This is a genomic window from Vibrio stylophorae, from assembly GCF_921293875.1.
In the GTDB taxonomy this organism is placed as follows: Bacteria; Pseudomonadota; Gammaproteobacteria; order Enterobacterales; family Vibrionaceae; genus Vibrio_A; species Vibrio_A stylophorae.
The window spans coordinates 1-115,343 of record NZ_CAKLDI010000002.1; the positions used below are offsets into that span (position 1 = coordinate 1).

A 115,343-nucleotide genomic window follows, 5' to 3' on the forward strand; every position below is an offset into this window, starting at 1 on the left:
TTTATCAATCCTAGTCAGCTTATTTCAGAGCTTGGCGCAACTGCGCTCAATTCAGAACAAAGCATGGCCAAAGATCGACAAAAGAAATCCCGCGCACTTGCGCAAAGTCATGTCAATCAACAATTACTCAGTGCCCATGGTTTAGGTACCCCCCCAACCATGCCTGATGAAGCTGATCAGATTGTGGTTTCACCCGCCAGCTGGGCAGGGATCATTGACCAAGCACTGGCGCCACCGCGAACCCGCAAAAATTACCAAAAGGCAATGGTCGCAATTAGCGGCACCAAAGCCATTATCGAAACGCGATCATCAAAGTCGATCATGACGGTCGATGATTTAATGACCTTGTTTGCGCTCTTTACCATGACGGTGCAATACCATGAGCATCATATGGATGATTATGAATTGCAAAGCCGTGGCATGAGTAACAAAACTCCCGTATACATTACGGATATTTTGACGTTGCGCGGTAAAAAAGACAGTGGGCCAGCACGCGACAGCATTCGAGATAGTATCGATCGTATTGAATTTACCGATTTTCAATTGCATGAACTCACAGGGCGCTGGCTCAGTGAAAATATGCCTGAGGGTTTCAAAAGTGATCGTTTCCGGTTTTTAGCGCGAACCATTACCGCATCTGAAGAAGCGCCGACACAAAATAGTGACGGTGAAATTCGCATCAAACCTAATTTGTACATTTTGGTCTGGGAGCCTTCATTTTTTGAAGAGCTACTGACCCGTGATTATTTCTTCTTGTTCCCGCCAGAAATTCTGCGCCAACATACCTTGGTCTTTCAGCTCTATACCTTTTTCCGTAGCCGTATGGCTCGTCGGCAGGAGGACAGTATGTTACTGAGCGAGCTGAACCAAAAGATGGCGCGGCAAATCGAATGGCGCCGTTTTTCAGCAGACTTGATCCGTGAGTTGCGTAAGCTGGCCAAAGGAGACGGACAAGGCGATCTCTTTGCCGTTAATTTATGGGGATATCATCTCACCATCAGTACCCTTGAAGTGCAGGGCAAAGTGGATTATCAAATGGATATTCGCTCGGATGTCGATGAGGTGATCCGTTATTCGCGCGCGAAAACAACCAACCAAGGAAAGCGCAATATGGCGCCAACCTTACCCAATCCACTTCGCAACGAGATCCTTTCATCTCGCGAACTGGATCAGCTTGCCGAAATTATCGATGGTGAGTTTGAACCCATTGTACGCACGGGGCCTCGCCCTGGCGGTCGTTTAGGTCGTCGCGTGAAATTACGTAAGCATGTGGTTGAGATTAATGCGGATGAAATTACCATAGTGCTTACCAAATATACCTCGGAAGAGGCGATGCAACGCAGTATTCGCGCGCTTTCTGCCATTAGTGGGCATAGCGTCAATGCGATTAGCGAAGAGTGCCACGCATTGATGGAAAAACTAGAATGGCTCAAAGTTGGTGATGAAGTAGTGAGCTACGACACCCTCAGTCGTACCGTTGAGCTATACAACCAACAGCCGCACGATCGCCATCTATCTATTGAATCGTTAATCTCTGGTTTAGCTGTGCGCCGTAAGATCTGCCAGTCGATCCACCAAGGGGATCTCAATGGTCAAGTGATGAAAGCACTTGATGATATGAGTGCAGGTCAATAATCACTAATTGCAAAGGAGTGCAGCGTGCGATTTCGTCCCTATTCATGGTTTATTCTAAGTGTTATTGCGCTGTTTTCCACGCAAGCGACAGCACGCGAACACGTAGGGCTAGTGCTGAGTGGCGGCGGTGCCAAAGGCGCAGCCCACATTGGGGTATATGAAGTTTTAGAAGCGAACCGAATACCTGTTGATGTTGTCACCGGGACCTCTATGGGCGCTTATGTCGGCGGCATGATCGCCTTGGGCTATAGTGCAGAAGAGATCAAAGCACGTACATTTGCCATTGATTGGAACCGCGGTTATTCCGATCGCCCTTCACGAGAAGAACTCACCCTGCGTGATAAGCGCAGCCATGATGAATATCAAATCCAAACCGATATCGGCTTGTCTCCCAATGGCACCATGCGCGATCGCCCTGGTGCTGTGCTCGGCCAAACCATGGCAGTGTTGCTGCGTCAGGCTGTGGGGCTACAGCCTGCGGTGGTGAACTTTGATCAATTGGCCATTCCATATCGCGCAGTTGCAACCAATATTGAAACCGTTGAGCCGGTGATTTTAGATGGCGGCGATCTGGCGATCGCGATGCAAGCGTCGATGTCTGTACCGGGGGCGCTTAAGCCTGTGGTATGGCATGGGCAACGTTTGGTTGATGGCGGCATCGTCAACAATATGCCCGTGGATATAGCCAAAGAGCTGGGCGCAGATATCATTATCGCAGTGGATCTTCGAGACAGCTTACTTGGCTATGGCGAACTAAACTCTGCGATTAATGTGGTCACTCAGCTCACCACACATATGACCAATTCTGGTACTGATGTGCAGCGTCGTCTGTTAAAGCATGGGCATGATGTGTATTTAACGCCTGACGTGGATAACATCACGGCGCCTGAATTTAATAAGATGCAAACGGCTTATGAATCAGGGAAAAAAGCCGCCCAAGCCATGTTGCCAGCACTGCTTGCTTATCAGCTAAGCGAGCAAGATTACGCTGTATATCGTCAGCAGCTTAAAGCCAAACATCTGGCTTTGCTCACCCAGCAATCTTTGCATATCACCACAGTTAAATTTGATAACCAAACCAAACAAAGTGATGAAGCTTTGGTCCAGCTCTTTGGTTTTGATCAACAGCTGCCGCAAACCCAAGCAGAGATCGAAAAGCGGATTCGCAGCGTCTATGCGCTCAATGATTACGAAACGATCCGCTATCAAATTCGAAACGATGATCAAGGGAATAATCATCTTGAGGTGCAAGTGGTTGAGAAAAGTTGGGGGCCGGGTTATCTCAACTTTCGTTTGGCTTTTGAAGATGATTTTGATCAGCGCTCCAATCATGCCATTGGTGCTGAGTATGTGCTGCATGATATTACTCGCTATGGCGGCCAATGGTCAGTCGAGGCTTCCTTAGGGAGCTGGAAAAGTGTGGCCACCGATTTTTATTTGCCCTTTGATTATCAGCGTGAGTTTTATGCCGGTGTCGGCGCGTCGTTTCGTAATGAAAACCGCCAGTTCTATTTACCGCCGGATGAGCTGCTCGAGTTTCTCAATATCGATTACTCGCAAGCGCGCGCGTACAGCGAGCTGGGTTGGAATTGGCATCGCTCTGGCAGCATCGCCGTGGGCATTGAAGCGCTTGGCGGGCGAATTGATGTCGATGCGCTGAATCAAAGCCAAGATTACGATACCCATGGCGCTTACGTCACTTTCCGTTTTGATGATTTGGATAATGTCTTTTTCCCGTCAAAGGGGAGCGCCATCGATTTGACCTATGGTCATAGCCGTACGCACGCTGAAGCGCTGTCACAAAGTCAGCGAGAAAGCGTGGATTATTATCAAGTGGATCTGACACAGCCGCTCACCTATGAGCGGCATACCTTGCTGCTGAAAGGATCCTTTGGCGGCTCAGATTCAGCTGAGTTATTTCCCATCTATGTGCAAGATCTCGGCGGATTTTTAAACCTATCTGGATTTAACCGCTATGAGTTGAGCGGTCGCTATAAAGCATTTGTCAGCGCGAGTTATCGCTATCGCTGGTTTGACAACGATTTCGGTATGTTCTCATCGCCGGTTTATGTTGGCGCATCCATTGAGAAGGGCAATGTTTGGGCTGATGATAGTGACATTTCGTGGAGCAGCGCCCTTGCTGCTGGCAGTGTTTATGTTGGGATTGATACCTTCCTCGGGCCTGCTTATCTCGCCTTTGGTTATAACGAGCAAGAACGCAGCAGCCTCTATCTTCTGTTTGGTAACACCTTTTAGCTGAGTCGTCTGCGCCATCGCTTTTGATTTTATGCCACTTGCGGCCATACTTTTGAAAAGCGATGGAAAAGGGATGTTCATGAAAGGCGTGATTTTTACGGAATTTCTTGCGCTTGTGGAAGCGCAATTTGGCCTTGCGATCTGCGATCGTATGTTGGCGCAAGCCGATAGCGATGGGATCTACACCGCGGTGGGTAGCTATGATCATCGTGAATTGGTCAAGATGGTGGTGATTTTAGGCCGGATCACCGATACCCCAATTGAAGCGCTACAGCAGTTCTACGGCAAAGTGCTGTTTCAACAGTTAATCAAAAATTATCCCGAAATGGCTGGGGTCGCCAGCGACTGTTTTCAGTTTATTCAGCAGGTGGAAGCCACCATTCACCTTGAGGTGATGAAGCTATACCCAGATGCGCAGCCGCCGCGATTTACCTTTGATCATATTTCTGAGCAATCGATGATTTTGCGTTATCACTCTTCGCGCTGTTTGGGCCATGTCTGTTATGGCTTGATTGAGGGCTGCGCGGAACATTTTGATGAGCGCGTCTCCATTGTCATGACGCCAGTGACCTCGGATCTGAGTGAAGTGCGCTTTGAACTGACCAAAGTTGAGCATGCGCTGTGAGCGATAGCGAGCAAATTGCGCTGCTTGAGCGGGCGCTTGCGCGGCAAAAAGCATCGAGAATTCAAGCTGAGACCTTGCTTGAGCAAAAAAGTCGCGATCTTTTTGAGGCCAATAAAAAACTGGAAGCCTTGGCTGAGCAGCTGCGCTATCGCGTGGAAGAAGATGCAGCCGTACTGGCATTAAAAGCCAATATGGAAAGTTTGTTGCTACGCCAAGGTCAGCTGTTTATTCAGCAAGAGCTCAGTTGCCAGCATTTGCATCAATCCATGGAGCGTTTGGCGAAAAGTTTGCAGTTATCGGCCTGTTTATTGGTGCTAGAGGAGCCCTTAGGCCCCTATGCTGGCTACTATCAAAGTGGTCATATTCCACTTCATTGGCCATCACCGCCGCCATCCTTAAGCCAAGATCTCTGGCAACCCGAGCGCTCACTTTTTTGGCTACCGCTCTATTTTGATGAACAGCAAGTAGGCTGTTTGTGCGCCCGTATTGATGGCCCGCCAGATTGGATCAAAACCATTCGTCTGCAATTGTCGCTTTTTCGCGATATGGTCAACGGCGCATTGAGTCGCCAGCTGACATTGCAAAATGCGCAGCAAGCTAAGTTACGTGCAGAAGCCTCTGAGCGCTCCACGCGCGAATTTTTGGCGATGATCAACCATGAGCTGAGAAGTCCATTAAACGGCCTTCTTGGCGCCGCTGAGTTGCTCTATGACACGACATTAACCTCACACCAAACCAAACTATTGTCGACATGCCGTCAAGCGGGTGAATTGCTGCGCTCTGTGATTAATGATCTGCTCGATTACAGCAAAATGAATGCCGGTATGATGGAGCTTGTAGCGCGCTCATTTTCGATTCATCAGATGCTCGATAGTGTGAAGGCTATGTTTCAGCTTCGCGCCGATGAAAAGCAGCTTGAACTGTCGCTTTGTAGCCATGATCCCATGCCCGAAATGCTGATTGGCGATAGCGATCGAATCTTGCAAATTATGGTCAACTTAGTGGGCAATGCTTTGAAATTTACGGAGCAAGGCCGCGTACAGGTTGATTGCTATTGGAAAGACGGCCTCACATTTCAGGTAAAAGATACGGGCGCGGGGATTGCACTGAGTGAGCAGCACAAGTTGTTTCAGCCGTTTCAGCAGGTGGATAGCTCAACCACGCGGCAGCATGAAGGCACGGGCTTGGGCTTGGCAATTTGCCACCAGCTGAGCCAATTGATGGGCGGACAAATCACCTTGCAAAGCGAGCTGGGGCTAGGCGCTTGTTTTACTGTGCATTTACCCCTGCAAGCAGCGTGCAGCACTGGCTCTTTAGATGTGCATCAAGGCCGTTTAGATGACACTGAAACATCATTTGCCGAGCGTCATATTTTAGTGGTGGAAGATCTCACCACCAACCAATTGATCATCGATATGATGCTCAAAAAGATCAATGTGCCCCATGCAATCGCCAGCAATGGTGTGCAAGCTTTAGAAAAGCTCGATGCTGAGTCATTTGATTTGGTGCTGATGGATTGTCGTATGCCCGTGATGGACGGCTATGAAGCGACGCGTCAACTGCGTCAAAAGGGGATGATGCTGCCAGTACTCGCTTTAACTGCAGGAACCACCAAAGAGGAGCGGCAAGCCTGTTTTGATGCTGGCATGGACGATATTCTCACCAAACCCTACCAATTAGAGGAGCTTAAACGCATGCTCTGCCACTACTTAGGCTCTCCTGCCAAGCGCTGACGATATTGCTCTGGTGTACAGCCCGCTAAGCGTTTAAACATTTGAATAAATGGCGTTGATTGGTGGTATCCCAGCGTGAGTGCGATCTCTTTTACGGATTGGCCGCGGCGCAGCAGTTGTAGCGCATACAAAAATTTTCGTCGCTGACGCCATTGGACAAAGCTCAAGCCCAAGGATTGTTGAAAATGACGGGCCAGCGTACGCTCTGTGGTGTGCACGCGTTTTGCCCAGGTCGCGAGGCTGTCTGGGTGGGTCGGATCGCGTTCAATGGCGCGCAGAATGGGCGTGAGCAACTTATCATCGGACATGGGTAAGTATTGCGAAATGGACTCCGCTTCCATGAGCTGATCAAGCAGCACTGCGATTAAGCGCTCGGTTTGTGGATCTTGCGCATGGGTGATTTGTGATTCACGAAGATGGGCGATGATCGCTTCAGCAATGGCACTTAAGCTGAGTAAACAGGTGTCACTTGGCATTTGTAATGCCAAGGGCAGCGCAATATTGACTGAACAATATTGAATGGTGCGGCGAATATAGCTCTCATGGGGTACATTGGGGGGGACCCAGATGGCATATTGCGGCGGCGAGAGAAAACGTTTCCCCTGAGATTTGAGCTCAAGCACGCCACCGCGGATCAGCTGTAGCTGTCCCCACGGATGATGATGCGCCTGTGTGTAGGTATTAGGCTTAATTATTTCATAGTTAAAGAAGATCTCAGCATCTTCTCTGGATTTTGGATAGTTCAACTTGTCCGATCCCTAACAGGGGTTGTCCGATTAGCGATATATGTTGCAAAACATAGCTGTCAGACTAGATCAGGTCAACCGCAATGAGTCTGTTATGAATTTTCTTCTTCCCTTAATCACAGTGAGCCTTTGGGCTGGCAATGGTATTGTCAATAAACTAGCTGCGCCCATTATTGCGCCTGGCGCGATTGCATTTTATCGCTGGTTTGTCGCACTTGTGATTTTGTTGCCATTTTGCGCCTATGGTGTTTATCGTCAATGGGCGGTGATCAAACAATGGCTACCGAAATTGTTTTGCCTATCACTACTGGGTATGGTGTTTAACCAATCCTTTGGCTATTGGGCGGGGCATTACACATCGGCGACCAATATGGCGCTAATCACATCCATGGTGCCGCTTTTTAGCTTGTTTTTTAGTGTGTTTTTACTCAATCAAGCGATCACCATGCCTGCGCTACTTGGCACCCTCTGTTCGCTTTTTGGCGTCGGGGTGATGGTCAGTCAAGGCAACTGGAGTAATTTAATGGCGCAAGGGATGAATGTTGGCGATGGGTTGATGATCCTCGCGTCCCTTAGTTATGGCCTTTACTGCGTTCTTTTACGCCGCTGGCAAATGCCTTTTGGCAATTGGATGATGGTGTTTTTACAAGGGACTGCGGCGGTGGTGATGCTCTCACCTTTGTGGTGGCTAAGCGACGATACCATTCCATCACAACAAGCGATGCCACTGATTGCTTATGCGGCCATTGCTGCATCTGTGATTGCGCCATGGTGCTGGATGAAAGCGATCAATCAAGTGGGGGTGACCCAAGCTGCCATGTATATGAACCTAATGCCGATTATTACTGCGGTATTGGCCGCATATACCCTCAATGAGGAGTTGCAGCGTTACCATTATGTCGGTGGATTGCTGGTGATTGGCGGCGTGCTGATGTTGCAGCAACAAGAGCGTTTAATGCGTCGTATGGCGCGTATTTGGCTGGCGGGTAAAACCAAGATGGGACAAGAGGCTGAACCGCCACATGAGCCGCAGCAAGCGCCTGTGATGGCGGATGCATCTGTGGATAAACAAGCGGCTATGCCGACAGCGAAAACGGTGTGATCACAGCATGTTCCTTCATGTATATGCATCAAATTGATGCAACGCATATCCTTTATCATTTAAATAGCCCTGCATCGCAGGGCTTTTTTCATTGTCATGAGACGGCCACAAGACGAGCTTGTTAGCCTATCCAGCCAGCGCTGAGCAAGATATTGCGGGTCGTTTGCCAAAAGGGACCAATGGCGACAGCCACAAGCGCAGCAATACAAAAGAGGCCATGGCTGACTTCACGTACGCGAAGGTGATTGGCAAATAGCGCTTGCAATGCGCGATACACGACAGCGATAGCGCAAAATACAATGGCATAACCAATGTATTTGCCAGTACTGGAGCTACCAAAAACACCGTAGGGATAGAGTGCATTGGTGATGAAATAGCTGCCAACAACGTAGTATGTCCAGCGAATCAATGGGTCTTGAATATTGATGCTGTAGCCTGCCACACACAGCAGGAAGAAGCCTGAAAACAAGATCCCAAGTGGGGCCACAATATAAATACCGATCCCCAGATCTTGCTTGAGTAGCAATAAGGTGAGCCAATCAACCACTCGATATAAGCCATAACAAAGAATGGCGCCGCCCAATACGGTTCGGGTTAAAAAATTTGATAAGTCTTCGGCAGCAATCTCTTCTCCGGTGACGACGCGAACGCGTTGAGTCATCTGATCCTCATTTCGTATTTCTTATTGATATTGTTATTAAATAGTACGATTGTATGTAAGAGAGGACAAATTCATTCATGAAAAAACAGACGGTGCGCACATTTGGTCAAGGGAGTCGCTTTCAATAGATGAATCTTTTGTTGATTTGTGTTGTGTCGGTTTTCATCACATCTCAGTACCACGCAACGAATATCGAAACTAGCCTATATTCAATGGAGATGGACTGGGGCTGATTCTGAATAAAATGTATGAAAATCAATTGTCTTTGGAGATACGCCGCAATCTGTTGGAAAAAAATAACCAGCGAGAAAGGGGCTATCTATACTGAGCTCATTCTCTATCAGGAGTGAATCGATGAAAAAACTAATGATTGCCATGGCGAGTGTATTGGCTGCGAGCCACGCCTATGCCGCGGAAAATATTAAATATGTCTGCCAGTTTGATAATGCTGAGCGGATCATTGAAGTACGTTATACCAACAGCCCTGACGCTTTGCCTTGTGAAGTTAATTACAGCAAAAATGGTCAAGATGAAGTGCTGTGGCGCGCGTCAAATACACCGGGTTATTGCGAAAGCAAAGCGGCTGATTTAGTTGAAAAGCAAAAAGCATGGGGTTGGGATTGCACCAAGCTCTCTGAAACTGCCAGCGTCAATCTATCTGAAGGTGCCACTGAAGCGGTTGAAGCGGCGGTCGATGCTGAGCTTGCGGATCAGCAGCAAGCCTCACAAGGCAATTTAGACGCGCAGGTAGAAGAGGCCAAAGCAGCCGTTGATGCTGAAGCGCAAGTTTTGAATGAGTTATCTGAGCAGGGCAAAGCCGAACTCGATGCACAGAGCCAAGCGGTTGAAGTGCAAGCTGAAGAAGTTCAGGTCGATGGTCAAGCCGTTGAAGCGCAAGTAGAAGAAGTTGTGGAATCCACAGCAGACAGCGCTGCACAGTAAATCGATGACATTCATGAAAAAATAGGACGCCTAGCGTCCTATTTTTTTACTTCGCATCTTGGTCTTTTGAGTGTCCATGTTAGAGTGTGAACATCATTTCAAGGTGCTGTAATTTATGAAAAATATCCCATCTAATCCCTGTGATTACCCCGTTTGGTATGATCGCCATAAAATTCAGCACGCTTTGCTTTGGCTGGCACTTTTGGTGCCGCTCTTTTTCGTCAGTTACAACTTTACCAACCATTGGGCCGAAAGTTTGCCCGAAGTAGGGCATGTGGTTTTTGATTGGGAAACGCAGATCCCTTTATGGGCTTGGACCATTGTGCCCTATTGGTCCATTGACTTACTTTATTGTTTGGTGTTTTTACTGGCCAGTAATCGTCATGAGCTCAATCGTATGGGGTTGCGCTTACTGACGGCACAACTCATTTGTATCAGCTGTTTTATGCTTTGGCCGCTGCAATTTTCATGGCCAAGGCCAGAACTCAGTGGTTTTTTTGCTTCTTGGTTTGAGCTGTTAATGAGTTTTGACCGCCCCTTTAATCAAGCGCCCTCACTGCACATCACATTGCTGATGATCCTTTGGGTGAGTTTTGCTTCGCATGCGCGCGGCATTTGGCGTTGGTTGGTACATGTATGGTTTGCGCTGATTGGGTTGTCTGTTCTCACGACTTGGCAGCACCATTTTATTGATGTCCCCACAGGGATGCTCGCAGGGTTTCTGGCTGTGTGGTTGTGGCCCGTGTCTGGCTCATCCCCACTTTGTGCTTGGCGAAAGCCAACCATTGATCGTCGCCGTCGCTATCAGCTGGCTTTTAGCTATTTGATGGGGGCAATTTTGTTTGCCGGGATCGCCTATTCATTGGCACCAACTGGTCTTTGGTTGCTGTGGGCAAGCGCGGCATTGGTGCTTGTTAGCCTTGCTTATGCGGGTCTTTCGGTGGCGGTCTTTCAGAAGCATGATCAAGGCGTTCAAAGTATTGCTGCGCGCTGGCTATTGGCGCCATATTTGTTTGCCGCACGTATCAATCAGTGGTGCTGGACGAGACGTCTAGCGCCGCGAGATGAAATTGCACCCGGGGTTTGGCTCGGTCGTTTGCCTGCGCGTAATGACATGGATGCGCAGCAGCTGGCATGGCTTGATTTAACGGCTGAAATTTCAGCGCCACATCGGCCGAAACACTATCACTGCTTGCCCCATTTAGATCTAGTGGTGATGGACGCGGCGACGATTGCTGCTGCGGTTGAGCAGCTTGAACTGATGCGTCAGCAAGGCCCTGTATTGGTATGTTGCGCCCTTGGATTTTCGCGCAGCGCCGTGGTGGCATGCGCTTGGTTGCTGCTTTATGGTGAGGAGAAAAATTGTGCCAAGGTGATTTTTGATGTGAGGAATATTCGCCCTTGGGTTCATTTGTCTTATCACCAGCAACGCGAACTTGAATATTGGTGGCAGGCGCAGCAGGGCGGCGATGTGATGGCGCAAGCCGGTGAATATGATCAAGGCCCATCACAGGAGCAAAGGGAAAATGAAAACCATGTCCAGTAGCTATCGACCGCTCAGCGCTTTGTTGGCGCAATATCGGCTATGGTCACGCGTCGGCGATCTATTGATATTGGCGGCTTTATTTTCTCCCCTATGGATGGGGCTACATGCACTGGGATGTCTACTGATTACGTTAATGATCGTGTTTTGGCTATGGGGAAAATATTGCGCGACTCGCGTGGCTATTGATGCGGCGATGTTTACGCAGTTGGATGGGCAGAGCGCAGAACAAGCGATCTTCCTTTTTGATCAGCAGTTAACGCAGAGCTTTGGCAAAGCGCCATCATTGAAGCGAGATATGCCGTCTCGCGTGCAAGGCGCCATGCGCTGGTTTCGCCGCTTGCTATGGACCCAGATATTGATCGCAGCGCTGCTGTTATTACACTACGGCGTGCGATTTATGTGATCTTTTCGCATCGCGCACATCATCGATTGCAAGTGCGGCGCTGGGATTGCCAGCTCTCTCACAAATTATAAAGTGCGTTGGGCATCCCGCCCATTCAATGATTTAATAAGCGGCGATTGCCACCTTGGATGTCCATTTTGACTTTGAGATGGCCATGGTCGTTTGAATTTTATTTAGCAGGGGAATTGAGGCGCAATGCGCATTCTTCATACATCTGATTGGCATTTAGGCCAGCATTTTGTCACCAAAAGCCGTCAGGCTGAGCACAAAGCATTTCTCGATTGGTTGCTTACGCAAGTAGACACTCATCGAGTGGATGCGGTGATTGTAGCCGGTGATATTTTTGATACTGGCGCGCCGCCAAGCTATGCGCGTGAGCTACTCAATGCCTTTATTGTGTCGCTGCAAAACTATCAATGCCAGTTGGTGCTATTGGCTGGTAATCACGACTCAGTGGCAACGCTCAACGAGTCAAAGCAATTGGTGGCTTGCCTCAATACCCATGTAATTGCTGCCGTGAGTGATGATTACGAGTCGCAGATGATTGCGCTGAAGAACAAGCAAGGTGAATTGGGGCTGCTATTGTGCGCCGTGCCCTATATTCGCTCACGCGATCTGCTGAAAAGTCGCAGTGATGAATCGGCGCAAGAGAAGAAACAGGCTCTACAACAGGCGATCAGCGATCACTATCATGCGCTCTATGATCTCGCCAAAATGCGCCAAGCTGAAGCAGCTTCGCCCGTGGCCATCATGGCGACAGGGCATTTAATGGCCGCAGGTAGCATTGCCAGTGAATCGGTGCGCGATCTGTATGTGGGAACCCTAGATGCATTGCCAGCCAGCGCTTTTCCAGCGGTGGATTATGTGGCTTTGGGACATATTCACCGTAGCCAGCGGGTGGCGCAAAGCGATCATATTCGCTACTGCGGCTCGCCCATTGCCCTTAGTTTTGATGAAGTGCGCCAGCAAAAAGAGGTGTTGATGGTGGACTTTGCCCAAGGTGCATTAGAAAAGGTCACACCTTTGGCGGTGCCTTGTTTTCAGCCGATGGCTCTGATTAAAGGCAATGTCACCGATATTGAGGTGGCATTAAAGCCCTATCAAAGCGATACGGATACCGCAACTGAAGGGCAACGGGTATGGCTGGATGTGGAAATTAACTCCAATGCACACCTGAGTGATATTCAGCGACATATTCAGCAGTTAACGGCAGATCTGCCGGTGGAAGTATTGCTACTACGCCGCGCAAAAAGTGAGCGCTTACAAGCGATTGAGCGTCAGGCAAAAGAAACCTTATCGGAGCTGACGCCGCAGGATGTCTTTGAACGTCGTATGGGACAACAGCCGGATCTTGATGAAGCGCGTCAGCAGCGTTTGCGCCACTGTTTTCAAGAAGTGCTGACTCAGCTCAATGATATGCCGGAGGAGCAAGCATGAAAATTTTAAGCTTGCGATTGCAAAACATTAACTCGCTCAAGGGCGAATGGAAAATCGATTTTCGACTTGAGCCTTTTAATAGCAATGGATTATTTGCCATTACCGGTGCCACGGGCGCGGGTAAAACCACGCTGCTCGATGCCATCTGTTTAGCGCTTTATCACCAAACACCACGCTTGCAAGTGAGCCCTTCGCAAAACGAGTTGATGACTCGGCAAACCGCAGAATGTTTGGCCGAAGTTGAATTTGAAGTGAAAGGCAAGGGTTATCGCGCCTTTTGGAGTCAGCGCCGCGCCAAAGATCATCCTGATGGGAAATTGCAGCCGCCCAAGGTGGAGCTGGCTGAGATTGAAACGGGCACCATTTTAGCCGATAAGGTTCGTGAAAAATTAGACCTTACCGCGCAACTTACGGGGCTTGATTTTGGTCGCTTTACTAAATCGATGCTGCTGTCTCAGGGGCAATTTGCCGCTTTTTTAAATGCGCAGCCTAATGAGCGCGCAGAGCTGCTAGAAGAGCTCACGGGCACTGAGATTTACGGTCAAATCTCACAGCAGGTCTATGATAATTACCGCGATGCCAAAGGCGCACTGGATTTGCTGGTGGCGCGTGTCGATAGCGTTGAAGTGCTCAATGATGATGCCCGCCAATCGCTTCGCCAAGAGCATCAAAGTCTTGCTGCAAGCTATCAAAGCCTTAGTCAGCAGCAACAAGTGCTGCGAGATATCAAAGTTTGGCTAGAGAAAAACCATGCGTTGAGCGCCCAACATGTACAAGCCGAATTGGCGCTGCATCAAGCCAATGATAAATACAAACTGCATCAAAATGACTTAGAAGCCTTGGCGAAAAGTGAGCCAGCTGAAAAGCTGCGCCCTTATCTCAATGAGCGCGATGAATCGGATCAGGCGTGCCAAAAAATGGCCGGTCGCATTAGTCAATTGGTGCAAGAAAAGCAGCAGGCGCAGGGCGTTTATGAAACGCACTTGCAGCATTTTGAAAAAGAGCTGCTGAATTATCGCAACGTCCGCTATCAGCGCGATAGCCAAGAGTCGCTGATTAATGACAAAGTGGTACCGCTGGATAATCGCATCGAGCGACTTCGCCAAGATGCAGAAGAGCGCGAAAAACTGCGCCAAGAAACGCAAATTCAGTGGCAACAAACCAAGCAGCATGAAGAGCATGTCGAGCATAACTTGCGCGACACCATCACCAGCTTAGATGCGATCAGTCGTTATCAGCGCTTGCATACACACCATCAATCTATCGGTGAGCATCTGCAAGCTTGGCGCGGCTTATTGCAAAATATGGCGCAAGGTGAGCAAGACCAAGAACAGTTGGTCAAAAAACAGCAAAGCCTCGCCGCTCAGGTACAAGAGCGAAAAGATCGCCATCAGCAGCTACAAAACGAGCTTTTTGCGCAGCAGCAAAATTTGAATCAAGAGGTCGCCCAACTCACCGATGCGGAAAAAGAGTTGGCTTCTTTGCGACAAAACCATGGCTTGGAGCATGCGCTCAAAACACAGCTGGCTGAAGATCAACTGAAACGGCCGCAGCTCAATCAGCTTTTATTGATGAGCCAGCGTTATCAAGATCAGTGGCAAGCAGCGCAAAAGCAGCAGCAACTTTGTGGTCAGCTCAATGATGAAAAGCAAAAGCAGCAGCAACGTTTTGATCAGGTGCATCGTCAGCTTGAAGGGCTTAAAAATCACTTTGAGGATCTGCAATCGCTGCTTATGCGCGAGCAGCAAATTGTCTCGCTGCAGCAGCATCGTCAAAAATTGCAACCGGATGAAGCTTGTCCTTTATGTGGCTCAACGGAGCATCCTGCCATTGAAGCTTATGGACTGGTGGTGCTGAGTGAAACCGAGCAGCGAGTGAATCATCTCAAAGCGCAACTGCAGCAGGAACAACATGAGCATGAGATGTTGTTAAGCCAAGTGCAGGCGCTCACCATGCAAGAGCAGCAAGCCAGTAGTAGCTGTAGTGAACTTGAGCTGAGCCTAGAAACCATGGCGCTGAATTGGCAAGCACAATGCGATGCCATGAATATTGTTTTGGCCATTGATGCGCCAGATGAGGTGAAGCGCTACGTCAATGAATATGACCAAGCGGTTGCTGCGATCAATGCTCAGCTTGAGGCGATGGCAAAAGCGCAAAGCCAGATTAGCGCGCAGAAAGATTTAGTGGCGCAGGCGGCGCAATCAGCGCAGGCCACCCAGCAACAAATTGAGCTTAATCAGGCTGAATATGGCAGTACTAAGACACAGTTAGAGCTACTGACTAGTCAGTTGGTCAAGCTAGAAGATAAGCTGCATGAGATGCAGCAAGCCTTAAAATCTCAGCTTGAGCCACTTGGTTTTGCCATGCCCATGGTCTCTGAGCACAGCACTTGGCTTAAACAGCGCTTGCAAGATTGGCAAAAGTGGCAGGAAAGCTCAGAACAGCGGCAAAAAGCAAACGAGCGACAAGCCATGCTGCAACAAGAGCTTCGCCATGCTCACCAGCAATTAAGTGAACTCAGTGTGCGTCGTGAAGGACATCGCGCCGCGCTAGAAGCTTTATATAGTGAGCTCGAAAGCCATCAAAATCAGCGCTACGCGACCTTTGGCGATCAATTGGTTCAAGATGTGCGCCAGCAGTTGCGTGAAACCTTTGCTGTGGCAGAGGCTGGCTTTACCAAAGCGCAGCAACGCAAACAGGAATTGGAAGGTGAAAATATTCGCCGCGATGGTGAAATTACCGCATTGCGCCAGCAGCAAAGCGATCTGTTAGGGCGCGCAGAGCAAAGCCGTCGCCAGCTGCAGCAGATGCTTGCTGAAGTTGGATTTGAAAGTGAGCAGCAGCTGTTGGACGCCTTGTTGCCGCAATCGCAACAAGCACTTTTGCAAGCATTAAAGCGCGATCTCGAATCCGAAATGGTGGCCTCAAAGGCTGCGGTGGCGCAGCTTTCTTCTCAGGTGCAGCAGCACTTGTCGCAAAAACCAGAGCAGATGAGCGGCGCGCCATCGGTGGCCATGCTTGCGCAGCAATTGGCGGAAGTCGCGGAAAAGGTGAATCAAAATATGCAGCGCACCGGTGAGTGTCGCCATATTTTAGAAGCGGATAATCGTCGCCGCGCGCAGCAGCAAGATTTGATGACGCAGGTTGCTAAAGAGCAGCAGCGCTATGAAGATTGGTCCTATATGGCGGAGCTCATTGGCTCTGCCGATGGCGCGAAATTCCGCCGCTTTGCGCAGGGCTTAACGCTGGATCATCTGGTCTATCTCGCCAATAAACAGCTCGCAAGTTTACATGGTCGTTATCTTCTGCAGCGTAAACCATCACAAGCGCTGGAGCTGGAAGTCGTGGATACGTGGCAAGCAGATGCGGTGCGCGATACCAAAACTTTATCAGGGGGTGAAAGCTTCTTGGTGAGTTTGGCTCTGGCCTTGGCACTGTCTGATTTGGTGAGCCATAAAACCAGTATTGACTCGCTCTTTTTGGATGAGGGCTTTGGTACGCTGGATGCTGAAACCTTAGATACGGCGATCAATGCATTGGATAATCTTAATGCCAGCGGCAAGATGATTGGTGTGATCAGCCATATTGAAGCGATGAAGGAGCGTATTCCGGTGCAAATTGAGGTCAACAAACGCAATGGGATGGGTTATAGCGAGCTTGATGCCGACTATCGGATTTGAGTGCTGTTGTGCTCTAGCGTTATTGAAACACTCATTTAAACATAAAAAAAGCAGCCAATTGGCTGCTTTTTTGTCACGACATATTCGTCATATGCGCGAAAGGAATTACTGTTTTTTCAAGTAACAAGTCAATAGCACGATACGCGTACCGTTTACACGGCCTTCGATTTGCTCTGGGTTATCTGTCAAAGAGATACCACGAACCGCAGTACCACGTTTTGCAGTAAAGCCAGCGCCTTTTACGACAAGGTCTTTGATCAAAGTAACAGTGTCGCCAGTTTGTAGCTCGGTACCGTTGCTGTCAAAAGTTGGTACGGTTTTGGTTGCTTCAGCAAGAGCTAGACCTTCTTCTGCCCATGCTTTGGTATCTTCTTCAAGATAAAGCATATCAAGCAAGTCTTGCGCCCATGCTTCTGCATTGTTGCTTAGACGAGAAAGCATACGGAAAGCCATAACTTGCACTGCAGGGGTTTGGCTCCACATGCTGTCGTTTAGGCAACGCCAGTGGCTTGCGTTCAAATCGCTGTCACTGCCTTGAATTTGTTGTTCACAGGTAGCACAAGTCATGATCGCGCGATCGGTATCAGGCTGAGTGACTGGTGGTACTTCATAAACGCATAGGTCGTCAGTGCTACCACAAAGTTCACAGGTTGAGCCGCTACGGGCGCGTAAGCTAGTTTCAAGTGTCATGCCAAATGTCCTACATAAAATGAAGGCGTTATTATCCCCATTTCACAGCGAATGAAAAGGGGGATCTATTCGGTAAAGGTGTAAGCGCTCGCTTACACCTGCGGAAGATTGCCGCCTGAATTGCGATGATGACGGTGTTTACGCAGTGCGTAAATCGCCTCAAGACTACAAAACAGTAAGCCACCCCAGATCAAAGCAAAGCTAACAGCTTTCACATTGTCAAAGATTTCGCCAAAGAACAGTACCGCCAAAATAAACTGCAGGCTGGGCTCAATATATTGCATTAAGCCGACCATGGTCAGGCTGGTGCGATGTAGCGCTAGCGCAAAAAAGATCAGCGGCACAAGGGTGACGGGAGCTGCACCAATATAAAGCAGCAAGGTCGTGGAATCACCGCCCAGAGCCACAGGCGTCCCCCAAATCGCATCGCCAATTAAAAAGAGCAGCGCAAAGGGCGCGAGCAGAATGTTCTCCAGCGTCACTGAGGTCATGGCATCAAATTCGACGTATTTTTTGCAAAGACCATAAAGCGCAAAAAAGCTACCCATAATCAGTGCCAGCCATGGCAGTTCACCGTAGTGCCAGACCTGATAGGCAATGCCTAAAATACCTAAACAAACGGCGATACCTTGGGCGTAGGAAAGGCGCTCTTTTAGGATAAAGACCGCCAGCGCAATGGCAAACAGGGGATTGATAAAAAAGCCTAAACTCGCTGCCAACACCTGACCGTTGGCAATGGCCCAAGTAAATGCACACCAAGACACACTCATAATCAGCGCCGCAATGCCGCTAATCGCCACAGAACGTTTGTTTTTGAACACTTGGCGCCAATTGGGCATGGGTCTGCGTAGCAGCCAAAACACCAATAACATCGTGGGTACTGAGCAAAGAATACGCAGCGCCAATAGCTCTGGCATATCAGGCGCAGGCAAAAACTGATAATAAACGGGGAGTAGTCCCCAGAGCACAAAAGAAAAAGCGGCAAGCAGGTTGCCGGCACGGGTGGTTGCCATGGATTGATCTTGTCATTGGTTAAGGTGTGGATAGGCAGCGCTATTGTCGTTCTTTGTGCTTAAAGGTCAATCATCTTGAGGCAAAAGATGAGCGAAATATTTGGTGATGGCTTGATGGTACAGACGAAGATAGTGAAAGGGGAGATGGTCAGCGTCGATGATAGTCGATGGTCGTTGATCATAGATGACGCAGCTAACGCCTTCGATTGCCTGAAGCGATCACTGAAATGCCCAATCAACATAAAGCGAGCTGGGATCTGTAGCGAAAGCTCAATCGCATCCAGCGCCCGCGATTTCCCCCTGTTACGTTCAATACTTTGTGCTTGCTCTGACTTTTACAGTTCGCTTGGCGGCGAATAAAAAGATTGAAATTCAGTTCACTACAGTTAAATCAAGTTTATTGTATGAGGGTGGAACCATGCTGCGTTGGTGCTGTTTATGTTTGATATTTTTTTCATGGCCGAGCCTTGCCGCGGCTGATGGGGTGCTGCCAGATTTCACCCAAACCAATACAGGCTATCTCTGCCTTTTTCTCTTTATTACGGCTTATATCTTTGTCATGGGCGAAGAGTACTTTGATATGCGCAAATCAAAGCCTGTACTGCTCGCTGCGGGGTTGATTTGGTTATTGGTGGGCGCGCTTTATGCCAATGCTGGCTATTCAGATATTGCGCAAGATGCGATTCGCCATAATTTGCTGGAATATGCAGAGCTGATGCTCTTTTTGCTGGTGGCGATGACCTATATCAACGCCATGGAGGAGCGGCGCTTGTTTGATCTGCTGCGTGCTTGGCTGGTCAGTCGTGGTTTTAATCTGCGCTCGTTGTTTTGGATCACTGGGATCCTCTCATTTGTTATATCACCTATTGCAGATAACCTCACCACCGCATTATTAATGTGTACCGTGGTGCTTAAAGTGGCAGGAGATGACACGCGTTTTATCAATTTAGCGTGCATTAACATTGTGGTGGCAGCCAATGCTGGCGGTGCATTTAGCCCCTTTGGCGACATTACCACCTTGATGGTGTGGCAAGCGGGCATCGTCCATTTTCAAGAGTTCTTTGCGCTGATCATTCCAGCGCTTGCTAATTATTTAATTCCGGCTTTGGTGATGTCCTATTTTGTTCCGAAAAAGCAGCCCAAAGCTGTCGATGAATTTATTGAGCTCAAACGCGGTGGACGCCGTATTGTGGTGTTATTTTTGCTGACCATCGCAACCGCTGTGGGCTTTCATGCATGGCTGCACTTTCCACCTGTCATTGGCATGATGATGGGACTGGCCTATTTGCAGCTCTTTGGTTATTTCCTTCGCTTTACCTTGCCGCGTTCGCTCGCTAAAAAACGTGCCATTGCTGAGGCAAATCATGATGATGCAGCGCTACGCCGGTTGGGAAATGTGGTGCCCTTTGATGTCTTTAGCCGGGTGTCGCGCGCCGAGTGGGATACCTTGTTGTTCTTTTACGGCGTGGTGATGAGTGTCGGTGGCTTGAGCCTCTTGGGCTATTTGTCGGCGGCCTCTGATTTAATGTATCACCAATGGAATGCCTCTGCGGCTAATATTTCCATGGGCATCCTCTCTGCCATTGTCGATAACATTCCGGTGATGTTTGCAGTGCTGACCATGAATCCAGAGATGAGCCATGGACAATGGTTACTCATAACCTTAACTGCAGGTGTGGGGGGCAGTTTGTTATCCATCGGCTCTGCTGCGGGTGTTGCCCTTATGGGGCATGCGCGAGGTCAATATACCTTTTTTGGTCATTTACGTTGGACACCTGTAATTGCTTTGGGTTATGCCGTCAGTATTTGGTTACACTTTTGGGTCAATCCGCACCTTTTTTAGCGCATTTGATCACAGCTTGTGTCTAAATTTCGCACAACATACGTATAAGTCGCCATCATGAGCGCTGTAAATTTAAGAAATGTTGCTTTTTTGAGTCGATCTTGATCGTAAGGTTACATATTCAGGGTGATTTGTTTGCAATTACTGATAATGTTCTGAACTGGTCAATCCATTAGCAATGGTGTATACCTTTGAACCTTGCTGTTGTGATTTTACCGTCACTTAAAGTGACTGATTAAGCAACGTTTAGCCTGAGGTTAGAAAGTTACTCGGCTCGGTTTGATAAACAATAAAACAAAGCGTCTTTATGTTGCGCGATAGAGCGTTTAAAACCGATTTGAGTGATATCAATATATCGTCAGAAAAGAGAACTCACGATGCCAAAACGTAGTAAAGAAGATACAGAGATTACCATCCAGACCATTATGGATGCGGTGAGTGATCAGTTATTACGACTTGGGTATGACAAAATGTCATACACCACATTGAGCCAACAAACTGGAATTTCTAGAACGGGGATCAGTCATCATTTTCCGAAAAAGCAGGATTTTGTTCGCGCATTAGATGGCCGTATTTTTGAAATCTTTGCTTCTCATCTTGAATTAGAACAAGACAAACAAGCTTTTATCGATAGCTGGTTGAAAGCTTTAGATAATCACGACTTTCTTGCTGTTCTGCGTATGTTGTTTTTCCATATTTCAAGTGCACGTGAAGCGCATGAACTGGCCTCTGGCGGTATCGAACGCTTATTTGAGATGTTCTGTGGTAAATATGGTGAAGAAAATCGCCACGACCTTGAATGGCTACTTGGTGTGTCATTGTTGCGCATGTCAAAATAATCGATAGCGATTTAGAACGAAGAAAAAAAGCCACATGATGTGGCTTTTTCTTTATCTGTTCAATGGATCATGGATTGCATTGCTTTTTAAGATATCCATGAATTCTTGTGTCTGATAAATATTTAATCTCGAGCTTGCTGACATTGCCAGCAAATATCAAAAGAGGGATCGTTGGTTTCATTACAGTGCTTGCAAAGCCAATCGATAGTGTTTTTGACTTGGGTGGCTGATGCAATGATCGCTTTTGTTTTTTCTTCATCATTGTCATGAAGAATCCATATTTCAGGCCAGGCATCAAACGCCGAAATTTCACCAATGACACCGGGTGCAAACTCATTTTTCATAAATATCTCGATGCCCTGCGCTTCGATGATATTTTTTATATTGTGCACAATGAATATATTTTCATGGGTATATATTTTTTTCATAGCAAACCTGCGTCATCAGGGGGTAAACATCAGTCATTGCATCCTGTGACATCTGGCCATTAGAGATTGAATGAATGGCTGGATTGGTGCCTCAATGAACGCTTTACACTGTAAACATGCTCGCTGATATCTGTTTTTTCACATTACGCCAATTGGCTTGATGCTCAAGTGTTATCCATGTGCGCGATTGCATTATTAAGATGACGTCTCAGATTCGAGTCTGTGTTTTTACTTCGGCTCAGCAATTTCGCGGCATTGTTATCGTTCCTATTGGCTCAGGATAGCCGCGCTAGATTCAGGCTGTTAGTTTGGCATTTTCAGTGGCGACCTTGAATGAGCTTTGATGAGATATTAAGACGGTTTTAGCTATTGAATCAGTTCATTAAGGAATCACGCAATCAAGCGGTTGAATGCGATCACAATGTTGAATAGGACGTTCGCTATGCCATTTACACCACTTTGTTTAGAACCGGCATTGGTTGCTAAAGGGGCAAGGCGTTTATCAGCGAGGATATGGCTTGAATTTGAGACCATACAAATAGTTTATTTTGAGTCATTTATAAGTACTGATAGTTGAATGCTTCTCACAATAAATTTATAAATTTGGTGCGCTTGTGTTTAATTGTGAGCAGAACGTTAAATTATCGTGCTGTGATAGTGGCGTTTTGACCGTTAGTATCTAATGATGTCAACTTAAATTGAACAGCTATGCAAGGATGGCATATGGAAAAGTTGAGTTCGATTCACCGTATTTTAATAGTTGGCCTGCTTGGTGTTGCGCTGGGTGTGATCGCATACATGATTATTGCGCTAAGTGGCAGTATCTATCATAGCAGTCATGTTTTTTATATTATTGCACCGATTAGTTACCTCTTGGCTTGTTTATTTAGTGCTGATGACACGATGATCCGTGATGGTGAACAGCCTAGAGGCATTTGGCCTGCTTTGGCGGCCATGAGCAATATTATTGCAACTTTTTCTATGTGCTATATCGTTTGGGCGAACTGGACGGTGCCTTTTATCAATATCGGGGTCTATGCACTTGCTGCCACAGCAAGTGGACTTATGATGATATCTTTCATTTTATTAGAAATAAATGCAGAGAGTGCACTGTCAAATAATTCAAATACAGCTGATTCAGAAGTTGAATATGAAACAATTCTTGATGTGATTTTGCCTGAAAAAACACATTCGGAAAAAGAGAGTGTCGAAATTTAACAGTTGCTTTTTATAAAAAGTGAGGTGATATCATGCTTGCCAAATTGAAAATTATTTCATTAATTATCTTTTTTATCGGTTCTGTATGTGGGGCTGGGTATTATTCATATCAGTATGGTTTACGCGAAGTTGTAGCGAAAGAAAAACAAGTTGCACAATTAGATGATGAGGTTTTGGCGCTTATACAAAGAAGCAGTAAATGTGAAAAGCAAATTGAACAACTATCCAACCAAAGTACTTCTGTAGCAAAAATCATTGAGCAAGTGACCAGTGAAAACACTGAGTTGAAGAAGCAACTCGATGTAGCATCGAATCGGGTGTTGGTACTAGAACAACAGGCGGGTATTCGTGATGAGCAAAAAGCGTTAACAAAAAAATATGCTAAGTTAGTGCCTCAAGAATACAAGGGTGTTGAATTCAGTGTCAGAGAGTGCGTAAAGGAATCATCTCGGGTCGACTGTAGTGTGATTTTAAAAGCGATTGATGGCGATACTAAAATAAGTATTCGTACTGAGTCTTTGATATATGATAATTTGGGTAATTCTAAAAATATGTTGTCATATACGTCGAGTGCTGGTGTTGTTCATGATGCTGATAGATGTTATCAGACATTTGATTTAATTGAAGGTGTGAATACTCCATATATATTTTCATTTAAATCACCCAGTAATGATATGATAGGTGTTTCTGCTCTAAAATTAGAATTTGCAACAAGTTGTTATGGTGGCTCAGATAAGGTATTAACTTTCAAAAATATCGCATTTAGATGAGATTTATTCCGTTCAAAATATTTATTGAAGGTGAGATATTTTTTATATCTAAATTGTTATTATTTAATACAGTAGACTTCTGGCGTGTGGCGATTTACACATCACTTACTGGCATTTTCTCTAGCCTGCTTGGCTGTCATCGTGAAAAAGATAGGGTATCATCCTGCGCATCAAGGCGTGATACGCCATGCGTAATAAGGAAAATGAGAAATGGCCAAAGTAATTGATAAGCTCGCTTGGCTCGCGATTGAAGATCATAAAGTGCTTTGTGTGCGCTCCTATGGCAAAGATCTTTTTTATATGCCAGGTGGAAAGCGCGAAGCGGGTGAGTCTGACACGCAAGCGCTCGTACGTGAAATCAACGAAGAGCTATCGGTGGATTTGGCACCAAATAGCCTATCTCTCTATGGTGTCTTTGAAGCGCCAGCAGATGGCAAAGCGGCGGATATTACGGTCAAAGCGACCTGTTATTTCGCCTCATTTGAGGGTGAGCTGGCAGCGGCTTCTGAAATTGAAGAGCTCGCATGGCTTGGATATGCCGATCTACCGCACTGCTCTGCTGTGGTTAAACTGCTTTTTGAGCAGCTATATGTGCAGGGTCTGATTAAATAAGACGTGATTGGTTGGTGAAGCTTGTTGCTGTGACACCTGATAGCGCATTGAAACCAATAAAAAAGCTGGCATTAAGCCAGCTTTTTTTGTCTTTGCGCAATTGCGTTGCTATGTCACCTAGGTTCTAGGTTCTTAGCATCCAATCAAGGTAGCAAATGCCTTATGCCAATTTGCTTTGGATAAGGGTTTCTAGTTTACCTTGGTCGATAGCAAAGTTACGGATCCCTTCCGCTAGTTTCTCAACCGCCATAGCATCTTGGTTGTGCTCCCACAAAAACTCAGCTTCGGTCATTGCCGCTGGTTTGTCTTGCAGCTCAGTGCTTGGTGCGAGTTTTAGTTCAACTGGCGCTTCAGAAGCTTCAAGCTCAGCAAGTAGCGCTGGGCTAATGGTGAGGCGGTCACAACCGGCAAGCTCAAGAATTTCACCTGTGTTACGGAAACTGGCACCCATCACTACAGTGTTATAGCCGTGGGATTTGTAGTAATCGTAGATTTTACTGACTGAAAGTACGCCTGGATCTTCAGTTGGTTCAAAGCTGCGGCCTTCTTTGGCTTTGTACCAGTCCATAATACGACCGACAAAAGGTGAGATTAAGTAAGCACCTGCTTCGGCGCAAGCACGCGCCTGTGCAAAGGAGAAGAGCAGGGTGAGGTTACATTGAATGTTCTCTTTTTCTAGCACTTCAGCGGCGCGAATGCCCTGCCAAGTCGAAGCAATCTTAATTAAGATGCGATCGCGAGAGATGCCTGCTTCTTCATAAAGCGCAATCAATTGGCGCGCTTTAGCAATGGTTGCTTCGGTATTAAAGGAAAGACGTGCATCTACTTCAGTTGAGATACGACCCGGAACTGTGGTCAAAATTTCCTGACCAATGCTCACTGCCAATTTGTCACAGGCAAGGCCACATTGCGCATCGCTGTTATCTGCATGTGCTTTTGCATAAGCCACAGCTTCATCAATCAGATGAGCATATTGTGGTAGCGCAGAAGCAGCCAAGATCAACGATGGGTTGGTGGTTGCATCTTGTGGTTGATAGCGACGAATCGCTTCAATGTCGCCAGTATCAGCAACAACGGTGGTGTATTGGCGCAAAGCTTGTAATTGGTTCATATCCATCACCTATATCATTCGGCAATTTGTGGGCGGTCAGGTCAGGCGTCTGATTTGATTTTAGTTTGAACAATTGTAAGACGCGTGAGAATTTGTGTGGCTATATTTACGTGAAATGCGGTGATGAACAATCTCTAAGATGCTGTATTTGTACGGTAAAAATCATAACCATATGTTTATTATGTGTTTTATTTGTGTCTTTGTGGTTGGAGGCGTTACTTTTGCCTGAGCGAATGTTGCATGGAGTGAGAAAATGTGCGGAAAACAAAGGTTTTTGCGGCACAATAGGCGATGAAATTGTGATCCATGACGCAGGGAAATTTCCAATTGCGTTAAAGTGACGGAAAAAACACTAAGAAATTGTTCGGTCCTGTGACCATTTGCTCGGAGCTGCCATGACCCCTGAAGAGATTCAAGCTGATACCAACCTGCTGACCCAAATTGCTGTGGCCTATTACCAAGAAGGCGAAACCCAAGAGGCAATTTCTCAGAAATTTCAATTATCTCGCGCCAAGGTGGGCCGCTTGCTTAAACAAGCGCGCGAGCAAGGCATTGTCGAGATCACCGTCAAATATCACCCCGTTTTCAGCGCCAAGCTTGAGCAGCAACTGATTGAGCGATTCAAACTCAAGCGCGCATTAATCGCGCTAGACCAAAAAGATCCACAGCAGCAGCGCGAGCAAGTGGCGGCGCTGGCTGCGCATTATCTGTCAACGCAATTGGGCGAGCAGCAAGTGGTTACCGTGGGGCAGGGGCGCAATGTGGCAGCCGTAGCGCACCATGTAGGGGTTGTAGCCAAGCGTCCTTGCCAATTTGTATGTGGTATCGGTGGTATTCACCCCGGTGGTAGTCAATACAATGCCGATCATATTTGTCGTCAATTTGCCAAAGTGTACGGCGGTGTCAGTGAAACGCTTTATGCGCCGGCCTATGCGGAAACCAAAGAGCAAAAGAGCTTATTTATGGCCAATAGCACCATTAAAGATACCCTCGATCGCGCACGTAAAGCGGACTATGCCCTGATCGGCGTGGGCGATATGAGCGATCAAAGCTATATGGTGGATTTGGGCTGGTTTAGTGCCAAAGAGGTAGTGGATGCGCGCATCTCTCACGGCATTGTTGGCGATATCGCCGGTTATGATTTTATCGATGTGCAGGGGCGGGTTGCGCATACCGTGATGAATGGTCGCGTCATTGGCTTATCGGTGGAGGAGTTTCGCCGAATTCCAGAGGTGATCGCCATTGCCGCCGAGCCAAGTAAGCCCTTAGCACTTCTTGGCGCGCTGCGTACTGGCGCCATTGATGTGCTGGCCACCAGCGTCACCAATGCGCTGACATTATTAAACCTGACCGACAATATAAGTAGATGCTAAATTAGATATTGCTAATTTAAATGCCTTTGTTAGACTGAAAAAAACAACAAAGGAGTGGCTCGATGCTCAATTCAATGATTCAAGGCCTTGCAGGCGGTGTGCTGCTGGGTTTATCTGCCGCACTATTGATGCTGGCGCTTGGTAAAACCGCAGGGATCAGCGGTATTGTACGTGGCGCGCTGGGTGCCATCTCATGGCGCTGGTTCTTTCTTGCGGGCTTATTGATTGCCGGTGGGATCGCCCATTACGCACTGGGTGTTGAAGTGCAATATCCATCCGTACCACTTTGGTATGCACTACTGGCGGGCGGTTTGGTCGGTGTTGGTACACGCCTTGCCAACGGTTGTACCAGTGGCCATGGCATTATCGGTTTAAGCCGATTGTCCCTGCGCTCCATGGTCGCAACGGTCACCTTTATGGGCGTCGCCATTGTTGTGGTTACCATTCGTTTTCATGGAGGCTGGTAAGATGAAACAGTTGATTGCATTGCTGAGCGGTTTGTTATTTGGCGCGGGTATGGTGGTTTCACAAATGGTGGATCCACAAAAAGTGACCGGATTTTTAGACCTATTTGGCGCTTGGGATCCGCAGCTTGCCTTTGTGATGGCAGGCGCTATTGCCACCTTTATGCCCATTTACCACTGGCTAATTAAGCCAAGATCGCATGCCCTGCTCGGTGATGAGATGCCGCAATTTAGCCAAGGTAAAGTCACACCAAGTTTGCTGGTGGGCTCAGCGCTCTTTGGCCTTGGCTGGGGGATGCTTGGCATTTGTCCGGGGCCTGCAGTAACGGCATTTTCGTTTCACTCACCCGTGCTCTATTTGTTTGTTGTCGGGATGATTGCCGCAATGTGGCTCCCAAGTGCTTGGTTTCAAAAGCGTCGCTGCCCAATGAAATCATAAGCCTTGCTCTTACCCTTCTCTTAGTATGGGGGAGGAGAGAAGTTTTGATTTGGCCCTTACATATTGGGTTTGGCTGGGGAATGTCAATATTGGGTCAACTGCGGTGAAAAATGGTGCGGACGTGATTGCGGACGCACCATTTTGCGTTTTACCAGCCCTGTTGCGCTGCTGCTTTCGACAGGTGGAACAAGTTTGATGCGAAGGCCATCGATTGCATATGAATTTTGCTAAGGTGCATGTGAGCAGCGCTGATCAAAAAGCAAAGCAGATGTTAAGCGGAGCAACATTTATCTCACTGATATCCACCCAGCCAAAGCAAGGAGCGGCACATGAGCCACACGTTACTGGCGTTATTACTGATTATTTTCACGCTACGAATTGCCACTGTGGTGGGCTCGATTCGTAATGTGAAACGCATGAAAGCCATGGGCGGCGTGGAGTATGGCAAAACCAATTCGCGCTATCTCACCTTGCTGCATACCGCTTTTTATTTTGGTGCGATTTTTGAAGCCATGATTCGACAAACCCAGTGGCAAGCACTGACCTATGTAGGGCTGGGTTTTTATCTTTTTTCAATGCTGGCGCTTGCACTGGTGATTTATTGCTTGTGGCCGGTGTGGAGTATCAAACTGGTGATTGTGCCCAATCATCAAGTAGTAGCGAACTGGCTCTTTCGCGCGGTGCGCCACCCCAACTATTTCCTCAATATTTTGCCCGAGCTCATTGGCGTGGTCTTGATGACCCAAGCCTATTTTTGCGCGCTGATCTTAACGCCTTTGTACTTGTGGTCGCTGCGCGTTCGCATTGCCCAAGAGGAAAAGGTGATGCGCCAAGCCTGCCCTGAGTATCAAATGCTGCTGGAAGGCGAGAGAAAGGCGCAGCCACAATAGCGCTGAGCTTTACACTCAGGCGAATGATTGATGATGTGCTGCAAGCCCCGATGGCTTGCGCGAGCCAATAAAGGGTTTTAACCTATTGATTCTTGTGATGCGTGAACGTGAGTTGACGCATTTTTTGTTTCAAGGATAAGGTCATGCGCCCATTTCAAGTGCTCCTTATGGCACTGCTTTCTATACCGCTATTTGCTTGTTCGCCAACGTCAAAACCAGAAAATACGCTACAAGTTCGTCAAGATTTTAATCAACGTTATTACGCCCAGCTCGGCCTTTTAGCCATTCCTCACAGCCTTGGCTTAACAGGTTGGGTGGATGCCGATGATGAGCAGCTGGCTTTTATTTCAGAAATCGATGCAAGTTTTTCACGCCATGCGAAAGCCAATGATGACAAACCAACCTTGCGCTTAAAATCCAATTGGCTCGCCATTTATGAAGATCGCACCGGCATCGATAACAGCCTCGATAGCGATTTTTCCTCTGGCGCGCCAAAGCGTCTTTTTGATGCACTGACCTATCCCATTCATGTCACTCAAGAATCTCAAGGTTTAGATTTCAGCACTGATGCCAAGGCCAAGTGGCAAAACATCAAGCTGATGCCAAAGGGGTTACTTAATCAACTGCCGATTTTGCCGCCAGCCATTGAACTTAAAGTAGGGGCAACCCTGACCCAAACTGACGCCAATGAATTGCTTGTTGAGTATCAAGTGGTGTGGATGCAAGGGGATACCATTCGCCTTGCTGTCAAAGCGGGCGAGGTAGGTTACCGCCATTTTCAAGGTTGGGTCGAGTACAGCGTGAAAAGTGGTGAGCTCAAACGCATGTCGCTGTTGATTAGCTGGCTGCAACCTGTGGGCCAAGGCAAATATCCAGTGCGCGGCATACTGCTGGTGGGCCCCAAACCCATGGCTGAACCCTATGATTTGGCAAGTCACCCCATTGATGAGCACCCTTTTTCGCTTCCTGAGCAATTCTGGCCCATTGAAAGCATGTCTGAGCACAACAAAAACGGCACAGCAGCGGACCAATTTAAGGCTGAGCTGAAACTGGTGGATGCCAATCAGCGCATCTATGGCTTGCAGCTTCGTGCGCCCAAAGGGATGCCTTTCGTCTGGATTCTAGCGAAGCATCTCAAAGCCTATGATGCCAAGGGACAGCAGATTGACCAGCCTATCTCATATATCTCTCGCGGCGAATTAAACGATGAGGTTTGGCATCAAGCCATTATGATGCCGCGCACCAGCAAGCTTGCCGCGAGCGTTCGTGCGGACATGATCATTAAGGATCAATACAGCCAGCAACAAGTGACAGTGCCCATTGAAAATGGACAGTTTCATTACCAAAACCCATGGGTAAGTTTTGACGGTCAAAAGCTCGCGGATGGCCGCTGGAAAGTGACCATGTATGGCATAACGTCAGAGAATCGTTTTGAACAGGGATTGGTGCTGGATAAAAAACAGATCAAAGAAGTGAGTTATCGCTGGAATGGCTGGCCTGAAGATCGCCTGCCCTATTATGGCAACGGATTAGGCCAATTGATGATGTCGCACTTTAGCTATAGCTACTGGTTGACCCTCAATCAGCCCCTTGGCGATCACATTACCCTCTATTGGGGCGAAAACAAACCGCGAACGATCCCCATGACTTTTCGCGTATCTGCCTCAGAGCAAGCTTTAGAAGAAGGACACCAAGCGCAAAACTAAATGCGAGTGAATTGATGTCGGTTCGCGATGAAGTTGCCGAAAATAGATAGAAAATGACACTTTGAAAGCCCACGGTCGTGGGCTTTTTTGTGTCTTTCACTAAGATTCATTATTCCTCATCCCCGTAAAAATGAGGCGTTCAGCGTTCTAAAATGTCAGTCACATCCCCTGATGTGCATGCCGTATGGACATTTAGTGGATCTATTTTGGAGGGGCAGTAGATGTTTAGTTGTTTTTATCGTATTTCTATGAGGTCATTATGTTAATGCGGATTTAAAAATACGGATTTAAAAATACGGATTTTCCCTTAGAAAATTAATTTTTCAATACTATTTTTATTTGCTGCATCATTATCTAGCGCTCTAAATCAAGCTTTTCGCTAACCACTTTGTTATGCAGTTTTACAGGAAATTCATAGTCTATAACGTGTTACATATTTATAAATATTGGTAACTAAGCTAAGGAAGTAATATGATTAATTAACTGTTATTCTTGAGTTTAATCATAGCTCTCTTGATTGAGATAGAACAGTGATTGCGTATGCCAGAGCTAAGTTTTGAGTAGAAACGTGGGAGTAATAATTTGTTTCTCATTGACGTAGTGAAATTGACTTTCTTCATTAGGTAAAATTCATGGCTAACTATTCAGATGAACTTCTGATTGCAGAAGAGACATATAGTTATTTCTTAGTTGATTTGCCCAGACTCGGGATACCCAGTGGCGCATTTGGCTTACAGCTCGGCCGAAAAGGGGACACAGAGAGAGAGAAAGGACATGATGAGCTAGCAAAGCTCTACTATGTGCTCGCAAAAATCATGTTGTTTAGGTTTTCGCCAAGTAGCGTCAATGATCCTTACCGAACTTATGAGCTAGATTCAATTCCGGTGAATCTTACTGATAATGACTTAGATATATTGGAAAAGCTTTCACCGCATTGTGAGTGCCTTGCTATCAAAGCACGAATTGCTGACATTAGATGGCTTCTCGTAAAGCCCAAAAACTTTAAAGATGCGATAACTACTATCGAGTATTATTCGGAGTACCCTGCAGAACCTGTGACTTGGTGCGAGGGTGTGAAAGACTTTTACGAGCGTGCATTATGTCTTGGTTTGCAGCTGCGAAAAGGGGCAGAAAACCAAGTCACTGCGTTGGAAAGAAGACTGTTATCCTCTCTAGAAGGTGACTTCATTGATTCCAGCCCATACTTTCACCTTCACGTGGCTAACCTCCTATTCGAGTATGGCTTAGCTAAAGAGAAGTCGACTTGGTTAGGAATTCGTTTTTTAGAAAGAGGTCAGTACTTTATTAGAGAAAAGAACTTCAACGCAGCCCGTAGTTATTTAATGTTTGCTGCTGACCGATTTGGTGCTGAGGACGATGACGAACAATGGTTGCTTTGCAAATACTTTGCCGCTAATTCATGGGAGTTGGAGGCTGAAGATAGAGAGCATTCTTTTGTTAGAAAGTATTTCTATGAAAAAGCTTTTCATGCATATACAGCCATTCCAACGAGATTTAGGGACAAATTAGAGATAGAAAGCAAAATACTCAAACTTAGAAATACATTGAGGGTTGTTGGTCAAGAAGCCGTTGCCGAATTGCCTGTTATAAATATGCCTTCAGTAGATGTATCTGCATCTGTAAAAGCTTCGAGAGAGTGTATGTCAGGTTTGGCTGATACAGCTACTGCTTTACAATCTCTAGCACTAATCTGTAAACCTGTAACTTTGCTATATGCTGAAGATTCACTGAAAAGCCAACTTGAGAATACATTCTTCAATAGGCTATTTGGTACAGTAAAATTCACAAGCGATGGCCGTTCTGCAGGGCGGTCAAATCCCTTTGGTATCGAAAGTAATGCCGAGGAAAGTGATAAATTAACTGTGCTTGTTGAGACAGCTTGTCACTATGCAGATTTTGTTGCTCAGGCCTCAATTGTTCATGGGCTAAACCAATTATTGGAAGAGCATCGAATATCCTTTAATCAATTACTCGAAATGTGCAGGTTGAGTCCATTAGTTCCCACTGATAGAGCACGGTTATTTGCCCGAGGGCTCTATTTTGGTTTTGAGTATGACTTTGCTACTGCCATCCATATGTTGGTGCCTCAATGGGAACATATCGTTAGAAACGTCTTAAACGAAAGTAGTGTCTCAACTACCGTGATTAAAGACAACCAAGAAACGGAGGTTGGACTATCTACGCTTCTCGAAAAAAAAGAAACAGCCGAGATATTCGACCAAGATTTATTGTTTGAGATGAAAGCCCTCCTCGTACATTGGCATGGTCCAAACTTAAGAAATAATATCGCTCATGGGCTCATTTCTACCAATGAAGCGGGTAGTTATTTTGCTGTGTATTGGTGGTGGAGGTCGCTAAGGCTCATTGTGACGTCACTTGGTCCTGTGTTTGAGGAGAATTACAATTCAACCAATGTTTAGCAGTGAAAGGAATAAGAAGTTGCGTTAGCGGCTTATGCTTTCAAAAATAAATTGAGAGCTTCATTTGAGTAAGTTTAGTTAACTCTAATCAAATAGTTTGAACATCAAATCTAATTTGAAATATCCAACCGAAAGGCTGTAAAAACCCATCCATGCTCTTCTTATGCTTTAAGTCGATTAAACCTAGCGCTTATATTTGCAGGAATTTTGCGTGCCTGATGATTTTTGGGGGAGCCAAAGCACACAGCTGAACTAATGGCACGGTTCGATTTTGTCACTCAAGGTTTGCCTTATGACTCATCTCCCGTTGCGTTTCAAACCGTTCAAATTTCATACCCACGCTATCGGCCGCTGCTATGCTTCAGATGCTGTATACAACAGCGCGCATACCATGGTGGTATGCGTTTCAATCTGAATAAAGGTGAAATGATGACAACTGCAACGACTGATATGGCAATGGATACTATTTGTGGTGGATGGACGCGTTATCGCGCGCTGAATGATAAGGACATGCGCGTGTTTAATGCAGCGATGGATGGCTATGTGGGTGTAGCGTATCAACCAAGGGAAGTGGCAACACAAGTGGTGTCTGGGATCAATTATCGTTATAAGTGTGATGCTACGCTACCCGGGCCAACTGTGATGCAATGGGAAGCCATTGTTGAGATTTATGAACCACTCGATGGCCAACCTTGTGTGATGTCCATTCATAAGATTTAAGTGTTTGTATAGCTCGTAATATAGTAATGCCGCGATTTTTGAGCGTACGGCATTATTCCCATCGATATCCTGCCCTCTATTTTTCTTAAATTGCTTTCGTCATTTTACTTGCCTCAGCCCTCAGCCCTCAGCCCTCAGCCCTCAGCCCTCAGCCCTCAGTCACCTAAGTTGCTAGCGTTGTATCACTGCTTGAATTTTCAATTGCGCCCATAGTATCAATGCAATAATCTATTGAAATTAAAGTTGTTTTTATTTTTCATTCTCTTTTATTTTAATGACGGATTTACAAGAACAAATTCACGACATGGTGCTCAGCGCACCTTGGAAAATTTGATGGCAGTTTGCCGCAGACGCTGGAAGCAGGGGTGCTGGCATTGCTTGCGACGCATTCGCGCGCGCAGATCCTTGCGGTAATGGCGCAGCTGCTGCCTGACTATCAAGCCGATGAGGAGAAAACACAGGCTTATCGCGGATCGGGTACCGGTGGCGAAATGCATATGGCAGCCTGCATGCGCTTGAGTTATCTAGAAAAATGCATCGCGCTGCTGAGTTAAAATCGCTATGTTGAGGTCTGAGCGACCACAGGTTGATAACAAGCGATTCAAAAATAAGTCGAAATAATCCTGTCTATTACGGGCATAACCTGTATAGTGCAGCTAGCTCAGCACGCGAGCTATTAATGAACATTTAGCGCAAGTATCCTCTCCGTTTCTTTCGAATCCTACTGTCATCTGACACTAGCGAGCACTTCTTCTTTATATTCCGCTTAGTAGCCGGGTTTTTTCAAGTTCTGATCTTAGGTACAAACCTGATTGATGGCATCGTCATTTGATGTCTGTTTCGCTTGAACATAACCGAGAATCTGCCTTTGTTGGTATACAAAGGTGGACTATTATTATTTGATAAATCAGGTGTTTTTGAGCGAGAACATCTGAATGGAAAAATCTTATTTGTTTGAAATCAACTTTCATCTCTATCGTCACGCGCTTTCTTGGTCTGCAACCATTCACCAACTTAACAGCGATATCTTAAAACGACATATTCTGCCTCGCTTAGATCACGCATCCGTTGATCTTGATTTCTCGTTTTGTGAACGCACCCATACGGGGCAAATTTTATGTTCACAGGGTGCGCCTTTAGGTACCTTTGCGATCCCAACATGGCAGCAGGCTTGATGATGCAGCGGGTCAGTCAGCCGGAATCGTCAGCTAAATGTGGTGATGCACCCGATGAAAAAGTGAAGAACATTCATCAAACGCGGCGAAGAATTGAAAATATTTTGCTCGATCGTGCACGGAAAAAGCTGTTTGAGCTTTGAATCGCATGATTTGACATGTCGCGCATGGCCTGTGGCCGCGCGATGATCTTGATGACCGTTGATGTTGTCATCATTTGCCAGTCCGTAACTGAATTGAGTAAGGGGGAAGTATGGCTAAGGCTAAGAGACAAGATAAACTTCGCGATAAAGCATGGAAAAATGTTCACGAAGCACGATTTGAAGAGATGGTGGGTAAATACCATCAAGCGCAAAAAGAGTTGGCAGCGATGGAAGCTGGCTCTGAAGCGTACGCGAAGCAGAAAAAACTGTGCGACTCGCTGTTTGCAAGTGCAGAGCGATTCTTTTCGCAGCATCAGTAAAATGAACTTTATCGATTGATATAAAGTTGAACTATCGACAAAAACGCCACCTTTGCAGGTGGCGTTTTTATTGAAAGCGTGTCGCCGAGGTGAGAAAGGCCTGATATCTTGCGATGATTTTGTTTCACCTACTTTTGTCAGAGCAGCCTTGTTTGATCTAAATATCGCACTGGTTTTCACGAGGGCACTGCTTGCTACGCTGCGATTGAAGCAGTTGTTTACAAAGGCTGCCTACGCCAATAATCAGTGAAAGCAGTAGCCCGAAAGGCAGCAAGTAGGTTTCCACTAGCAGGCCAAAATCATCCGCGATGCTGGGCTCTTCGATGCGCGTTGTGACTGTTTTATATTGCTCGGTGATTTCTACACGCTTGAGTGCGTTCCACTGCTGCCATTGGCGTGGAATGATGGAAAATTTCCACACGGCATCGCCGTTTTCATTGGTGTAATAGCCCACAATGAAAGCGATCCCGTCGATTTGTGCCAGTGCTTGCTGTACGGGCTTTGGCGCAAGTTTGTGCGCCATGGTGAGGGCGGCAATAAATATCAGGGTATAGATAAGTTGTTTCATGCATCATCCTAAGGGCGATCATCCATGCGATTTGTACATGGCGATTGAGTCGAGGCTGCGCGTTAGCGGCTCAAAACTGAAAGCGATGTTTAGCGGCTTGGTTCGTCGTGCTGCGTTGTATTTTTAGCGGCTGCTTTTCGAAAAAAGAAAGTATGAATTCCTGCTGCCAGTAATAGGCAACCGAAAATGACCCCAGCCATTTTCCCTGTGCTGTAAGCGCCGCTGGTCATCTCATGCAAATGGGTGAAAAAATTCATTAAGATCAATGCACCCCAAATCATCGCAATCGCGCCTAATACTTTGTTTTTCATCTTATCCATCCTTGAAAATCATTGATTCAAAGTGCTGTTAGAAAGTCACTTCGATGAAATTTAAACCCTGATTCATTTGAATCGCTCGCAGATATTTTGCATGGCCTAAGCGATGAAAAGTGCATGGCGTGGCTAAAAATTTGAGTTGCGCGCGCGCGATCACGGCGTGGTGTATTGGCCGCGCAGCGCTTCAAAAATCTTGCGCGCAGAGTGCTCAATTGCAGCGCAACCGGTTGCTGAAATTTAGTGGAGATGGAAATGGCAGCGATAGATTGACCGTACGCAGTTCAATATTCAGCGCTTGATCACAAAAAAGCGTTGGTATTGAGTGCTCGTGTATTATAAGTCATTATTTTTTAATGCGTTATGTTAGCATGCGTCCAATTTTGATGATCCGTAATTACGGTGATTTCGTTGCAGAGAAATCATAAGGACTGTTTGCAATGCAGAAAATCAGGCTGTTTTTGTTCGCTTGCGTCATGGCGCTGCCCAGTTTGGGCTATGCCAGCGAACTGATCTATTTAGATACAGATTTAAATCCCACGGACAAAGCCAAAGCGACCTATCAGCGTCAGGCCTATGTGCCAAATGCTGACGGGCTTTTTGACATGAAGATCTATTTCATTGGCAAAGAGCAGCTTTATTTTCAAGGCCAAGGACGCTTTGCTGACGATAAGAAAACCGTGCTCAAGCAAAACAGCGGTACGTTCTTTTATCCTAATGGCAAAGTCCAAATTAAGACCAGTTATAACGAGAAAGGCGAGACCCATGGTCAAGCGCTTTATTATCTCGATGATGGCTCGCTTCGATTGGATCATCAGTTTGCAAATGGTCAGCGTATCTCAACACAGGTCTATGATGATGGCGAGAAGGCGGGTTTGACCACCTATGAATATGATGCCAAACGCCCAGACTATCTAAAGTATAAAACTTACCAGCAGGGCGATTTGCGCTGCGTACACCAGCAAGTGAACGGTGAATTTGATGGTTTGCAGCAGCACTATCGACAAGGCGTATTGGAAGATGAAACCCACTACCTCAACGGTAAAAAGCAGGGTGAGTATCGCCGCTATGTCGATGGCAATCTCTACATCATCACGCCTTATGTCATGGATAAGCGCCATGGCAAGCAAACCACCTTTTTTGCCGATGGCAAAATTCAACGCATTCGCTATTACAACCACGGCAAAGATGCCAAAGAGTCCATTGAATATAACGAAGCGGGCAATGTAGTTGCGCGTTATAAATTTGATGAAAAAGGCGAGAAATATGAAGCCTATGAATACAACGACAAGGGGCTGTTGACCTATAGCAAGGTGCGTAATGCGCAAGGTGTGTCTGTGAGCACGCGCTATCGCCGCTCTGGCCGTCTGTCATCCATGACCACTCAGCCAGCGGACAAGAGCCAGTGGACTGAGAAACGTGAATTTGGCACTGGTGGCTATTTAAGCTATTACTCGCGCAAACAAGAATCCACAGGTCATTACTATCAGTGGCGTTATGCGAATAATGGTTTGCTTGAGGCGTTCTCTGAAAAGCGTCCTGACGGCTATGTGAAAGTGCAGAACTGGCACGATAACGGCCAACTCTCCTTAGAAAGTATTACGCCATCGGAAAAAGCCGCTTGGGCTGTACAGAAGCGATATAACGAAAAGGGTGAGTTAACCAGTGAAGAGCGCGAGCAGCCACTGCTGAAACACACGATTGAGGTTCGTTATCGTGATGGCGTGATCCAAGCGCGTCGTGAACGACTCAATGGTAAAGCGCATGGTCTGCAAGTTGAGCGAAGCTATGGCGGCGTGATTGTGTCAGAGAACTTTCTTCACGGTGTGAAAAACGGCAAGTATGAAATGCGCGACTCAAAGACGGGTCAGCTGCTGACGAAAGGCCAATATCATCAAGGTGCTCGCACTGGTCGTTGGGAACAATGGGGTTATAGCGGTATGCCGATTCCAGAATATTTTCTTGGTGAGCGCCGCCGTTTCGGTCATATCCCTTCACAAGAGCAAGATGAATACCATCTGGTTTCCCATTACCGCAACGATAAATTGCACGGGACCTATCAGTTCTTTAAGGGCAAAGATCAGCGCTTGATCTCAGGTAAATTCAAAAACGGTTTGCCAGTAGGCCATTGGGAGATGCGTGACAATGACAGTGGAACGCTGCTCTATTCTGCAACGGTTGGTCAAACCCCGCATGGTCAATGGACAGAAACCGATTTTGACCACGAATACACGCTTTCCGGGCGTTATCACAAAGGCAAGGCAGAAGGTGCATGGAAATTTAGCCGTGTAAATGGCTTGGTTTGGCTTGAAGGGACCTTCCGTCATGGTCAGCCACATGGCACTTGGTATGTCTTTGATAAGGAAGGCCGTGTGAACTGTAAGCTGAACTATCAAAAGGGGATGCCGAAAGGTGATTGGATCGCCTTTGATTACAAGGGCAAAGAAACTTGGCGTCATCACTTTAAAGCCGGAGAGATGCGTGTCGAGATGAGTCATGCCGACAGCGCGCGCGATAACTATTGGCGCGACAATAACTCCCATGGCGTGCCATCGGAATGCTACATGAACATTTCAGCGCTTTTGCAAACAGCGCATTAAGTCATTCCCGCGCTTGATTTGAGCGCGGTTGAAATACGCATTTGGTTAAAGGATTGAACATGACACCAATGATCATGACACCGATGATGTCGAAAGTATTCAAATTCAGCGCAGCAGCTTTAACGTTTCTGTTGGCTGGCTGTGCGCAAAATCAGTTGGTTTACCAACCAAACGCTACGGTAAAACCGAGCAACAATTATTACCTGCAAATTGCGCTTGAATATGATGTGCAGGTGAAAGATGAACGAGCTTCGCTTGAAGGTGAGTTGATTTTAGAGAGTCAGATGCGCCTGACCGCGCATCCTGAAGATGACGCATTTACGCTACAACTCATCAATCCTGATACGGATACCCATCAATTTGGTCGCGATCGTGAACCGCTTCGTACGCTGCTCTCTGAGCCTTTACGACTCAGTATGGATGGCAAGTTGAGCCTTGAAGGTGAGCAAGTGGCTTTGTATCAAGCGCTGGAGCAATATCCATCTGAGCAAGCGATTCTTGAAGGCGCTGACTACAGTCGTTTGACCAATCTGTTGCCGCTGCTACCCCCTGCACTTGAAAAAGTGAAAGGCGCAGCCGTCGAGGTGGTGCTTAACCAGAACATGCGCGTGAAATATGAGGTGCTGTGGGTCACTGAAACGCGCGTGCGAGTTGCCTTTGCAAGCCAAACCAAAGGGGATGAGTTGCTCCAAGGTTGGGCCGATTACGATCCGAAAACGGGTTTGTTACAGCAGATGCGTGGCGTGAGCCGTATTGATGTGAGCACAGAAAAATACCAAGGCGCAGTACAAGCGATTGTGGCTATTTATGGCACACCTTGGCTGCCGCAAGGCTCTGGAAATTTTGGTGATCAATATAGTTATGAGCGTTACGGGGAGGAACGCGCGCAATATCTTGCTGAGCTGTTAGGTGAGTTATTACCAGAGCGTTCTGAAACGCAATTTGAAACTGAATTTACAGCAGAACAGCAGGTTATTTTGCGTCCGCAACGTCGCATGAATAGCGCTGCATATATGCCCGTCATTGATTATCAACTGCTGGATAAAAAGCAGCAGCCGCAGGACGCTTGGTTGCGTTTGGATGCTTTTCGCCGCGCGGAATTTGAGCTTGCACTTGGCAACCAAGGTGAGCAGCCAGAGCCGGTATTTGTCAAAGTCTATAGCCCAAGTTACCAGACCCAGCACGTGGAAATACCAGTGGTGGGTGACACTGTGACTTATGAGCATCCACTCTTTTATATTAAAGGGGAAAAGGCACGTCGCTGGGGCGAAGATTATTGGGATTTTTACATTGAGCAAGCGGTCAATGCTGGCATCGGTGGTTTCTCGTTTCAAACGCAAAACAACCGCGTGGTAGACACTGGCGGAGAATATATTGCCAATGAGGTTGGATATGCCCAGCGCGGCAATCAAGTCGCTCAGTGGCTGAATTTAAGCGCGCCAGTGGAAAGTTATCGCTTGATGGTGCGCTTTGATGAAAATGACGTTAAAACCATGCCATTGAGCTGGCTGCAAGAGACTGGTGTTAAAGCGCAGCAGTTTGATTTGCTGCGCGCCGCAAAGGTATTTGCAGCGCGAGCGCCGGGTCAAGAGATGTTTGACCCCTATGGGATCACCGCTCAGCAGCCTGAGCCTAAAGTAACACTATCAGCGCATCAGTTGTCGGTTGCGATTGCGCCGCAAATGAAAAAGCTCTGTCAGCTCAATGTGCTGGAAGGTACGTATCTTGGCGATGCCATCACTTGGCAACCGATACCGCCAACACGCAGCTATTATCGTTCAAAGAAGAATGATGGCTCATTGCAATTTCGTTTGACCGCGCACCAAGGTGAAACTTGGTATTTTTACGATGCTAGCGCTGATGTGTCGGTACTTTGTGCAAAAGCGCAATTGACGCCGTTAAACGCGGCGCAAGATTATCAGTTATTGCACCCATGGATGATTCAATTGCAAGGTGAATACGCCAATTGGACCTTTGAGCAAGTGCAGCAAAATCTGCAAGCATTTGATAGCAAAGGCCGCGTACTGCAGTGGATGCAACCTGATCCTGAAGCTGATTTTCAGCTGCCAAGCATCAAAGCCTGGGGTAATATTCACCAAGTGGTGCGTTTGGCACGCAGTGAAAGCGAGCCAGTGCTAGAGCAAAAGGTGAGCTTTGGCCCGATGCCGCAGCCGCAAAAGTAATCGCTATCAGTTATTGATAAAGAGCAATCAGATACAATCATCGGTGAAATGAAGTCACCATGCATCTGCTTTGAAGCCCGCAACTGCGGGCTTTTTTGATGGCACCAGAAGCGATAGCTTCAGCGTGTACGCCTGTCATTCAATAGGATGAATAAAAGACACTGGCGTTATCCTCATGCATTGTGTGGACTTACCTCTGCATAAAGCTGCGCTAAATAGTTCTGCATAAACGCCGTTCTTTTTTCTGCTTCTAGTTTGGCTGATGGGGTGTGCATCGTCTGAGCTAATTTGAAAAGCTTGAGGTAGAAGTGATCGACGCTATAGGCGCTATCATCTAGGGGGCGATGGTTCGCTGACGGATCAAAAGCGTCATAGAAAGCGATATTTAGCACACTGCCTACTTGAATGCAGCGGGCAATGCCGATGGCACCTAGCGCATCTAAACGATCAGCATCTTGAAGGATTTTTGCCTCTATGGTTTTGGGTGTGATGTTGGCACTAAAACTGTGCGCGACAATCGCGTGATGAATGGCGTCATGGTATTGCTTTGGGTAATCAATTGAGGCCAAAAATTCTATGGCTTTATCAGCCGCGATGGTTGAGCTTGTTGCTCGTTTTGGATGGTTTTTTGCAAAGGAAAAACAATCGTGTAGGTAGGCGGCTGGAATCACAATTCGCGGCTCTGCGCTTTCAAATTGGCAGAGCTGTTTGGCTGTTTTCACCACGCGCAGCACATGATTTAAATCATGTGCGCTGTCTTGCGTCATTTGCGTATCAACCCAAGTAAGTAATATTGATTCTGTCTGTGTATCCATGCCGATCCTGATGATGATGTTTATTGAGCTTATCGTTGGCGTAAAGCGCCAATCAAAGTAATGAGAAACGTTATATTGATCGGCAAATAATAATATCCGTATTTCTCTTGTACTAGCCATCCATTGACTGAATGTGACTCGCGCGCCATTAAATCATGTTGATTGATTTCACTCTCAAGGTTAATTGATTTTATCAATCTAAAACAATGAGTTATGATTCACCCAATTGAATGCTCGCACGTTTGGTGCGCAGCGCATGATCAAAAGGGATTCGACATGAGATTAACCCAATTACTATGGCCCGCTGCACTGTTAGTGTTGTTATCGGGGTGTGCGGGGCCGACGCTGCGCTATCAACCCATGGATGGTGATACGCAAACCTATCATGCGCGCGTTGTGCTAGATATTGCCATGGATGCCTATGGTTTAGATCGCAGTGAGTCCATCTCATTTACGACCCAATTGCAGGCAACAAAAAATAGTGAGAGTCGCGATCCAAGCGTGAAGGTTCAATTTGACCATCTTGTGGTCAACTCTGACTTTGAGAGTATGGACTTTTCAAGCTTTGAAACACTCAATTCAGATCAGCAAGCTTTAGTGGATTTTATGCAGCAGGGATTTGTGCTGACACAAAAGGGCAGCCATGGTTATGAGGTGACCAGCGAGGGCAATTTACCGCGTCCCATCGAGGAAAGTGGGATCGTACTAGACCCATTGAACCGCATGCAATTTGAGGATGTGATCGCCTTATTACCACCGCAATTGCCCTTTGAGCTGGGCGCGAAGTTACAGGTCAAACAAGCCGGTTTTATTTTGGATTATGAAGTCGCCGCAGTGAATGAAAAGAGCGTGCAGCTGGTTTTTCAAGGGCAAGCAAATCAAGCGATGCTGGATCAGCAAACTCCGCTAAAAGAGAAGGATGCAGCTGAACTACAAACCAAGGATGCTGGTATCGTCGGTTGGGTTATCTATGAGCGACAAACCGGTAAGCTTGAGGATGGTCGTGCGCTATTCAAATTGGAATTTGCAGACGAAGCGCTCAAGGGACATGTGGAAGTGTTGATAGCCATTCATCAGGACATTGATGATCTACCTGAGGTAGAGACCTATTTCCCGGATGATAATGACAACCGACGCCATCGAATTTCGTCTGATCAATGGCCGCTTACTGAGCTGATGAAAGCGCGTTATGGCAACGACGAGACACAAGCACCTGAGCTTCGTGCGTCGCTGGAAACATCAACCGATTCACGTGATCACAATCCGTCTTTGCTATTGAAAGTTTATGATGCAAATGCCTATGCATGGTCCCGCTTCTTATCAAGCGATATACAGGATGAACAAGGGCAATCACTACCGCGCCAGAGTATTGTGAGCATGATGGAAGATGGCCCTTATGAGCGTGATGAGCAAGGTCGTTATCGTCAATATGCGCTCTATCCCCATCAAGCCTTCAAGAAAGGGGCGGTGAACCTTGAAATTGCGTCTTATCAGCAGCATACCTTTGAGCCCATCCTTTTAAACATTGATGCAGGAAAAGGACACTATCAAGGCGCAGGTTTTCGTATCGATGCGCAGCAAATCGATGCGCAGACTTGGCGTCTAACCTTGACTCAGCCTCGGTGGCCTCGCCAATCCACAACGCCAGATTACACCTTTGGCTTAAATATGGATGCCGCGGATATTGATTCAGTGCGCTTTATTTTTCCCGCAGGTGGCGCGCAATTTGCGCTGCCGAGCACTTCAGAGCGTCGTTTGTTCCAACTGAATATGGATGTAAAACAGCAATTTGAGGTGCGTTTTGTCAAAGCGCCGAGCCATCAAATCCCGATGCTTTTGCTCAAGAGCACCCCGCAAATTTTACAGCGCACGCTACTCACTGACGCCACGATTGCAAGCCAGGCCGCGTTAGAGCCAAGTACACGCTATCAACCTAAGACAAAATCTTATGCGCCGCGCTTTGAATTTAAGGAAAACGAAGCCTTTATTCTGGTGCCAGAGCCGATTGCAGAGCAGTGCCAGATTGCAGATTTTGCCATGGCGGGTCACAACGAGCTTGCGCTCAATTGGAAAAGATCCGGCGTGGATTACAGCAAAGACTATCGAAATATTCGATATACGCTGACCTCGCGTCAAGGACAGAAATTTTTCTATGATATTTCGGGACAAGCGGCGATTAGCTGTCCTGCTTATCAAAAGATAGCGCTGAAAAAAGGGCAAGATTACACCCAGTCTCAGCCTTGGCTGATTACATTAACGGGCGAGCTGGCATCTTTGTCACCAGAGCAGATGCGCAAAGAGCTGCAAGCATTGAATGAAAAGGGCGAGCCGTTGATGTGGATGGACCCGGTGGACGATGCTGATTTTGCCTATCCAACCCTCAAGGCGTGGGGAAAAATTGCAAAAATTGAGCGAATTCGATTGCTTTCAGAGCCGGAAAAAGTCACTGGAACGGTTCAATTTGGTCCGAAACCTTAGGCGTTTTGCGTTGCTATCCTTTTCGTGTCTTGATTGACGTTGTTGATTGACTTCGTGTATTGGCGAGAATCTGTTTTAAATCAGGTTCAAGCAAAAAGAAAAGCCAGCAGTTGCTGGCTTTTTGTTGCGCCGTCGAAACTGAGTAGCTTGCTTTTTATCATTTTGCCTTTCTTTTTTGTGAAATTGCGTTGTGAATGGTTCTTTTCAAATTTCACCCGCCAATTGTCATACCGCGCTGTGCGTGAGATTCCATACTCACAATGAATTGAACAGTATGGATGGGAAACCCAATGAAAATGAAAGGACTAATGGCTGTGGTCGCCCTTGGTGCATGCGCGCCAAGCTTAGCTGTTGAGATATATAACAAAGGCAACACCACCTTAGCGATTGGCGGCTATGTGGATGTGGGCGTTGGGCAATATTTTGAAAATACCACCGAAGTGCATGAGGTATCACCTCGTCTGAATATTTCGGGTACCCATGATCTGGGCAACGGGGTGACGGTGGATGCCATGGGTGAGTGGGGCATTAATTTTCTTGATGGTGGCGATACCACCTTCACCACGCGCCTTGGTTACATTGGCGTGACGCATGAGCACTATGGTCGATTGGTCGCCGGTACGCAGTGGTCGCCCTATTATGATGTCGCTGGCGTTGCCGATCTGCCCATCGCCTTTGCCAATGATTTTCTTTATTCGCAGCAAGGTGATGTGGGCTCAGCGCGTGCTGACAAGATGCTCAGTTATCGCAAGCAGTTGAAAGTGAATGAGGATCTCTCCTTTCAAGTGGGGTTAGGTTGGCAAGGCAAACAAGCCGTAGAAGATCCACCAAAGGATGCCGAATTTGATGCGCGCGGACAAATTGCGCTTAGCACTACCATTGCAGGCTTTGGCTTGGGTTATACCTATAGCGGTGGTGATGTAGATTTCTTAGGACTAGAACATGACGCCCATTCGCATCTGTTTTCTGCGTTCTACGGCACCTATGGTCAAGGGCTCTATACCGCTCTGGTTTATGGTATGAATGAATATTTTTATACTCGACTCGGCTCCACCGCCCTATATGCTGACACCTCGCAATATGAAGCTTTGCTTGCCTATGGTTTTGAAAACAGTCTGACACTCAGTATTAATTATGAGTCAGTGGAAGACGATAAAAACAACCTTAAGGTTTATAGCCAAAGCGCACTGCAAGCGGAATACTATTTCCATGAGGATTTTGCAGGTTTTGCAGCCTATCAATTTGATTTAGGCAATGATATTGGTGAGTCTGAAAATGATTATTGGACTATTGGTGTGCGCTACTTTCTTTAAGTAATTGCTTTATTGGCCGTGCCAATAAAATACCAATGTCAAAAAGCCCGCATGTGCGGGCTTTTTGATTGAATCAGGATGTATAGCGATACATTTATTTTTTATCAGCAATGACCAATGATTTATCGCCTGAAAAAACAACAAAACTGTAATTTTTATACCAGCAGTTGACCTGTTGGAATTGGGCGTCTTTCATCCATTGCAGTTGTTGAGAGAGCGTCGACATCTTATCTTCCTTCATGCGCTCTAGCGCCGCAGATAGGGCATTTGCGGTCACACCCTTTTCTTTGACCTGTTTGAGCCAAGCATTTCGATATGATGTTTCAAGTTGTGCGGTTTCACCCAATACCTGATCAGCATTGATAAATTGACCGCCTTCATTTAATGCGTGATAGATGTTTTGAAATAGCGCGGCTTTTGCTTGCGCGTCGAGATGGTGAATGGAAAGTGCTGAAATAATCAGGTCATACTTGCCAACCAAGGGCTCAGCTGAATAATCCTTGGTTTGATAATCAATAGTGAATGCACTGTGTTTAAACCGATTTTTTGCTTCACTTAGCATCGCGCTTGAAATATCACAAAGAGTGAAGGATGCGTTTGGGTAATGCTGCGCGACCAGTGACGTAAAAAGACCAGTACCAGCCCCTAAATCAAGGACTTGAAAGCTGTCAGATTGAGGGCGATTAATGAGCGCTAAGGCTGTTCCATAAAAATCATCAAAGCATGGAATAAGCTGCTTTCTTGCAGAATCATAATCCCTTGCACCTTTATCAAAAGCCTGTTGAACACTCACGATACGACTCCTTGTCTGCTTCGTATATTTGTTAAAACCCTATATTGGTTCATCACAAGCAATATGCTTGAAAAGCATTTTGTACATCTTGCCTATGAATCACACTACCAGCCCACCACGATTGGACGGTTATTGGTATTTTTGCGCCGTGACACTGGTTTAAATAGTGCAGATACAATGTTTTTGATATGGGGATATCGTATGCATCATGATGCTTTCGATCTGTGATCCGAAGTTCATAGATATATCCTTTAGAACCGCGCGTATCGACACCGACAATACTAAATTCATGTTTAACTTTTTGACTTGCAAACCAGTATGTTGGCCATGCCATCACATATAAAGAAAATGTAATCATGAATATTGCACCAATTAGGCTGAATGTAGCTTTTAATTTAAGCGCTGAGAATAAAAATTTAGAACGGCGAACCTTAGGATTGAGAAAACCGCGAGAAACAACAAAAAGCGGAATGATTGAAATTGGAAGAATGACGCCATAGGAAACAAAGGTGATTAAATTGCTTCGCAGGTATGGCACATGAATCGAACTTACCAGTCCTAAGATGACAGTGACAATAAATACGACGAGGATAATTAATTTAAAGTTATTGTTCATTGCGTGATGAATCTAAGCTGAAGCCCTAGGTAGTAATATGTTTCAGACAGCAACATATTGCCCTTAGCGCGAAGGCTTTGATAGCGGCTGGTGGTTGTGGGTGAGGGTTCTGCGTGAATACCAACCTGGTGCGCGATAAGCATTGCACGTTTCATATGCAGTGGATCACTGACAAGGAGGACGGATTGAATCTGGTTCTTTGTCATCAAGGCGGCGGCATAGCGTAAATTTTCAAATGTTACTTTGGATTGTTCTTCAATCAGTATGGCTTCGGCTGGCACGCCATGACGGATCGCATATGCTCTGCCGACAGCGGCTTCTGACTGGCGATCGCCTTCGCCTATCCCGCCGGTAAAAATTAATGTGCTGACTTGCTTGGCATGATACAGCTTGATGGCATGTTTAATTCTTTGTTCAAAAACGGGTGATGGTTGACCATGCCAAACCGCGGCACCTAAAACGATGGCGGCATCAGCTGTTTCATGGGATGACTTGAATGAATAGAAGTAGATGGAAAACATCACATAGATTGGGTATGCAAGCAGCACAAATATGATACAGAGCGTTTTTTTCACGCAAATCTCCAATCTGGATGATAGGTGTTATTTCAAGTGAAGTTCTTGTATTTATTTGATTGAAATTTAACGTAAAAATCTAATGAAATCGCTATGCATTCAATGGGGTGTTTCTCATTTTTCATTGAAATGTCTTTGTATCCTTTCCATATCTTTTTTAGCTTGCACGCTTGGCACTTCAGGTGTGAGTGGGTATATGAGCTGGCCAAGAGTGGTGGGTAAACCCATCTATGTCGAATAAGCCGGTCATATGCATCTAAATTTAAGCGACGTATGGCTCACAAAAGCAGGGATGAGCCGTCAGAAAAATAGCTGAGGGTGCGGCTCTAAGAAAGCGCATCTTGCTAGACGATTACTCGAAAAATTCAAGAAGTGAAAAAGCAATATCGGGGAAATGAGGAGATTTTACTGATTCTTTACTGAGTGCCTTCACATTCTGCTGTGGTCAATTGCATCGAAATACAGGATCGCTGCCAAATTAAGCGTTGCACGATATCGTGCTTGCCGTTAATTTAACCGAATGGAAGAACAAAGCTGAGTGGTTTTACTGCGGCGCGAGCAGTAGCTCAGCACTCAAAGGAAAGAGAAAATGCAATACCCAATTGATGATGTTCGTATTAGTGCTGTTAAACAGCTTTTACCGCCAGTGGCCATTCTTGAGCGTTTCCCTGCAACGCAAAAAGCGTCACAAACCGTATTTCAATCTCGCCAGGCTATTCACCAAATGCTGAATGATCAAGATGATCGTCTGCTTGTTGTAATTGGTCCTTGCTCTATTCATGATCCAGTTGCTGCGCTTGAATATGCTGAGCGTTTGATGGCTTTGCGTGAAGCGCTGAAAGATGATCTTGAAATCGTGATGCGTGTTTATTTTGAAAAGCCACGTACCACTGTGGGTTGGAAAGGTCTAATTAACGACCCGTATCTCAACAATAGTTACCAGCTCAATGAAGGCTTGCGTATTGGCCGTAAATTACTCTCAGATGTGAATAATTTAGGTTTGCCAGCGGCGAGTGAATTTTTGGATATGATCACCCCGCAATATATGGGTGATTTGATCTCATGGGGCGCGATTGGTGCACGTACCACGGAATCTCAAGTACACCGCGAGTTGTCATCCGGTTTGTCATGCCCTGTTGGTTTTAAAAACGGCACAGACGGCAATATCCAAATTGCGACCGATGCAATTCGCTCAGCAAGCTCGCCACATTGCTTTTTGTCAGTGACCAAATATGGCCATTCTGCCATTGTGAACACTGCGGGTAATGATGATTGTCACGTCATTTTGCGTGGTGGTAACAGCGCGCCAAACTATAGCGCCGCAGATGTGAACGCGGTGACCAGCAAATTGGCAGCTGCCGGCTTGCGTGAAAAAGTGATGATCGACTTTAGCCATGCCAATAGTGAGAAGCAGTTTAAACGCCAAAATGCGGTTGCTGAAGATGTGGCTGGTCAAATCGCTGCGGGTAACAAAGCAATCTTTGGTGTGATGGTTGAAAGCCACTTGGTTGAAGGCCGCCAAGACTTGGTGGAAGGCCAAGAGCTGACCTATGGTCAGAGCATTACCGATGCATGTATTGGTTGGGATGATACTGAAGCCATGCTACGTCTATTGGCGAAAGCGGTGCAAACGCGTCGCGGCTAATGGCAAACATACCGATATTGAAAAGCCGGCATTCAGCCGGCTTTTTGTTTTTTGGCGTGCTTGTTTTTCTGACGCTATTGGTATTCTCTGGGCTGGCTAAACGGCTTCTGGTTTGTGAATGAGATAGCCCTGCAAATAATCAATACCAAGATCTTGTAGCCACGCCTGCTCAGCTTGGGTCTCCACACATTCAGCCACAATCTTGATATTGGCAAGTTTGGTGACTTCACGTAGGTTTTCGATAATCGCGCGTTTAATCGCATCTTGGTAACAATCGCGAACCAAAGAGCCGTCGATTTTTACTGTATCAATGGGCATATTGAGCAGCTGGTTATAGGTGGAATGGCCGGCGCCAAAATCATCCAATGCAATGATAAATCCGGCATTGCGCAGACGCTGCAAGTTATGGCTCAGCACTTCCACATTTCGAATGGTGCCGGACTCAACCACTTCCACACAGACCTTATGTGGCAATAAATTGAGCTTATCAACACTGTAAAGGAGATGCTCAATCCCTGTGCTGGTGCTGAGAAAATCTGGCGATAGATTGATCGAGCCATACTCATAGTTATTTTCAGGCAAATCCTGCAGGTAACGTAGGGCTTTGTTTAAAATTGCCAGCTCTAAGCTTTCCATATGCCCCAGACGATGTGCGCAATAAAATAGCTGCTCTGTATTTAAGGGTTCGCCGCCGTGGTAAAAGCGCGACAACAGCTCAAAGCTGACGGCTTTGTCCGTTTGTTTGCTTTGGTAGTTTTGCCGTACGAGATGAATATCATCGGTACTGATTTGTTCCAATAAGTTGATATAAGGGGTGTAGTGGCTATTGGCACAATCGACGAGTGGCTGCGGATGGCGGTGATCATTGAGCCGAATATTCATATGCAGCAGGTTGATCGTTTGGCGAATGCGATTGCCTTTGTGGCAGCGACAAAAAAAGATATGGTGAATATGAAAATTAATGCCATCAGCCTTGAGCGCATGGTTAATAGTTGGCGCAAGCTTTTCCAAGCGGCCAATGGCCCTGAGATTGTTTTCAATCATGATCACTAAGGATGCGACATCATAGAGCATATAACTATCTGAGTAATAGTCGGTATGATCGCGAATACACTTGGAGATTTTTCGCAGGGTCTGATCGCGCTTATTCAGTGGCTGTTTAAATATCTCGCTGAGATCAATGGCGGCAACAATAAAGTCATTACGCTGAATGGTGTCGTGATCCAATTTTTGAAAGGTGCCGAAATTACTTTGATGATCAAAATAAAGGGCACGATTGGAGCGCTGCGTTTCTTTACGTAATGAATATTTGAAATCTAACATAATGTAGACGACCAAAGAGAACATAAAGAAAATAGTTAGCCGCGTATTGAAGGTCAATAAATCTAATTGCTGATTATCAATAATAAACAGGCTGTAGCCGATGATGATGAGTAAAATCTGCGTTAATTCAGAAAAGTTAAAAGCAGTGATAATCAGTAGTGGCAATAAAAATAGATATAAAATATAGCCATTTTCACCATGTATTTCATAATTTAACAAAAAGAAAATAGCGGTGATCACTGCAAATTTAAATAGATGACGGCTGGTGGATGTGCGCTTAAATTGTTGAATGAGTGCTTGCCATTGGTGTTTTTGATGCATGTGGGTGGCAATCAAACCGGCTACCGGGGCTGCAAGTAAAATACCGATGGAGTCAGTTAAAAATAGATTAAAAGCCTGCGCTGGGGTATAGGTATTTGGCGAAAACAAACCCACGGTAAATGCACATAGCCCGGGTACTAAAAAGACAAAGTAGGCAAAAATCCACCGCGACGCATAGTGCTGGTGATAGATGCGGGTAAACAGAGATTGTGACAACAGCATGAGCACTGTGATGGTGATGCTGTAGAGATATCCCATGCCATCAGGGGTTGGATCAAACAGCATATAGTGGGTCATTAACCCAGCAAACACACCGACGATGCCACTGTGACCATAGATAAATGACAGCGCAACGATGACCCCTGTGGAGATGGAGATAAGTTGCACCTGCGCCACTAAACCTTGCGACTGACTACAGAGATAAAAGCTTAATAGGGTGCTGATATAACTAAGAAAGCCATAGAACAGACGGTCTTTTAGGCTCTTTTGCTTGACCGCTAAAAAATACTCGATCATGCCATGGTTACCATATTCCGACCACGACGTTTGGACTCATAGAGCGCAGAGTCAGCCAATTTATAGGCGCTGCTAAAGGCGCTGTTGTTGGTTGAAATCCCACCAATGGAAATGGTCATATGTAGCCCTGCAATGGGGGTTTCTTCAACCGCTTTGCGAATACGCTCTGCTTTGTCTTGCAGGTGATGTGCACTCATACTCTGAAATAGCACAATAAACTCTTCACCGCCCCAGCGAATGGCGATGTCATCGTTTCGAATCTGCTGTTCAATAATACGCGCTAAGCCTTGAATAACTTCATCACCTTTTTTATGACCAAAGTTGTCGTTGACCATTTTAAAGTGGTCAATATCAATCAATAGCATGGCAAATTGATGCATTTTATTCAGTCGTGATTCGTAGTAATCACGGCGATAAAAATTAGTCATGCGATCGCGTTTAATGGATGCTTCTTGCTGCTTAATCAAAATAGTGACGGCAGAGACCAATAAGGTGATTAAAATGGAAACGACAATGCTTTTTTCCAACACATCGATATAGTTCACGCCAATGGTAATGGGATCTTGATCTGAACAAGGCAACAGGTATTGGGTGCTATAACTATTTGCTGATTGCTGATTGTTGAGTACGGTAAAGTGCTCTTTATTGTATTTATTCAGTGAGTCTGCAATGTATTGCTGCTGAATATCAACAGCTAATACCGCATTGAGCGCGCGGTTATTGTAAATCGGTAAATAGATCGTACGCAGACGTGCTTCACTACCGTTTTCAATATATTCCGGCGATATTTTTAAATTACAGCCATAAAAATGCTGATAGGTATGGCTTAAATTCTCGCGCTCAATGATGTTGACCATCAATGTGTTTTGATTGTAATTGGTGAAATCTTGTTTATAGCGTTCGCGTAGCGGCAAGAAGTGACTATACCCCGCAGGGTAGGCCAGTACGGCCACTGTCCAAAGATTATTGCCAAGGATCTGCTTTAACTCTTGATGCAGCTCTTTAATGCCAGGGGTTAAATCTTTGACTTCGGTAGTTTCGTTGACCAGCACACTCACGGGATCGCTGTCGTATTGACCGGCAACGGTTAAAGTGGAGCTGGTGTTGTTGTAGTAAGCGTTGAACCGGCGAATGATGGCGTAGATTTGTGAGTAATCACTGACCACCTGACGATTTAAGTCTTTGACATGAAAAATGTTATAGGAATGATAAACCAGCGATGTAACCAACAATGAAATGAGAAACACTTTAAAGAAGAAGAAGCCACTCAAAATAGCCTGATGTTTTTCATGTTGACTTTGCATAGAAATATGGCTGTATCATTTTCATTATGGGGCGGAGGATTCTATTTATCATCCGGTTAAGGTCAAATTGCCATTGTTATCATTACAACAAAATATTTTGATGTGCGTCACTATTCTTTTGAAATGAATGGATATTCGATCGGCGCGTATAGTGACATGCATCAATAAAAAACGCAAAAATATAAATGGGCGGCCATTCTATAATGCTTGAATGCATTAAATATTAGACATGTTGCATAGTGAAGTGTTGATGACTCGGGCCATGAAATGTCGGCAAAAAGATGACCAATACGCACAATACATGTGCAAAATTTACAGTGATTGGGGTGGATTTGCATAAGGTGCGCTTGAGCTGGATACGCATAGATCTAGCAATCATGCTTGCTTTTGCTAGACTGCTGCACATCGCTTTAGGAAAGGAAAGAACGATGTTAGACGCAAACCAAGAGATGATTGACAGCTTAGCCAAACTCGAAGAATTTTTAATTGCGATTGAAAATGGTGGTTTTGGTCTCAATAACGCGGCTGGTGTTGCCATGGCAACCAGCAATAGCGATGGTCGTCGTTTTGTTGCTGTGTTGGATGATAAGCATCAACTGCTGCTTGCTCGCTATGTCACAGAAGAGGTGTTTCAAACGGGTCAAGATCTCGTGCGCCAAGGTCCTCGTAAGCACTAATTCAACCTAGGGAGCGATCTCCTATTGCCCTTAGTTTGATTGTATCCCAGTCGCAATAAATCGAAGCATTCCGCCCAAGTCGAACTTGGGCTTTTTTATGCCTCAACGTTAGACTTCAGCTTTATATCTCAGCTGTATGCTTCAGTATTGATTGCCTGTGTTTTGCCTCAAATCATTGGCTGACTTAGACAATGTTTTCTTTTTTATCACGGCGACAGCTGTTCGCTTTAAGTGAAGAACGCCCTTGTTCAAATCAGCGCCGCGGCTCACAAAAGTCAATCGCAGCGTGAATAAAGCTGGCGACAGCTATCGGTGAATCTCATAAAATGAGGAAATCACACCTTCAATTGGCCAGTATTTTTCCTCTTTTATGAGCCGCGATCGCCTTTCCCAGCAGTTCAGCCTGCTGACACAGCACTTTCAAGCCCAACAAGTGGAAACGACGTTGGAGCATCTTTCAGAGCTATTAAGCTGTACGCGCCGAAATTGCCGCATGGTGCTACAAAAAATGGAGCAGCGTGGCTGGCTGTCATGGCATCCAGAGCCTGGTCGTGGCAAGCAATCGCAATTAAATTTTTATACCCAGGATCCCCGCTTTGATTTAGAAAAAGTGGAAGCGGCAATTGCTCAGCAGCGCTGGGATCAAGCTTTTGAGTTGGTTGAACATGATTGGCATCAAATCTCTCAGCTGCTCTATCGTCATTTTGGCCCCAACGCATTGCCGATGCCGGTGGGGGAGCTTTTGCATGAAAAAGAGTTTGATGAGGCACTTTGGCACTATTCTCCGAGCTTAAAATGGCTTAGCAGGTTGCTATTTCGTCCATTGCTGGCAGAGCATGGTTGGGCATGGTTTGCCGATTGCCAAGCCATCGCGCCGCAGCAATGGTTGCTGACCTATCAGGCGGATGTATGGACCTTGCTTGATGGCGTTTCTGTTCAAGCGGTTCTTGATGCATTTATACTGCTTTGCCAGCATCCGCTATTGACCGGGGTCATTGATGTGAAAGCGCATCCACAGGGCATTGTACTGATGATGCATGTGCAGACCACAGATGTGAGCGAGCGTCTTCGTCAATGCGATTGGCCACTGGTGATTCAAGGCCAATCCGATGCATCCGCAGATCGCCCTATTGCATCACTCACTGATTTTGTTTTGCGCACCAGTCGTTATGGACTGGGGATTTATCAGCTTGTACAAGATGAGAAAGGCCTTTGTCTTCGACGCCGCGTATCCATGGCCTGTTACACGCCTTATATACCGGATGCGCCAAACACGCCGCAGGTGGCGACAAGCCGTAATGATAAGGGAGCCGCGCTGATGACGCCTGTTTCTAGCGGGTATTGTGCTGGGTCTAGTGTTGGTCCTAGTTATGGGCGTGGTGCTCAAAATGCGCGCAATCAAATCGCTGTCTCTTGTTCTAAAACTATCCCCCAAAATAAAGAAACACTGCATTGTCAATGGCTTGAAACGCTGCCGCTGACTTTAAGCCCATCAACTGTACCAGTCGCTGGTGGTTTGTCATTTGCAACCAGCCAGTGGCGCAGTTATCTTATGCCGCTTTCGCGTCTTGGCCAGCACCATCGCCTGCCCAGCTATTTTCAAATGGCACCATTGATGATCAATGAATGGTCGCAGTCGCAACCTTGGTTGCTGGCACAGGGCAGCTGGCAGTGGCCGTCGCAAATGCATCCATTGGCCAATGTCAATCAAGCACTGTCGCGTCCCATTCGAGTGGGATTATTTCGCCACTGTGCCATGGCGAAAACTTTGCAAGCTTTGCTCGCAGAGCATTGCGACCAAGCGATCACTTGGGTGTGGTTAACTTGGGCAGATTGGCCCATTTTAATTAAAGGCTCCAGCCGTTATCGCTTGGATTATTTGTGGTTCAACTTTCAAGGTGAGCCCACACTGAGCGACTATGCTGATCTGAGTAAGCTGCTGGCGATGCAGGCTGGCGTGACGGAGCAAGTTGAAGCGTTACCTGATTATCTCGATGCCGCGCATTGGCATGCATGGTATCAAGCGCAGTGGCTGCATTGGCAGCAGCAACATCATTTGATTGAACTGGTGCGCTACACCAGTTCACAAACGCCTTGGCAACAGATAAGCCAAGGGCAGTGGCAAGAATAAATATAAAAATTGAATTTCGCATGGCGATTGCCGTGCATGCTGTAAACCAACATTAGAGGCTTGCTATGTTTTTTGTTGAGTTATTCGTGGTCTTGGGATCTATCCTCATTGGCGCGCGAATCGGGGGGATTGGTCTTGGCGTCATGGGTGGCGTCGGGATGGTGGTACTAAGCTTTGGCTTTGGCATTGAGCCAAGTAGCCCACCGATTGATGTGATGCTGATGATCATGGCTGTTGTATCGGCAGCAGCTGCGATGCAAGCGGCGGGTGGTTTGGATTATCTGATTCAAATCGCGTCATCTATTCTGCGCAAAAATCCACGTTATATTACCTTTATTGCGCCCTTGGTGACTTACTGCTTTACCATTATGGCGGGTACTGGGCATGTGGCTTACTCTGTATTGCCTGTGATTGCCGAAGTGAGCCGTCGTAACGGTATCCGTCCTGAGCGCCCTATGTCCATGGCGGTGATCGCCTCTCAATTTGGTATTGTGGCGAGCCCAATTGCTGCCGCTGTGGTTGCTATGGTTGGCTTTTTGTCACCTTATGATATCTCATTGGTGGATATTCTTTCCGTAACTTTGCCTGCGACCTTCCTTGGTCTTGCCACCGCGTGCTTGTTTGTTAATCGCATGGGTAAAGATTTGGCCGATGATCCAGAGTATCAGCGCCGTCTTCAAGATCCTGAATATCGCGATGCGCTGACGCAAGAGAGCCAATCTGAGGATCAGAACGTGAGCGCTTTGGCGAAATTCTCAGTTTGGATTTTTATGCTCGGTGCCATTGCTGTGGTGGTGATGGGCGGCTTGCCTGAGCTGCGCCCTCAATTTGAAATCGGGGACAAAATTGTCGCGATGAATATGGCGCACACCATTGAGATGGTGATGCTGACTGTGGCCGCCCTGATTATGATGATCTGTAAGCCTGATGGCAATGCGGTGACTCAAGGCTCAGTGTTTCATGCGGGTATGCGCGCTGTGATTGCGATCTTCGGTATCGCATGGCTGGGCAATAGCTTTATTGCTGGTCATGAGGTGATGTTGAAAGAAGCGGTATCAGAGCTTGTAACTGTCGCGCCTTGGACCTTTGCTTTTGCGCTCTTTGGCTTGTCTGTGATGCTCAATAGCCAAGGTGCAACGACTGTGGTATTGGTGCCGCTTGGCTTGGCCCTTGGTTTGCCACCTGCGGTGATCGTGGCTTGTTTTGTCGCTGTGAATGGTTACTTCTTTATTCCAAACTACGGTCCAATCATTGCGTCTATCGACTTTGACCAGACGGGTACCACCAAAATTGGCCGCTATGTGTTTAACCACAGCTTTATGCTACCAGGCTTAATGAGCATGGGCTTTAGCTTGGTGTATGGCTTTGCCATTGCGCACTTTTTGGGCCTAGGCGCTGGGGTGTAGTGAAGACTTCACTGCCTGCTTGATGCGGCTGATGCAGAAAATAAAAAAGGCTCCCAAAGGAGCCTTTTTTATTTTTTAGAACAATCAATTAGCGAGCAAGCGAGCGGCTTTTTAGTTCAAAAATGATTTTTTCCGCGCTACATTCAAACTGGATGCGACCGGTCAGCTCAGTTGAATTTTCATCAACCGGTGAGGTTTCAAACTGAATGTTAGCATTGATGTTCTTTGCTAAATCAACATAACGCTCAAATTCAGCGTTTAGGGTATCAGCACCTTGACCAAAGACTTGCACTGTTGCGACTTCATCACCTGATTTGATGATAAAGCCCATCTCTGCTGCGCAGCCACAGGCTTCACAAACTTCTTGGTTCTCTTTAATTGCTTCAGACATAACGTCACTCCATTCGTTGAGTGGGGTCATTGTAATGCCCTTTATGGGCCTTGGCTAGGCCAGCAGGTGGACATTTTTTTGCACTGAATTTGCGACTTGAGGTTTAAAACTTCCGGACGGCATCAAGGTGCATATATCAAAAAGATTACATCGAATGAAGGTTCAACTTCTGTTCAGCTCCATTCGATAGATTGGTAGCTGTCCATTTCTCTTTCGAGAAAAACCCTTTGATGTTTATCAAACCGCCATGCCCAGTGGCGGTCTTTTTTTGCCTGTTTTTCGTCAATACCACTCAATTGTCGATCCTTTTTTGCCAGTTCAGCAGGCGCTGCGGTGAGTCAGTAAAAAATCCTTGGACACCCATTTCCCACAGTTGTGCTGCTTGCGCAGTGTCATTGACCGTATAGCAAAACACCGGAATTTGTCGCGCTTTGAGCCAATCCACGTTTTTTTGATCAATCAATTTCGCCCATAAGTGGCAAGAATCTGGTGAGATTTCATCAATCAATGCGCGTTTGCTGAGCGATAGCGCATTTGCCAAAACTCCCAAACCATAGCCCAGTGGTTGCTGCGCAAGGTAGCTTTTCAGCGCGCGCATTGTGCGATTATCAAAACTAGAAATCAGTACTTGATTGGCACTGAGCTGGCTGGCTTGAAGTGCAGTCATAAGGGTGTCGACGATATGGGTGGGATTGCGCTGGCGCACTTTAAGCTCAATATTGACACTGAGGTTGAGCTGTTCGACCAGTTGTAGCAGTTCAGACAGGGTAAGCATGGGCTCACCTTGAAAGCGCGGTGCGAACCAGTGGCCCATATCCAATTGTTTAAGTGCTTGAACAGATTGTTGGCGTAGCCATAAACGCTGGCCAATATAACGGGCGAGCTGATAGTCATGACAAACCATTAAGGTACCATCTGCTGCTGGTTGTAAATCCACCTCAATCCATGTTGCGCCTTGCAACGCTGCTGTTTTGATACTGATTGCGGTATTTTCTGGCGCATTAGCCGCTGCGCCGCGGTGGCCAAAAATAAGGGGCGATGAAAGATCCCAGCGCATTGCGCATCCTTGGTGTTCACAGTAATGGATGCGCACACTATAGGAGCGGAGCGCCGCGCTGCCAAGAAAAAGGCGCAAAATTGATGGCAGATTGCACTGATAGGGAGAAGCGTCTTGAAAGCAGATGCGAGGACACCTAAGGTTGAACATAAATCCAATCAGCCTTGTAAATAGATGATGCAAACACAAGAGATTCAAGATTATTTTCTGCAACTTCAACAAAGTATTGTGGATGCACTAGCGCAGCACGAGCCCAACCATGCGTTTATCCAGGACCGATGGCAAAGTGATTTGGGCCAAGGTATCAGCTGTGTGCTCCAAGGTGGCGAACATTTTGCCTCTGCTGGGGTTAATTTTTCTTTCGTTGAGGCGGCGGCCTTGCCTGCGGCAGCCAGTCAAAAAAGGCCGCAACTTGCGGGGTTGCCTTATCAAGCCATGGGTGTTTCCATGGTGATCCATCCGGTCAATCCGTTTGTGCCGACCTTTCATGCCAATGTGCGCTTTTTTATCGCGACAGACCCACAAACGGGTGAGCAGCATTGGTGGTTTGGCGGCGGCTTAGATTTAACCCCATATCAGCTTATTGAGGCTGATGTCACGGCGTTTCATCGTGCTTGCGAAGCTGCGTGCCGTCCATTTTCACCGACGCTTTATCAAGAGCTTAAAGCCAACTGCGACCGCTATTTTTATCTGCCGCATCGACAAGAGCATCGCGGGGTGGGGGGGCTGTTTTTTGATGATTTTAATCGCTGGCCCATGGCGCAATGCTTTGCATTTGTCCAAGCCGTGGGTGAGGCTATTCATCAGGCCTATTTACCGCTGATCGAAAAGCGAAAAATGATGCCCTATGATCAGTCGCATCTTGATTTTCAGGCATTTCGTCGCAGTCGTTATGTTGAATTTAATCTGCTTTTCGATCGCGGCACGATTTTTGGCATTCAATCTGGGGGGCGTACAGCATCGATTTTGATGTCCATGCCGCCAGTTGCCCATTGGCACTACCAAGATCTGCCTCCCAAAGATGAGGCGCAGCGTGCGCTGATTGCCGCAATTCGTCAGCCTGTGGATTGGTGAGTGCACTTTATTCAGTGTTTTTCGCTGCAAAATTTGTGATGCATAAGCAAACCATTGCTGAGTTCGTGTTCACAGTTTCGCACTGTAACAGTAGGATTTGACTTAGAATTTACAGAAGGGATGGGTTGAGTTGATATAAAGCGACCAAATTATTGGGCGAACAATGATTCATCTTATGAATTGCTGTGCGCCATTGCCAATCTTTGGGTGGCTCTATGGAACTCACGCTAACATCTCAAACTGCTCATCCGCGTCTGCAAAAAGCAGGGGATCACCTGCCTTTCGATTATGAGGTGGTCCCAGGGCGTGGTGCGATCACCCGTTACTTTGAATTGCGCAAAAAAAGAAATCGTGTGCCACTAATTTTGGGCAATACCCGAGATATGCAGTTGCTACTTGAAAATAGCTACAGTCGCGCACATGATTTTGTGCAAACCAAAGCCTTAGCGCAGGCGCTGAATTTAACCATGTGGTTTGATCAGCAAGCCGCCACAGACCGTGATTATTATCGTGCGCCACGTGGCTCATGGCCCAACCATAATTTCGATAAACTCGATTTCTCCATTCATCAAGATATTTTGGCGGGCAACCCCAAGTACCAAGTGGTGATTGGACAATTGCCACTGAAACAAGCATGGCAGGCTTGCGGATTTTTGAATTACGGTGGTTGGGCGCGATGTCCTGCGCCGGAAGTGCATATGGCGCTATTTTGTCATTGGCAAGCGCAGTATGGCGCGCAGGTAGCGGCGATGACGGGGGATATCATCGAGGTGTCTGTCGCGAACCCGCCGAAAACGCCGCAGCAAGCGATGATCTTGGCCCATGAGCAATTTATCTACTGTCCCGATATTGTGCATCAAGGCGTAGGCACCTTAGAAAATCTAGCAGCCAGCCTTCTCAATAGCCCTGTATGGTATTTTTGGTGGGATATGTCGCGTGCAGATGACTTGCTTTAGGGTGATGCTTTGAATTTTCATGAAGTATTCATTCATGGTGAAGCGCAAATTCGCGGGACAGGATGACAACTCAATCGATTGCAAAAAAGAAAAGGCGCATGAGCGCCTTTTTCTTTTTAAAGATAACTAATTAGTGTTAAAGATAACCCGTTGAATGGTGTTTTGATGCCTCGCTAAATTAATTTAGCCATGGCTCAGTGGTAAAGCGGCCAAAACGCAGGCCAGCTAGGGTATTGCTCTTGTACCTTTGCAATAAATCGCCACAGGGGCAGGCTGACATCGGCGGGCAGCTCGCCGCGAAAATAGATACGTAGCTTTTCTTCAATCTCTTTTCTGGTCAAGGTACAAATATCGAAAAAGCAGTCCTCATCACTTACCCATGTGGGCTGCAGCGCTGGATCTGGCTCAAGTAGATTGATCAGCAATTGAATTTCACGCCCGACGGCTTGGCTGTGGTGGTTATCTTCAAACTGGGAAAGGTGTTCACTCATAGTGGGCTAAAATCCATCTTTTTTGCCAGTAACAGCAGTTGTTGCCGCGTACCTGCACTGCCTTCAAGCACAACAGTCATCTGTGGGGCGGCCATAATTTGCAGTTCGCAGGCATCGCACTGGCTATCTAATAAAATCCCTTCTGCTTTGCCAAAACTCAAGCGTTGAGCGCCCATGGCTTGTACCAGTTGTGGCGTTTCAAGCATATCCTTGAGTAAGGGTTGTAGTGGATTATTGAGTAAAACACGCACCATGATTTGATGCCCTTGTGGGTCATAATAGCGCTGCTCAAGTCGCGCTAAACCCAACATCTTTTGCGGGTGGTCGATGGTGTGGGGATCGCGCTGCCATGGTGTGTCGAGTGCGGGTAAACGCGCTGCGATCTCATTGAGTGCTTGCTCAAAAATTAAAAAATGCGCTTGTTCTAAAGCCGTGCTTGCCGCAAGTAATTGACCCTGTTGATAGTGCGCTTGTGATTGTTTAAGCGCAGTGCCAACATCATCTTGGGCAAAAACTGTCCCTGTGATGAGCGTGAATGCTAAGCAGAAGGTGCGGGGGCGTAATTGAAAAAAGCGCATATGCTCTCCAAGCGAAGTGGTGATAAAGCCGTCAGGCAGTCTACTGGATATGGCAAAAACATCCATCCCCGATATCAGATTTTATGGACTAATCTGTTGTTTCTTCATTGAGAAACAAGCAAAAAAGTGGCGTAAAGCGCACCCAATCCATCGCCCTCAATTACACTCATCGCATGCTTTTCCTTTGAAAGTGAGCTGTGTTGACCATCAAGCTGAAATTAATGATTTGTCATCTGGTGCTGCTGTTAACAGTGGTGCTGGCGCTGTCTTTTTTGCAGTATAAGCAAAGTATGGCACGCCATATTGAGACTACGACGCGCCATAAAGTTGAATTGGTGCTGGGTCTTCGCTCCTTTTATTCCTTTGCTATTGCAAGAAATGAGTATCAAAACACCCAATCACCACTGCTATTACAATATTTAAAAACCCAGAGCAGCTTAAAGTGGTTGGTCGTTCGCGGCACCAGCGATGACGGTGTGCCTTTTGAAAGCCAATATATTGATGAACACAATCGGATCATTCGCACTTTTTATCCCAGTAATTTCTTACAACGCCTCAAAAAACTGAAAATTTCCGCACGGACAAGGCAACGAGAAGAATATGAACTTGCGAAAACATCGCGGATTCAAATGACGCCGATTTTGCAAAAAATTCGTTTTCAGCAGGGCGTTTTTTATGACCAGTCTAATGCTTTGCTCTACGTGAAAATCAATACGGATAATTTACGTGGTGGGGCTATCTATGCGTGTTTTGATGTGAGTCATTTAGAAACTGAAGATCAAGAGATTGCCCATTTGATTGTTGAGCAAATGGTGATGTTGGCAATCACCCTGATTATTTTAAGTTTGCTGCTTTCCTATTTACTCACCCGTCCTTTAACACGTTTAGCTGCCTTGATGTCGCATGATATTTCTAAAATTGATGCACCGCACCTGCCTGGCTTAAATCGAAATGATGAGATAGGACAGATCACACGGCAGTTTTCCAATTTGATTTTGCGTGTTCAACGGCAAGTTTCAGAACTCTCATTCTTAGGCTCCATTGATTCGTTGACCTCGCTTTATAATCATGGCCAATTTGATCAAGCGCTTAATGATATCGCCCAGCACCATCAGCGACGCGCAGGATTAATCTTATTTGATCTCGATAAATTCAAGCATTTCAATGACAGTTATGGTCATCCTGCAGGCGATAGAGCCTTGGTGCAAATCGCACAAACCACTCGCTATGCTGTGCGAGGCCAAGATCGTTGTTTTCGCATTGGCGGTGAAGAGTTTGCGGTGATCTTGCAAAGTTGTGATGAGTACGTGGTGCGTGATGTCGCGCATCGACTACTCGATTTAGTGGAAGGATTGGCCATTGCGCATGCTGATAACGGTACGTCAAAAAATGTGGTGACCATTTCTATTGGTTATCTGTTTTACGATCCGGCTAAGGGGATGCAAACGGCTACGGAGTTATACCAACGCTGCGATCAGGCGTTGTATCGCGCGAAAAAACAGGGCCGGCATCAGGCAATTCAAGCGGATTAAGGATGATGCACTCATATATGGTTTTATACATCACTTTCATGAACCATTTTCATGAGCCAGTTGTGGCTGTGTTGTTTCAATAGGGCGGCGACACATCATGGCCGTTTGAATGCATTTTGCCAGCTCATCTTTGGTGATGGGCTTGGTTAAAATCGCATTGGCGCCCGCATCACGAAATGCTTGGTGCGCTTCTTGAAAGACATCGGCAGTACAAGCAATGATTGCTGGCGTGTGTTCACCAAGTAATTGCCCAATGGCCTGACAAGCTTCAATCCCATTCATCACTGGCATATGGTTATCCATAATAATGAGATCAAAGGCTTGCTGCTCAGCAGCTTGCAGTGCGAGTTTGCCATTTTCCACCCAAGTTACCTGATGCCCCATTTTTTGACAAAACTGTTGGGCTACCATGGCGTTGACCTGATTATCTTCCACCAGCAGGATTTTGAGCGATTGCGGTGTGCTATTGGGCAGATTAGCGTTGCTATTTTTTTCTATTTGACCATTTTCTACAGGTAAATAGGGTAGGGTGACTATAAATCGGCTTCCGCGGCGAAGCTGACTTTCCACTTCGATACTACCGCCCATCAGTTGGACTAGCTGCTGAACAATGGCGAGGCCAAGGCCTGTACCTTGATATTCACGCTTACTATGGTTTTGCCCTTGAGTAAATGGTTCAAAAAGATGCTCAATCAAATGGGGTTCGATGCCGATCCCTGAGTCTTGCACTATCAATTGAAGTTGTTCGCGCTGAGTACGTACCGCCAATTCAATGGTGCCTTGATGCGTGAACTTCACCGCATTGCTCAGTAAGTTATGCAGAATTTGGCGAAGGCGCAGCGCATCCCCTTGAATGGGTTGTGTCAGCGCTTCAATTTGGGTTAAGAATTGAAGCCCTTTTTGAGCACACAGGCTTTGATAAACAGAACAGATATTGTCGAGCTGCTCGGGTAAGGAGAAAGGCGCAATCTGAATGCGTAACTCGCCTTGCTCAATTTTTGAAAAATCGAGAATATCATTAACCAAACTGAGCAGATGGCGGCTGCTGGCATAGAGCGTATTAAGCTGCGCTTGCTGGGACGAAGGTGGCTGCTGGCTAGCCTCCTCTTGTAGCAGCTCGGCAATCCCTAAAATGCCGTTGAGTGGTGTGCGAATTTCGTGGCTCATGGTCGCTAAAAAATGTGATTTAGCATGATTTGCCTGCTCAGCCGCTTGTGTGGCTCGCTCACTTTGTTTTTGCGCATCTTTTAGCGCCGTAATATCTAAACCTTGGGCAATGACAGCAACCACGGCGTCATTGACGATCACCGGTGAGATATTCCAAAGAAAGGCGCGGTCATGCATGCCATGTAGCACCACACCACAAACGGCTTGACCACTGAGCGCTTTTTTCAAGTGAGGTTGGGCGGCAAGGACAAAACGCTCAAAGATAGGATTGGCTTGCTGTTGGTCGACAAAACCAAGGGCTTGTTGACCCGCTTTATTGATATGTTCGAGCTCAAGATGATTGCGCCAAACGACGATGGGCGACATGGCTGATTCAAACAGACTGTTTTGATACTGCTCCTTGGCAAAAAGCTCCGAGAATGCAGCTTCAATGGCATACCCTAGGCGGTTAAATTCGCTGATTCGGCTAGGCGTGTAAGCTGCCGCGCGATGGTAATGGCGAGTGTTATTGGCATAGTCCACAAGTTTGCTCAGCGGTGTCACTGCTGCGCGTTTGAAGATATAGGCGCATAACATAGATAAGCCAATTAACACCACCAGAGCGATAAATAAGTTGCGTTGCAGTTGCGCGGTTAAAGCGGCTGTGACTGTGTCATCGAGCAAGGTCACAATGGCTAAGTCGTGGTAATCCCCGGCTAATTCAATGGGGGTGACTTGGCGCAAACGGCCATGGGGGATCGCTTTTCCCATTAAGCCATTGAGATCAGCCGAATGGGGTTTTGCGGTTGCGGTAACGATATGACCATTGACCATTAAAGCCAAGGCTTCAGCATTGACTTTTTGTTGCAGCTCGGATGCCAAGCTGAGGTTATCCTCAAGGGCTAAAACGATATAGCCCTTGGCCACCATTTCACCCGTTTGAACATCAATAATCGGTCGCGAGCGAACAAGAAGGTGCTGATGACCTAACATGCTAGTGCTTTGGTGGGCTTGCCATTGATTGTTAGATTGCTGTTTTGCAATGGCCATTAACTCGGCAGGCTCTAAGCCAAAGAACAGGCTATTGCTATCTTGCCAGAGCATTTTTTGGCTATTGGCAATAAAACGAAAATCCGGCGTATACAGTGACGCTTGCTCATCACTTTGTGTGAAGTAATTTTCAATTTGACTGAGCTCACCCTGTTCAAGCCATTGGATGAGTGAACTGTCTTGCAGCTGGTATTGCTGCGCCAGTGACATCGTATCGAGTCGATGGGTGAGTTCGCTGTCGAGTTGTACATCGACTTGGGTGAGTTTGCGCGCGGTTTCGCGCGCAATGTTGTCTTTATTCGCAAAGTAGTTGCTAAAGATTAGGGTGACCAGCACGGTGCCGACGCATAATACAAAGAGGACCGATAGATATTTGGCCAATGAGTATTCGCGTGGTTGGTTCATGGATTGGTCACCTGCGCAGCAGATTGGGTGGCAAGCAGCTGGGGATGATCGGAATAGCGAAAGGCGCGTTGTTTTAGCCGTTCTATTTGCGACTCGGGCGTCTGGCTGGTCACAATCGCAAACTGGCCAGAATAAACCAAGGGCGTCGGCTGAGCACTGAGATCGGCTTTGATCGCTTCTGCCATGGCCACGCCTGTATCGTCATTCATACGCATAACAGTGACATCCATCTCGCCTGCTTTGATTGCATCGAGTTCAGCAGAGCCGCCGCCCCAACCATTCACTTTGACCTGATGGGTTAGCCCCAGCTCTTTAAGCGCATCAATGGCGCCCAGCGCAATATCCGTTGAGCAAGCATAGAGTAGATCCAATTTAGGATAGGCTTTGAGTGCAGATAAGGCCGCGGTATAAGCGGATTGTCGGTTGGCCTTGGTATAATAGGCAGTCTGCATTTGATAGAGCTCATCATTGCCCATGGCATCAATAAAAGTATCACCTCGGGCGCTACTGATATAACCAGGGGTAAAATATAAAACGCCATATTTTAGCGGTGTGGGCTCTGTGCTTTGGAAAAAATTAGCGAGCATGCGACTGCCTGTCGCATGGTCAAATCCAACATACATAAATGGTTGGCGCGCCTGCCACGCTTTTACGGGCGTCGTGATATTTTGCAACATGAGCTTGGGCTTGCCTTTGCCAATCACCCGCTCAATAAACTTTCGGTGCTTTAAGCTATCTAAGGTGAAAATAAGATAGTCGGGCGATGACTGTAGCGCATCCAGTAGGTATTGGGTTTGCTCGCGACTTTCAGTGGCTGGCTTGGTGTAATAGGGCGTTAAGGTATATGGAATATTTAACGCCTGCAGCCGCGCTTCAAAGGCGGTGATGTTACGACGCCAATAATCTGAAATTTGCTCAGCAGGATAGATCACCGCAATAGAAATGGGCTTTTTGGGGAGTTGAGTGAGCGGCACTGGGTCATTTTGCACTGTCACGGCAAAAGTTTCAGTCAGCGGCACTTGTTCGGGATGTAAGGCAAGATATTCAGAGAGTTCCCAATAATCCTTGAGAGACTCTTTCGCTGATATCTGAAACGATAGGCAGCAAACGAGCAGCGCAAGCCCAATAGCTTTCATAATCCTTATTCCCTTTGCAGCAGACAAAAAAAGCACGCATTCAAAAGATTAGTCGAGCAAATTGATGCGTGCATCCCTTGCCGTTCAAATCATTACGAAATCATCATCGTTGTATATTTTTTCAGGCGATCATTTCTTGGTGCGCCGATAAATTAATCGGCAGCGGTATAAAATGCAATATTTTTGTGAGCAATGTCTTGTTTTTCATTCTTTTGTGCAGCAAAAACGCAAATGACATAGAGTCATTGCACATGTTTTATTGCGTGTTTGTGATGACGGGTCGGTAAGACAGCTGCGGTTAAAGTAAATTGGCTTCAATAGCGCTCTATGACTGTGGTTAAATTGAACAGATGATTGAAAAATTCATGTCAATTTTGCAATGAAGGCTTGTGTCGTCTTGATTGTGCTGGCATTTTTCTGTTTATTGCGAGAAGTATCTTTAAGGGATCAATATGTTGAATAAAAAACGTGCAGCCGTCATGGTGTTGGCATCACTCTTTGCAATTTCTGGTTGTCAAACAACCCGCCTGAATGCGGCAACTGGCGAAGAGGAAACCAATGCAACAACCCAAGGCGCTTTGGTTGGTTGCGTCGGTGGTGCGATTGCTGGTGCACTGATCAAGGATGACAAGCGCGGTAAAGGTGCTTTGGTTGGTTGTGCTGGTGGTGCGGCTGTGGGTGGCGCGATTGGTTACAATCTGGATCAGCAAGAAGCTGAGCTGCGCAAAGTGTTGGTTAACTCAGGCGTGCAAGTACAGCGTAATGGCGACACCATTCGCCTGATTATGGCTGATAGTATCACTTTCCAAACCGCATCTGCGAGTTTGAACCCATCGATTAAAAACCCACTTCGTAGTGTTGCAAAAGTGATGGATCGCTATGAAAAGAGCCGTCTTGTAGTTTCTGGTCACACCGATAGCCAAGGTGATGCAAACTACAATATGCAGTTATCACAATCGCGCGCACAAGCTGTGGCTAACCAACTATTGGTTAATGGCGTTGAGCCAAGCCGCCTGATTGTTCAAGGGTTTGGTGAAAATATGCCGGTCTGCAGCAACAAAACCTCAAATGGTCGTGCATGTAACCGTCGTGTAGAATTGGATATTACCTCTAACTAATTGAATTAAAATATGTTAAGGCGAGCGATGGCTCGCCTTTTTTGTTTTAATTTCACGATTACGACTGAAGCGAAGATGAAAGGGAAAGCATGGCGAAAATATGGATGATTGCCTGTTGTAGCTGGCTGAGCGTTTCATGCAGTTTGGCCAATGAATCAAATAATCATGTGCCCGAGAGTGTTTGCTTTGGCAGCACAGGCAACGGCGCCTTGCAACATGGTGTGGCTTTGCCTGCTCAGGGAGAAAACTTCACCAGCTATAGCTTGATGGCACAAGCGCTTGATCGCAATTACGTTCATAGCAAAGTGGCAAGCATAGTCGTCAATGCATTTACTGCATTGGCCCAGTCACATCCGCAATATCGCTATAAATACGCCGAAACGGGCGCCCGTGAAGGTGGCAAATTTTACCCACATAAAACGCATCAAAATGGTTTATCGGTGGATTTTATGACACCGATGATCGATGAAAATGGGCAAAGCCAATGGCTACCGACGCATCCATTCAATCGTTATGGCTATGATATTGAGCTCAACAAACAGGGTAAATGGGATTCGTGGCAAATTGATTATGAAGCAATGGCGCTTCATCTTTATGCCCTACACATTGCCGCAATTGAAGCTGGGGTCGATATTGACCGAGTGATTTTTGACCCTAAATTACAGCCGCCGCTTTGGCAGACATCGGTGGGTTCCTATCTGAAAAAACATGTGAAATTCTCTAAACGCCGCTCATGGGTTCGGCATGATGAGCACTATCATGTTGATTTTAAAATTCGCTGCCAGCCGTTGAATTGACACTGTAAATTGAGTGCTGACAGCGCAGGGATTGAAATAACGCATACTAGTTGCTTCCCATCTTGATGACCGCTGTTGCAAGATTGCAGCAATTGCTGCCATCTTGACTGAAAGATGGTGTTTTTTCACAGGGAATTTAAATTGAAAAGCGCTAGCGCAAGGTAAACTAGGTCACATTTATGGCGATCATTATTTAATGGCACCCAAGCAAGGATAGTTCGATGCCAATCATTCATTGCATTAGTTGTATTAACCCAACGCAGCAACAGGCCATTGCTCAGCAGATTCAAGGTGAATCCGCGGCGATGCAATTTGATGAAAATACCCTGTTAACCACACTCTATGGCTACGATGTTTACGATCTGCCGAGCTACCTCAAAGCGAGTGTTCGTTTAAGAAAAGCCTTGATGTCAACTTGGCAACAGCTCAATGAGCAAGGGATTGATTTACTGCTGTTATTTAGTGCGCATACCCGTGAACAGCAAGGCTGGTTGACGCAGCTGGCAAAGGACACGGGACTGCAAGTTCAGCTGCATGTGCCGACCCAGTTGGATGCATCACCTGAGCGATGCGCTATTGCCAAAATTAAGGCGCAAATCTACGCCCTTGGTGAAAGCTTTGAAATGCCGGTGGAAGGTGCGCGTATTGAGGTTATTCGCCATGAATAGATGGCTGCGGGTGATCTGTGCTGTATTTGCCGCGCTTTTTTTACTGCTTGGCGCCATCAGTTACATGCTCTATCGAGATGCCGGGCAAGGATTGAAAGGCAATGCAGAATATGCCGTGGTTTTTGGCAATCAAGTTTATGCCGATGGTTCGCTTTCAAATCGGCTCAAAGCTAGGCTTGATGCTGCGCTTGGGCTTTATCAAAGTGGTCGCGTAAAACAGATTATTGTCAGCGGTGGGGTTGGTGCTGAATTGCAAGATGAAGCCATGGTGATGGCGCGATATTTAGAGCGTCAGGGCGTTCCTGCGGCGATGATTTTAGTGGATCGCAGCGGCGTGAATACTGCGGCGACGGCACGCAATGTTCGTCAGTTGCTTGCGAAAGATACTGCAATCGTGGTGGTTACTCAGCGCTATCATATTTCACGTGCCAAGCTGGCGATGCGCCAAGTTGGCTTTACTGATATCTCAGGTCATTATCCTGATTATTATGAGTGGCGTGATATCTATTCATCCCTTCGTGAATGCCTTGCTTGGCCAGATTACTGGCTGCGCGCGCCCAGTCAATCGACGTCGATGACCTCAGCTTTCGTGCCTCAAGCGAATTAATAGCCATCCCCCAATTATTTTTCTGCGCTTTAACGATTGAAATCCCGATAGGTTGATCTAGCCTCTCGGGATTTTAATCATTTGATTTATCTCAATGAGACATGAAGCGATTTGGCTATGACAATGACAAAGCATGACGAAGCATGGCTGTGATCTTCATAAGATCGCTATACCTTCGGTTTGCTATATGCGAGTTCGCTATTGGGCTATCCAGCTCTCTTTATCATGCGCGTGCGAGAGGTAGTGATTGAGCTGTGCGATAAACGATGCTTTGGCTTTTGTATCAACGCAAAAAATATCGCTTAGCAGACGCTGCGTCGCATTCTCTGTCACCATTGCTGTGCCATATCCCTGTCCTGATTTGGTTACAAAATAGAGCTGAACATCGTTTGCTGGTTGGCTGAGATCCATCTGTGTTAAAAACTCGATGATGTTGGCGCGAAGGGCTTCCGGCCAACTGAGCTGGTAGAGTTTCACAAATTGAATCATGGTCCGGTTATCAGAAACGCAGTAAAAATTGAGCTGATCATCTGCGCTGCAGTTCTCGGATGAGAGCTGCTGGACTGAAAGTGAGGATTGCGTGGCTTGATAGCTGTGCATGCCGGCGAGACTTTGCTCAGTTGGGTAGGGTGACTGGCTGATAAAGTCACATAGCCATTGATTTTTTAAGGACAGCAGTGAATGATTTTGCATTATGATACGTTCTTTTATATCCAGATTTCACCATACCGCAATGCGTTGCTGAATGTAAGCTCAATCCTTTGCAAAAGCTGCCGATATAGAGAAAAGCTGAGCGAAAGAACAATGGAAGGTGCATGAATATATTTATTTTGCTGCTGAGTGTGATGGCCATTGGTCTGATTGCGGTGCTTTGGCACTATTGGTCGACCAGTCAACGGGTGAAGGCCAACGCCAGTGCTGAGCTGAAAAAAGCGGAGCAATACCATCGCGTGCTGCAAGAGTCTCGTCAGGCGGAGTACGCCGAAAAGGAGTTTAAAGCGCGCACCGGTCATATCGCGAGCCAGCTTTATTTGGCCAAAGAGAATGAGACGACGCAGCCGCATATCGCCATTCAATGGTATGAAATGGCAGCAAAACAAGACAATGATCTCGCCCAGCATGCGTTGGTGCGTCTTTATATGCAGCAATCCCATGTCATGGGGGAGGCTAAAGCGCGCGGTGCATTTTGGCAGTTGGTGATTGAAAGCCGAGAAGGGAGTTTTCAAGCCAAATACCAACTGGCGCAACTATATATGGAAGGTATCGGGACGGAGCCCAATCGTGAGTTGGGCTTGAACTTATTACATGAGTGCGCAGAACACGGGCTACTACAGGCCCAGCTGTATCTGGGCGAGTATTATTTCCATCAATCGGGAGATAGTGCTTACCAAGAAGCGCTTCATTGGAACTATCTCACTGCAAGGCTCAACCAGGTCGAAGCGCAAATTCGGCTGGGTGAGATGATTCAGTCACGGTTTCAAGATGATCAGGGGATTGATCATGCGCGCTATTGGTTTGAACGTGCTGCAGAGCAAGGCTCCCTTGAGGCGATGTATCGTGCTGGTTTGTCCTATCGTACGAAAGATGCAACCAGCAAAGCGATCGGTTATTTATGGCTGTTTGTGGCGGCCAAATTAGATTACGAGCCAGCCAAATCTGAGCGTGATGTAATTGCCAATCAAGTGAATGTGGATGATTTGATTGCGATTCAAAAAGTGGCGCGTCAGTTGATCAAGCGGTTAGAAACCGGTCCTTATCGCAAGCAGGTGGTGATCGCAGCGCTTGATAAAACCTATGCGCGCAGTACCCTTCATTTTGAGCATTTTTTAGATCAAATTTGGGCAGATGGGCAAACTATTCCGCTGCCAGACAGCGTGCAATCTTCGGGGCAGTCTGCGGTTGGCCATTCAGGTGTTGATCCCGTCAGTGCGAATCCTGCGGTGAATGTCGATTCGACGGTAAATTATGCGCAGAGCAGTTGGCAAAGCTATACGACGCCTGTTGACTTTCCTGAAGCGGTTGAGATGCAACCGTCGGCTGAAACAATCATACCGGGTAATGAAAATAGCAATTAATTTATGAAGTCCTGCATTGAATGATTGATTTCATTGATTATTTTTGTAAGATAGCAAGGTGCATTTCAGCACCTTCTTTTTTCTCTCATTTTTTCCCCATTTTTTGATATGCATTTTGTTCTGCGCCTTTGTTACGCCGTTTAATCAGAGGACAAAATGATGCGAAGTCTACTTTGGGCATTTCTAGCGGTTGTACTATCAGGCTGCGCTATGTATCAAGCTGAGTCAGAATCCGGTGAGGCGCATTATGCGGCGATCCCCAATGCTTGTAATGGCCTTGCGCCAGAGATGATGGTGCATTTACTTGCCAGCGGCGAAGCGCAGTCAGATCAAGCGCTGCACTATGACTACTTTTATGTAAATTGCGCTGTCACACCCACGCCTGATGATAACAGCACATCGCATGCACAGCTGCTGGTGCGCAATGCATCGCATTGGGGCTAATCATGCGCGTAAGTTATGCGCGCCAGTGACATGGATGAGGCAAATACTGGGCGTAAATATTTAGCTTGGTAGTCGAGTGATTTGTCTTTTTGTAATAATTTTGTAAAACGGTGATAAATCTCTGTCAAAACAGAAAATCGACCAATGATTTGAAATCCAAGATATGAAGTATTTAGCGATTCGAAGGGGTCAATTTTATTACCAAGAGAAAAAAGCGTAGAACTGATAGAACTCAGGTGATTCATGATCATAAAAATAAATACCGGAGGCGATATGAGTTCAGATGGAATATTTGTCAGCTTGCTCTTAGTCAGTTTTATTGGTGGATTGATGCTCACTTTGGTGCCTTTATTTCGACGTGGGCGGCATGCACCAATAGACGACCCTGCGTTTTTAAAATCACTGCGCCACGCACTCAGCCAAGGGGGCGAGGAAGCTCAGCAATGGTTGGACTGGTATCAGCACCAGCCGCCGCAGGAAGCACTGGTCGTTCTGCTGCGCCAAGAAATATCGCAGGCGCGATATCGTGGTGTGGATGTCAAAGTGTGGGATCAGCGTTTATCACTGTATTCGTCATAATGTCGGTTTGTGGCTTAGGGCGTGTAGTGTTCTGAGGATTGGATATCAATCGATTGGATAGAATGTTGATATTAAAAAGAGCGCAGAGGCGCTCTTTTTAATGGCTCATAGATGACTTTCGTTGAAGGCTTTATTGGTAGAAGAACACCAACAAAATCAGTAACGGGCAGACAAATTTGACGTAACTTGGCCAAATGCGCCAAAACCAAGTGTGCTCAATATTCTCTGAGCCAGACTGGAGTGCTTTTAGCAGTCGATTTTGTCTGAGAACCCATGTCAGCATCACCCCAAACAAAAGTGCCAAAAGTGGCTGAGCATAGACTGTGGTGGCTTTAACCACTAAGCCAAACAAGGTATCGAAATGGTATATAACCAGCGCAGAAACCATGGATACCAGCGAGCCAATGAGCCAGACCGCTTTGTGGCGTGAGCAGCCCGTCTCCTCATTTAAGGTGTTGACTGGCGCTTCTAGCATTGAGATGGATGAGGTCAGCGCAGCAATGAGCATTAAAGCAAAAAAGCCTACCGCAAGTAACACACCGCTTTGACCCATGCTGTTGAACATTGCGGGTAGCACAGTAAAGACTAAGGTATCAGATGACTGCAAACTGCCATCGGCTTGGTAGATGGTTACGCCATTGGCTTGGGCCACAAACATCGCAGGCAAAATGAGCAAGCCTGCTAAAAAGGCTACGGAAGTATCGAGGCCCGCAACCATGGCTGCGGTGCGTGGCAAATTCTCTTGTGGGCTCAAATAGCTGCCGTACAGCATCAAGGCGCATACGCCAATGGAGAGCGAGAAAAAGGCCTGCCCCATGGCGCTGACTAACAGTGAGGGTTGTAGCACTTGGGAAAAATCTGGGATCAGATAAAGTTTGAGTCCTTGCATTGCGCCTGGCTGCGTCAAGATATAACCCGCCATGGCAATGAGGAGGACAAACAGAAGTGGCATTAAACGTTTTGACCAGCGCTCAATGCCTGCACTCACGCCGCGATAGACTACGTGCATGGTGAGCAGCATAAAGACAGCCATCATGATCAAATTGCGACTCAGCGAAAAATTCTCTAACCAGTGAGTTAACTGTGACCATCCTAGCGCTTGCGTGATTGGCGCGAGCATAAATGACAATAACCAGCCAGATAAAATCGCATAAAAAGAGAGAATGAGCGACAGCACGGTGATCCCGGCAACGCCGATGACGACACCAGTGCGCTGCATGAGCCGTGTCTCTCCCAGTGCACGTAATGACGCGACTGGATTTTTTTGGCTTAAACGACCAATGGTCAGCTCCGCGATTAACATGGGATAAGCCAATACCACCACCATCACCAGATAAACCAGCAAAAATGCACCGCCGCCATTTTGCGCCGCTTGGGTGGGGAAACCCCAGATATTACCAACACCGACCGCCGATCCGGCCGCAGCAAGAATAAATCCTAATCGAGATGAAAATCCTGGACGAATATGACTCATTGGCAACACTCCAGCGTGTCTTGCCCATTGATGTTGTTGTGTTTGTACATCGAATTCCTCATACAGCAGTGAAATATGTTGGCCGCTTGAGGATGGTGAAAGGAATAAGAGATGTTCGCCAGCCTCCTTGCGGGCCAGCATGCGCCAACCCTAGTTGATAAACACTAGGGTAAAGCTAAATCGACGAGCGCAATGCGCCGCTGTTTCTAAACTGAACAGCTTTCGGCACATGGATGTGGCTTGAATTGAATGCAACATACGTCACTCGTCCTATGGGTGAGATTTCAGACTACTATGCTAATTTTTTCTTGTAAATGGATATTTTATATCAAGGTGCACAAAGCTTGAGTTGTGAGTCGATAGGAACTGAGGGAGAAGAATGTTGCTATCGAGAATGATTCTCAATATGATGTCAAAATTGTTTGATTCGCAATGATTCAGGTGAAGGAAAATGAATATCGCACAGTGGGAAAATTATACCTTGTGGGCGCAGGAGGCGCAGCATCGCGGTGACCATGTGATGTCCATGGCGTTTTATCAGCAAGCATTGGCACAAGCGATGATGGCTGACTTGGCGCAAGCTGAAAATAGCGAGTGGTTATCGATTAAGGTAATTAGTTGTCACAACCTTGCGGAATTTTGGCGACAACAAAATGAACCCGATTTGGAGCTGCATTACCTACAATTAGCACAAGAAGCGGTCAGTGTGTCGATTCCGCATTGTCAGCATCAAGATTGTGATACCTATGTGGAAAATTTAGGCTGTTGCAAAGCGGCATTGGTCAATTATTTAAAACGTCATCCTAACCCGTTGGTGGCACAATCGGTGCAGCATCTGCATAGCGCTGATCATTGCCAACTGATCGCACGTTTTCAATTGCAGTAGGAGCAACGATGTCTTTATCCGCGCAAATTCAATCAGTTCAAATGCGCCGGCCACCTGAATTTGAACGTCCTGTATTTGATGCATGCGTCGTCAATAAACAGCAATGGACGACAAATATGTTGCGCCTGACCCTGCAAAGTGACGATTTTTCTGACTTTCCTCATGATTGTGTTGGCGGTTATATCAAATTGATATTTCACCCAGAAGGGCACACGGATATTCACGATTGCCACTCTTTGCGTGATGTTGTGCTGCGCACCTACAGTATTCGTCATTTTGATCCCAATGCCTGCCAACTGGTGCTTGATATGGTCACCCATGATGTCCATCTACCACTGACAAAAGAGCAGGGTGGATATGCCAGTCAATGGGGGCAGCAAGTCAGTGTTGGCGAGCATATTTTTGTCGCAGGACCTGGCTTGATTGCGCCGATTCATGCTGATTGCGATAGCGTTATTTTGGCAAGTGATATGACGGGGTTACCGGCATTGGCTGCACAGCTTGAGACATTGCCTGCCACGGCGCAAGGCGCTGCGTTTATTGCTGTGCGCGATATGGGCGATCAGCAAGTACTTCGCGCGCCATCTGGCATTGCAATGCACTGGTTAGTGCAAGGTGAGCGCGATCTTGTGGCGGAGGTGCAAGCTTATCCCTGGCCCGCAGGTCTTGTGGGTGTTTGGTGCGCCTGTGAATTTGATCAAATGCGTACACTTCGCCGCTATTTTCGTAATGAGCGTGAGGTTGCGCGTGAGCATCTCTATATCAGTAGTTACTGGAAATTGGGTGTGACTGAAGATGGTCATAAGACGATCAAGCGCCAAGACAGTGAAAATAATGCGTAGCTTTTTCTCTTAGGGCGTCGTTAAGCGCGTTATTCAAATAGATTTGACCAATCTCAGTTGTCTCAATGCTGAGATCGCTTCCCTATCCGCAAGGTGCCAAAGGCACCTTTTTTTTCGCCTAGGCTCTAATGCAGACAAAGCTACACTCATATGAAACGCAAAGGAGAAGTGCATGCTGATACGTCGCCAAGAGAAATACCAGCTTAAAGAGCACCAACTCACCAGTGAAGTGAACTATCAGCGTCGCCGTCTGCTTCAAGGATTGGCTCTTAGCACAGCCGCCGCAAGTACAGGCGCCAGTGCTTTTTTGGGCTTGGGCGATAAAACGCCGCCTTTGGCAAAGCGCCAAGCCTTGCAAGCAAAAGCCACAGGCGAGGGGGATTATCTAGCCCTGACGCCGGAAGTGAAGATCCTTAACTACAACAATTTTTATGAATTTGGCACCGATAAGGGGGATCCGCGCCGTTACGCACAGGATTTAGTGACTAATCCATGGCAGGTGAAGATTCAAGGGGAAGTCCATCAAAGCAAAACGCTTAATTATGAAGATCTATTTCGTCAATTTCCGCTAGAAGAGCGTTTCTATCGCTTGCGCTGTGTTGAAGCCTGGGCGATGAATATTCCATGGATTGGTTTTCCATTGGCGGCTTTGCTCAAATCGGTGCGACCGACGATGAATGCGAAATATGTGGGTTTTCAAACACTGTATGATCCCAAACAGATGCGAGGACAAGCCTCGTGGCGTATTGGTGGCGGGATCAATTACCCTTATCAAGAGGGCTTGACCATTGCTGAAGCGATGCACCCACTCACTTTAATTGCCGTGGGTTTATACGGTAAGACGTTAGCGCCGCAAAATGGTGCGCCGCTGCGGCTGGTGGTGCCATGGAAATATGGCTTTAAAAGCATTAAGTCCATTGTATCGATCGACCTGCTGGAAAAGCAGCCTGAGACAACTTGGAACCAGCTGGCAAAGGATGAGTATGGCTTTTATGCCAATGTAAATCCCCATGTCGATCATCCGCGTTGGAGCCAAAGTACGGAGCGCTTTATTGGTGAAGGTAATCTGTTTTCTGCAAAACGGCAGGCCACCTTGATGTTCAATGGTTATGCGCAGCAAGTGGCGGATCTGTATCAGGGGCTGGATTTACGGAAAAATTACTAGCTGGGAGGCGTTATGGACAATCGCGTATTTTGGCTCAAAGTTGCCATTCATCTAGGACAGTGGTTTGCACTGTTATGGCTTTATCTAGCGATGACGCAAGGCGCACTGGGCGCAGATCCGCTTCAGGGTTTAAGTCATTTCACCGGTAAAGCTGCATTTCACTCGCTGCTGCTAACGCTGCTGGTTTCACCGCTGGCAAAGTGGTGTAAACAAGGCTGGCTGATTCGAACGCGTCGCTTGCTGGGTTTATATTGTTTTGCTTGGGCTGTGTTGCATTTACTGATTTATCTACTGCTTGATTTAGGGTTGAATTGGACGCTCTTTGGCCAAGAAATTACCGCTCGTCCCTATTTAGTTCTGGGCGCTTTTGCATGGTTGCTCCTTTTGGCGTTGGCATTGACATCGACGCAGGCAATGCAACGCAGATTGGGTCGCCGCTGGCAGCAGCTGCATCATTGGGTGTATGCCATTGTGCTGCTGGTGTTAGTTCATTTTATTTGGTCGCAAAAATCAGGTTGGTTTGAGCCGCTGCTATATGGTGGGATTGTCACGCTGCTATTAATGGCGCGATGGCATAAATTGAAACGATGGTGGCACAAGCGTGGCGCCGTGCCGTCTGTGTCCAAATCGTCGAAATAACAGGGATAAAAGCCTTCGTTGTCTTCGTCTTCGTCATAGCAAAGCGATGTGTATGGTGTGGGCAACTATTTGAATAAAAAAAGAGGTCCAGTGGACCTCTTTTTCACAGATATTGTTGAGATTAATGCTTGCGTGCATTCTGAATACGATCGGCGAGAAAATCGATCATATTCTCGCCATGATGCTCTAGCAGTTTCGGGAACATAGAGATTGGCGTCATACCAGGGAAGGTATTGATCTCATTTAGATAAATCTCACCATCTTGATCTAAGAAGAAATCGATTCGAGACAAATCTTTGAGTTTCAATTGTTCAAATGCAAGTTTGGAGTACTTGGCAATATCAGCTGTCTGCGTATCTGTAATGTCTGCTGTTAATGTGGTGCTGGAATGGCTGCCTGCGCTATATTTTTCTTCGTAGGTGTAGAACTGATCATCTGGGCAGAAGACTTCACCGGGCGCCGTAAGCACAAGTTCACCTCGATATTGGTAGGCGGCAACTTCAAGCTCGCGCGGTTTGAGCGCTTTTTCAATCAGCACTTGATCAGAATAGGTAAAGGCTTCATCAATGACGCGATCAAGATCGGCTGGATTATCTGCTGAGAAGCAGCCCACAGAGGAGCCTTGGCTTGCCGCTTTGACAAAAACTTTACCCCATTGCGTTAGCGCTTGCTGACCACGGGTATGGGCTTCTGGGGTGTTTTGACTCAAGAAGCAGTATGGCGTATTTGGAATACCCACAGCATCAAACCAAAGTTTGGTGGTGATCTTATTAAAGCAGTTTAAGCTGGCTTCAGCGCCGCAGCCAAGGTATGGCACGCCGACCAATTCAAGAAACGACTGTAGATCGCCAGTTTCGCCCGGAAAACCGTGTACACAAGGAACCACATAATCGATTTTGGTTTCACCTTGTTGGCCGCGAAGTTGGCCATCCATATCGAGTCGACATGCTTGGCCATCCTGATCAACCCAACCCTCTTTTTTCATTTCGACAAAGTGTACGGTGACGCCGTCAATACTTTGAAGTTGTTGCTTAAGAAATTGTGCCGAAACGAGGGAGACCTCATGCTCAGAGGAGCCGCCACCGCAAAGTAGCAAGACTTGGGTTAAATCCATATTGATTCCTTTTCAATCGCTGTGCCAATGGGCAGACAGAAAGCAAAATTCTAATCGAAAGCCGCACGGCATGCATCAAGATTGAGGAAAAATAATGGGATGGCATAGGGGTGGCGGACAAATAAAGAAAAGATTTGATTGAATTAAATGATAGGGGACATGACTGCGTTCTAAATTCGCGTCATAAAAAAGCCCCAATCGGGGCTTTTAATCAAAATTATCAAAGATAATTGTCGCTTAATTTAAACGCTCAAGCTTTGGATATGCTGATTTTTCAATGCTTTCAAAGGAGCGAATAAATGGACCCAATTTACGAACACTGGCTGGCAATGCATTGAGCGCAGCTTTGGCTTCATCACGGGTTGCGAACTCACCGTAGAGGATCGCGTACCATGGAATGCCATCCACTGATTTTTCATTGATCCAAATGGCTTCGTGTTTCGGTAGCGATTGAACAAAGCTTTGGTAATTCTTCTTGTGGCTCACTGCCATTACTTGCAAGGTGTAGTTTGCTTGTGGTTTGTGCGCGACTGCAGGAATTGGTTTTGGCTCAGGTTTTGGTGCTGGCTTCACCTCAGGAACGGGCTTTTGTTCTGGTTGAACGATAGGCACAGTTTCTGGCATCGGTTGGGCTGGTGGCAAGTCACCAGAAACCGCAAGATCTGGAGAAACTTCTTCGGTACCCATCATGTCGTTACTATTTTCGGTTAACGCAGGTTGGGTCGTGGCTGGTGCTGTTTTGATTTCTTCAACCACAGTCGAGCTTGTTGAAATTTGAGGATTGCTCGTAGAACAACCGCTAAGGAACGCAAGCAGCACGGTTGCAGGGATTATTTTTTTCATCATCATGATTTGCCAGTTATCCTATTGACACTCATCACATTGTGCCGCTCGCTCAAGTCCCAATCAAGGGTTTATCAAGAAAAGCGTGGCATTCGCTATATTTTACAGCAGTTGTTTGGCTTTTACTTAGCCGCCAAGTCCGGGTAGGACAAATGCAAGTACTGCCCAAGCGCTAATCCAGCTGATCACCAGCATAGCGTCATACCATGGTTTTTTGTTCATTTTTCGATGCTCCATCGCCAATCAATGATGACAAATTGGCTCAATCCAAGATAACAAGGGAAGTATCGTGGATGAGCGGCAATTTTTGTCATTGCACCGTGAAAACTAGCAAAAATAATACCAAATTAATTAACACGCTCTTGTTGACGACGATCACTTTGCACGCGCGCTTCTAATTCAAACAAAGTTTCGGTTACTCGGCGACTGAGTTCTATTTGTTCTGATTCTGACATGGCATAAAGTAAATCGACATTATGGCGGATATATCGCGGTGGTATTTGATTTAAAACCAAGCAACATAAATCGGCGAGTTGGTCTGCGCTGTATTTATCATGAAGACCAAATTCGTAAATTTTCTGGCCCAGAATACGCTCAACATAGTTATGAACTTCTGCACTGATCATTATGGACTCCTTATCGTCAAATCGTTCTTAGCATAGACCGCCATATTTGCCGTCTGTTTGATTCTCATTGAGATTGTGAGATGTCGATCAGAATAGATGTTGAAGAATAAAGTTGAAAATAAAGAAACGAAAAATAATCAATGCAAATGATAACGCATCAAAAGGAAGGCGCACACGATGACGCATAGGGTACAGAATCTATTTACGAACATTCCCGATAGGTTTTCGCAAGAGCTTTGCGACATATTGGTAAGTCATCCAACCTGTCGTATTGAGCGTATTGTGTCAAAAGGACACGCCACGCCTGATTCCACATGGTATGACCAAGCAGAAGATGAATGGGTCTGCGTGCTTAAAGGTGAGGGCACTTTGTTATTTGAGCAAGGCGAGTCCGTGGTCCTTGGCGTCGGGGATTCACTCTTGATTCCGGCGCATCAAAAACATCGCGTGCAATTAACGACGCCTCATGACCCCACTATTTGGCTGGCCGTGTTTTATGGTGCCCAGTGAAGGTGCGTATTTGTGCTCAGCATCCATTTCATAATTCCCTTGTCCCTTTACTGGAATCTGGTTAATTTCAATCTATTGCGGTAACAAGGAAGAATGAGATGAAAACAATCGGTTTGCTCGGTGGAATGAGCTGGGAGTCCACACAAAGTTATTATCAAGCGATTAACCAAGGCGTCAAAGCGCATAAGGGCGGCCTGCACTCTGCAAAAATTGCTTTATATAGCGTGGATTTTGCCGACATTGAGCGCTTGCAGCATCAAGGTGATTGGTCACAAACTGCGGTGATTCTCGGTCAAGCTGCGCAGGCAGTTGAAGCGGCGGGTGCTGATTTTCTATTGATTTGCACCAACACCATGCACAAAGTGGCCGCGCAAATTCAAAGTCAGATCCATATTCCGTTGCTGCATATTGCTGATGCAACCGCGATGGCGCTGCAAGCGGATGGTATTACGAAAGTGGGGCTTTTGGGGACGCGCTTTACCATGGCGCAGGATTTTTATAAAAATCGTTTGATTGAGCAATTTGGCATTGATGTGTTGGTTCCAAGTGACGCGGAGCAAACCATTGTGCACGATGTGATTTATCAAGAATTATGCTTGGGCAATATATTGCCACAATCGAAAGCCCAGTATTTAGCCATTATTGAAAAGCTTTATGCGCAAGGGGCGCAGGCGGTGATTTTAGGTTGCACGGAAATTGCGCTGTTGGTTCAACAAGCGGATACCCATGTGCCACTTTATGACACCACGGCTATTCACGCGGCACAAGCGGTGTCATGGGCCTTGGAACAAGCCTAATCTAGTTTTCTTTGCGCCAACTGAACCTGAATACAGCCAGATGATTGAAATAGAGAACATGCCTCATATCGAATATCGTATGGGTACATTTAATGATGTACTGATCATTAATCAGCAAATGCCTGAATTTGATGATCGCACCACGCGCGCAGTGCTTGAAGTGCGTCTTGCCAATCGAGACTATCGCTTGCTCGTCGCTTATGTGGATGACATGCCTGTGGGCTATCAGCTTGTGTATGCGCTTTCAGCGACTGAGAGTTACCTTTGGCTGGCGGGTGTGTGTCCCGATTATCGTCAGTATGGCATCGCCACGGCGCTGCGAACGCAGCAAGAATTCTGGGCAAAAGGACAGGGTTATCAACAGATGCGGGTGAAGTCGATGAATCGTTATCCAGCAATGTTGCAACTTTTGATTCGCAGTGGATATCAGATTGATGGTTATGAAGATGCCGGTTCATCGCACAATAGCAAGATTTGCTTTTGTAAGGCGCTTTAAATAAATCGAAGATGCGTATTTAAACTATGGCTGCCCTTCTTTGGGTGTGAGGCTGCGGGGCATCGACTGGTGGATACTGCGTGAAAATCTGGCACAAAAAACCGCCTTTGGTCAGGCGGTTTTTTTATCGCGTTGGTTAAAGCAAATTAGTTTGTTTGACGAATTTGACTGCTGCGCAGCACACGATCGATGCGTCTGGCGTATTGAAAGGTTTCTTGATTCTTTGGATAGTTCACCAAGCTGGTGATCATGGCTGCGCGAAGTTGAACACGCTCGGCATAGCTTTCATCGGTGCCCACTTCATCAATCAGGACTGTGTGAGGCACACTTTCCAGCCAGGCATCAAATTGCTCTGGATGTACTTCAAACCAAGCCAATGTCGCTTTGGGGTTTAATGCCAACGCTTTGGCAAGTAAATCTGAAATGACGGGCGCTTCTTCATTTTTGCGATAAATCCAAGCATCGCCAAGCTGGGCAATGATTGGAGTGAGCTGCTCTGGTGGAAGTTCGGCCAGTGCAATTTCCCATTGCGTGACCGTTTGTGCGGAGAAAAGGGAGGCATGAACAATAAGCGGTGAGAAGGCTAACATTGCAGCTAAATACACACCTTGCCATTGCCGTTTCATCGCACCACCTCCATTTCAACTGATTTCTTATTCAAGTTAGCGAGGAGATTAAAAAAAACAGCGGGTGAAATAAATGGTTGGGCTTATGCAAACAGATGAATTTCGAAACAGTGCACGAACTTATTTGCAACGCATTGCAGTATACGTCGATTTTTCAGAATGAGTGCGAGTATCAAGCATTTTAACGCAGTCGCATGAATGATTGACCGCAGCTTGACACAATTTGCTATTACTTGAGCAGGATGACGAAAAATACGCATTTCATCGAAAGAATGATGAAAAAAGATATAAGCGGTTGATCTGCGAAGATTCAATTGAGAACTGCCGATATAATGGGCACAAATAACATATTGATTTTTATGTTATTAGAGATTTGTAATATTGGCGTGATTCAAAGGGTGCCCTTGCGCTGATGTTTTTTTGTGCTAAATTGCCGCCAGCTTTTTTGAATGAGGTTTCAAAGCATGACCAAACTGGCTTCACGTTTTTTCCTAGCGATGCTGCTACTGACCAGTAGTGCGTTGGCTTGGAGTGCGACCAGCAACGATCCATCCGCCCAGCTTTATCAGCAGCTCGGCTTACAAGATGATATGAGCTTTGAAGTCTTTCATCAGGCATACCAAGGTTATCAAGGCGTAAAAAATCGTAAAAAATCAATGTTGACCATCATTGATTACAGCAAGCCTTCCAGCCAAAAGCGCTTTTTTGTCATTGATATGGATAAAAAAGAGTTGCTGATTAAGACCTATGTCTCGCATGGGGTGAACAGCGGTGCGCTTTATGCCAAGAAGTTTTCAAATAACGTGAATTCGCGTCAAACTTCTCTGGGCGTATTTTTAACCTCAGAAACTTACTATGGCGCTAATGGTTATTCATTACGCATCGATGGTTTAACGCCAGGAAAGAACGACCGTGCGCGTAAACGTTATATTGTGGTGCACGGCGCCAAGTATGCCAATCCCGATATGATTTCAAAAACCGGGCAATTAGGCCGCAGCTGGGGCTGCCCAGCGATTCCAACCAATATTTCACGTAAGGTGATTGATTTGATTAAAGGCGGCTCGGTTATCTTCTCCTATGCCTAGCACAATTTAATGAATAAAAATGCGCTCAATGGAGCGCATTTTTTATGCCTTGCGTTCGTTGCATAAGCAGTTGCACTTGAAAAAAGGAGAAAAGCTTGGCCTATTTCATTCCTTCGCTAAGATAGAAGAAAGTGGTCGTTAACGATAAGGAGTGTGTTATGTCTCTTTCCGCAGCCCCCAATCCATTTGGCGCATTTGAAACCAGCCAAGTCGATGCGAATCAAGTTGAAGGTATTTGGAAAAAACCGGTCAATCTGGATGTGATCAATGGATTTTGCCAAAACACCTTGGTGTCTCATTTGCAAATTGAGTTTACCGCGATTGGTGAGAACAGCTTAACCGCAACCATGCCTGTGGCACCGATCACCCATCAACCGCTGGGTATTTTACATGGCGGCGCCTCGGTGGTTCTGGCGGAGACCATTGGTTCTGTTGCCGCCAATATGGCTGTGGCTGATCCCTTTTATTGCGTGGGTTTGGATATAAATGCCAACCACGTACGCGCCAAACGTGATGGCGTAGTGACTGGCATCGCGACGCCAGTGCATTTGGGGGCAACGACCCAAGTGTGGCAAATTGAGATTGTGGATGAGCAGCAACATACCATTTGTGTCAGCCGCTTAACCATGGCGGTGTTAAAGCACAAGCGCGCAAAGGACAAACGTCCGTTATGAAATTGACGACAGATTTTGGCGATATCATTGTCACTCAAGATACCTTGGTCATTCGCCAGCGTGCGCTATCCGTGATGATGACAGCGCATCGTGAGGAGCTACAGCTGTTTGCCAATCAATGCGTCATTGCCGCGCACAGTGGCAGTTGTCGCTGGTCAGTGGCATTGCAAGATGCAGCGCTGCTCAAGCAGATAGCCACTGAGCTTTCACTGCCGATTCACGGTGAGTTGTGAGTCGCTTCGTTTCATTCATGCAATCATAGTTCTCATTGCAATTATGGTTGAGATAGCCTGCTACATTGTGGCGCAATTTGGCTAAGTGGAGACCGTTGGCCGATGCCGATGACCTTAATTTCAGATGATTTAGCGCGAGAAAAGCTTGCCCAGCGCATTGCTTCTTTAACTCATCATCTTTGCCATGGCGTTTATGAACGCGATTCCCTGATTAGCCAATGCCTATTGGCCACCTTAGCTGGCGAAAGTGTCTTTATTCTCGGGCCTCCGGGGATCGCCAAAAGTATGATTGCCAAACGCATTATTGAAGCCTTTAGCGATTGTGCTTATTTCGAATACTTGATGACGCGTTTTTCCACCCCAGAAGAGGTGTTTGGTCCGCTATCGATTCAAGCACTGAAAGATGAAGGTCGCTACGTGCGATTGGTGGATGGCTATTTGCCCACTGCAGATGTCGCCTTTCTTGATGAAATTTGGAAAGCAGGCCCTGCGATCCTCAACACCTTGCTGACTGTGATCAATGAGCGCACCTTTAAAAATGGTCAGATGCACTGTCCTGTGCCGCTAAAAGCGTTGATTACTGCTTCAAACGAATTGCCCGATCCAGAAAGTGGGCTCGATGCCCTGTATGACCGCATGTTAGTGCGCTTGTATGCTGATCCGATTCAGGAAAAGCATAATTTTCGCGCGCTGGTGACGGAAAAACCAAAGCCACATCCGATTCCACAATCGATGAAAATTCATTCTGATGAATTTGCGCTGTGGCAACAGAGCATCGATTATGTGGATCTCTCTGATGCGATTTTTGAGCATATCTATCAAATCAAATTGCGCATTGAAGCCCAGTGCCACAAAGATCAAGATGAAACCCTTTATGTGTCGGATCGCCGCTGGAAAAAGGCGATTCGATTGCTCAAGGCCAGCGCGCTATTTAATGGCCGAATCACAGTCAATGAAATCGATTTGATTTTGTTACGCCACTGCCTCTGGTATAGCCCGACCTCACGCACCACAGTGCATCAAATTTTGCATGACTACATTACAGAGCATGCTTTTGAGCAGCATCTGGTGGCTGATGCTTTGGCGCAAAATCACCAAGAGCATGTGCAGCTTCTCGCTGAAGTGCAGCAAGCGCTTGCACTCAATGCCAGCGCAGAAAATAAATTGCATCGTCAGGGCTATCGCTTACCCATTGAAAAGGCTAAACGCTTTAGTTTTCAGCGCAGCAATGAGATGGTCAAAGCGATTTTGCTATCGAGTAGCCAAGGCGCTTTGCAGTGGTTTTATCTCAAGGCTGATGAGCTTGCGAGCAAATTGAAATCGGGTGGCGGCGAGATTTATGGCTATTGCGGCGACGATCCAACCTTGGTGCCAGTGCGTGTGGGGGTCAACGAACAATCACAATTTGTGATTAAAGATGCCACCAATCGCGAAGTGCCTGCAACCCTTGCTGGTGCAATGCCTATCTCGATGCAAACGCAAACACAGTGGCAGCAAAATATGGCCAAATCCTTAGCGCGTATCGAGCAAGTGAGCCAGTCGCAACAGCATGCACGTCAGCATTTTTATCGCATGAGCCAACACTCTTTTGTCGCGCCAGAGCCCATTGCTGCTATTGATGAAAGTTTGGACTTAGCCCATCAGCAAATTGAGCAGGCACTGCAAACCTTAACCATGCAGCAGCAAAGCTTAAATGAGCTCTTGGCACATTTGGTGTAGCCTTGGATATTCATCAACTGACGCTGCGGTTGTGCCAAACCGATGTGATTGATAATGCGCTGGAGCGCATTATGAAATTGCCGGAGATCATGGCCTTTAGCGATAAGGATGAGGGCAAAAAAGCAGCCTTTGAGCAGCGTTTGCAAAGCTGGCGATTGGACGCGGAAGCCACGCTCAGTCGTTGGCAGTTGGATGATCGTTTGCAACAAGAAGTGGCGCTACTCAGTGAGCTCACCCAATCTCACCTTGATACCTACAGCATGGCATATAGCCATGCGGCGGATCAGCTACACCAATTGGACGAAAGCGAAAATTGCTATGAAGCGCTGCAACTGATTTGGTTGCATGAAAAGCCCATTCATTTAAAACGTCGGCAAATCGAGCAGCGTTGGATTGCCGATCTCAAAACGCGCGTCACCGAAGCTCAGTGGATGCAATTAGCACCTGATTATCAAGCCTTGATGCAAGAGCTGATGCAGCGCGCTGAGAATCTCGATACGCTCTCTGATGTGATGCCTGCCAGTCCCCAAGAGGGGCAGATGATCTCGCCACTTTGGGATTTAACCCGTACCCCGCTGACGCAGCAGCGTCTTGATGATATTAAGCAGGTGGTGCGTCGTCTCGATAAGCAGCCGCAGCTGAAAGCCATGGCGGATCAGTTAGGTCGTATGGCGCAGCAAACCACTGAAACCTCGGTGGTTGAGCAATCAGACAGCGAAGCCATGATGCAGGATCAATGGGTGAAAAATATCCCTGATGCCATGGTGGGGTTGCACTACTACAACGATATCGCGCGCATTGTGCCCAATGAGCTCATTTATCTTGCGCAGCCTGAACTTGAAGTGCTGTTTTACAAGGGGATTATTGAGCAAGGTTTATTGAACTATCAATTTGCAGGCCAGCTGGAAAAACGAAAATCAGTAACGCGCGGTTTGCCAAAGCGCAGTGAAATGGCGCTTGAGAAAGGCCCTTTTATCGTTTGTCTTGATGCCTCTGGCTCAATGATGGGCGCTCCTGAAAAATGCGCCAAAGCGCTCTGTTTTCGGTTGATGCAAATTGCCCTTGAGCAAGGGCGCGATTGCTTTGTGCTGTTGTTTTCGACCGATGTGATCTGTTTTGAGCTCAGCGGTGATGTGGGTTTAGAGCAAGCCTTGCAGTTTCTCTCCTTTACCTTTCATGGCGGCACCGATTTTTTGCCCGTGCTAGAGCAGGGTATGAGCCTGATGGAAACGGCTAGCTATGAAAATGCGGATATGGTGGTGATTTCTGATTTTATTACGCCGCGCCAACCGAACTTATTGCGCGAGCGTATTGCCGCGATGAAAGAGCGGGGGAACCGCTTTCATTCTGTGGTGCTTTCCAGCCATGCCAATGATGACGTAACGCGAATTTTTGATCATCACTGGCACTATCAGCCGAGCCGATTTACCCGCTAACTGAGCGGATAGAAAAATTAAAACCCGCCTGTTCGCGTGAGCAGGCGGGTTTTTTCTTGGATCGTTATTTTTCTCTTTTTTGTTTTCTGTTCTCTTTTCTCTGAGATATGCATCACCTGAAAAAATTTTGGCTTGTGGGCGATATTTGCGCTGAATGGCTAAGCGCGCAGGGTTTGAAATCCCCAATAGATGCGCATCACGGTGGTGAGCCAGCAGGCCGCGCCAAACAGATAAGCGATAGTGGTAAAGTGCTGCGGCCATAAGCAGCAAGCAAAAAAGCAGAGTATGGTTTCGCTACCCTCGGTTAAACCACTCATGTAATAGAGCGACTTGTGTTGGTAGGTGGGATTTTCAATGCCTTGTTTACTCGCCATAACCGCAAAGGCTAAAAAGCTGCTGCCTGTGCCCACAAAAGCGAAGATCAAAAATGCCCCTGCAATGCCATTGACTTCGGGATTGGCCAGCACAAAGCCAAATGGAATTAAGGAATAAAAGAGAAAATCGAGGCTGATATCGAGAAATCCACCGGCATCGGTGATCCCTTGAATTCGCGCTAAGGCACCATCTAATCCATCACAAATGCGATTAAGCGCAATGCATAAAAGGGCCAAGAGATAATGCTCAAAGGCCAACGCGGGAAGCGCGAGCGCGCCGAGAATAAATCCCGCCACGGTCACTTGATTGGCGCTGATCCCTGCGCGGTTAATGACAGATGCACTGAGACGAAGCGGCGCACGCACCACTTGAATGGCCATTTGATCAAGCATGCTGCGCATCCCATGGCCAGTTGATACAGCGGCTTCCCTCAGGAATATCTGACTCATCATGGGTCACCAGTAGCGCCGGAATATGCGCTTGCTTGAGCTGTTCGATCACCCAATTGCGAAATTGAATGCGCAAATCCTTATCTAACTTACTGTAGGGTTCATCAAGTAGGGCGACTTTGGGCTGCGCCAGTAGCATTCGGGTTAGGCTAATACGTGCGCGCTGGCCACCTGAAAGTTGCTCAGGGTAAGCAGTGGCTAACTGGCTGAGGCCCAATTTATCCAGTACTGCCATGGCTTGCGTTTTTCGCTCACTGCCTTTGACTTGATTGGGCAGTGCAAAGGCAAGGTTTTGCCAAACATTGAGATGCGGAAAGAGGTGATCATCTTGAAATAGGATGCCCACTTGGCGCTGATGCGGCGGCAGGGCGCACAGCGATGCGCCATTGAGCAGTACTTCTCCTGAATATTCAAATTCATTGGAAAGATGGCCTGCAATTAAATCAAGCAGGGTTGATTTACCACAGCCACTGGGGCCCATCAGGGTAACAATCTCACCATTTTCAACCGTTAAATCAAAGGCTGAAAAGAGGGTTTCTCCGCTGTTTTTACGGATAGCGAGGTTTTTGAGACAAAGACTCATGAGAAACAAAACCTTTCAAAGAGAGCTTGCGGCACTGAATTTGTAAGCGACTTAAACCCAGTACAAAGAAAAAGAACAGCAGCGGCAACAGTGCCTGCCATAACCCGTAGATGGCGGTAATGCGGCGATCAAATCCGCTGGAAAGTGCCACCGCTTCAGTGGTTAGGGTGCTAATGCGTCCCGCCCCGAGCATTAAGGTGGGCAGATATTGCGCCAAACTCACGCTAATGCCAATGGCCCAAGCAAAAAGAAGGGCAGGTAGCAGGATAGGTAGCTTCACTTTTAGCCAAGTTTGCAGCGGCGATTTACCGAGACTGAGTGCCACTTGGGTCAGACGCGAGTCAAAGCTTCGCCATGGGCCATCCAAGGAGAGATAGACCAGTGGAAAGGCAAAAAATAGATGCGACCAGCAGACCCAGAAAAAGTAGGCGTTGCTGCTTAAATGCAAGGTCATCACTTGAATGCCAAACATCATCGAAAGCTGGGGAATAAGCATCGGGAGTGCAATCACATAGGCAGGTAATTGCCAGCGTGCACGCAAACGATATTCATGGGCAACAATGGCAAAGACAAGCGCAATCGTAGCGCTCACCAGTGCAATGCTTAAGCTATTTTCGATGGTTGCGGCAATGCTATCCCACTCATATTGCCAAAATCGAAGGCTAAAGCGACTAGGCAGCAAATCGGGGAAACGCCAGCGCTGGGCGAAGCTCCATAGCAGCATTAAGGGGATCATCGCAGTGGTGATACAGACCAATAACAGCGCCCATTTATTGCCTTGAAGATGCATACCTGAGCGGCCAGAAAATTGCCATTGTGTGCAGCGTTTGGTGATCAGCCATTCAATGCCTTGCACCAGTGCAATCAGTAGGCAGGCCAGTAAAAATAGCATTAGAGCACCTGCAGCGGCGCGTGGTAATAGGGCTAAATCAGGGTCGTTAAACCACTGCCACACCAACACGGCAAAGGTGGGTGGATTGGTGGGGCCAATAATCAAGGCAACATCGACCACGGAAAGGCTATAGGCGATGATTGCTAGCATCGCAAAGCGTAGTTTGACCAGCCACTGCGGGAAAATACACTTGAGCCAAGTTTGTGCGCGGCTATAACCCAAGGATTGGCAGGATTTTTCAATCTGCTGCACCTTCATCTGCTGCAAAATTGGCATACTCATCAGTAGTAAAAAAGGCACCTCTTTAAGCGCAAGCATCATAACAAGCCCTAGGCCATAGGGATCTTTGACCAAAAGCGCAGCATCATGCAGCTCGCTACCACTGAGCCCAAGGGGTTCAAAAGCGCGCGCCACCATGCCTGTGGGCGCAAACAAAAAGGCAAAGCCAATGGCAAAAGCCACATGTGGTAGGGCAAGGAGCGGTGAGAGCATCAGCTCCATTTTGCGCCAAATGGGGCGCAGCCACGCCGCTTGTAAAATCGCAAAGCAGATCAAACAAGCAAGGTAGCTACTTGCCAGCGTGGTGAATACGGTGAGCGCGATGGAGTAACCCACGCCCTGCCATTGCAATACCGCTGCAAAGCCTGCCCATGACCACTGATTGAGACCAATGGGCGGAATATAGCCAAAAGCTGACACCAACACGCCAAGCAAGCCTGGCAGGATGGGTAAAATACAGATCGCGATGAGCGAGAGATAAAGCGCACGCAGCATAAATAATAATTAGCTCCCGTATCGTTTGAGCCAAGCTTGTTCAAGCGCGTTTTGCCAGCTTGGATGCGGCTCTGCTATGGCTGGAAAAGGCTTACTGCTGGCGGCTGTCCCTGACAATACGCTCGGCATCAGAATGGATGGGTCGCCCCACACATGGGTATCGCCTTTGCGCGATTGTGCCGCTGGGCTGAGCAAAAAGTTGATCGCCACTTTGGCGCCAGCACTTGCCTGCGCGTTCCATGGAATCGTCAAAAAGTGCACATTGGTCAGGGCGCCTTTTGAAAAGGCATAAACCTCGGTGCTTTCGGCTAGGTTGCCACTCATTTGCGCGGCATAGACGGCGTTTGGATTAAAGGTAACCGCTAGATCAATTTGCTCATCATCAAGTAGTTGCAGCATCTCTGCGCTGCCAGCGGGGAACTGCTTACCGCCGCGCCAAGCCACTTGATGAAAGGCATCCAAATATTGCCAAAGGGGGGCTGTGATCTGCTCAAATTGCGCCGCTTGTACTGGTTTTGCCAAGTCTGGGTGGTTACCGCTGAGCTCAATCAGTAGCGCTTTCAAAAAACTGGTGCCATGAAATTCAGGCGGGCGCGGATAGGTGAGACGATTTGGGTTGGCTTTGGCATAGTTCAGCATCTCAGCAAAGCTTTTCGGCGGTTGTTGCAAGGATGCTTGATCGTAAATAAACACCAATTGACCGAGGCCAAATGGCGCTTCTAAGCCTTCTGTTGGCTCTGAAAAGTCAGTTTCAATGGGTAAGGCGGTATTCGCGTATTGCATGCTTGGTAACCCATCGACAAATGCAGGGGCGAGCATTTGATTGTCTTTCATGGATTTGAAGTTTTCACCGTTAATCCAAATCATATCAACGCTGCCGCCGCTATTTTTCCCTGCGGCTTTTTCTGCCAAAAGACGTGTGGTGCTTTCAGTGATATCACTGACTTTGACATGCACAAGGGTGATGTTGTAACGCGATTTCAGCTCTTTACTGGTCCATTGAAAGTAGCGGTTAATCTCAGGGCTACCGCCCCAGGCATGGAAATAGACCGTTTGGCCATCTGCTTGTGCCAGCACGGATTGCCAATCCTCGGCAAAAACGGTGGAGGTGCAGAGTGCACTTAGAAAAGCGAAGCAGCGCAGTAGAGTTTTCATAGTCAATCCGAAAAATGACAAAACCGCCTTGATTAAAAAGCGGTTGTGTAGGGAACAGGCGCTTAATGAGACAAAAGCACCAGTACCGAGGGGGAAAACAAGGGCGCTTTGGCGCGCCCTTATCATGGCGGGTCGCATTACTTAGAAAGATCGGCCATGTTGATGCCTTTTTTCTTGGCAATATATTTTGGAATCAAAGACATACCAAAGAGCACAAGGCCAGCTGCTGCAAACTTCACCAGTAGCATGGCTGAGACACCGTTGGTCGCAATGTCACCTGCCATGTAGGCAAAGATAAATGCGCCAGGCGCCATAGTCAGCAGAGATACCAGTGCATAGGTGCCGATGTTCAGTGACGTTAAACCATAGGCATAGTTTTGCAAGCTAAATGGGAACACTGGCACCAAGCGGGTCAGGATCAAAAAGCTGGTGCCGTTTTGTGCCACGCCATCATCAATTTTCTTGAAGATTGGGTTGTTGCCAAACTTGTTCATGATAAAGCCACGAAGCAAGAAGCGTGCAACCACAAAGGCAGCCACAGCGCCAAGCGTTGCAGAGAGCAGCGCAAGCACACCACCTTTCACTGGGCCAAAGACGATGCCAGCCACAATGGTAAAGGCGCTGCCAGGTAGCAAGAAAACACAGGCAAATACGAAGGCTGCGATAAACACCGCGTAACCCCATACGCCAAAACCTGCGATCCAGCTTTGTAGGCGATCGATGTCGGTAATGATTTCAAGCATGCCGGTTTGTTTTGCGGCAAAAATGGCAGCGGCAATGACCACTGCAACAAGTGCTAATTTAAGAAATTTCATAAGCTTGTTCTTTCTTTTCAATAGAATGGATTAGATGTTCATGCACTTAATCAAAGCCGCTTTGGATTTATAGCGGTTGAGCCAAGCTTTCATTGGATTCGCAAGGACATTGACTGGCGCGTCATCACCTTCCATCACCACAGGGCCAAACATCAGATCCAGAATGTGCCAAGACTTGGTGCCCACACCCATCATTGAGGCGCGACATGCCGAGCAGTAAACCACCACATAGTCGGTTTCAAATTCATCGACACGGCGCTGAATGACGCGGGTGGCAACATCTGGGTTGGCAGGCACGACCATGCCACCGAAGCCGCAGCATCGCGTGTTTTCACGGGTGTGCTCAGGCTCAACGGTTTTGTAACCGAGTTCATTGAGGATCCAGCGAATGCCATCTTGCAGCTCTTTTTCATAACGGGTTGAGCAAGAGTCATGAATGGTGAAGACAACATTGCTGTTTTTCGCTTTACCGCGTAGCTCTTCAGGTAGGCCGATTTGTGGCAATAGCTTCCAAAGAGACAGTGGCTTTTGCTTGCCGCCTGATTTTTTGATCATGCCAAAGCAGCTTTGACAGGCGACGATCACTTCTTCCGCTTCAAGCTTGTCAAAGTCAGCTTGCAGCTTGCCGTAGCGCTCTTTAAACAGTTCAGTTTGACCAATGGCAGCCGTTGGCTTACCACAACATTTTTGCACTGCACCCATATCAGGGAAGACTTGCTTCAGGTAGTTGGCAATCGCTTTCACACCTTCAGGCGAATAGGATGGCAGGCTGCATCCTGGCATAAATACTTTGTTACTCATTATTTTGCTACCGTTCTTTTTGCCATCGTGAATAGTTTGGAGAAGCCAAGCTTCTGGTGCATGTTGATTGCTTTGTGTCCCGGCATCGGTGATTCGCCATTGTTTGCTTTGACGAAGTCAGCACGCGCGCCCAAGAACATCTCCTTCATCGGAAAGTCTTTCGGACAAACAATCGTACATTGGTCACAGGCGTTGCATGAGTAAGCAAGCAGTGGGTCCATCGACTTGTTATTCACGAAGTCTGTAAACATGGTTTTCGGACAATCGCCAAAGTCGTTCATCATGATGCATTCGCTCATGCACAGCTTACAGCTGCACTGTAGGCATCGAGACGCTTCTTCTGTGATTTGTGCGGCGGTAAAGCCCAAATCGACTTGTGCGAAATCTTGTTTACGTTCATCGGCATCACGTAGCTCACCGTGTAGACGGTGCATATCTGTGGTGCCTTTTGGTAGCGGTACATCCAAACGGCTGATGTAGCTATATTCTTGTTCGAAATCTCGACCTTCAGTCAGTGCGCGATTGCTTAAAAAGCGGCTCACACTGAGGGCAGCTTTACGGCCCAGCGCCATAGCTTCAATCACAATGTTACCGCCGCAGGCATCGCCAGCGACAAACACATCAGCAAGATTGGTAGCCAAGGTTTGCTTATCGACAACGTAGCGACCGCCACGTGTTTGCTCAAGCGCGCCTTCGGTGATATCAGCAACCAACTGGCCAGTTGCAAAGACAACGGTATCGACGGCAATGGTTTTGCTCTCATCGCTATATTGCGGTGCAAAGTTGCCTTGTTCGTCGAAAATAGACAGTACTTTTTTGATGGTGATGCCGGTTACTTTGCCATCGGTGTGCTCAATGGCAATTGGGCCCCAGCCTGCGTTAAAGGCAACGCCTTCTTCTAGCGACTCATCAATCTCAATTTGGCTGGCAGGTAGATTTTCCATGCTCTCAAGTGAGCATTGGTACACTTCACTGGCACCGATACGCCAAGATGAGCGCGCACAGTCCATCGCAACATCACCACCACCAATGACCATCACACGCTGACCTGCGCGAGGGAATTGTTGGGTTTCAGAGATCTCTTTAAGGTATTCAACTGCAGAGAACACGCCATCGTTGTCGTGACCTGGCAGTGGAATAATTGAGCCAACATGCGCGCCGTGCGCAAGGATCACGGCATCGTGCTCTTGGCGAAGCGCTTCAAATGAGATGTCTTTGCCAATTTCAACACCAAAACGTGTTTCGATGCCGAGCTTTTCAAGATAGCTATATTCAAAATCGATGACGTGACGTGGCAAGCGGTATTCAGGAATACCGACACGCATCATGCCGCCAAAGACGTTGAGTTTTTCAAAAATGGTCACTTGGTGGCCTTGGCGACGCAGCTCAATCGCAGCTTGTGCGCCTGCAGGGCCTGCGCCAACGACAGCAATATGTTTGCCAGTGATTGGCGCAATGGTGAGATCCCACTGCTCTGCGCGGTCACATTGCTCGGCAACGAAACGCTTGATGCCTGCAACGCTGATTGGTTGGCCAAATTCAGTGTTACGGCGACAGGCTTTTTCACAAGGGTGCGCACAAATACGACCCAGGGTTTGCGGTAGAAATAGTTTTTGACGAATCAGATCAAGCGCGCCTTGGAAATTACCTTCACCAGCCATGCGCACATATTGTTTGACATCCGTATGCATTGGGCAGGCGGTTTGACATGCAGGATCTGCGTCACCCATACAGCCATCAACAATGGTCTGAGCGGTATCAAAAAGCTTCTGACTAAAAATCACATTATTCATCTGATTGATTCCACCCCGACTATTTGCCGTTTACGACGTTAACTGCTGGATCTTTTTTCTCGTAGTGTGCGTAGCTGTATTCAATCCAAGAGCCATCGTAGTTGTATACATCTTTGGCACCCAATACATCGGTAAGCACCATGTAGGTGTGCGCTGAACGAACGCCAGATTGACAGTAGGCGATCACTTTTTTGCCTTTGATGGTGTCGCCATAAAGTGCTTGTAGCTCAGCCGCTGATTTCAGCGTGGTATCTGCATTGAGGGCTTTGGTCCACTCAATGTGCACGCTGCCAGGAATAGTGCCTGGGCCAAAGGCGCCAGAAACGGCGGTTGCACCCGTAAATTCGTCGGTGCTGCGGGTATCAATGATCACCCAATCATTGTTGTTTTGCGCAGCGAGAACCATTTGCAGTGTTGCAAGGGTGTTGGTTTCATTTTGCGCCGCTGGTGCTTTGTAGCTCGTCGCGGTGACGCTTTGGTTGGCATCGCCCGTTGGCAGGTTCGCGCCAATCCAAGCATTGAGACCGCCATCAAGGTAACGTACATCTTGATGACCTAGGTTTTGAATTTGCCAGAAAAGACGTGATGCATCATGGTGTGCGCCCGCTGCGTAAACCACGATAGTTGATTCAGGTGTTGCACCAAAATCGCTGAGAATTTTTTCCATTTCAGCGGTGCTGTTGCGCATGCCACCAAATGGGTAGGCACCTTCAGACGCTGAATAGTCGTTGCGCCATAGGGTGTGTGAGCCAGAAATTGGGCTATCAGGTTTCATTGGGTTCAATGCACCAATGACCACCACATCTGCCTTGCTATCCATCATTGCTTTGAGTTCTTGGGCATTGATGAAACGCTCTGCATTTGCGTACTGAGAGAATTTGGTTTGTTGTGCTTGTGCGTCAACCACAACGGCTTGGGTTGAGAAAGCGGTTTGATAAACGATGTAGCCCGTTGCAGCAACTGCAGTGAGAATGCCTAAGGCAATGGTGGATTTTTTCATGGTTAAACTTCCAAGTATAAAAAAATGATCGTCTCGAAAAGCATCAAAACGATAGAATTCGATCTTAATATCCGTTCGTTTTTATAGTGATTCGTTGGTATCGAACGTCCATACACCGCATGTTTGCTGGTTGTTATGGTTTTGATCACCATTTTCTGGAAATTAAAAAAACGCAGCTATTGTGGTTTCCCACAATCCCCGACAAAATATGATCCTTCGCACAAAGTTTTGAAAAAACATGATGCAGAATACGCCTCTCGTCCCATTGATGTGAAAATTTGTGAACAGACTTTCAAGCCGTCATATTTTTTTAACCTTTATTCTGGCTTTGCTTCTCACCTTTATTCAGCCCACGACTGCTTCACCTTTAGTGACTAAAGAGTTGGACGTCGGTGTGCTGGCTTTGCGTGGGCATAAACATGCTCAGCAGGTGTGGCAGCCAACACTCACTTGGCTTGAGCAGCAGATGCCAGGCTATCAGTTCGTGCTCCATACCTATGATTTTGATCAGCTTGAAGATGCTTTTTTGCATGATTGGTTAGACTTTATTTTGACCAGTCCCGGCCAGATGACGCATTTGGCCGCGCAATATCCAGTGACGCGCTTGGCAACACAAAAATCTGCACATAGCGAAATTCCCAACCGCTCTATCGCCTCCGTGGCGTTAGTGCGTAACGATTCCTCACTGGATAATTTTGAAGATTTAGGTACCGCGCGAATTGCAGCGGTTTCAAATAAGGCTTTTGGCGGCTATTTGGCCTTTCATCACGAAATAGAAAAGATGGGGCAATTTGGCGACGATTTTTTCTCACGTATCACCTTTACCGGACCGCCTACAGATCAATTGGTCTTTGATGTGCTCGATCATCGTTTTGATATGGTGATTGTGCCTGCTTGCACTTTGGAGTCCTTGGTTGCTGAGGGCAAAGTGAAGTTTAACGAGTTGCGGGTGCTTAATTTGCAACCGTCAAAAACCAGCAAATGTAAGGTGAGCACCGCGCTTTATCCTAGCTGGTCCTTTGCCATGACCAACCGTCCGGGTATTGAAATTGGTCAAAAGGTGGCACAAGCCCTGATGGCTATGCCAAGCGATCATCCCGCCGCAACCATTGCGCAAAACCGCGGTTGGATGATGCCTTCAAGTCATGTGAATATCGATAAGGTATTTCGTGATTTGGATATGCACCCACTGCAAAAGCCCTTTGCACAGGTATTTGCGACATGGGTGAAAGAGCATCGTTTGTATGTGTGCTGCGCCATGGCGCTTTTGGTGTTTTCGGTGCTTTACCACCTTTGGCTTCATTGGCGCTTTAAGCGCAGCCGCGATCATCTGAAAAAAACGCTTAATGATTTGCGCCGTAAAAGTAGCATGCTTGAGCATGCACAGCGTGTCGCGATTGTGGGTGAGCTCGGTAGCAGCTTGGCCCATGAAATTAACCAGCCTTTAGCGGCGATTCAAAACTATAGCCAAGGCGCCAAAATTCGCATGGAGCGGGGCGTATCATCACAAGAGATGCTACCAGTGATCGATAAAATCCAGCATCAGGTGACAGCGGCAAGCAATATTATCCAGCGGCTTCGCGATTTGATTCATAAAAAGCCGGTGGAGAAAAATTGGTGTGATTTGGTCAAGCTCACTGAAGAGACGATCAAGTTGGTGGACTATGAATTCCAACGTGCAGGTGTGCAGCTTGGTACTTTCTATTCCGGTGAGCCGCGGCCAATTTTTGCAGATGCAGTGGGTTTGCAGCAAGTGATCTTAAATGTGGTGAAAAATGGTAAAGATGCATGTTTAAGTCATCAAATGCCGCCATCTCCGCTATTTGTCGATGTGCATGTCATCTTTTTTGATCATGAAGTGCTCATCGAGGTCACCGACAATGGTATTGGCTTAGTTCAAGATCATTTGCCGCTTGATCATGCATTTTATTCGACCAAAGAAAATGGACTCGGCCTTGGTCTGGCGATTTGTCGTGATGTTGTAGAAGGGCATCGCGGCACGATTCAATTACGAACCATAGAACCAACAGGATGTCAGGTGACGGTTGTTTTACCTTATCTTCATGGTGATATTGATGCCTAAGAGTTTGCCTATTTATCTTGTGGATGATGAAGCGACAGTACTGGAGTCCATGGCCTTTATGCTGGAAAGCTATGGTTATCGTGTGCATACCTTTGAAAGTGGCCAAGCCTTTCTCGACTCGGTTGATCTCAATAGCTTGGGTTGCGTGATTTTAGATAGCCGAATGCCCAATATGACGGGGCAAGATGTGCAGCGAGAAATGCAGGCTAAAGGCAGTACCCTGAGCGTGATTTATTTGACCGGTCATGGTGATATTCCCATGGCGGTTGAAGCGTTAAAATCAGGCGCTTTTGATTTTTTCCAAAAGCCAGTTGAAGCCGAAACCTTAATGCCAGCCATTGAGCTGGCGATGCAAAAATCGATGTCTCATGCACAAAAAGGCAAAGAGCATCAGGCGATGCAAAGCCTGACGAAGCGTGAAAAAGAGGTGCTAAAACTCTTGGTGCAAGGGATGAAAAATCAGCAGATGGCAGAGACACTGTTTGTATCTGTGCGCACGATTGAGGTTCATCGTTCAAATATTATGAAGAAGTTGAATGTGAACAATGTCGCGGCGTTGATTCATCGCGTCGGTACCCTTTTAGAGGATTAATTCACGTAATTAACAATGGGTGATTCGTCAAGCGTAAGCGGGTCGCCTATTCTTGCCTTCCATCACCGAAAACATCAGTAAAATCGCAGACTTTCAAGCCCTGACCTGTCTTAAAAATAATCAGTCTCACATTTGACAAACGCTGAATGCTGTCCAAAAACTTATATATCTATTAACAGGGATATTTGAGTTTTATGACGCCCGCACAAGTTCTTGTTGTCGACGATAACAAATCGATTCAAATGGCCTACGCCATGGTGTTGCAAAAACGTGGCTATAGTGTCGTGACCGCCAATGACGGTTGCGAGGCACTTGAGCGCCTTCAAGAACACCCACAAATTCAAGTGGTACTCAGTGATTGGTTGATGCCAAGAATGGACGGCATCGCGCTGTGTCAACGGATCAAAAACAATGCATTGGGGCGTTATATCTTCTTTATTTTGGTCTCTGGTCAAGATGATAAAGACTCCATCGTAATGGGCATTGATGCCGGCGCCGATGACTTTATCGTCAAGCAATCTCATTACGATGAAATGGCAGCGCGCGTACGCGCTGCCTTTCGCACTGTTGCACTGCATAACGATGTAGTGGAAAAACAAAAGGCATTAGAAAAAGCGAAGAAAATCATTGAGGCGGATTTGCGCTTAGCCAGTGAGGTGCACCAAAGCTTACTACCACGAAACAATCGCTTCCCAGGCGTTGGCCTCAGTTATGTGTTTCAGCCAAGCTATCACATTGGTGGGGATATGCTTGGTTATTTCCCCTTATCGAAACACCAGTCTGCGATTTATCTGCTTGATGTGTCTGGGCACGGTGTGGCGTCAGCCTTGATGTCTTTTTCTGTGCAGCAAATGCTCAGCAGCGGTATCGACGATATTTTAAAAGATCCAGACAGCGGGCGCGTGACACCGCCGGATGAAGTCCTTTCTTATATAAACCAGCGTTTTAGCGAGCGGGCATTGTCCCATTATTTCACCATGATCTATGGCGTGTTTGATCAGCGAACGGGGCAATTTAGTTATGCCAGTGGTGGTCATCCGCCTTTTGTTTGGTTTCATGCCAGCAGCGGCACCGTCGAGCTGGTGGAGCAGCGCAGTTATGTCGTTGGTATGTTTGATTTTGCCCAATATCAAATGGAAACCATTGAGCTGCAGCTCGGCGATCGGCTGTGGTTTTATTCTGATGGGCTTACTGAAGTGATGAAAATGCACCAAGCCTTTGGTGAGGAGCGATTGCGTGATGCGGCTTTAGCATTTAGCAAACTGTCGATGCAAGCGCAGGCTCAGTCCATTGTTGATGAAGTGAAACGTTGGCAGGGCCATGAACATTTTGAAGATGACGTCACCATCTTAGGTATGGAGTGGACGGGCATCGAACAAGGAGAAAAGCAATGCAATATCGAATCGAACAGCGAAGCGAATGTACCATCTTATTCATAGATGAGATGCGATTTGATGCTGTGCTCGCGCCAGAGTTTCGCGAAGTGATCAGCCATATTATTGAAGATATGCATGCACACTTGGTGCTCGATCTTTCTAAAGTTGCGTTTATGGACAGTAGTGGCCTTGGCGCCATTATGACCGTTTATAAAATGCTAAACGGCGGCAAGATTTCCATTCTTAATCCGCAGCGCGCGGTCCGTGATTTGCTGCAATTGACGCGTATGGATGATCTGTTGGCCTGCCATGAGTCGCTTGACTCAGCGATTGCCTAAGGAGCCTGCAATGAAAGGTATGATCTTAGCGGCAGGGCAGGGAACTCGGGTCAAACCAGTGACTCAGGTGATCCCAAAGCCGATGATTCCCATTCTCGGTAAACCTGTGATGGAGTCCATGGTGGAACTTTTTGCCAAGCATGGCATTGATGAAATCATGGTGAACACCAGTTATCTCGCGCAAAACATTGAAGATTTCTTCCGTGATGGTCGTCGCTATGGCGTTCAACTGAGCTATTCGCGCGAAGGCTATATGAAAGATGGTGGTTTTATTAGTAAAGCCATGGGTTCAGCTGGTGGGATGAAGAAAATTCAGGACTTCTCGACCTTTTTCGATGGCACTTTTGTGGTGGTGTGCGGTGATGCTTGGATTGATTTGGATTTATCGAAAGCGATTGCTGAGCACAAAGCCAAAGGTGCACTTGCCTCAATTGTGACGAAAAGCGTGAGCCCAGAAGAGGTGAGTAAATACGGTATTGTGGTGACCAATCAGCAGGGCCGCGTAACCTCATTTCAGGAAAAACCATCGCCGCAAGAGGCGAAATCAGACCAAGCAAGTACGGGCATCTATATCTTTGAGCCTGAGATATTCGACTACATTCCAAGCGGTGAAGAATACGACATCGGTAGTCAACTCTTCCCGAAATTAGTCCGCTTTGGCTTGCCGCTTTATGCCTTAAACATGGATTTTCAATGGCTCGATGTCGGCAGCCTTACCGATATTTGGGAGATCACCACTGAAATTTTGGCGGGTAAAGTCAAAGGCTATCCTATTCCGGGACAGGAGCTTCGTCCGGGTGTCTGGGTTGGTATGAATTCAGTGGTTAGTCTTGAGTGCTGCGATCTTAAACCGCCCATTGTGATTGGCAATGGCTGTTTGGTGGAGCCTGGCGCCACCATAGAAGGCCCTGTGGTCTTGGGCTCTAACTGTAAAATAGCCGAAGGCGCGCAGGTTAAAAATAGTTTAATCGGTGATTACATCGCCATTTCATCGCTGGCCAATATCTTTGATAAAACCATTTTTGGTGATTATTTCATCAGTCATGATGGATTTACTCAGTCACTGAAAGAGCTCAATGCGGGGGATTTCATCCGCGATACCCGCAATGTGGATGAGAAGCCAACAGAGCTTGCTGAAGATATCTCCACACTTTGGCAAAACAACGAAGGAGCGCTGCAATATGCAAACCGAGGAAAGCACCGTAAGCCCTGTAAAGTATAAATCTGAATACTTGAGTGCTTTATCGGTCAGTCGAATCATTGCAGATGATTGCGTGCAATTTTGGCGACGCTTAGCGCTTTCAGAATCGGATTTGATTCAGCTTGAGCTTTGCGTCGTTGAATTGGTCAACAACGTGGTCGAACACGCCTATGACTATGCGATTAACCAACCTATTCTCTGTGAGACTTGGTTGGAGGAGCAGAAGCTGCAATTTCGCGTCAGTGATTATGGCAGCGGTATGAGTGAAGCGAATTTAATGCAAGCTAAATGCTGCGAGCTGCGCCCGCCTGATCCGAAAGACTGCAGTACGTGGCATAGCTCAGGCCGTGGCTTGCAAATGGTGGTGCGTATGGTGGATGAAATTCAGCATTATCAAAAGCAGGGCATGAATACCACGCATATTGGCAAACTTATTGAGCACATTGAGCCCAGTTAATTTCCCCATCAAGCAAGGATGATGCATGGATAACTATTTTTTACGGTTTGAACATCGCAAGCCGCCTAAAGCTGTGCCTTATCACATGGGGCTGGAGCTGCTATTTCAATTTGTAGCCACAGTTTTATTGGTGATCGGTGCTTGGTATATCTATTGGCGCTGGACAGATGCACTCAATTGGCAAGCCCTGTGGTTTGCCATTCCTTTGGTGATGGCTGAAACCTGCGCATATATCGGCACGGTTTTATTTGTGTGTAATTTATGGAAAACCAAAGATACGCCAAGACAAGCACCACCGCAGTGGCTCAGAGAGTGTGTGGCTGACCCTAATCCGCCGCAAAGAAAAATCAAAGTCGATGTATTTTTCCCAACCTATGATGAAGAGCCGGAACTGGTTGAATTAAGTCTGCGAGATGCCAAACGGATGCGTTATCCGCACCAAATCGATATTCAAATTTACTTGCTTGATGATGGTCGTCGTCAAAGTATGCGCGAGCTTGCCCAGCGTATGGGCGTTGGCTATATCACCCGTGATAACAACGTTGGTTTTAAAGCGGGCAATATGCGCCATGCAATGTCGCAAACCAGTGGTGATTTTATTGTGATTTGCGATGCCGATACGCGCCCATTACCGACGCTGCTTGAGCATACCTTGGGTTATTTTCGAGACCCGAACGTCGCGTGGGTACAAACGCCACAATGGTTTTTTGACTTACCCTCTGGTACTCGATTGACACGAATTTGGCGAAAGCGCTGGGGCAAAATAGGAGGGCGATGCGCAAAGTGGATTGAGCGTATTTATGGCCCGGTGGTCATTGGTCGCGACCCATTTGCCAACGATCCCACCATGTTTTATGACGTGATTCAGCGTCGTCGAAATTGGCTCAATGCGTCATTTTGTTGCGGCGCGGGCTCGATTCATCGACGCGAAGCGGTGATGGAAGCGGCGCTTCGTGCCTATGCTGAGCAGATTGAAAAACAGCACAGTGAGATGGAGAAAAAAGTGCGCAAAATGACGGGGGAGCGACAAGTGGATCAGTCCGTCTCTGCGCATTTGAAAACCTCTGCATTACTAGACACTGAGCTTACGCCCTATAAATTTCATGTCTCTGAAGATATCTACACCTCTATGGTGCTTCATGGCGATCCGACGCGAAACTGGCGCTCTGTATTTCATCCTCAAATCGAAAGCAAAATGTTGTCACCTCAGGACCTGCAGACTTGGACGGTGCAGCGATTTAAATATTCAGGTGGCACCATTGATATTGCACTGCATGACAATGTGCTTAAACGCAAAGGCATGAGTTTTGGACAAAAATTGATGTATTTTGCAACGGCGTGGGGCAATTTCGCAGCGCTTTGGAATATCGTTTTTTTACTCTCACCAATTATCTATTTTGCCACGTCAATTGCGCCAGTGAGTGCCTATGACAGCGCGTTTTATCTCCATTTTTTGCCGTTTATTATCTGCTCTGAAATTACCATGATGCTGGGGACTTGGGGGGTGGCTGGATTTTCTGGGAAAACCAATTATTTGGCATTTTTCCCCGTGAATTTACGTGCATTGTGGACCGTGTTACGGGGTGAAAAAATTAGTTTTCCAGCAACACCAAAATCGCGGCAGGATGGCCAGTTTTACCATTTGGTATGGGCGCAAATTGCCATTGTGGTGCTCAGTATCGGCTCTATGGGATTTGCTTGGGCTGCTTATTGGGGTGGTTTTTGGGGGCATTATGCAGTGGGCGGCTTGGTACTTAATAGCTTTTGGGTTGCCAATAATGTGATTGCCATGAAAGGCATGATTAAAGCGGCAAGTTGGCAACCGAGGATACCGAAAAAACCTTGGTATCCCATTCAATATGAGCAGGAAGATTTGGAAAACCTCAACAAGAGTCGAGCGCATAAGGAGATGAGCCATGAGCTTTAAAACAGGACTCGTTCGTGCGAGACATCATTTGGTTTTTATCGCAGGACTTGTGATTGCATTGATGATCGTGTTCTCCATTGAAGCCAAACTCAGTGAGAATGAACTTGAACGTCCAGTGGTGGGGCAACAATTAACCATTGATCAAGAAGATCAATATCAATTACCGCTTCGACAAAAAAGAGCGCTAAGTAAAGAAGAGTATGCCTACGCCAAAATTGCCTGGCAGTATTTTGAAAATAACCTTCAACCCTCAGGCCTTGTGAATTCTGTGGATGGTTACCCGTCCACAACGCTTTGGGATAGTGCGTCCTATTTAATGGCTCTGATAGCTGCAGAGCGATTAGAAATTATTACCACAGTGCAATTTAATCAAAAGATGAGCGCTGCGCTGCAGGCGATCAGTCAAATTGATTTAGTTGACGATAAATTGCCAAACAAGGTGTATCACACCCAGCGTTTAAATATGGTGGCCTATGACAACAGCGATGCGCCGCAGGGGATTGGTTGGTCGGCGATTGATATCGGTCGCGTGATGGTGCCGCTACATATTTTGGTCTGGCACTACCCACAGCACACCCAAAGTGTGCAATCGGTGTTGGCGAATTGGCAGTGGGATGCATTAATTGACGATGGCTATTTGATGGGGTCACGTCGAAGTGAATTGGGCCAGCTGGAATTGGTGCAAGAGGGGCGGATTGGCTATGAAGAATATGCAGCAAAATCCATCGCCTTGCTAGGTAAGGATGTCGATAACGCTCGCGAATATATTGATTATCTTCAGTTTGTGCCCATTGATGGTGTTGAGATCCCTACCGATAAGCGCGATCCCGCACGATATCGCGCACATAACTATGTCGTGAGTGAGTCCTATATTCTCGATATGCTGGAATATGGCGGGGATGATCTCTCGGCGCAGTTTGCTTATCGCGTTTATTTAGCACAGCAAAATCGTTATCAGCGAACCAAGGTGGTGACAGCTGTGAGTGAAGATCACTTAGATAAGCCGCCATATTTCGTTTATAACACGGTTTTCTCTGATGGACAGTCTTGGCATACGGTTACAGAAGATGGTCAGTCTCTACCTGAACTTCGTACTTTTTCAACCAAGGCTGCTTTTGGCTGGTATGCACTCTACGACACAGAATATAGCGCGCTTTTATTTGATGAAGCCAAGCCCCTTTTTGATGAAGAGAAAGGCTGGTATGCCGGTCGATATGAAGAAAATGGTGAAATTAACCGCGCATTGACTGCAAATACCAATGGCATCGTCCTAGAGTCGCTGGCTTATATTGCAACAGGCCCCATGCTGACCATTGGTCAGCCATAGGAGAGGGTATGAAAAAATATATTTGGCTGCTTGTTATTGCACTTTTGGCTGGGTGTCAGACATCCACTGTCGATTTTGTTCCCCATTATCAAAGCTGGGGAAGTGGTTCACCAAGGCAAGGGGACTTGACTGAGCAAGAGCTGAAAATGGCAAAAATTGCTTGGAAATATTTTGAAAATAACTACCAGCCGAGTACTGGCTTAGTGAATGCGGTGAACAATTATCCCTCAACCACGCTGTGGGATACCGCGTCATATATGGCAGGCTTAGTCTCTGCTTATGAGCTTGGGATTATTGAGAAAGCCGAGTTTAATCGCCGCTTAATTACGCTGCTCAGTACACTTAATCAGCTCAATTTATTCCAAGGTGAGCTGCCAAATAAGGTATATCACACGCAAACAGCGGCGAAAGTGGATTATGGCAATCAGCCGGGGGAGATTGGTTATTCGGCGCTGGATCTCGGTCGCTTTTTAATTTGGATGCATATTATTAAACAGCGTTATCCAGAATATGCATCGAGTATTGATGCTGTGGTGCTGCGCTGGAATTTTTGTAATGTCATCGATAAGAACGGCACCATGTTTGGCGCGCTATTGCAGCCTGGAAAGCCTGTGCAATATTTGCAAGAGGGTCGCTTAGGTTATGAAGAGTACGCGGCAAAAGGGTTTGAGCTTTGGGGATTTAATACCAAGCAAGCGTTGATGCCAGAGCCCTACAACACCATTAACTTATATGGTTTTGATATTCCCTATGATTCACGAGATCCAAGAAAACTTAAAGCGCACAGTTATGTGGTGACAGAAAGTTACGTCCTTGATGGCATTGAATTGGGTTGGGATTTAACGTCAGATAAATCAAAACATAATAGCCAGTATACCCATACCTGGGTTGCTGAATTCGCGCAGCGTATTTATGACGTACAAGAGGCGCGATATAAAGCGACGGGTATTATCACTGCGCGTACAGAGCATCAGCTAGCAGGCCCACCATACTTTGTTTACGACACCATTTATACCGATGGATTTGCATGGAATACCATTTCTGAAAATGGTGAGTTCTTGCCGCAATTTGCCGCAGTTGCAGTCAAAGGTGCCATGGGGCTGTGGGTACTTTGGGACACGGATTATACCGATCGCCTCTTTGCTCATGTAGCGACGCTATACGATGAAGAAAAAGGTTTTTATGAGGGTGTCTTTGAAAATGGGACGGGCAAAATTAATACCTTTACCGCCAACAATAACGGTATTTTGCTAGAAATTTTGCTTTATAAACAGCAAGGGAAATTGTTGCGTTACGACTATCCGCAGATGCCAGACCGCTGGCGGGAAGCGGTACTCGACCCATTTAGCCATCCGAATCAATGTCTACCGATTCAAGCCTTGGAGGTTCATAAACCCAAACCGAGCTTTCAAAATTGCGATCCCAATGCGCGATTGATCTCGGGGCATGATCGTCGATGCGATACCCTTTACCCCGCACCTTAATGGGGTATGCCATGCGTAAATTGCTATGGGTGACTCTGCTGTATAGCCTGGTGGGTTGTGGCGTTTTAGTCGAGCAGGTGCAAGATGGCATGAGTGCTATTGAGCGCTCGCAGCTCATTCGCCAAGGGCGGCACGGCGCACTCACGGCGCAGGAGCTGCAGTGGGCAAAGATTGCATGGCGTTATTTTGAAAATAACACGCAAACACAAACTGGGCTGGTCAACACAGTGGATCGTTACCCGACTTTTACGATGTCGGGTCTTGCGGATTATTTGGCGGCGCTTACTGCCGCCCATCAATTTGGTTTTATTGATGATAAGCAGCATGATGAGCGTCTCACCAAGGTGATGACCTTTTTAAATGAGATGGCATTGACTCAAGCGGGTGTGCCCAACAAGGTTTACAACGCATCCACCGGGCAGATGGTGGATTATGGCAATCAGCCCGGAGAAGTAGGGTGGTCAGCGTTAGATATTGGTCGACTTTTGATTTGGCTGGCGATCACTAAACAGCGTTATCCTCATTTTTCAGAATATATTGATAAAGCGGTGCTGCGCTGGAATTTTTGTATGCTCACTGGAGAGGATGGATTGCTCTATGGTGGGAGTATTCATCAAGGCAAGATTTCGCCATACAAAGAAGGTCGATTGGGCGCTGAGGAATATGCCGCATATGGCTATCTGGACTGGAATATTGTGCCTTATCGCGCCATGTCGCTTGAGCCCTATGAGTCCATCACCTTTTATGGCATCGATTTGTTATTTGATGGCCGAGATCCCCGTTATTACGATGTGCTTAGGCCAGTCTTAGCAACCCCCTATTGGCAGCTTGGTCTTGAGTTTAATTGGGATCAAATTGATGATCATGACTCACAAGACTCATACCATAGTGCAGCGCAGCTTGCTCAAATAGCAGAATCTGTTTATCAAATTCAAGAGCAGCGCTGGCGACATGAGCGAATCTACACCGCGCGCGCAGAGCATATTCTTTCCAAGCCCCCCTATTTTGTTTACGACACTCTTTATGCATTAGGCAGTCCATGGGCGACTTTAGCTGACGATGGTCAGTTTTATCCATCAGCCGCTTTGGTTTCCACCCGCGCCGTTTTTCAGATGTGGGCACTGTGGGACACTGAGTATACCGATCAGTTGATGCTATTGGTGCAATCGCTTTATCAAGCGGATCGGGGTTGGTATGAAGGGCGATATGAGCACAGTAGTGCCTATGAAAAAAGCATTTCGCTGCAAACCAATACTGCGGTGCTTACGGCATTACTATATAAGCAACAGGGCAAACTATACCAGCGAGCGCAGAGCAAAGAGTATCGTGATGTTCGCCGGTTCAATCGCTTTAACCATCCAGGGCAGTGTCATGCCAAGGGGTTTGAATAATGCGAAAATTAATGATTTTGTTCAGTTTCTTTTTCTTTTTCTCTTGGTGCCATGCGCAGCAATTTGAGTTAGGCGCAATGACGCAAGCATCATTACTCTTATCGCAGGGTGATTATCAGCAGAGCGCGCGATTGTTTAATCAAAGTAGCGCTGTCATTTTAGCAAGTGATGCCGAGGAGACTGAGCGCTGGCAAATGGCTGGTTTAGCGTTGGTTCTCGCATCTGCGGCAGAAGAAAAAAATGGCAATGCCAAAGCATATCAGTACTGGGCGCGCGCCACGGAATATTTACTGTTTGGGGATCGCACTTGGCCGCAGCTTCAGCAAGCACTGTATTTGTATTTAGAGCAGCAATTACAATTACTGAAAACGCAATCGGCACAATTTGGTAACTATCCAGCAGAGCTGCAGCAGCAGCTGATGCTGATTCAACTGTGGCAACAGGAGTTAGCGATTTTCCAATATCAAGGCCCAAGGACAGGGCTTCGTCAAACAAGCATTGTGGCTGAAGAAAGCAGCCGTGATACAAGTAATGGCCAATCTGGTGACTTTATACCACAGGTAAATACATTAGCCACACAGCCAAAGTCTGCAACCATCCCTAAAAGTGTGGTGCCGCAGCAGCAAGATAAACACAATGAAGTGCAATCCGTTGACTATATTGCACGGCCTCATTTTGCGCCAGTCACAACCATCGAAGGGCAGGACAATGTGTCCGCGCAGGCGCGAGATGCGAAGATGATCATAGAAGAATCGAAATCCAATCCCATGGCGCGCGGCCAATTTATTCCCATTGAAACACCGCCGATTGAATCCCAGCAATCGCGGCAATCTTATCAGAGTGAAGAGACGGTGAAATAAATGTCGGACAGGCTACGTTGTCTATATGGGTCGCAGAATTTTGTAATGTAACAACGCAGTAACAACATAATTTCGAGAATTTCGTTGTTGTTTTCATCGTGATTCGTGGTCGAATCAATTGCTGAGTATATTAAGAATACCGAATTGAACCCGGAATGATGAATGACGCAATCGAAGACAAACAGTCGCAAACTTTATCGATATATTGGGCTTTTTTGTGGCTACTATTTTTGTGCGATCAATACTTACGTGTTGATTTGTGCTGCGGTTAATATGCCAATTAATATCGAAATTAGTTTAGCGCTATTGTGGTTGGGTGCTTATGGTGCAATGTTACATTATGTTATTGAAAAAAAACGTGCCCCAAGCGCTCGAGCAGCATATATGTTGACCTTGTTTAGTTTTTTATGTTCGATTCCGCTGCTTGCCAGTACCTTTGCTTTATATTGGCAAGTTGAGCATTTATTACCCGGGTTTATTGCGGTGAAATCCGTGATGCGAGAGCAAAGTTGGTTCTATTTTTCTTTTATCTTTATCCTTTATACCTTGATTAGTTTTACGGTGCTTTACATTATTTATCGTTGTTTAAGCCGTCGCGTGGCTTATCAAGTGCAGCATCAATACCGGGCATCATGATGATGCAGATAACAAAAAGGCCACATGAGTGGCCTTTTTGTTATTTTAGGTATTATTAACGGCAAGTCGCTATCTCTTTCCAAGCTTGTTGCCAATGATCGCCTTTGCCTGGCGTGTAAGCCCATTCAGCTTCTTGGGAGCACCAACCGCCGACAAGACATTCATAGGTACGCCCTTTGTAGCGGACTTGATCGCCTTTTTGATAATCTCGACCCAAGACAAATTTCTTTGCCTTGCAAGGGCCTTTATCAGGCGATGCATCACCACAATGTTTTAACTGAGTCCAAGCTTGTTGCCAGTGATCACCTGTACCAGGCGTATAAGCCCATTCAGCTTCTTGTGAGCACCAGCCCGGCACTTTACAGCGAAATACTTTACCTTTGTGTTTTACGCGATCGCCTTTGTCATATTGTGCGCCGGCGCGATAGCGACTAGCTTTGCAAGACTGATTGTAATCATTGTCGTTATCGTCATCGAAATCTGGCTTTGGTAACAACCCAGCCTGATTGCGAACTTGGTATTTTAGAATTTGCGTGGTTTGGCTGCGATTATCTAAATAAGTGACACGTGCTTTAAAGTGCGCTTTACCAGTTTGAGTCGGTGTGAATTCAAGCGTAAAGGGACGGTTGTTACGGCTACCAATATGTTGGCCGTTATAGTAGAAATCGACAGATTTGAGCTGCCTAACTTTTAGCGGTACTTTGACTGAAAGTTCAATCGACTGGCCTTTAACAATAATGCTTTGGCGGACATTGGATTCTAGCTCAATATCATTGTCTTGCTGAGGTTTGGTCAGTAGCTGGCAGCTGCCTTCTTTTTTCCAGGCTTTACCCTCTTTATGATGACTGACAGGCGCATCACCTTGCGTCCACCAGCGCGCGCTATAAACCACGCCCAATTGTTTGACGCGATCGCCGCTATTATAAGCTTGTGCTTTATCCCAGCTGTCAATATGCGCACAATTTCGATCGCCCGCGACGGCCATACCACCGAACAGAGACAGGCAGAGGATAGGCCACTTCAAAAAAGAAAAACGAGTCATGTTTGAGTCCTGAAAAAATATCAGCCTCTGTTTTACACCAGCTTAAATTTGCCGATGAAGCAGCATTTTGCTGTTACATCATGTTTCGCTTCAATTGATGAGTTTGGCCGTGTTTTTATCTGGTGTGAGCAGCAAGGTTAACTGATTTGTAAAATCAATTGCTTGCTTGCGTCGGGTGACGCCTATCTTTTGATAAAGATTGCGTATATGGGTTTTTAGGGTGGTGGCCGCCACGCCTAAATGATCGGCAATTTCTTCATTACTCAGTCCCATATAAATAAATCCAAGCACTTCCCATTCACGCATGGTGAGTGGTTGAATCGTTAAAAAATGTGGAAATTGTGGCTGCTGCCTTAACTGTTGGATGGCAGCGGCGTTAAAAGGATGTTGGAAAAACGAGGGCGCAGAGGCTTCAGCGACTTTTGGCCAATGGCTTTGCAGAAGCGGCGGCGGTGTTACTAAGTGGTGGTGTTGCAGGATATAGGGCATTAACAAAGCACGATATTGTAATAACTCGCCAGGGGTTGTATTTGTCAATTGATCAAGCACGGTGCTTAACTCTTGGGCCTGCGATTGTTTTGGCGGGCGCGTGAGTAAGCTCAGCATGGCAAGGCGCGCAGAATATTCAATGGATAATGTGGGCTGCTGTTTTAAAAGTTCGGCGCGAAGGGCTTGATAATGCTGTATTTGTTCTTGTTGGCCTTGCAGAATCAACGCCAAAAGATGATTGAGACTGCATTGAGACCACATCCAATTGGCTTGTTTGAGCTGGTGGCTGCGCTGTTTAAGCCACTGGGCAATTGCTATCGGTTGTTCACGAATTTGCAGCAACACCTGCGCATCATATTCGGCTTGCCAAAATTGTTGCTGTAGCGGTGAGAGTAGCTGAAGCTCGCATTCAGCCAAGAGCGCGCGCGTCATTTCTGATGACGAGAGGCTCGCGGTGTGAATGAGTTGCAGTAGCTGTCCCAAGCAGACGGTGCGCTCTTGATTGGCTTGGAGTAGGTGCTCTAAACGCTCAGGTTGATAAGACAGACCCTGTTTTATCCGTAGTAGCTGTTCGGTCGCAATTAAGTCAACATAAATTGGCCACTGTTGTAACTGCTGCTTATGGACCAATTGGTGAATTTGCAAATTGAGTTGAGCGGCCTCATCAAGTGCATTTTCACTCATCAGCAGTTGTAGTCGATAGAGCATGGCAAAGAGTGCATCACCATAATAGCGCTGCTGAATTGCCATTTTTTCTGCTTGTTGAAAAAGAGATCGCGCTCGGTTTTGTTTACCAGAGATAACCAGCAGCAGCGCGCGAATAATAAGATTCATTGCTTGGCTGACATTAAATTGATGATTCTGATAGCTGGCTGCTTGATTCATGTATGTTTCGGCGTTGTCCCATTCGCCGCGATAAATGGCAAGTAGCGCTGTTAATGTGGTGCGATCTGCTTGCCAACGATTGTGAGGGTTTAAATTTTCATGGGTATCTAGGTAGCGTTGACAGGCCTGCTCGCCATCTTTACACAGCAGAAGCCACGCCCACAAAAGTTGCAGCGGCTCAGACAGTGGCGCTTTGACTTGATGAATTTGTAAAAAAGCCTGTTCCAATAGTTCAAATTCACAGCGCTGAAAGAGCGCCCAACCAGAGAGCGTCAGCAGCTCTTGCAAATACACCACATCCTTGGCTTTAAGCGCATGACTCATTGCAGATTTCAGTTGTCGCTGCTGTTGCCATGCACTGGAAGCAAGTCGATGCAGGTGGGACTCTAAATTAGCTTGTTTGAGTTGTCGCTGGTGGGTGAGAAATTGATGAAACAGTGGATGAAAGCGAAACCATTGGCCTTCTTGGTCGATGGCGTAAATGAACAGTCCCTGTTGCTTCAGTTGCTCAACTGTCGCCATTGCATTTTCATCTTGCGTGAGATGATGAATTAACGCCGTATTAAAGGTGTCAAAGACGGCACATTGCATCAATAATTGCTGATGTGCTTCGGGGAGTTGTTCAAACACCTCTTCAGTCAAATAAGACCAAAGATGCTGATGGTTGAGTGAAAAATCTTGCGCTGGTGTATGGTTAAGTTGCTGATTGTGCAGCGCAATCAGCTGCAAGGCGCTGGGCCAACCTTCTGTTTTTAAAAGAATGTGGTCAATTTCGACCGGGTTCAGTCGATGCCCCAAGCGGCGCTGAAAAAACTGTTGGCACTCTCTAGCATTAAAGGCAAGGCTATTGGCATTAAGCTCAAATAAACGATTTCGAATTCGCAAATTGGCAATGCCAAGTGCTGGCTCTTGACGGGTAATCAGCAGTAGACGTAGGCATTGCGGTGGATATTGCAGTAAAAGCCGAAGGAATTGATGTATCGCACTGTTTTCAATGTGATGATAGTCATCAAGCACCAGATAAAGGGGGGTGTCTAGCGGCTCGAGTCTGGCGTATAGCTGTTGATGGAAGAGTGTCCAATCGCTGGCTGTGGAAAGTGGCGCCGTACTTTGTGTTTGCGTGGATTGAAAGCAGCCATCGATGGCGGCATCGAGATAGCGTTGAAATAGCTGAATATCGTTATCTTGTGGATCCAATGAAATCCATGCCACGCGCTCTTTATTACTGAGCCAATCGGCGATCAGCGTGGTTTTACCAAAGCCTGCGGGGGATTGGCACAAAATCAGGTGTTTATTTTTATTTTGTTCCAATAAACGCAAAAGCCGAGGCCGTACAATGGTACCGTCTCGGCGCGGCGGAAGGCATAATTTGCTGGTAAACCACATGGATTAAGACTCGATTTGACAGCGCTGGAGGGCAAACTGACAAAGCTGTTCAATCGCTTGATAGTAACGCTCAAAATCATCTTCACTTGGCATGCGCTTGGCTTTTGCACTGCGCTCCAAGGCTTCAGAGAGGGCGCGCACTGGCTCGGCGGCAAGATTGGCTGCAGACCCCTTAAAACTATGACAAATCAATGCGATGTCCCCTAAATCTTCACATTGCTGAGCTTGTTTCAATTGTTTGACCATCAGCTCGCTCTCTTCAATAAAGATGGCAAGACAAGCATTAATAATCTCTTCATCTTGATCGAAGCGATCCATTAATTGGTCAAAATCCAAAGGCGGCACTTCATGAGCCTGCTGTGTCAAATCCTTTGTTGCTTGTTCTGTGCTGTTCATGTTCTTTCCTTGAGGCGCAGTTGGTGTTGATTCGATGCGCTCGAGTCGATTGAGCCGATGGCGAAACATCGCCAGTGCATCATCAAGTTTGCGCTCATCCAGTGGTTTGGTAAGGACGTGATCCACGCCTGCTTCAAGCATGGCATTTTTGGTTTCTTCAAAGGCATCGGCAGTACAAGCAAGAATCACCACATCACTTTTTTGTGGCGCTTCAAGTTGACGAATACGGCGGGTTGCGACTTTGCCATCCATAATGGGCATATGGTTATCCATCAAGATTAGATCAAAATCTTGTATAGCCAACATATCCAAGGCTTGTTGGCCATCCTCAACACAGCTGGTTTCAAAGCCTCGTTGTTTAAGAAAGGCATCAATAATCATGGTGTTGAGTTTATTGTCTTCGACAATTAAGACCTTTAGGCCACGGCAATCGAGTTTGCTGTGGCTATTGGCATCTCGTTTTTGCTGCGCTTGACCTTTATCGACACGTAAGGTGACGCGAAACTGTGTGCCAATACCTAAAATACTTTCAACGTCGATATCGCCCTGCATCATTTGGCAAAGCTGACGAACGATGGCAAGCCCTAGACCGCTGCCTCCAAATTGACGCGTAGTGGAGACCTCCGCTTGCGTAAAGGGCTCAAAGATCTGTTTGATTCGCTCTGGCGCAATGCCAATGCCTGTGTCTTTGACTCGGATTTCAATTTGCTGTGGGTCGTTGTTTGAATGGCCGATATGGACATCAATGCGTCCTTCATTGGTGAATTTGACGGCATTATTGAGTAGGTTGAATAAGATTTGGCGAATGCGCGCTTTATCTGCCAAAAACCATTGCTGCGGTGAAATTTGATTATCAATGAGCAGCTCAATACCTTTCTCTTTGCAAAGCGAGTGATAGGTACTTTCTACGCTGCCGATAATGTCATGAAACAGAAAGTGGGTTGGATCCAGCTGCATCTTGCCTTGCTCAATTTTAGAAAAATCAAGAATGTCGTTGAGCAGGGTCATCATATGATTACCTGAGTCAT

General features: G+C 46.8%; 105 protein-coding genes (1 of these 105 running past the window's edge). 67 read left to right on the forward strand and 38 right to left on the reverse strand.

Features of this window, described 5'->3' with window-relative positions:
- The 4 genes from L9P36_RS13520 to L9P36_RS13535 all read left to right on the forward strand — a co-directional run.
- On the forward strand, positions 1 to 1,635 hold a 1,635-nt coding region (locus tag L9P36_RS13520; RefSeq protein ID WP_237467941.1), incomplete at its 5' end, for a replication initiator protein RctB domain-containing protein.
- Positions 1,636 to 1,659: 24 nt separating this feature from the next.
- Positions 1,660 to 3,891 carry a patatin-like phospholipase family protein gene (locus L9P36_RS13525; protein ID WP_237467942.1) on the forward strand — a complete coding sequence of 744 codons (2,232 nt, stop codon included), beginning with the start codon at positions 1,660 to 1,662 and terminating at the stop codon, positions 3,889 to 3,891.
- Between the two features lie 79 nt (positions 3,892 to 3,970).
- Positions 3,971 to 4,516, forward strand: coding sequence for a heme NO-binding domain-containing protein (locus tag L9P36_RS13530; RefSeq protein ID WP_237467943.1), 546 nt, complete (start codon positions 3,971 to 3,973; stop codon positions 4,514 to 4,516).
- Positions 4,513 to 6,249 carry an ATP-binding protein gene (locus tag L9P36_RS13535; protein ID WP_237467944.1) on the forward strand — a complete coding sequence of 579 codons (1,737 nt, stop codon included), beginning with the start codon at positions 4,513 to 4,515 and terminating at the stop codon, positions 6,247 to 6,249. Before L9P36_RS13530 ends, L9P36_RS13535 begins: the two co-directional genes overlap by 4 nt.
- Here the strand turns inward: L9P36_RS13535 and L9P36_RS13540 are convergent.
- Entirely contained in the window at positions 6,222 to 6,995 is a 774-nt protein-coding gene (locus L9P36_RS13540; RefSeq protein ID WP_237467945.1) for an AraC family transcriptional regulator, read from the reverse strand. The two genes, L9P36_RS13535 and L9P36_RS13540, sit on opposite strands and share 28 nt — an antisense overlap.
- A gap of 94 nt (positions 6,996 to 7,089) precedes the next feature.
- On the opposite strand from L9P36_RS13540, the gene L9P36_RS13545 reads away from it, so the two are divergent.
- On the forward strand, positions 7,090 to 8,097 hold the full coding sequence (locus L9P36_RS13545; RefSeq protein ID WP_237467946.1) for a DMT family transporter: 1,008 nt from the start codon (positions 7,090 to 7,092) through the stop codon (positions 8,095 to 8,097).
- A gap of 121 nt (positions 8,098 to 8,218) precedes the next feature.
- Here the strand turns inward: L9P36_RS13545 and L9P36_RS13550 are convergent, their stop codons facing one another.
- Positions 8,219 to 8,758, reverse strand: coding sequence for a hypothetical protein (locus tag L9P36_RS13550; protein ID WP_237467947.1), 540 nt, complete (start codon positions 8,756 to 8,758; stop codon positions 8,219 to 8,221).
- A 354-nt stretch (positions 8,759 to 9,112) separates the two neighbouring features.
- On the opposite strand from L9P36_RS13550, the gene L9P36_RS13555 reads away from it, so the two are divergent.
- From L9P36_RS13555 to L9P36_RS13575, 5 genes are all read left to right on the forward strand, one after another.
- Positions 9,113 to 9,700 carry a hypothetical protein gene (locus tag L9P36_RS13555; protein WP_237467948.1) on the forward strand — a complete coding sequence of 196 codons (588 nt, stop codon included), beginning with the start codon at positions 9,113 to 9,115 and terminating at the stop codon, positions 9,698 to 9,700.
- Between the two features lie 115 nt (positions 9,701 to 9,815).
- Positions 9,816 to 11,246, forward strand: coding sequence for a phosphatase PAP2/dual specificity phosphatase family protein (locus L9P36_RS13560; RefSeq protein ID WP_237467949.1), 1,431 nt, complete (start codon positions 9,816 to 9,818; stop codon positions 11,244 to 11,246).
- Positions 11,236 to 11,649 (forward strand): hypothetical protein, encoded by a 414-nt coding sequence (locus tag L9P36_RS13565; protein WP_237467950.1) that lies wholly within the window; start codon positions 11,236 to 11,238, stop codon positions 11,647 to 11,649. The genes L9P36_RS13560 and L9P36_RS13565 overlap by 11 nt, the downstream gene beginning before the upstream one ends.
- Positions 11,650 to 11,844: 195 nt before the next feature.
- Entirely contained in the window at positions 11,845 to 13,086 is a 1,242-nt protein-coding gene (sbcD, locus tag L9P36_RS13570) for an exonuclease subunit SbcD (protein ID WP_237467951.1), read from the forward strand.
- Positions 13,083 to 16,766: an AAA family ATPase gene (locus tag L9P36_RS13575; RefSeq protein WP_237467952.1), complete on the forward strand. Its 3,684-nt coding sequence runs from the start codon at positions 13,083 to 13,085 to the stop codon at positions 16,764 to 16,766. Before sbcD ends, L9P36_RS13575 begins: the two co-directional genes overlap by 4 nt.
- A gap of 105 nt (positions 16,767 to 16,871) precedes the next feature.
- Here the strand turns inward: L9P36_RS13575 and L9P36_RS13580 are convergent, their stop codons facing one another.
- Both L9P36_RS13580 and rarD read right to left on the reverse strand, forming a co-directional pair.
- Positions 16,872 to 17,456, reverse strand: coding sequence for a PhnA domain-containing protein (locus L9P36_RS13580; protein ID WP_237467953.1), 585 nt, complete (start codon positions 17,454 to 17,456; stop codon positions 16,872 to 16,874).
- Between the two features lie 92 nt (positions 17,457 to 17,548).
- Complete coding sequence (gene rarD / locus L9P36_RS13585) at positions 17,549 to 18,469, reverse strand: EamA family transporter RarD (RefSeq protein WP_237467954.1); 921 nt, start codon at positions 18,467 to 18,469, stop codon at positions 17,549 to 17,551.
- A 418-nt stretch (positions 18,470 to 18,887) separates the two neighbouring features.
- Here rarD and nhaD point away from each other — a divergent pair, with 418 nt between their 5' ends.
- Positions 18,888 to 20,312, forward strand: a complete 1,425-nt coding sequence (gene nhaD / locus L9P36_RS13590) for a sodium:proton antiporter NhaD (RefSeq protein ID WP_237467955.1) — start codon at positions 18,888 to 18,890, stop codon at positions 20,310 to 20,312.
- Positions 20,313 to 20,689: 377 nt separating this feature from the next.
- Positions 20,690 to 21,151: a TetR family transcriptional regulator gene (locus tag L9P36_RS13595; RefSeq protein ID WP_237467956.1), complete on the forward strand. Its 462-nt coding sequence runs from the start codon at positions 20,690 to 20,692 to the stop codon at positions 21,149 to 21,151.
- Between the two features lie 122 nt (positions 21,152 to 21,273).
- Here L9P36_RS13595 and L9P36_RS13600 read toward each other — a convergent pair whose 3' ends face one another.
- Positions 21,274 to 21,579: a putative signal transducing protein gene (locus L9P36_RS13600; protein ID WP_237467957.1), complete on the reverse strand. Its 306-nt coding sequence runs from the start codon at positions 21,577 to 21,579 to the stop codon at positions 21,274 to 21,276.
- Between the two features lie 723 nt (positions 21,580 to 22,302).
- Between L9P36_RS13600 and L9P36_RS13605 the strand changes: the two genes are divergently transcribed.
- The 3 genes from L9P36_RS13605 to L9P36_RS13615 all read left to right on the forward strand — a co-directional run bounded on the left by L9P36_RS13605 (position 22,303) and on the right by L9P36_RS13615 (position 24,179).
- A complete protein-coding gene (locus L9P36_RS13605) occupies positions 22,303 to 22,797 on the forward strand; it encodes a hypothetical protein (RefSeq protein WP_237467958.1) in 495 nt (164 codons plus the stop codon).
- 32 nt (positions 22,798 to 22,829) lie between these two features.
- A complete protein-coding gene (locus tag L9P36_RS13610; RefSeq protein WP_237467959.1) occupies positions 22,830 to 23,567 on the forward strand; it encodes a hypothetical protein in 738 nt (245 codons plus the stop codon).
- 210 nt (positions 23,568 to 23,777) lie between these two features.
- Positions 23,778 to 24,179 carry an NUDIX hydrolase gene (locus L9P36_RS13615; protein ID WP_237467960.1) on the forward strand — a complete coding sequence of 134 codons (402 nt, stop codon included), beginning with the start codon at positions 23,778 to 23,780 and terminating at the stop codon, positions 24,177 to 24,179.
- 160 nt (positions 24,180 to 24,339) lie between these two features.
- Here L9P36_RS13615 and tal read toward each other — a convergent pair whose 3' ends face one another.
- Positions 24,340 to 25,290 (reverse strand): transaldolase, encoded by a 951-nt coding sequence (gene tal, locus L9P36_RS13620; RefSeq protein WP_237467961.1) that lies wholly within the window; start codon positions 25,288 to 25,290, stop codon positions 24,340 to 24,342.
- A gap of 395 nt (positions 25,291 to 25,685) precedes the next feature.
- Here tal and L9P36_RS13625 point away from each other — a divergent pair, with 395 nt between their 5' ends.
- The 10 genes from L9P36_RS13625 to L9P36_RS13670 all read left to right on the forward strand — a co-directional run bounded on the left by L9P36_RS13625 (position 25,686) and on the right by L9P36_RS13670 (position 34,961).
- Positions 25,686 to 26,663: a sugar-binding transcriptional regulator gene (locus L9P36_RS13625; RefSeq protein WP_237467962.1), complete on the forward strand. Its 978-nt coding sequence runs from the start codon at positions 25,686 to 25,688 to the stop codon at positions 26,661 to 26,663.
- Between the two features lie 62 nt (positions 26,664 to 26,725).
- Positions 26,726 to 27,130, forward strand: a complete 405-nt coding sequence (locus L9P36_RS13630; protein WP_237467963.1) for a YeeE/YedE family protein — start codon at positions 26,726 to 26,728, stop codon at positions 27,128 to 27,130.
- 1 nt (position 27,131) lies between these two features.
- Positions 27,132 to 27,566: a DUF6691 family protein gene (locus tag L9P36_RS13635; protein WP_237467964.1), complete on the forward strand. Its 435-nt coding sequence runs from the start codon at positions 27,132 to 27,134 to the stop codon at positions 27,564 to 27,566.
- A gap of 329 nt (positions 27,567 to 27,895) precedes the next feature.
- Entirely contained in the window at positions 27,896 to 28,456 is a 561-nt protein-coding gene (locus L9P36_RS13640; protein ID WP_237467965.1) for an isoprenylcysteine carboxyl methyltransferase family protein, read from the forward strand.
- Positions 28,457 to 28,599: 143 nt separating this feature from the next.
- Positions 28,600 to 30,162, forward strand: a complete 1,563-nt coding sequence (locus L9P36_RS13645) for a hypothetical protein (protein WP_237467966.1) — start codon at positions 28,600 to 28,602, stop codon at positions 30,160 to 30,162.
- Positions 30,163 to 30,794: 632 nt separating this feature from the next.
- Entirely contained in the window at positions 30,795 to 32,603 is a 1,809-nt protein-coding gene (locus L9P36_RS13650; protein ID WP_237467967.1) for a DUF7380 domain-containing protein, read from the forward strand.
- 429 nt (positions 32,604 to 33,032) lie between these two features.
- Positions 33,033 to 33,323, forward strand: coding sequence for a hypothetical protein (locus tag L9P36_RS13655; protein WP_237467968.1), 291 nt, complete (start codon positions 33,033 to 33,035; stop codon positions 33,321 to 33,323).
- Between the two features lie 341 nt (positions 33,324 to 33,664).
- Positions 33,665 to 33,877 carry a hypothetical protein gene (locus L9P36_RS13660; protein ID WP_237467969.1) on the forward strand — a complete coding sequence of 71 codons (213 nt, stop codon included), beginning with the start codon at positions 33,665 to 33,667 and terminating at the stop codon, positions 33,875 to 33,877.
- A gap of 381 nt (positions 33,878 to 34,258) precedes the next feature.
- Positions 34,259 to 34,498 (forward strand): hypothetical protein, encoded by a 240-nt coding sequence (locus L9P36_RS13665; protein ID WP_237467970.1) that lies wholly within the window; start codon positions 34,259 to 34,261, stop codon positions 34,496 to 34,498.
- 253 nt (positions 34,499 to 34,751) lie between these two features.
- Positions 34,752 to 34,961, forward strand: a complete 210-nt coding sequence (locus L9P36_RS13670; RefSeq protein ID WP_237467971.1) for a hypothetical protein — start codon at positions 34,752 to 34,754, stop codon at positions 34,959 to 34,961.
- 157 nt (positions 34,962 to 35,118) lie between these two features.
- Here the strand turns inward: L9P36_RS13670 and L9P36_RS13675 are convergent, their stop codons facing one another.
- Complete coding sequence (locus tag L9P36_RS13675) at positions 35,119 to 35,529, reverse strand: hypothetical protein (protein WP_237467972.1); 411 nt, start codon at positions 35,527 to 35,529, stop codon at positions 35,119 to 35,121.
- Positions 35,530 to 35,618: 89 nt separating this feature from the next.
- On the reverse strand, positions 35,619 to 35,840 hold the full coding sequence (locus L9P36_RS13680) for a hypothetical protein (RefSeq protein WP_237467973.1): 222 nt from the start codon (positions 35,838 to 35,840) through the stop codon (positions 35,619 to 35,621).
- A 443-nt stretch (positions 35,841 to 36,283) separates the two neighbouring features.
- Between L9P36_RS13680 and L9P36_RS13685 the strand changes: the two genes are divergently transcribed.
- Both L9P36_RS13685 and L9P36_RS13690 read left to right on the forward strand, forming a co-directional pair.
- Positions 36,284 to 38,443, forward strand: coding sequence for a toxin-antitoxin system YwqK family antitoxin (locus L9P36_RS13685; protein WP_237467974.1), 2,160 nt, complete (start codon positions 36,284 to 36,286; stop codon positions 38,441 to 38,443).
- A 59-nt stretch (positions 38,444 to 38,502) separates the two neighbouring features.
- Positions 38,503 to 40,626 (forward strand): hypothetical protein, encoded by a 2,124-nt coding sequence (locus L9P36_RS13690; RefSeq protein ID WP_237467975.1) that lies wholly within the window; start codon positions 38,503 to 38,505, stop codon positions 40,624 to 40,626.
- Between the two features lie 173 nt (positions 40,627 to 40,799).
- Here L9P36_RS13690 and L9P36_RS13695 read toward each other — a convergent pair whose 3' ends face one another.
- Positions 40,800 to 41,441: an HD domain-containing protein gene (locus L9P36_RS13695; RefSeq protein ID WP_237467976.1), complete on the reverse strand. Its 642-nt coding sequence runs from the start codon at positions 41,439 to 41,441 to the stop codon at positions 40,800 to 40,802.
- Positions 41,442 to 41,717: 276 nt separating this feature from the next.
- Here L9P36_RS13695 and L9P36_RS13700 point away from each other — a divergent pair, with 276 nt between their 5' ends.
- Both L9P36_RS13700 and L9P36_RS13705 read left to right on the forward strand, forming a co-directional pair.
- The gene (locus tag L9P36_RS13700; RefSeq protein WP_237467977.1) at positions 41,718 to 43,919 is read left to right on the forward strand and encodes a hypothetical protein; all 2,202 of its coding nucleotides are present in this window, start codon (positions 41,718 to 41,720) and stop codon (positions 43,917 to 43,919) included.
- 290 nt (positions 43,920 to 44,209) lie between these two features.
- Positions 44,210 to 45,232 (forward strand): porin, encoded by a 1,023-nt coding sequence (locus L9P36_RS13705; protein WP_237467978.1) that lies wholly within the window; start codon positions 44,210 to 44,212, stop codon positions 45,230 to 45,232.
- 94 nt (positions 45,233 to 45,326) lie between these two features.
- Here L9P36_RS13705 and L9P36_RS13710 read toward each other — a convergent pair whose 3' ends face one another.
- From L9P36_RS13710 to L9P36_RS13720, 3 genes are read right to left on the reverse strand one after another with little or no spacing between them, the layout of a single operon-like run.
- Positions 45,327 to 46,025, reverse strand: a complete 699-nt coding sequence (locus tag L9P36_RS13710) for a class I SAM-dependent methyltransferase (RefSeq protein ID WP_237467979.1) — start codon at positions 46,023 to 46,025, stop codon at positions 45,327 to 45,329.
- Positions 46,026 to 46,077: 52 nt separating this feature from the next.
- Complete coding sequence (locus tag L9P36_RS13715; RefSeq protein ID WP_237467980.1) at positions 46,078 to 46,641, reverse strand: hypothetical protein; 564 nt, start codon at positions 46,639 to 46,641, stop codon at positions 46,078 to 46,080.
- On the reverse strand, positions 46,638 to 47,216 hold the full coding sequence (locus tag L9P36_RS13720; protein ID WP_237467981.1) for a YdcF family protein: 579 nt from the start codon (positions 47,214 to 47,216) through the stop codon (positions 46,638 to 46,640). Before L9P36_RS13720 ends, L9P36_RS13715 begins: the two co-directional genes overlap by 4 nt.
- 589 nt (positions 47,217 to 47,805) lie before the next feature.
- On the opposite strand from L9P36_RS13720, the gene aroG reads away from it, so the two are divergent.
- Positions 47,806 to 48,861, forward strand: a complete 1,056-nt coding sequence (aroG, locus tag L9P36_RS13725; RefSeq protein WP_237467982.1) for a 3-deoxy-7-phosphoheptulonate synthase AroG — start codon at positions 47,806 to 47,808, stop codon at positions 48,859 to 48,861.
- Positions 48,862 to 48,957: 96 nt separating this feature from the next.
- Here the strand turns inward: aroG and L9P36_RS13730 are convergent, their stop codons facing one another.
- A complete protein-coding gene (locus L9P36_RS13730) occupies positions 48,958 to 51,021 on the reverse strand; it encodes an EAL domain-containing protein (protein WP_237467983.1) in 2,064 nt (687 codons plus the stop codon).
- Positions 51,018 to 52,325 carry a GGDEF domain-containing protein gene (locus L9P36_RS13735; protein WP_237467984.1) on the reverse strand — a complete coding sequence of 436 codons (1,308 nt, stop codon included), beginning with the start codon at positions 52,323 to 52,325 and terminating at the stop codon, positions 51,018 to 51,020. Before L9P36_RS13735 ends, L9P36_RS13730 begins: the two co-directional genes overlap by 4 nt.
- 428 nt (positions 52,326 to 52,753) lie before the next feature.
- Here L9P36_RS13735 and L9P36_RS13740 point away from each other — a divergent pair, with 428 nt between their 5' ends.
- The 3 genes from L9P36_RS13740 to L9P36_RS13750 all read left to right on the forward strand — a co-directional run bounded on the left by L9P36_RS13740 (position 52,754) and on the right by L9P36_RS13750 (position 56,539).
- Positions 52,754 to 53,002 (forward strand): hypothetical protein, encoded by a 249-nt coding sequence (locus tag L9P36_RS13740; RefSeq protein ID WP_237467985.1) that lies wholly within the window; start codon positions 52,754 to 52,756, stop codon positions 53,000 to 53,002.
- 370 nt (positions 53,003 to 53,372) lie between these two features.
- The gene (locus L9P36_RS13745; RefSeq protein ID WP_237467986.1) at positions 53,373 to 55,133 is read left to right on the forward strand and encodes an SgrR family transcriptional regulator; all 1,761 of its coding nucleotides are present in this window, start codon (positions 53,373 to 53,375) and stop codon (positions 55,131 to 55,133) included.
- A gap of 65 nt (positions 55,134 to 55,198) precedes the next feature.
- Entirely contained in the window at positions 55,199 to 56,539 is a 1,341-nt protein-coding gene (locus L9P36_RS13750) for an anaerobic C4-dicarboxylate transporter family protein (protein ID WP_237467987.1), read from the forward strand.
- Positions 56,540 to 56,627: 88 nt separating this feature from the next.
- Here the strand turns inward: L9P36_RS13750 and L9P36_RS13755 are convergent, their stop codons facing one another.
- The 3 genes from L9P36_RS13755 to L9P36_RS13760 form a co-directional block, all read right to left on the reverse strand.
- Positions 56,628 to 56,930 carry a DUF406 family protein gene (locus L9P36_RS13755; RefSeq protein ID WP_237467988.1) on the reverse strand — a complete coding sequence of 101 codons (303 nt, stop codon included), beginning with the start codon at positions 56,928 to 56,930 and terminating at the stop codon, positions 56,628 to 56,630.
- Positions 56,931 to 57,103: 173 nt separating this feature from the next.
- The gene (locus L9P36_RS16410; RefSeq protein ID WP_290368711.1) at positions 57,104 to 57,226 is read right to left on the reverse strand and encodes a hypothetical protein; all 123 of its coding nucleotides are present in this window, start codon (positions 57,224 to 57,226) and stop codon (positions 57,104 to 57,106) included.
- Positions 57,223 to 57,987: a glycerophosphodiester phosphodiesterase gene (locus L9P36_RS13760; protein ID WP_237467989.1), complete on the reverse strand. Its 765-nt coding sequence runs from the start codon at positions 57,985 to 57,987 to the stop codon at positions 57,223 to 57,225. The genes L9P36_RS16410 and L9P36_RS13760 overlap by 4 nt, the downstream gene beginning before the upstream one ends.
- 174 nt (positions 57,988 to 58,161) lie before the next feature.
- Here L9P36_RS13760 and hemF point away from each other — a divergent pair, with 174 nt between their 5' ends.
- Both hemF and L9P36_RS13770 read left to right on the forward strand, forming a co-directional pair.
- Entirely contained in the window at positions 58,162 to 59,061 is a 900-nt protein-coding gene (gene hemF, locus L9P36_RS13765) for an oxygen-dependent coproporphyrinogen oxidase (RefSeq protein ID WP_237467990.1), read from the forward strand.
- 215 nt (positions 59,062 to 59,276) lie between these two features.
- Positions 59,277 to 60,017, forward strand: a complete 741-nt coding sequence (locus L9P36_RS13770) for a DUF4253 domain-containing protein (RefSeq protein WP_237467991.1) — start codon at positions 59,277 to 59,279, stop codon at positions 60,015 to 60,017.
- A gap of 194 nt (positions 60,018 to 60,211) precedes the next feature.
- On the opposite strand, the gene L9P36_RS13775 is transcribed toward L9P36_RS13770, so the two are convergent.
- Positions 60,212 to 60,508, reverse strand: coding sequence for a hypothetical protein (locus tag L9P36_RS13775; protein WP_237467992.1), 297 nt, complete (start codon positions 60,506 to 60,508; stop codon positions 60,212 to 60,214).
- Positions 60,505 to 61,086 (reverse strand): hypothetical protein, encoded by a 582-nt coding sequence (locus L9P36_RS13780; protein WP_237467993.1) that lies wholly within the window; start codon positions 61,084 to 61,086, stop codon positions 60,505 to 60,507. The genes L9P36_RS13775 and L9P36_RS13780 overlap by 4 nt, the downstream gene beginning before the upstream one ends.
- Before the next feature lie 197 nt (positions 61,087 to 61,283).
- Between L9P36_RS13780 and L9P36_RS13785 the strand changes: the two genes are divergently transcribed.
- Entirely contained in the window at positions 61,284 to 62,618 is a 1,335-nt protein-coding gene (locus L9P36_RS13785) for a GGDEF domain-containing protein (RefSeq protein WP_237467994.1), read from the forward strand.
- Between the two features lie 36 nt (positions 62,619 to 62,654).
- On the opposite strand, the gene L9P36_RS13790 is transcribed toward L9P36_RS13785, so the two are convergent.
- Together L9P36_RS13790 and L9P36_RS13795 are read right to left on the reverse strand one after the other, a co-directional pair.
- Positions 62,655 to 65,219: a LuxQ periplasmic sensor domain-containing protein gene (locus tag L9P36_RS13790; protein ID WP_237467995.1), complete on the reverse strand. Its 2,565-nt coding sequence runs from the start codon at positions 65,217 to 65,219 to the stop codon at positions 62,655 to 62,657.
- Positions 65,216 to 66,355 carry an autoinducer 2-binding periplasmic protein LuxP gene (locus L9P36_RS13795; RefSeq protein ID WP_237467996.1) on the reverse strand — a complete coding sequence of 380 codons (1,140 nt, stop codon included), beginning with the start codon at positions 66,353 to 66,355 and terminating at the stop codon, positions 65,216 to 65,218. Before L9P36_RS13795 ends, L9P36_RS13790 begins: the two co-directional genes overlap by 4 nt.
- 452 nt (positions 66,356 to 66,807) lie before the next feature.
- Here L9P36_RS13795 and L9P36_RS13800 point away from each other — a divergent pair, with 452 nt between their 5' ends.
- The 4 genes from L9P36_RS13800 to L9P36_RS13815 all read left to right on the forward strand — a co-directional run bounded on the left by L9P36_RS13800 (position 66,808) and on the right by L9P36_RS13815 (position 69,545).
- Positions 66,808 to 67,473 carry a YiaD family glycine zipper/OmpA-like lipoprotein gene (locus tag L9P36_RS13800; RefSeq protein WP_237467997.1) on the forward strand — a complete coding sequence of 222 codons (666 nt, stop codon included), beginning with the start codon at positions 66,808 to 66,810 and terminating at the stop codon, positions 67,471 to 67,473.
- Between the two features lie 89 nt (positions 67,474 to 67,562).
- On the forward strand, positions 67,563 to 68,270 hold the full coding sequence (locus L9P36_RS13805) for a penicillin-insensitive murein endopeptidase (RefSeq protein ID WP_237467998.1): 708 nt from the start codon (positions 67,563 to 67,565) through the stop codon (positions 68,268 to 68,270).
- Positions 68,271 to 68,491: 221 nt separating this feature from the next.
- The gene (locus L9P36_RS13810) at positions 68,492 to 68,938 is read left to right on the forward strand and encodes a hypothetical protein (protein WP_237467999.1); all 447 of its coding nucleotides are present in this window, start codon (positions 68,492 to 68,494) and stop codon (positions 68,936 to 68,938) included.
- Entirely contained in the window at positions 68,931 to 69,545 is a 615-nt protein-coding gene (locus tag L9P36_RS13815) for a YdcF family protein (protein WP_237468000.1), read from the forward strand. Before L9P36_RS13810 ends, L9P36_RS13815 begins: the two co-directional genes overlap by 8 nt.
- Positions 69,546 to 69,743: 198 nt before the next feature.
- On the opposite strand, the gene L9P36_RS13820 is transcribed toward L9P36_RS13815, so the two are convergent.
- A complete protein-coding gene (locus L9P36_RS13820; protein ID WP_237468001.1) occupies positions 69,744 to 70,238 on the reverse strand; it encodes a hypothetical protein in 495 nt (164 codons plus the stop codon).
- A 122-nt stretch (positions 70,239 to 70,360) separates the two neighbouring features.
- On the opposite strand from L9P36_RS13820, the gene L9P36_RS13825 reads away from it, so the two are divergent.
- The 3 genes from L9P36_RS13825 (at position 70,361) to L9P36_RS13835 (ending at position 72,643) form a co-directional block, all read left to right on the forward strand.
- Positions 70,361 to 71,620: a tetratricopeptide repeat protein gene (locus L9P36_RS13825; protein ID WP_237468002.1), complete on the forward strand. Its 1,260-nt coding sequence runs from the start codon at positions 70,361 to 70,363 to the stop codon at positions 71,618 to 71,620.
- Between the two features lie 159 nt (positions 71,621 to 71,779).
- Positions 71,780 to 72,064, forward strand: a complete 285-nt coding sequence (locus L9P36_RS13830; protein ID WP_237468003.1) for a hypothetical protein — start codon at positions 71,780 to 71,782, stop codon at positions 72,062 to 72,064.
- A 273-nt stretch (positions 72,065 to 72,337) separates the two neighbouring features.
- Positions 72,338 to 72,643: a hypothetical protein gene (locus tag L9P36_RS13835; RefSeq protein WP_237468004.1), complete on the forward strand. Its 306-nt coding sequence runs from the start codon at positions 72,338 to 72,340 to the stop codon at positions 72,641 to 72,643.
- Positions 72,644 to 72,773: 130 nt separating this feature from the next.
- On the opposite strand, the gene L9P36_RS13840 is transcribed toward L9P36_RS13835, so the two are convergent.
- Positions 72,774 to 74,117, reverse strand: coding sequence for a sodium-dependent transporter (locus tag L9P36_RS13840; RefSeq protein ID WP_237468005.1), 1,344 nt, complete (start codon positions 74,115 to 74,117; stop codon positions 72,774 to 72,776).
- Positions 74,118 to 74,568: 451 nt separating this feature from the next.
- Between L9P36_RS13840 and L9P36_RS13845 the strand changes: the two genes are divergently transcribed.
- From L9P36_RS13845 to msrQ, 4 genes are all read left to right on the forward strand, one after another.
- Entirely contained in the window at positions 74,569 to 75,003 is a 435-nt protein-coding gene (locus tag L9P36_RS13845) for a DUF2753 family protein (RefSeq protein ID WP_237468006.1), read from the forward strand.
- 8 nt (positions 75,004 to 75,011) lie between these two features.
- Positions 75,012 to 75,845 carry a siderophore-interacting protein gene (locus L9P36_RS13850; RefSeq protein ID WP_237468007.1) on the forward strand — a complete coding sequence of 278 codons (834 nt, stop codon included), beginning with the start codon at positions 75,012 to 75,014 and terminating at the stop codon, positions 75,843 to 75,845.
- Between the two features lie 172 nt (positions 75,846 to 76,017).
- The gene (msrP, locus tag L9P36_RS13855; protein ID WP_237468008.1) at positions 76,018 to 77,010 is read left to right on the forward strand and encodes a protein-methionine-sulfoxide reductase catalytic subunit MsrP; all 993 of its coding nucleotides are present in this window, start codon (positions 76,018 to 76,020) and stop codon (positions 77,008 to 77,010) included.
- Between the two features lie 12 nt (positions 77,011 to 77,022).
- Entirely contained in the window at positions 77,023 to 77,649 is a 627-nt protein-coding gene (msrQ, locus tag L9P36_RS13860; protein WP_237468009.1) for a protein-methionine-sulfoxide reductase heme-binding subunit MsrQ, read from the forward strand.
- 121 nt (positions 77,650 to 77,770) lie between these two features.
- On the opposite strand, the gene L9P36_RS13865 is transcribed toward msrQ, so the two are convergent.
- The 3 genes from L9P36_RS13865 to L9P36_RS13875 all read right to left on the reverse strand — a co-directional run bounded on the left by L9P36_RS13865 (position 77,771) and on the right by L9P36_RS13875 (position 80,232).
- Complete coding sequence (locus tag L9P36_RS13865) at positions 77,771 to 78,763, reverse strand: D-alanine--D-alanine ligase (protein WP_237468010.1); 993 nt, start codon at positions 78,761 to 78,763, stop codon at positions 77,771 to 77,773.
- A gap of 237 nt (positions 78,764 to 79,000) precedes the next feature.
- The gene (locus L9P36_RS13870; RefSeq protein WP_237468011.1) at positions 79,001 to 79,609 is read right to left on the reverse strand and encodes an SPOR domain-containing protein; all 609 of its coding nucleotides are present in this window, start codon (positions 79,607 to 79,609) and stop codon (positions 79,001 to 79,003) included.
- A 344-nt stretch (positions 79,610 to 79,953) separates the two neighbouring features.
- Positions 79,954 to 80,232 carry a late competence development ComFB family protein gene (locus L9P36_RS13875; protein ID WP_237468012.1) on the reverse strand — a complete coding sequence of 93 codons (279 nt, stop codon included), beginning with the start codon at positions 80,230 to 80,232 and terminating at the stop codon, positions 79,954 to 79,956.
- A 177-nt stretch (positions 80,233 to 80,409) separates the two neighbouring features.
- Between L9P36_RS13875 and L9P36_RS13880 the strand changes: the two genes are divergently transcribed.
- From L9P36_RS13880 to L9P36_RS13890, 3 genes are all read left to right on the forward strand, one after another.
- Positions 80,410 to 80,742, forward strand: coding sequence for a cupin domain-containing protein (locus tag L9P36_RS13880; RefSeq protein WP_237468013.1), 333 nt, complete (start codon positions 80,410 to 80,412; stop codon positions 80,740 to 80,742).
- 98 nt (positions 80,743 to 80,840) lie between these two features.
- A complete protein-coding gene (locus L9P36_RS13885) occupies positions 80,841 to 81,539 on the forward strand; it encodes an aspartate/glutamate racemase family protein (protein WP_237468014.1) in 699 nt (232 codons plus the stop codon).
- A gap of 58 nt (positions 81,540 to 81,597) precedes the next feature.
- On the forward strand, positions 81,598 to 82,035 hold the full coding sequence (locus L9P36_RS13890; protein ID WP_237468015.1) for a GNAT family N-acetyltransferase: 438 nt from the start codon (positions 81,598 to 81,600) through the stop codon (positions 82,033 to 82,035).
- A gap of 146 nt (positions 82,036 to 82,181) precedes the next feature.
- Here L9P36_RS13890 and L9P36_RS13895 read toward each other — a convergent pair whose 3' ends face one another.
- Positions 82,182 to 82,661: a hypothetical protein gene (locus L9P36_RS13895; RefSeq protein ID WP_237468016.1), complete on the reverse strand. Its 480-nt coding sequence runs from the start codon at positions 82,659 to 82,661 to the stop codon at positions 82,182 to 82,184.
- Between the two features lie 464 nt (positions 82,662 to 83,125).
- On the opposite strand from L9P36_RS13895, the gene L9P36_RS13900 reads away from it, so the two are divergent.
- The 5 genes from L9P36_RS13900 to L9P36_RS13920 all read left to right on the forward strand — a co-directional run bounded on the left by L9P36_RS13900 (position 83,126) and on the right by L9P36_RS13920 (position 87,808).
- The gene (locus L9P36_RS13900) at positions 83,126 to 83,746 is read left to right on the forward strand and encodes a murein L,D-transpeptidase catalytic domain family protein (RefSeq protein ID WP_237468017.1); all 621 of its coding nucleotides are present in this window, start codon (positions 83,126 to 83,128) and stop codon (positions 83,744 to 83,746) included.
- Between the two features lie 233 nt (positions 83,747 to 83,979).
- Positions 83,980 to 84,420, forward strand: coding sequence for a hotdog fold thioesterase (locus L9P36_RS13905; RefSeq protein ID WP_237468669.1), 441 nt, complete (start codon positions 83,980 to 83,982; stop codon positions 84,418 to 84,420).
- The gene (locus tag L9P36_RS13910; RefSeq protein WP_237468018.1) at positions 84,417 to 84,653 is read left to right on the forward strand and encodes a DUF3389 family protein; all 237 of its coding nucleotides are present in this window, start codon (positions 84,417 to 84,419) and stop codon (positions 84,651 to 84,653) included. Before L9P36_RS13905 ends, L9P36_RS13910 begins: the two co-directional genes overlap by 4 nt.
- 102 nt (positions 84,654 to 84,755) lie before the next feature.
- Positions 84,756 to 86,372: an AAA family ATPase gene (locus tag L9P36_RS13915; RefSeq protein WP_237468019.1), complete on the forward strand. Its 1,617-nt coding sequence runs from the start codon at positions 84,756 to 84,758 to the stop codon at positions 86,370 to 86,372.
- A gap of 2 nt (positions 86,373 to 86,374) precedes the next feature.
- Complete coding sequence (locus L9P36_RS13920; RefSeq protein ID WP_237468020.1) at positions 86,375 to 87,808, forward strand: VWA domain-containing protein; 1,434 nt, start codon at positions 86,375 to 86,377, stop codon at positions 87,806 to 87,808.
- A 158-nt stretch (positions 87,809 to 87,966) separates the two neighbouring features.
- On the opposite strand, the gene L9P36_RS13925 is transcribed toward L9P36_RS13920, so the two are convergent.
- The 8 genes from L9P36_RS13925 to L9P36_RS13960 form a co-directional block, all read right to left on the reverse strand.
- Positions 87,967 to 88,575, reverse strand: coding sequence for a CDP-alcohol phosphatidyltransferase family protein (locus L9P36_RS13925; RefSeq protein WP_237468021.1), 609 nt, complete (start codon positions 88,573 to 88,575; stop codon positions 87,967 to 87,969).
- A complete protein-coding gene (locus tag L9P36_RS13930) occupies positions 88,568 to 89,215 on the reverse strand; it encodes an ATP-binding cassette domain-containing protein (protein ID WP_237468022.1) in 648 nt (215 codons plus the stop codon). The genes L9P36_RS13925 and L9P36_RS13930 overlap by 8 nt, the downstream gene beginning before the upstream one ends.
- Positions 89,181 to 90,881, reverse strand: a complete 1,701-nt coding sequence (locus L9P36_RS13935; protein WP_237468023.1) for an ABC transporter permease — start codon at positions 90,879 to 90,881, stop codon at positions 89,181 to 89,183. The genes L9P36_RS13930 and L9P36_RS13935 overlap by 35 nt, the downstream gene beginning before the upstream one ends.
- A gap of 9 nt (positions 90,882 to 90,890) precedes the next feature.
- The gene (locus L9P36_RS13940) at positions 90,891 to 92,036 is read right to left on the reverse strand and encodes an ABC transporter substrate-binding protein (RefSeq protein WP_237468024.1); all 1,146 of its coding nucleotides are present in this window, start codon (positions 92,034 to 92,036) and stop codon (positions 90,891 to 90,893) included.
- A gap of 137 nt (positions 92,037 to 92,173) precedes the next feature.
- Positions 92,174 to 92,851, reverse strand: coding sequence for a TVP38/TMEM64 family protein (locus L9P36_RS13945; protein ID WP_237468025.1), 678 nt, complete (start codon positions 92,849 to 92,851; stop codon positions 92,174 to 92,176).
- 30 nt (positions 92,852 to 92,881) lie between these two features.
- Complete coding sequence (locus tag L9P36_RS13950) at positions 92,882 to 93,652, reverse strand: heterodisulfide reductase-related iron-sulfur binding cluster (protein WP_237468026.1); 771 nt, start codon at positions 93,650 to 93,652, stop codon at positions 92,882 to 92,884.
- Positions 93,652 to 95,445 carry an FAD-dependent oxidoreductase gene (locus L9P36_RS13955; RefSeq protein WP_237468027.1) on the reverse strand — a complete coding sequence of 598 codons (1,794 nt, stop codon included), beginning with the start codon at positions 95,443 to 95,445 and terminating at the stop codon, positions 93,652 to 93,654. Before L9P36_RS13955 ends, L9P36_RS13950 begins: the two co-directional genes overlap by 1 nt.
- Before the next feature lie 19 nt (positions 95,446 to 95,464).
- Complete coding sequence (locus L9P36_RS13960) at positions 95,465 to 96,445, reverse strand: sulfurtransferase (protein ID WP_237468028.1); 981 nt, start codon at positions 96,443 to 96,445, stop codon at positions 95,465 to 95,467.
- A gap of 280 nt (positions 96,446 to 96,725) precedes the next feature.
- Here L9P36_RS13960 and L9P36_RS13965 point away from each other — a divergent pair, with 280 nt between their 5' ends.
- The 12 genes from L9P36_RS13965 (at position 96,726) to L9P36_RS14020 (ending at position 110,117) form a co-directional block, all read left to right on the forward strand.
- On the forward strand, positions 96,726 to 98,528 hold the full coding sequence (locus tag L9P36_RS13965) for a sensor histidine kinase (RefSeq protein WP_435532783.1): 1,803 nt from the start codon (positions 96,726 to 96,728) through the stop codon (positions 98,526 to 98,528).
- Positions 98,521 to 99,120: a response regulator transcription factor gene (locus tag L9P36_RS13970; protein WP_237468029.1), complete on the forward strand. Its 600-nt coding sequence runs from the start codon at positions 98,521 to 98,523 to the stop codon at positions 99,118 to 99,120. Before L9P36_RS13965 ends, L9P36_RS13970 begins: the two co-directional genes overlap by 8 nt.
- A gap of 194 nt (positions 99,121 to 99,314) precedes the next feature.
- The gene (locus L9P36_RS13975) at positions 99,315 to 100,559 is read left to right on the forward strand and encodes a SpoIIE family protein phosphatase (protein ID WP_237468030.1); all 1,245 of its coding nucleotides are present in this window, start codon (positions 99,315 to 99,317) and stop codon (positions 100,557 to 100,559) included.
- A complete protein-coding gene (locus tag L9P36_RS13980; protein ID WP_237468031.1) occupies positions 100,511 to 100,834 on the forward strand; it encodes an STAS domain-containing protein in 324 nt (107 codons plus the stop codon). Before L9P36_RS13975 ends, L9P36_RS13980 begins: the two co-directional genes overlap by 49 nt.
- A gap of 10 nt (positions 100,835 to 100,844) precedes the next feature.
- Positions 100,845 to 102,056: a nucleotidyltransferase family protein gene (locus L9P36_RS13985; RefSeq protein WP_237468032.1), complete on the forward strand. Its 1,212-nt coding sequence runs from the start codon at positions 100,845 to 100,847 to the stop codon at positions 102,054 to 102,056.
- A complete protein-coding gene (locus tag L9P36_RS13990; protein ID WP_237468033.1) occupies positions 102,016 to 102,492 on the forward strand; it encodes an ATP-binding protein in 477 nt (158 codons plus the stop codon). The genes L9P36_RS13985 and L9P36_RS13990 overlap by 41 nt, the downstream gene beginning before the upstream one ends.
- Before the next feature lie 25 nt (positions 102,493 to 102,517).
- The gene (locus tag L9P36_RS13995; RefSeq protein WP_237468034.1) at positions 102,518 to 104,419 is read left to right on the forward strand and encodes a glycosyltransferase family 2 protein; all 1,902 of its coding nucleotides are present in this window, start codon (positions 102,518 to 102,520) and stop codon (positions 104,417 to 104,419) included.
- On the forward strand, positions 104,409 to 105,746 hold the full coding sequence (locus tag L9P36_RS14000; protein WP_237468035.1) for a DUF3131 domain-containing protein: 1,338 nt from the start codon (positions 104,409 to 104,411) through the stop codon (positions 105,744 to 105,746). Before L9P36_RS13995 ends, L9P36_RS14000 begins: the two co-directional genes overlap by 11 nt.
- Before the next feature lie 8 nt (positions 105,747 to 105,754).
- The gene (locus tag L9P36_RS14005; RefSeq protein ID WP_237468036.1) at positions 105,755 to 107,230 is read left to right on the forward strand and encodes a DUF3131 domain-containing protein; all 1,476 of its coding nucleotides are present in this window, start codon (positions 105,755 to 105,757) and stop codon (positions 107,228 to 107,230) included.
- Positions 107,231 to 107,241: 11 nt separating this feature from the next.
- Positions 107,242 to 108,621, forward strand: a complete 1,380-nt coding sequence (locus L9P36_RS14010; protein ID WP_237468037.1) for a DUF3131 domain-containing protein — start codon at positions 107,242 to 107,244, stop codon at positions 108,619 to 108,621.
- Positions 108,621 to 109,481 (forward strand): hypothetical protein, encoded by an 861-nt coding sequence (locus L9P36_RS14015; protein ID WP_237468038.1) that lies wholly within the window; start codon positions 108,621 to 108,623, stop codon positions 109,479 to 109,481. Before L9P36_RS14010 ends, L9P36_RS14015 begins: the two co-directional genes overlap by 1 nt.
- 384 nt (positions 109,482 to 109,865) lie before the next feature.
- Positions 109,866 to 110,117 (forward strand): hypothetical protein, encoded by a 252-nt coding sequence (locus L9P36_RS14020; RefSeq protein ID WP_237468039.1) that lies wholly within the window; start codon positions 109,866 to 109,868, stop codon positions 110,115 to 110,117.
- A 55-nt stretch (positions 110,118 to 110,172) separates the two neighbouring features.
- Here the strand turns inward: L9P36_RS14020 and L9P36_RS14025 are convergent, their stop codons facing one another.
- The 3 genes from L9P36_RS14025 to L9P36_RS14035 form a co-directional block, all read right to left on the reverse strand.
- A complete protein-coding gene (locus tag L9P36_RS14025; RefSeq protein ID WP_237468041.1) occupies positions 110,173 to 111,159 on the reverse strand; it encodes a carbohydrate-binding protein in 987 nt (328 codons plus the stop codon).
- A 90-nt stretch (positions 111,160 to 111,249) separates the two neighbouring features.
- Positions 111,250 to 113,919 carry an HTH-type transcriptional regulator MalT gene (gene malT, locus L9P36_RS14030; RefSeq protein ID WP_237468042.1) on the reverse strand — a complete coding sequence of 890 codons (2,670 nt, stop codon included), beginning with the start codon at positions 113,917 to 113,919 and terminating at the stop codon, positions 111,250 to 111,252.
- 3 nt (positions 113,920 to 113,922) lie between these two features.
- Positions 113,923 to 115,343, reverse strand: the 3' portion of a protein-coding gene (locus L9P36_RS14035) for an ATP-binding protein (protein ID WP_237468043.1). Its footprint extends 1,267 nt past the window's final position; 1,421 of the gene's 2,688 nt are visible here — the last part of the coding sequence; the start codon falls outside the window, past its right edge — the gene reads right to left on this strand; its stop codon occupies positions 113,923 to 113,925.

Bases quoted from the DNA above. Each gene is read 5' to 3' on its own strand.
- L9P36_RS13550 (WP_237467947.1), bottom strand. From the start codon at position 8,758: ATGACTCAACGCGTTCGCGTCGTCACCGGAGAAGAGATTGCTGCCGAA.
- L9P36_RS13900 (WP_237468017.1), top strand. From the start codon at position 83,126: ATGACCAAACTGGCTTCACGTTTTTTCCTAGCGATGCTGCTACTGACC.
- L9P36_RS13840 (WP_237468005.1), bottom strand. From the start codon at position 74,117: ATGAGTCATATTCGTCCAGGATTTTCATCTCGATTAGGATTTATTCTT.
- sbcD (WP_237467951.1), top strand. From the start codon at position 11,845: ATGCGCATTCTTCATACATCTGATTGGCATTTAGGCCAGCATTTTGTC.
- L9P36_RS13675 (WP_237467972.1), bottom strand. From the start codon at position 35,529: ATGAAACAACTTATCTATACCCTGATATTTATTGCCGCCCTCACCATG.
- L9P36_RS13605 (WP_237467958.1), top strand. From the start codon at position 22,303: ATGGAAAAGTTGAGTTCGATTCACCGTATTTTAATAGTTGGCCTGCTT.
- L9P36_RS13935 (WP_237468023.1), bottom strand. From the start codon at position 90,881: ATGCTGCGTGCGCTTTATCTCTCGCTCATCGCGATCTGTATTTTACCC.
- L9P36_RS13795 (WP_237467996.1), bottom strand. From the start codon at position 66,355: ATGAAAGCTATTGGGCTTGCGCTGCTCGTTTGCTGCCTATCGTTTCAG.
- L9P36_RS13910 (WP_237468018.1), top strand. From the start codon at position 84,417: ATGAAATTGACGACAGATTTTGGCGATATCATTGTCACTCAAGATACC.
- L9P36_RS13640 (WP_237467965.1), top strand. From the start codon at position 27,896: ATGAGCCACACGTTACTGGCGTTATTACTGATTATTTTCACGCTACGA.
- L9P36_RS13985 (WP_237468032.1), top strand. From the start codon at position 100,845: ATGAAAGGTATGATCTTAGCGGCAGGGCAGGGAACTCGGGTCAAACCA.
- L9P36_RS13975 (WP_237468030.1), top strand. From the start codon at position 99,315: ATGACGCCCGCACAAGTTCTTGTTGTCGACGATAACAAATCGATTCAA.
- L9P36_RS13955 (WP_237468027.1), bottom strand. From the start codon at position 95,445: ATGAATAATGTGATTTTTAGTCAGAAGCTTTTTGATACCGCTCAGACC.
- L9P36_RS13610 (WP_237467959.1), top strand. From the start codon at position 22,830: ATGCTTGCCAAATTGAAAATTATTTCATTAATTATCTTTTTTATCGGT.
- L9P36_RS13730 (WP_237467983.1), bottom strand. From the start codon at position 51,021: ATGATCGAGTATTTTTTAGCGGTCAAGCAAAAGAGCCTAAAAGACCGT.
- L9P36_RS13735 (WP_237467984.1), bottom strand. From the start codon at position 52,325: ATGCAAAGTCAACATGAAAAACATCAGGCTATTTTGAGTGGCTTCTTC.
- L9P36_RS13870 (WP_237468011.1), bottom strand. From the start codon at position 79,609: ATGATGAAAAAAATAATCCCTGCAACCGTGCTGCTTGCGTTCCTTAGC.
- tal (WP_237467961.1), bottom strand. From the start codon at position 25,290: ATGAACCAATTACAAGCTTTGCGCCAATACACCACCGTTGTTGCTGAT.
- L9P36_RS13615 (WP_237467960.1), top strand. From the start codon at position 23,778: ATGGCCAAAGTAATTGATAAGCTCGCTTGGCTCGCGATTGAAGATCAT.
- L9P36_RS13625 (WP_237467962.1), top strand. From the start codon at position 25,686: ATGACCCCTGAAGAGATTCAAGCTGATACCAACCTGCTGACCCAAATT.
- L9P36_RS13575 (WP_237467952.1), top strand. From the start codon at position 13,083: ATGAAAATTTTAAGCTTGCGATTGCAAAACATTAACTCGCTCAAGGGC.
- aroG (WP_237467982.1), top strand. From the start codon at position 47,806: ATGCAATACCCAATTGATGATGTTCGTATTAGTGCTGTTAAACAGCTT.
- L9P36_RS13990 (WP_237468033.1), top strand. From the start codon at position 102,016: ATGCAAACCGAGGAAAGCACCGTAAGCCCTGTAAAGTATAAATCTGAA.
- L9P36_RS13595 (WP_237467956.1), top strand. From the start codon at position 20,690: ATGCCAAAACGTAGTAAAGAAGATACAGAGATTACCATCCAGACCATT.
- L9P36_RS13705 (WP_237467978.1), top strand. From the start codon at position 44,210: ATGAAAATGAAAGGACTAATGGCTGTGGTCGCCCTTGGTGCATGCGCG.
- L9P36_RS13850 (WP_237468007.1), top strand. From the start codon at position 75,012: ATGTCTTTATCCGCGCAAATTCAATCAGTTCAAATGCGCCGGCCACCT.
- L9P36_RS13875 (WP_237468012.1), bottom strand. From the start codon at position 80,232: ATGATCAGTGCAGAAGTTCATAACTATGTTGAGCGTATTCTGGGCCAG.
- L9P36_RS13750 (WP_237467987.1), top strand. From the start codon at position 55,199: ATGTTTTTTGTTGAGTTATTCGTGGTCTTGGGATCTATCCTCATTGGC.
- L9P36_RS13995 (WP_237468034.1), top strand. From the start codon at position 102,518: ATGGATAACTATTTTTTACGGTTTGAACATCGCAAGCCGCCTAAAGCT.
- msrQ (WP_237468009.1), top strand. From the start codon at position 77,023: ATGGACAATCGCGTATTTTGGCTCAAAGTTGCCATTCATCTAGGACAG.
- L9P36_RS13655 (WP_237467968.1), top strand. From the start codon at position 33,033: ATGACAACTGCAACGACTGATATGGCAATGGATACTATTTGTGGTGGA.
- L9P36_RS13700 (WP_237467977.1), top strand. From the start codon at position 41,718: ATGAGATTAACCCAATTACTATGGCCCGCTGCACTGTTAGTGTTGTTA.
- L9P36_RS14020 (WP_237468039.1), top strand. From the start codon at position 109,866: ATGTTGACCTTGTTTAGTTTTTTATGTTCGATTCCGCTGCTTGCCAGT.
- L9P36_RS13885 (WP_237468014.1), top strand. From the start codon at position 80,841: ATGAAAACAATCGGTTTGCTCGGTGGAATGAGCTGGGAGTCCACACAA.
- L9P36_RS13945 (WP_237468025.1), bottom strand. From the start codon at position 92,851: ATGAAATTTCTTAAATTAGCACTTGTTGCAGTGGTCATTGCCGCTGCC.
- L9P36_RS13810 (WP_237467999.1), top strand. From the start codon at position 68,492: ATGCCAATCATTCATTGCATTAGTTGTATTAACCCAACGCAGCAACAG.
- L9P36_RS13770 (WP_237467991.1), top strand. From the start codon at position 59,277: ATGGAACTCACGCTAACATCTCAAACTGCTCATCCGCGTCTGCAAAAA.
- L9P36_RS13800 (WP_237467997.1), top strand. From the start codon at position 66,808: ATGTTGAATAAAAAACGTGCAGCCGTCATGGTGTTGGCATCACTCTTT.
- L9P36_RS13695 (WP_237467976.1), bottom strand. From the start codon at position 41,441: ATGGATACACAGACAGAATCAATATTACTTACTTGGGTTGATACGCAA.
- L9P36_RS13545 (WP_237467946.1), top strand. From the start codon at position 7,090: ATGAATTTTCTTCTTCCCTTAATCACAGTGAGCCTTTGGGCTGGCAAT.
- L9P36_RS13915 (WP_237468019.1), top strand. From the start codon at position 84,756: ATGCCGATGACCTTAATTTCAGATGATTTAGCGCGAGAAAAGCTTGCC.
- hemF (WP_237467990.1), top strand. From the start codon at position 58,162: ATGATGCAAACACAAGAGATTCAAGATTATTTTCTGCAACTTCAACAA.
- L9P36_RS13835 (WP_237468004.1), top strand. From the start codon at position 72,338: ATGAGTTCAGATGGAATATTTGTCAGCTTGCTCTTAGTCAGTTTTATT.
- L9P36_RS13960 (WP_237468028.1), bottom strand. From the start codon at position 96,445: ATGAAAAAATCCACCATTGCCTTAGGCATTCTCACTGCAGTTGCTGCA.
- L9P36_RS13930 (WP_237468022.1), bottom strand. From the start codon at position 89,215: ATGAGTCTTTGTCTCAAAAACCTCGCTATCCGTAAAAACAGCGGAGAA.
- rarD (WP_237467954.1), bottom strand. From the start codon at position 18,469: ATGGCAACCACCCGTGCCGGCAACCTGCTTGCCGCTTTTTCTTTTGTG.
- nhaD (WP_237467955.1), top strand. From the start codon at position 18,888: ATGCTGCGTTGGTGCTGTTTATGTTTGATATTTTTTTCATGGCCGAGC.
- L9P36_RS13825 (WP_237468002.1), top strand. From the start codon at position 70,361: ATGAATATATTTATTTTGCTGCTGAGTGTGATGGCCATTGGTCTGATT.
- msrP (WP_237468008.1), top strand. From the start codon at position 76,018: ATGCTGATACGTCGCCAAGAGAAATACCAGCTTAAAGAGCACCAACTC.
- L9P36_RS13635 (WP_237467964.1), top strand. From the start codon at position 27,132: ATGAAACAGTTGATTGCATTGCTGAGCGGTTTGTTATTTGGCGCGGGT.
- L9P36_RS14015 (WP_237468038.1), top strand. From the start codon at position 108,621: ATGCGAAAATTAATGATTTTGTTCAGTTTCTTTTTCTTTTTCTCTTGG.
- L9P36_RS13760 (WP_237467989.1), bottom strand. From the start codon at position 57,987: ATGCGCTGGGATCTTTCATCGCCCCTTATTTTTGGCCACCGCGGCGCA.
- L9P36_RS13895 (WP_237468016.1), bottom strand. From the start codon at position 82,661: ATGAAACGGCAATGGCAAGGTGTGTATTTAGCTGCAATGTTAGCCTTC.
- L9P36_RS13600 (WP_237467957.1), bottom strand. From the start codon at position 21,579: ATGAAAAAAATATATACCCATGAAAATATATTCATTGTGCACAATATA.
- L9P36_RS13555 (WP_237467948.1), top strand. From the start codon at position 9,113: ATGAAAAAACTAATGATTGCCATGGCGAGTGTATTGGCTGCGAGCCAC.
- L9P36_RS13745 (WP_237467986.1), top strand. From the start codon at position 53,373: ATGAGCCGCGATCGCCTTTCCCAGCAGTTCAGCCTGCTGACACAGCAC.
- L9P36_RS13775 (WP_237467992.1), bottom strand. From the start codon at position 60,508: ATGAGTGAACACCTTTCCCAGTTTGAAGATAACCACCACAGCCAAGCC.
- L9P36_RS13950 (WP_237468026.1), bottom strand. From the start codon at position 93,652: ATGAGTAACAAAGTATTTATGCCAGGATGCAGCCTGCCATCCTATTCG.
- L9P36_RS13830 (WP_237468003.1), top strand. From the start codon at position 71,780: ATGCGAAGTCTACTTTGGGCATTTCTAGCGGTTGTACTATCAGGCTGC.
- L9P36_RS13580 (WP_237467953.1), bottom strand. From the start codon at position 17,456: ATGACACTTGAAACTAGCTTACGCGCCCGTAGCGGCTCAACCTGTGAA.
- L9P36_RS13560 (WP_237467949.1), top strand. From the start codon at position 9,816: ATGAAAAATATCCCATCTAATCCCTGTGATTACCCCGTTTGGTATGAT.
- L9P36_RS13665 (WP_237467970.1), top strand. From the start codon at position 34,259: ATGGAAAAATCTTATTTGTTTGAAATCAACTTTCATCTCTATCGTCAC.
- L9P36_RS13690 (WP_237467975.1), top strand. From the start codon at position 38,503: ATGACACCAATGATCATGACACCGATGATGTCGAAAGTATTCAAATTC.
- L9P36_RS14000 (WP_237468035.1), top strand. From the start codon at position 104,409: ATGAGCTTTAAAACAGGACTCGTTCGTGCGAGACATCATTTGGTTTTT.
- L9P36_RS14010 (WP_237468037.1), top strand. From the start codon at position 107,242: ATGCGTAAATTGCTATGGGTGACTCTGCTGTATAGCCTGGTGGGTTGT.
- L9P36_RS14005 (WP_237468036.1), top strand. From the start codon at position 105,755: ATGAAAAAATATATTTGGCTGCTTGTTATTGCACTTTTGGCTGGGTGT.
- L9P36_RS13940 (WP_237468024.1), bottom strand. From the start codon at position 92,036: ATGAAAACTCTACTGCGCTGCTTCGCTTTTCTAAGTGCACTCTGCACC.
- L9P36_RS13650 (WP_237467967.1), top strand. From the start codon at position 30,795: ATGGCTAACTATTCAGATGAACTTCTGATTGCAGAAGAGACATATAGT.
- malT (WP_237468042.1), bottom strand. From the start codon at position 113,919: ATGTGGTTTACCAGCAAATTATGCCTTCCGCCGCGCCGAGACGGTACC.
- L9P36_RS13815 (WP_237468000.1), top strand. From the start codon at position 68,931: ATGAATAGATGGCTGCGGGTGATCTGTGCTGTATTTGCCGCGCTTTTT.
- L9P36_RS13880 (WP_237468013.1), top strand. From the start codon at position 80,410: ATGACGCATAGGGTACAGAATCTATTTACGAACATTCCCGATAGGTTT.
- L9P36_RS13820 (WP_237468001.1), bottom strand. From the start codon at position 70,238: ATGCAAAATCATTCACTGCTGTCCTTAAAAAATCAATGGCTATGTGAC.
- L9P36_RS13630 (WP_237467963.1), top strand. From the start codon at position 26,726: ATGCTCAATTCAATGATTCAAGGCCTTGCAGGCGGTGTGCTGCTGGGT.
- L9P36_RS13755 (WP_237467988.1), bottom strand. From the start codon at position 56,930: ATGTCTGAAGCAATTAAAGAGAACCAAGAAGTTTGTGAAGCCTGTGGC.
- L9P36_RS14025 (WP_237468041.1), bottom strand. From the start codon at position 111,159: ATGACTCGTTTTTCTTTTTTGAAGTGGCCTATCCTCTGCCTGTCTCTG.
- L9P36_RS13670 (WP_237467971.1), top strand. From the start codon at position 34,752: ATGGCTAAGGCTAAGAGACAAGATAAACTTCGCGATAAAGCATGGAAA.
- L9P36_RS13845 (WP_237468006.1), top strand. From the start codon at position 74,569: ATGAATATCGCACAGTGGGAAAATTATACCTTGTGGGCGCAGGAGGCG.
- L9P36_RS13565 (WP_237467950.1), top strand. From the start codon at position 11,236: ATGTCCAGTAGCTATCGACCGCTCAGCGCTTTGTTGGCGCAATATCGG.
- L9P36_RS13680 (WP_237467973.1), bottom strand. From the start codon at position 35,840: ATGAAAAACAAAGTATTAGGCGCGATTGCGATGATTTGGGGTGCATTG.
- L9P36_RS13780 (WP_237467993.1), bottom strand. From the start codon at position 61,086: ATGCGCTTTTTTCAATTACGCCCCCGCACCTTCTGCTTAGCATTCACG.
- L9P36_RS13865 (WP_237468010.1), bottom strand. From the start codon at position 78,763: ATGGATTTAACCCAAGTCTTGCTACTTTGCGGTGGCGGCTCCTCTGAG.
- L9P36_RS13790 (WP_237467995.1), bottom strand. From the start codon at position 65,219: ATGAACCAACCACGCGAATACTCATTGGCCAAATATCTATCGGTCCTC.
- L9P36_RS13740 (WP_237467985.1), top strand. From the start codon at position 52,754: ATGTTAGACGCAAACCAAGAGATGATTGACAGCTTAGCCAAACTCGAA.
- L9P36_RS13925 (WP_237468021.1), bottom strand. From the start codon at position 88,575: ATGCTTGATCAAATGGCCATTCAAGTGGTGCGTGCGCCGCTTCGTCTC.
- L9P36_RS13685 (WP_237467974.1), top strand. From the start codon at position 36,284: ATGCAGAAAATCAGGCTGTTTTTGTTCGCTTGCGTCATGGCGCTGCCC.
- L9P36_RS13530 (WP_237467943.1), top strand. From the start codon at position 3,971: ATGAAAGGCGTGATTTTTACGGAATTTCTTGCGCTTGTGGAAGCGCAA.
- L9P36_RS13970 (WP_237468029.1), top strand. From the start codon at position 98,521: ATGCCTAAGAGTTTGCCTATTTATCTTGTGGATGATGAAGCGACAGTA.
- L9P36_RS13645 (WP_237467966.1), top strand. From the start codon at position 28,600: ATGCGCCCATTTCAAGTGCTCCTTATGGCACTGCTTTCTATACCGCTA.
- L9P36_RS13890 (WP_237468015.1), top strand. From the start codon at position 81,598: ATGCCTCATATCGAATATCGTATGGGTACATTTAATGATGTACTGATC.
- L9P36_RS13715 (WP_237467980.1), bottom strand. From the start codon at position 46,641: ATGAACAATAACTTTAAATTAATTATCCTCGTCGTATTTATTGTCACT.
- L9P36_RS13805 (WP_237467998.1), top strand. From the start codon at position 67,563: ATGGCGAAAATATGGATGATTGCCTGTTGTAGCTGGCTGAGCGTTTCA.
- L9P36_RS13980 (WP_237468031.1), top strand. From the start codon at position 100,511: ATGCAATATCGAATCGAACAGCGAAGCGAATGTACCATCTTATTCATA.